We start from the raw sequence: 107,474 nt of genomic DNA, 5'->3' as shown, positions 1-107,474 counted from the left end.
AGCTTTCTTCTTTGTGACTCACATCACTTCGGAAGAGGCAGCCATTCTAGCGTTTCAATTTGAAGTGTCAAACACTTTTTTGAATTTTTTGTTTCACTCGATTTGAGTTGAAACTTAGCTAGTTGGCTTTACTGACTTTCCGCTGAAGCCTTGTGGCGTCTGCCGTGTCAGTGGAAGCGCATTATAGGGAGTTGAGATTTAAGCGCAAGCCCTTTTTCAAATAAAATTGAAAAAAATGACCGTTCGTTGAATTTGTATGCAAAAGCATAAAAAAAGGGAGCAAAACGCTCCCTTTTTAACCTGAATTCTTAAGCTTTATATAAAAGCATAAGCATCGGCATACATTCTTTCTGCTTGAGCTTGTTTATTTAGGGTAAATTTCTCACGCGCAGCGCCTGCCATTTCAAAGCGTCCAGCGATATAGATGTCATACTCTGCTAGCGAATCGAAATCTTGCTCTACAGCTTGAAGAACATTACCTACTTTTCCTTGCCATTCAGCAGGAGCTTCTTCTATTACAGGTACAAACTGAACATTACGATTATTCGCCGCAATCTCTTCAAGTTCTGGTTTCGCGTATAGCTGGCATTCATCACGCCCACCCCAGTATAAGTAGATAGGGTTAGTTTTGTTTTGCGCGATGCAATGATCGAGGATAGAACGCACATAACTAAAACCAGTACCACCTGCGATCAACAAAATAGGACGCTCACTCTCTTCTTGGATCCAAGCATCGCCGTGTGGCGCGTCGATAGTAATCTCACCGTCTTGCTCTAGTGCAGTTTTCATCGCTTCTACTACTTCGTGAGCGTAAGCATTGTGTTCTGCAGCACCGATATGCAGTTCCAGTTCACCTTCGTGGCGACATGGGCTGCTCGCAATAGAAAATGGTCTTTTATCTTTTTCACCCATCACAACCATTAGGTACTGGCCAGCTTTAAAACTGACTGGGCTTTCTGGGTGCAATAGAATTTGGTAAGTATTGCAAGCCAACGGCTGGATTGACTTTACTTTACATTGAATAGTCATGGTTTCCTCTTACTTACTCTTCAAAAGTAAGCACTAATTTACTTTCTGCGAAGGCTTGGCAAGCAAATATCCATCCTTGTTGTTGCTCTTTCTCTGTGAGCATAGGTTCAAGGTGATAAGAGACTGTTCCTTCTAGTTTACGACACAAACAGGCAGCGCATGCACCAACCTGGCATCGGTGAGGAAAGCGGATATTATTGTTGAGCGCCGCTTCCAACACCGTTTGTCCATCTTGTACTTCGAATTCTATGCTATCTGGCAACAAGATGACGGAATGATTCATAGAATACCCAACTTATCCCACATCGCATCAATTTTTGCCACAAGTTGAGGATCTTTCTTGATAGGTGTGCCCCATTCTCTGACAACCTCCTCTCCTTCCACTTTATTAGTGGCATCCAATACAAGGCGAGAGCAAGACAGATTAGTGCCCTCTTCCTGCTTGGTATCTCGTGCTGGGTCCATACGAGTAGTCACAGCCCAGATAATGTCGTTCCAATCTTTTGCATTCACATCACTATCACAGACAACGATGAATTTAGGTGCGCCATGCTCGAGCAAGAATTGCTCTACCTTTTGCGCCAGCTGCTTAGATTGACCAGCGTGCTGCTTATCCATAGTGACAATAGCAAAACTGTTATTTTTGGCTGTCGATGGAATATAGATATCGATAACTTCTGGGTTATGCTCAATAAAGCTCTTGAGCTCTGCTTCACTCAATTGGTTATGTTGTTTTACTGATTGCTCCGAACCAACCAGCTCAGCATCCCATTTGACTGTTGCGTCTAGCCCCATTTTCGAGCCGAGGCCAACGACCGGAGAAGCGAAGTCCAATGAATCAATTGGGGTATTCTCAATAAATAATGTATCTCTGACCGGATCCATATGCTCGGTCATCGCTGCTACCACTTGATCCCAATCGCGTGCATTGACCTTTTCATCGCACACAATTACAAACTTGGTATACATGAACTGACGCAAGAAGGACCAGACTCCCATCATGACTCTTTTAGCATGACCCGGATACTGTTTCTTCATTGTCACTACCGCCATGCGGTAGGAGCAACCCTCTGGTGGTAAATAGAAATCTTCTATTTCAGGAAACTGCTTTTGCAGAATCGGCACAAAGACTTCATTGAGCGCGACGCCCAGTACTGCTGGTTCATCAGGTGGGCGACCAGTATAGGTACTGTGATAGATAGGCTCTTTACGCATTGTGATATGGGTAATAGTAAAGACGTGGTGCTTTTCTTTTTCGTTGTAGTACCCGGTGTGGTCACCGTAAGGGCCTTCGTCAGCGAACTCATTAGGATCAATGTAACCTTCCATAACGATTTCAGCGCTAGCTGGGACTTCTAAGTCATTGCTAACCGATTTGACGACTTCGGTTTTTTTGCCGCGCAGCAAACCCGCAAATGCGTACTCAGATAATGTATCTGGTACTGGCGTTACTGCGCCAAGAATGGTTGCTGGGTCTGCACCAAAAGCAACGGAAACAGGAAAGGGTTTACCTGGATTGGTTTCCATCCAGTCACGGAGATCAAGAGCACCGCCACGGTGAGCTAGCCAACGCATGATGATTTTGTTCTTAGCGATTTTTTGTTGACGGTAAATACCTAGGTTCTGTCGCTTTTTATTCGGCCCTTTGGTAACAGTAAGTCCCCAAGTCAATAACGGTGCAATATCACCTTGCCAGCAACTCATGACTGGTACTTTGTCCAAATCAACTTCTTCGCCTTGCCAGATAATCTCTTGGCAAGGGGCTTTACGTAGACGCTTAGCAGGCATGTTCAATACTTGTTTGAACACTGGTAACTTATCTAATGCGTCTTTAAAACCTTTTGGTGGCTCAGGTTCTTTCAAATAAGCGAGCAACTTACCGACTTCACGTAACTCTTTGACATCTTGCCGCCCCATACCTATCGCGACACGCTCCGGAGTACCAAACAGGTTGGTCAGTACAGGCATGTCGTAGCCGATTGGGTTTTCAAACAGTAGAGCTGGGCCGCCAGCCCTTAAGGTACGGTCACTGATTTCCGTCATTTCATAGTCGGGATCAACGGGATGAGAGATGCGCTTTAGCTTCCCTTCTTTTTCTAGATGAGCGACAAAGTCGCGTAAATCCTTAAAACTCATAGACCTAATTGTGGGCTGGTTAATCTGCACGCAGTATAACAAAAAGAGGAATCATTCGATCCCTCTTTTTCGTGTGGTTATATGTCTTAGCCTTACTGACCGATCACACTGAGTATCGCGCGGCTATTTACTTTTTGATTGCTACTGGCTAATTCTTCTAGCCACGATGAGTAACCTTGGCGTGCGAGTTCACCTGCAATGAACCTTGCATCATCTGATGCCGCCATTCGCGCAATAAGAAACTCTTTTACATCACTCGACATCGGTCTAACTTTGGTCAGTTCGGTAATTGCTCGCTCTTTAAGGCTTGGGTTGTTCGAGGCTTGCATCACTTGCTCTAAAGAAAAGCTATCTGCCACTTTTGCCAATCGCACCAGTTCGGATTCACTGTTAAAGTCGGCTTTCATCAGCCAAAGTAGTTTGTAGACATCTGGATTTTCACTGACTTGAGCCAATCGCACCATAACCTGAGATGAAGGCAACCAACTGACTACCGGAGCTTTGGTCAACTGCTCGACGAGGCTATTTACGGCTTCAGGTGAAAGGCTATCTAGTTCACGGATCAGCAGAGCTTCACGAGTCTGTACTTGGTAATCGCTGCCAGTCAGCCAATCTTTCAAATCCAGCTCACCACGCTCAGCATCTAAAACAAAGGCGAGTGTCGACTGATCTTGACGCCACTGTTTGAGTAAACGGTTGGCAATCGCTGGGTAGTTAAAAGCAGGGACTGAAAACTCATAGCCATCCCCTCTTTCTAACACTTGGTAGGTCGGCACCATTGACTGTTGCTGCTCAACAAACAGCGCCATTTTAGGTGTCAGAATCAGATTTTGGTCTTCAATTTTCTTTAGCAGTAAATAACGGGAAACTTCTTGGACGGGAAGAGAGAGCCTTTGCAACGCAAAATTAAGGCCATCAGTATCATCTTCAACCACATACTGAAGAAGTTCAGCGACTTTATCGTGAACTTGAGATTCTTGTAACCATTGCTCAACACGCTGAGGTTCCATCTCAGTTGCAGCGACGGCAGGTACTCCGGTAAGAAGTGCGATAGACAGGAGTACCGACGACAACATTCCTTGTTGCATGTTAACCTCCTTGTAACATATTGCACCATTGTGCGCGCTATCAATAGATAATGCAAACAAAAACGCCACCAAATATGGTGGCGCTTGATAATTCAATCTATCGACTATTGACGACGCATCGCGTCAAAGAACTCATCGTTAGTCTTAGTCATTGCTAGCTTGTCGATTAAGAACTCCATCGCGTCGATTTCACCCATTGGATGAACAATCTTACGTAGAATCCACATCTTCTGTAGCTCTTCATTCTTAGTTAGAAGCTCTTCACGACGAGTACCTGAGCGGTTGAAGTCGATTGCAGGGAAGACACGCTTCTCGGCGATCTTACGGTTCAGGTGAATTTCCATGTTACCTGTACCTTTAAACTCTTCGTAGATAACTTCATCCATCTTAGAACCAGTATCTACTAGTGCTGTTGCTAGAATTGTCAGGCTACCACCTTCTTCTACATTACGTGCAGCACCGAAGAAGCGCTTAGGACGATGTAGGGCGTTAGCATCAACACCACCAGTCAGAACTTTACCTGATGATGGAACAACAGTGTTGTATGCACGAGCTAGACGAGTGATAGAGTCAAGCAGGATTACTACGTCTTTCTTGTGTTCAACAAGACGTTTTGCCTTCTCGATAACCATCTCAGCAACTTGTACGTGACGAGATGCAGGCTCATCAAACGTAGATGCAACCACTTCACCTTTAACTAGGCGTTGCATCTCGGTTACTTCTTCTGGACGTTCATCGATAAGAAGTACCATTAGCTCACACTCAGGGTGGTTGTAAGCAATGCTCTGTGCAATGTTTTGCAGCAGCATTGTTTTACCCGCTTTAGGTGGAGCAACGATCAGACCACGCTGACCTTTACCAATTGGTGAAGCTAAATCTAGAACACGTGCTGTGATATCTTCTGTCGAACCGTTACCACGCTCCATCACCATACGCTCGTTTGCGTGTAGTGGCGTCAAGTTTTCAAATAGAATCTTGTTACGCGCGTTGTCTGGTTTGTCATCGTTAACTGTATTGACTTTTAGTAGAGCAAAGTATCGCTCACCGTCTTTTGGTGGACGAATCTTACCGGCAATCGAGTCACCTGTACGAAGGTTGAAGCGGCGGATCTGACTTGGAGATACATAGATGTCATCTGGGCCTGCCAAGTAAGAGCTGTCTGCACTGCGCAAGAAGCCAAAACCGTCTTGAAGTATTTCCAGAACCCCGTCGCCAAAAATGTCTTCGCCGCTTTTCGCGTGAGCTTTTAGGATAGCGAAGATAATGTCTTGCTTTCTTAGACGAGCTAGGTTTTCAAGGCCCAAGCTTTCGCCAAGTTTGACAAGATCAGACACAGGTCTGTTCTTCAGTTCTGTTAGATTCATGGTGGTGGATACTTTTTTAGTCAAAATAGGATCTGTTATTTAGTTAAGATGAATTTGGTCACAGGATCGACCAAGAAGAGAAACTTGTTTATTTAACGTGCGATAAATTAGCACTAAATACTAGCCTAGTCTAGATTTTGTTGGTGTTCAAAAACAAAACCGTGCATTGGTTAAAATGCACGGTCTTATCAGAACAACGCTTAAAGATTTGCGTCTAGGAACTCTTTAAGTTGAGTCTTAGACAGCGCACCAACTTTGGTTGCTGCGACATTACCATCTTTAAATAGAAGTAATGTTGGAATACCGCGGATACCAAACTTAGGTGGAGTACCTGCGTTATGGTCGATATTTAGTTTACCGATAGTGAGCTTGCCTTCGTACTCGTCTGCGATTTCGTCCAGGATAGGAGCAATCATCTTACAAGGACCACACCATTCTGCCCAAAAATCCACTAGTACAGGGCCTGCAGCATTGATTACGTCGTTTTCAAAACCGTCATCCGTAAGCTGCAAAATCTTATCACTCATCTTCCACTCCAATGTGTTTTTTTGAAACTGGTTGGATGATAACCAGTAAATAGATGCCCTATTGGAATGTATTTACTTTCGTATTGCAAGCTTTAGCTGATATTCTATAGCAATGAAAAAGACGCATATCACAGAGCAAAAGTTCGCCAATTTGGGTTTACACCCTCAAATTACTGAAGGTTTGGAGAAGAAAGGGTTTGAATTTTGTACCCCTATCCAAGCTTTGGCGTTGCCGGTACTGCTCACCGGCCAAGACATCGCAGGCCAAGCCCAAACGGGCACAGGTAAGACACTCGCTTTCCTGACTGCTACTTTTAACCACTTACTGACGACTTCAGAACATGAAGGTCGTAAGCCAACTCAGCCACGTGCCATCATCATGGCACCAACACGCGAGTTGGCAATTCAGATTTACAACGATGCCGAGCCGCTTATTGCAAGCACTGGTATTAAAGCTGCGCTTGCTTACGGTGGCGAGAGCTACGACAAGCAGCTATCTAAGCTTGAAGATGGTGTGGATATTCTGATCGGTACGACTGGTCGTATTATCGATTTCTACAAGCAACGCGTATTTAACCTTAACAACATTCAAGCGGTTGTTCTTGATGAAGCAGATCGCATGTTCGATCTTGGCTTTATTAAAGACATTCGTTTCTTGTTCCGTCGTATGCCTGAACCAAAAGAGCGTTTGAACATGCTGTTCTCAGCGACGCTTTCTTACCGCGTTCAAGAGTTGGCATTCGAGCACATGCATAATCCAGAGCATGTTGTGGTTGAGCCAGAAGTTAAAACGGGTCATCGCATCCAAGAAGAGCTGTTCTACCCTTCTAATGAACATAAGATGGCTCTGCTACAAACCTTAATTGAAGAAGAGTGGCCTGAGCGCGCGATCATCTTTGCTAACACTAAACATAAGTGTGAATCGGTTTGGGGCCACTTGGCTGCTGACGGCCATCGTGTTGGTTTGTTAACAGGCGATGTACCGCAGAAGAAGCGCGAGCGTATCTTAGAGCAGTTTACTAAAGGTGAAGTTGATCTATTAGTGGCAACAGACGTTGCAGCGCGTGGTCTACATATTCCTCAAGTAACGCACGTGTTTAACTTTGACCTACCAGATGACTGCGAAGATTACGTACACCGCATAGGCCGTACAGGTCGTGCAGGTGCGAGCGGTCATTCGATTAGCTTTGCTTGTGAAGACTACGCGATTAACCTTCCTCCGATTGAAGAGTACATCGAGCACACAATTCCCGTATCAGACTACGACCCAAGTGCATTGATTGAAGATTTACCTGCACCGCTACGTATGCGTTCAAACCGTCCGCAGCAACGTCGCACCAATACAGGTGGTTCTCGCTCAGGCAACCGTCGCAACAACAATCGCTCTCGTCAACGTCAACAAAAGGATTCTTAAGTCGTCTATGAGCCAAGCAGTTTCATCTCCGCTTTACGCAGCCATCGACCTCGGGTCGAACAGTTTTCATATGCTCGTTGTGCGTCACATTGATGGCAGCGTACAAACGATGGCTAAAATCAAACGCAAAGTTCGCCTTGCAGCGGGCTTAGACGAAAACAACGCGCTAAGCCTAGAAGCCATGCAACGCGGCTGGGACTGCTTGAGTCTATTTGCAGAACGACTGCAAGATATTCCTAAAGAGAACATTCGCATCGTGGGTACCGCTACGCTGCGTACCGCAACTAACGTGGACCTGTTTCTGGAAAAAGCCAATCAGATACTTGGTCATAAGATTGAAGTGATCTGCGGCGAAGAGGAAGCAGCGACTATCTATAAAGGGGTCGCACATACCTCTGGTGGTAGTGGTCGACGTTTAGTGGTTGATATTGGTGGTGCAAGTACCGAGCTTATTATTGGTGAAGGTTTTGAAGCTAAGGCACTGACTAGCCTGAAAATGGGATGTGTCACTTGGCTTGAGCGCCACTTTAAAGATCGTCAGTTGACCGTCACCAACTTCAACAATGCGATTCAAGCAGCCAAAGAGACACTGCAACCTATCTTGAAGCAATACACTCAAATCGGTTGGGATGTATGTGTCGGCGCTTCGGGTACTGTTCAGGCATTGCAAGAAATCATGCTCGCGCAAGGGATGGATGAGGTTATTACTCACGCCAAACTGAAACGCCTGCAAAAACAAGCAATGTTAGCCGATCACCTTGAAGAGCTTGAGATAGAAGGACTGACCCTAGAGCGTGCATTAGTCTTCCCTAGCGGCCTTTCTATTCTCATCGCGATTTTTGAGCTACTTGAGATTGATTCAATGACGCTTGCGGGTGGCGCACTACGTGAAGGCCTAGTGTATGAAATGGTTGATGAGCTAAAGCAAGACGATATTCGTGCTCGCACTATCTGTAGCGTTCAGAGCCGCTACCAAATTGACGTCGCTTACGGTCAGCAAGTTGCCAACATTGCAGCTAAACTGCTCGCTGAATGTCAGTCTGATTGGATTGCAGAGTCTCACGGTAGTGTTTTGCTTGAAACCGCAGCCAAGCTACATGAGATCGGTTTGACTATCGATTTCAAAAAAGGTGGCGAGCATAGTGCTTACCTGCTGCAAAACTTGGATTTACCTGGTTACACGCGAGCGCAAAAGCATCTCTTAGGTGAACTCACGCGCCGCTATCGTGAACAGCTAACTTCCCTTCCGGAGCAGCATGCCTTATCCAGCAATAGTGCCAAACGTGTATTGCGCCTGCTGCGTTTAGCGGTGTTATTAACTCATCGTCGTAACCCTGAGCTTGAGCCTAACATTACCCTAAGCTCTAACGATGATAAGCTGACCCTAACGCTAAAAGCGCAGTGGCTTAAAGACAACCCTTTGACTGCTGCTGAGCTCGAAATAGAAGCAAACCGTCAAAGTGATATTGGTTGGCCACTCTCGATTGTTGAGTACTAATCTCAACTGATCAATACAAAAAAGCCCAAGGAATAGCATTCCTCGGGCTTTTTCTTGTTAGTCATTTCAATTACGACTTAGCGCCAACCACTTTAAAGTCAGGGTTCACTGCGGTGAGTTTCTTGACTAAGTAATTCAGCAATACGCCATACATAGGAACAAACAGACCCAAGCTGATGACTAATTTGAAGCCGTAGTCCACCAGCGCAATCTCTGTCCAATGCTCTGCCATAAACGGATCTGGGCTTTGATAGAAGGCAATCGCGAAGAAAGCAATGGTATCTAACGCATTACCAAATAGCGTTGAACATGTTGGTGCAACCCACCACTGCTTTAGCTGACGCAGGCGGTTAAAAATATGCACATCCAGAATCTGACCCAGTAAATAAGCCATAAAGCTTGCGATCGCTATGCGCGCAACAAACAGGTTAAATTCCCCAAGCTGATTCAAGCCTTGGAATGAACCTTCATAGAACAGAACAGATAAGCCGTAAGAAACCGCCAGTGCTGGCAACATCACTAAGAAGATGATGCGACGAGCAAGCTGAGCACCAAAAATACGAACGGTTAGGTCAGTCGCTAAGAAAATAAATGGGAAAGTAAATGCGCCCCAAGTGGTATGGAAACCGAAAACGGTAAAGGGCAGCTGAACTAAGTAATTGCTCGATGCAATAATGATCAGGTGGAACAGAACTAATAGAAAAAGGGCTTTGCGCTGCTGCGCAGGGGTAAAGTTACTCATGCGATACCTTTTTAGTTTGGTTTGGGGGTGAGGGAACCCAAATCGAATCCATTCCAAGCCAAGGAACGACTCTTACCAACAATGTTAAAAGAAATTAGCCGCGATATATTTGTGATAACTATCGCGGCGGGCGATTATACATTAACCAATTTGAGCTGCAACTAACTAAGGCTACGCAATCGTTAGCGTATAAAAATCGACTTAGAAACCTTTGTTAAACAGCGAAGCCAGAAAATCGAGCTCTGGTTTAGAATCTTCAATTGCCAGCGCTTCAAACCAGATACTCTCACTATAGTGTTCTGATTTTAAGAATAGCTGACAACCTTCAAAATCAATCAACCAAGAGTGAATATCTGCATCCCACTGCTTTTCGACTACTGAAGCCGATAGCAGTTTGACCAGTTTGTCAGCTAACTGAGGAAAGCTATCAAAATCAAACCGCGGAGCACGAATGATGATGCGCCCCTCTTCTACCTGATAATCAAGCAGACCAAATTCCGTTTGTGGTGTGACATCAGCCATGATTTGTTAAGTGCTCCTGAATAAGATCTAAGAATGGGTCGGCGTATTTTTCTAACTTGCGCTGCCCCACTCCGTTGACGGCAAGCATCTCACCGTAAGAGGTCGGTAGTATTTCTGCCATATCAATTAATGTCGCGTCACTGAACACTACATATGGTGGTAAACCATCTTCATCCGCAATGGATTTGCGAAGCTTACGCAACTTAGCAAATAGCTTCTTATCGTAGTTTTTGCTCGACAGCTTATCTGATTTAGCAGCGCGGGCGGCGGTATCAAGGCGTGGAACAGCAAGCTCTAATGACATATCACCACGCAACAGCGGCCTTGCCTCTTCAGTCAATTGCAAAGTAGAGTTGCGAGTGATGTTTTGGAATAGCAAACCTTTATGGATCAACTGACGAAAGACACTGACCCAATAGTCATGGCTATTTTCACGTCCTAGCCCATAAGTCGACAGTTTGTCATGGCCATTTTCACGAATACGGATATTCTGCATCCCACGTAAAACTTCGACCACATAACCCATACCAAAGCTTTGATTAACCCGATACACGCAAGAGAGCGCTTTTTGAGCTTGCTCTGTGGCATCAAAATGCTTCGGCGGGTCTAAACAGATATCGCAGTTACCACATGGTTTCTCACGGTACTCGCCAAAATAGTTAAGCAGTACTTGGCGACGACAGGTTTGCGCTTCAGCAAAAGCACTCATTGCGTTTAGCTTGTGCGCTTCAACTTGCTTCTGCGGACCGTCGTCTTTTTCATCCAACATGCGGCGCAGCCAACTGATATCGGCAGGATCGTAAAGCATCATCGCTTCGGCAGGCAATCCATCTCGCCCGGCGCGGCCTGTTTCCTGATAGTAGGATTCGATATTACGTGGAATATCAAAGTGCACCACAAAACGGACATTGGGTTTGTTGATCCCCATGCCAAACGCCACAGTCGCAACAACGATCTGAATATCATCACGCTGGAACGCCTCTTGAACATAAGCACGTTCATCCGCTTCAAGACCTGCGTGGTAGCTTGCAGCACGTAAGCCGTTGTTACACAGTTTTTCGGTTACCATCTCTACTTTCTTGCGGCTACCACAATAGATAATGCCGCAGCTGCCACGTTGACCTTCAAGAAAACGAACTACCTGAGAAACAGGCTTATGTTTCTCAACTAGGGTGTAACGAATGTTAGGGCGATCAAAACTGCCAAGATAAGTATGCGGCTCGTCAAGTTGCAGGCGCTGCATAATGTCTTTGCGCGTGGCGTCGTCTGCGGTTGCCGTCAGCGCCATGACTGGGATATGAGGAAAGTGCTGTTTGAGCTGACCTAACGAAGCATATTCAGGTCTAAAATCATGCCCCCACTGAGAAATACAGTGCGCTTCATCAACTGCTATCATCGACAATGAGATGTTTTCCAGACGCTCAATAAAATCGCGCATCAACACACGCTCTGGAGAAACATAAACCAACTTTAACGCGCCAGAATGCATGCGATTATAAACGGAGATCAGCTCTTCTCTTGGCATGGTGGAGTTGACACACTCAGCGGCCACACCATTCGCTTTCAGTTGGTCTACTTGATCTTTCATCAATGAGATCAACGGTGAGATAACTAAAGTTAGCCCTTCACGTGCTAAGGCAGGGATCTGATAACACAAAGATTTACCGCCACCCGTTGGCATGATCACTAAACTATCTTGTCCAGCAACCGCCGACTCAATCACTTCTTGCTGACCATCACGAAAGCTCTGATAACCAAAAACATCCTCTAAGATGCTTTGCGGCGTCGGCAAATCGGCTGAAGGTGACTGGGCTAAAAGTGTCGAGGTCATGAACTATCTCAATAGAGTTGCAGGATGAGTGCGCGTCGAACGCAAGAGGCACATTGTAGTGGGGTTTAAAGGTGAATAAAACCGCAAATTGTTAGGTGAATCGGATTATGCTCCTTATACTGCTTGTTTCAATTTGTAAAAATTATGATCGAGTAAAGATAAATGACTCCAGAAGAACAACAGCGAGCGAAACAGGGTGTCTTTCTTGCCATTGGGGCATACACCATGTGGGGCATCGCACCAATCTACTTCAAGGCTTTGGCCGAAGTCTCCCCATTAGAGATTTTAAGTCACCGCGTTGTGTGGTCTTTCTTCTTACTCGCTGCCCTGCTTCACTTTGGTCGTCGTTGGCGTAATGTTCGCGACGTGATCAAGTCGAAACAGAAGCTGCTTTATTTAGTGACCACTGCGGTTTTAGTTGGCGCTAACTGGCTGATATTCATCTGGGCGGTGAACTCCGATCATATGCTCGACGCCAGTCTGGGTTACTACATCAACCCGTTGATTAACGTGCTGTTGGGGATGCTCTTTTTGGGAGAAAGGTTACGTAAACTACAGTGGTTTGCCGTCGCACTCGCCGCTTGTGGAGTGTTGGTCCAACTGTTTGTGTTTGGCTCAATCCCGATTGTTGCGATCACTTTGGCGCTGACTTTTGGTTTCTACGGCCTATTACGTAAAAAAGTCAGCCTTGAAGCTCAAACTGGCCTGTTTATAGAAACTTTGGTGCTACTTCCAGCCGCAGCTATCTACTTGCTGTGGATTGCTGACAGCCCAACGTCACACTTGACCAAGAATCCGCTCGACCTGAATTTACTACTCATTTCAGCAGGTATCGTCACGACCTTGCCGCTCCTTTGTTTTACTGGCGCAGCAACACGCTTAAAGCTATCGACTTTAGGCTTCTTCCAGTACATAGGCCCTAGCTTGATGTTTTTGCTGGCCGTACTTGTATATGGCGAAGCTTTCACTCTCGATAAAGCGATTACCTTCGCCTTTATTTGGGGCGCTTTAGTTATCTTCAGTTTTGACGGCCTAACCAATAACAGACAATCGAAGAAAGCGACAAAAGCACACTGATCGTTTTTTACAAGACAAATCGCTTACCCACATATAAGCTTGATGAAAAACTCATCAAGCTTTTTTAGTTTTATGGATAAGGTCAATTACCACAGTACTGAGAACAAAGAGATCAGCCTGATTGAAGCGAACTATCAGTCGTTCGCTTTTTCACGCCACTATCATCTTGATTTTCATATTGGTCTTATCACGGGTGGACAACAAAAGTTCCACTATAAAGGTGCTAGCCATCATGTTGGTGAAGGGCAATTAGTCATCATGCCCCCTGATGAACTGCATGATGGAAAATCCATGTTGGAGTCCGGTTATCAAACCCGAGTGTTTGCACTTGACCCTGAGTGGTTTAGCGACCTTGCTCAGCTAAAGCAACCGAGTGACTTACTTCATTTCAAGCAACTGATTATTTCTGATCAGAAAGTGTTTCAGCCCCTTTCTCAATTGCACCAATTGCTAACAGACAATAACATCAGCCAACTGGCAAAAGATTGCTTACCTTACGAAGGATTTGAACGCCTGTTTAGCCACTACGGCAGTTTAGAGCAAAAGCGCGCAGTCCCTTTAGGTAACCAATCTATGGCTACCTTAAAAGAGTATCTGTTAGACAATCTCGATCAGCCAGTACGATTAGAGCAACTGTCACAGCTGTGTGAGCTGAGCCCAACCCAGTTTCAACGCCATTTTAAAGCCAAAGTCGGCTTAACCCCCTACGCATGGCTGAGCCGTCTGCGCATGGAGCAAGGAATGAAACTGCTTAGATCCGGAGTGAGCGGAACTGAAGTGGCATATCAAGTAGGTTTCTATGATCAGGCCCATTTTAGCAAAGCGTTTAAGTCCACTTACGGCGTTAATCCTTCGCAAATTAGCTAGTGTCAATTTTTTACAATCTTTCACAGGCAATCCATAGCACACTAAAGCTATCTAAAATCATCAATCGAGTCCGATGAACGAAATAACTATCCTCACCACCTTAGCCGTGGTTCACTTTGTTGCTCTTATGAGTCCAGGCCCTGATTTTGCCTTAGTGGTACAGAATGCGACACGCTATGGTCGTCAAACTGGGTTGTATATTGCTTTGGGTCTTTCGTGTGGCATCTTACTACACTCCATTCTTAGCCTAACTGGCATCAGCTATCTGGTTCACCAACAGCCAACTCTGTTTGCTTTGCTTCAGCTCGCTGGCGGTAGCTACCTTTTCTACTTAGGCTTTGGCGCGCTTAAAGCGAGCTGGGCGAGTTTGCGTAACGCGAAAGTAAAAGAAAGCGCTTCTGCAGAGCAGCCAAGCCTGCTTCTCGGCAACAAACGCCAAGCTTTTTCGCGCGGCTTTGCAACCAACATCCTTAACCCCAAAGCACTGGTGTTTTTTGTCAGCCTTATGTCGAGCCTTGTACCAGCCAGCATGTCACTAACCGGAAAGGGGATGGCACTGATGATCTTATGGAGTATTTCATTACTGTGGTTTTCCTTTCTCGCTTGGGCTCTCTCCACCCAACGTATGCAACGCAAGATAAAAGCGACGGCCCACTACGTTGATGGGTTATGCGGCATTTTGTTTACCGTGCTTGGACTTGGCATTCTTTGGCAATCTACCACGGCGATCACTGCTCTGTTTTAATCCATTGGTGTCTAAAATTTGATTCAAGATTACAATTTGATAACAAACCCTTAGACCTAAACCTATTCCACTGTCACTCTTGGTCTGCATAAATAAAAAGGAGAACAAGATGCAGTGGAAACTCAAATTTCTAACCACATGTTTGCTTGCAACGTCAGCGACAACCTGGGCCAATCAAGCAGCCGACTCTGTAGCGCCCGAGCACAGTAGTGGTCTAGAGAACAAACAACTGGTTACCGCCAAAGAGTGGATGGTGACAGCAGCGAACCCAATCGCTACCCAAGCGGGCGCAGATATTCTTGCCAAAGGGGGTAACGCGATTGATGCTATGGTCACCACCCAGCTAATGCTAGGTTTGGTTGAACCACAATCTTCAGGTATTGGTGGTGGCGCGTTCCTTGTCTATTGGGACGCCAAAAATCAGCAACTCACCACGTATGACGGCCGAGAAACAGCTCCACTCGATGCGACACCTCGTCTATTCCAAGACGTCAATGGCGAACCACTGAAGTTTTACGACGCAGTGGTAGGCGGACGATCAGTAGGTACGCCGGGTACCGTCAAGTTGATGTGGGATACACACCAAAAATACGGCAAACTTGCTTGGGCAGATCTTATCCAACCAGTTGTCAACGTTGCCAAACAAGGCTTTGAGATCAGTCCACGCCTAGCGACACTAATAGAGAAAGATGCCGAGCGTCTAAGCCGCTTTGCCACCACGAAAGCTTACTTCTTCAATCCAGATGGCTCACCTAAAACGGCGGGTACCTTACTTAAAAACCCAGAGTATGCGGTAACACTCACTGCGATTGCTAAAGGTGGCGCGCAAGCTTTCTATCAGGGTGAAATCGCTGAAGATATTATCGAAACGGTGCAGAGTGCCGCCGGTAACCCAGGGGTACTCGCCCAGAAAGACTTTGATGCGTACTCAATTAAGCAAAGAGACGCGGTGTGCTCGGCTTACCAAAGCTTTGATGTCTGTGGAATGGGGCCGCCAAGTTCAGGTGCTCTGACTGTTGGCCAGATCTTATCTATTACCGAGAGTTTCGACCTCAAGTCTTGGGGACCAGATAATGCAAAATCATGGCAAGTGATTGCAGACGCATCTCGCTTAGCCTTTGCCGATCGCGGTATGTACATGGCAGATGAAGACTTTGTGCCGATGCCAACCCAAGGTTTACTCGATAAAGAATATCTAAAGCAGCGCGCACAACTCATTCAACCAGGTAAAGCACTAGACTCAGTGAGTGCAGGTAGCCCACCTTGGAGCTATGCACAGCGTCAAAGCATGGATGAATCCATCGAGCTACCTTCAACCAGCCACTTCAATGTGGTCGATAAACAAGGCAACGTGGTTTCCATCACCACAACGATTGAGAATGCATTTGGCTCACGCTTGATGACCAATGGCTTCCTACTCAACAATGAGCTGACCGATTTCTCTTTCCGCTCTCATAAAGAAGGTAAGCCGATTGCGAACCGTTTAGAACCAGGAAAACGTCCACGTTCATCAATGGCACCAACCATCATCATGCAAGATGACAAACCATATATGGCTATTGGCTCACCGGGCGGCAGTCGTATTATTGGTTATGTCGCACAAGCCATTATTGCCCACACTCAATGGGGAATGGATATTCAGCAAGCAACCAACCAACCTCATCTGTTGAACCGTTTCGGCACTTTAGACGTAGAGCAAGGTACTAGCGCGGAAAAATTCAAACCTCAACTAGAGGAAATGGGCTTTAAGGTCAATGTTCGCGATCTGAACTCAGGATTACACGCGATTTTACTGCAAGATAACCAATTGCAAGGCGCCGCTGATCAACGACGAGAAGGTACAGCAATCGGTAAATAGAGTAGATCGACTCACTTGCTTGTGCGAGATCTCTCACAAGCAAGTGAGTAAAAATAGCTTTTTGGCTGAGAAAAATGTAAACAAAGAAACCTAAGCAATTGTTTTATAATAATATGTATAAAACATAAACGAATTTTTATGTAGAAAAACGTTTGCCTTATATTGCTGAAATTCGTTAGACGAGTAATATGAATGGTGTCGGAAGGATGCTGACACGGAACAGGAAATTACCACGGATTAGGTAATCTTCAGGAAGAAGATACGGTTGCTTAGGATGAGTAATCGGCATGGAAAGCGAATTGGACATTGAACGGACGCAATAGTAACTAGGATGGTTGCTACTAAGGATGGGAAATGGACACCTCTGGACGAGGAAAGGACTTATCATCAGGACGATGAAAAGGACACCGCTCAAGGAACAAGCGAAGTGAGCTAACGAGGATTGTTAGCAGACCAGGATAGGGTCAAGGACACCGCTAGGATGGCGATGAATGGACTAAGCTGAAGGACGTCAGCATACTATCAAGGATTAGATGCATGGAGCACCTATAGTAGCCGGATTGCTGCGAGTAAGACTATAACCCCGATGGGCTCACGCCCTCGGGGTTTTTCTTTACCTAATCCAACCTGAATTGAACCAATCCCCTAGTTACATAAAAATTCACACTTTGACAGTTCACTTTTTCGCCACTTGTACGTAATGTGTTTAGCATGAAATTCACCTAGTTTCATAACCACACGTAAAATAAGGACTATTTTCATGTCACAAGTTACTTTTCAAGGCGCTGCTGTACCTGTTTCTGGCTCTTTTCCTGCGAAGGGATCTCAAGCCAGTGCATTTTCTCTCACCGCTGGCGATCTTTCTGAACTGACTCTTGGTTCACTGAAAGGCAAACAAGTCATTCTGAATATCTTTCCTAGCATTGATACCCCAGTATGCGCGCAAAGCGTTCGTGCGTTTAATGAGAAAGCGGCAAGCAAAGACAATACGGTTGTACTGTGTATCTCAGCTGACCTGCCGTTTGCCGCAGCTCGCTTCTGTGAATTGGAAGGCATTGAAGGCGTGCAACACGCTTCAACATTTCGCTCTCCAGAATTTGCTCAAGCTTATGGTGTCGCCATCTCAGAAGGTGCACTTGCAGGCTTAACAGCCCGTGCCGTAGTGTGTGTAAATGAAGAAGGCCTGATTACTCACAGTGAGCTCGTAGCAGAAATCACTGAAGAACCAAACTATGATGCCGCACTAGCATCACTATAAATTGTGTTCAAAAAGAAGAGCTGCCCTGTGGCAGCTCTTTTGGTATGAAATTGAACATGTAGGAAGTAATGTACTTACAGCGTTTCTAGCTTCGCATAAGCAGTGACTAACCATTTGATGCCTTCACCGTTAAAGGCGACTTGTACACGACTTTGTGGACCACTGCCTTCAAAGTTGATAATGGTACCCTCACCAAACTTAGGGTGCATAACTCGCGAGCCCAAACTAAAGCCAGTTTCATTGAAACTCTCTTTAACCACAGTCTGGCTAAAGCGACCTGAGCTTGCCGGACGACTCACCTGCGCTTTCATACGCACTTCATCAAGACAGGTCTCTGGCAATTCACGAATAAAACGGGATGGCTTATGGTACTTATCCTGACCGTATAAACGGCGCATCTCTGCGTACGTGATGTAGAGTTTTTCCATTGCTCGCGTCATGCCCACATAACAAAGGCGGCGCTCCTCTTCCAAACGCCCTGCTTCTTCCGCAGACATCTGGCTTGGGAACATGCCTTCTTCCACACCGACCATAAACACAAGCGGGAACTCTAGACCTTTTGCGCTGTGCAGTGTCATAAGCTGAACGGCATCTTCAAACTCGTCAGCCTGACCTTCACCCGCTTCCAACGCGGCATGAGTCAAGAAAGCCGTCAGTAGGGTCATTTCTTCCGCTTCTTCTGGCTTTTCAAACTGGCGGGTTGCCGTTACCAGCTCTTCCAAGTTCTCAATGCGAGCTTTAGACTTCTCGCCTTTTTCTTGCTCGTACATAGCGAACAAGCCTGAGTACTTGATGACGTGGTCGGTTTGCTCATGCAATGACAACTCACATGTGTCATCTTCTAAGGCGTTAACCAATTCAACGAAGCGGCTTAAAGCTCCAGCAGCACGACCAGCTAAGACTTTTTCATCCAGGAGCGCAACGCTAGCTTCCCACATGGTGCAACCGCGATCGCGCGCAGCAAAACGAATCGTCTCTAGCGTTTTATCCCCTAAGCCACGAGTTGGCGTGTTCACCACTCGCTCAAAAGCCGCGTCATCGTTACGATTAGCCATTAAGCGCAGATAGCTAAGTGCATCTTTGATTTCTTGGCGTTCGAAGAATCGCATACCACCATAAATACGATAAGGTAAGCCTGCCTGAATCAACGCTTCCTCGAGTACACGTGACTGGGCGTTATTTCGATACAGCATAGCGGCATCATTCAGCGCTCCGCCTTTGTCTTGCCATTCCTTTATCTTATTCACGGCAAAGCGCGCTTCATCCAACTCGTTATAGGCAGAGTAAACCGAAATTGGCTCACCTTCCGCGCCGTCCGTCCACAGCTCTTTACCCATTCGCTCAGTATTATTGGCAATCAGGGTGTTCGACGCCTCTAGGATGGTTTTTGTTGAGCGATAGTTTTGCTCAAGACGAATAGTGTTAACGCTTGGGAACTCTCGGGTGAATTTCTCAATGTTCTCGATTTTTGCTCCGCGCCAACCATAGATAGACTGATCGTCATCACCCACAATCATGACATGAGAGTCAGGTCCAGCCATCATGCGTAACCAAGCGTACTGAATATTGTTGGTGTCTTGGAATTCATCGACCAAAATATGTTTGAAGCGCGCTTGATAGTGCTCTCGAACAAACTTGTTATCACGCAATAACTCATGAGCACGAAGCAGGATTTCAGCAAAATCGACAAGACCAGCTCGATCGCAAGCTTCTTGATAAGCCGTATAAAGCTGCAAGTACGTTTTAGTGACGGGATCATGATAAGCATCTATATGATTCGGGCGTAGACCTTCATCTTTTTTGCCATTGATCCACCAACTAACCTGACGCGCTGGCCACTGTTTTTCATCAAGGTTTTGCGCTTTTATCAAACGACGCAATAAGCGCTGCTGATCGTCTGTGTCAATGATCTGAAAATCTTCAGGTAATTTGGCATCCAGATAGTGAGCACGAAGGATTCGATGACAGATACCATGGAATGTACCGTTCCACATGCCCGAAGCGCTACCCATCATTAGCTCTTCAATACGCCCGCGCATTTCCGCCGCCGCTTTATTGGTGAAGGTCACCGACATAATGGAGAACGGCGAAGCTTGCTCAACAGACATCAACCACGCAATGCGATGCACTAGCACACGTGTTTTACCACTGCCTGCGCCAGCCAATACAAGTAAGTTTTCTAGTGGTGCAGCCACGGCTTCACGCTGCTTGTCATTCAGACCATCGAGAAGTAAGGAAGGATCCATTGTGTGCTCAGTTACTGGTTATCTATACATGAAATGGCATTATACCCGAGTGACCTCAAGATGCTAGGTGCAGATATTAGGCAGTGAAAATACGCATTTCCCACCCTATAAGCAGCGTTCAAATAAAAAACCAGAAAAAAATGACTTGTTAAAAATTAGTTAAATCAAACAGTTACATAATAAAAAGTAATTAAAGTGCTATTTCATATAATTTTTTTGAAAGTTTTTAAGCAGCTTTTCTATCCTTTTAATTAAGCAAGTTGATGAATTACTTCATGATTCGCTTGCCCACATAAAGTAAAGGAATAAAGTCTGAGGAAATTACTATGAAAAAGTCTAATCTTGCTGTTACTGCCGCTGTTACTGGTTTAATTGCTCTTGGTGGCACAATGTTAACGGCTGCTCCAGCGGTCGCAGCAGAGAAAGAAAAATGCTACGGCGTTGCAAAAGCAGGTAAAAATGACTGTGCAACTAAAACCAGCTCATGTGCAGGTACATCAAAAGAAGATAACCAAACGGATGCTTTCGTAGTCGTACCAAAAGGTCTATGTGGCAAGCTAACAGGCGGTAGCACTCAATCTTCATAATAAAAATTTTAGGCGGCCTGAGGCTCAATCGGCCGCCTTACTTCTGCCGCTTCTACTTTCAAGGAACGCCCAGTGAATGCAGATCATTTTCATAATAAAGTCGGGGTGGGATTACGTTCACCGCACCTAGATTATTTCAGCCAAGAGAAACCATCACTGTCATGGCTCGAAATCCATAGTGAAAACTACTTCCAGCCCTATTCGGCACCACGTCAAACTCTACGTAAGCTTGCTAACGACTATCAAATTAGCTGTCACGGTATCGGGCTATCATTAGGCAGTGTTGAACGCGTTAACCTTCGTCACCTCAAACAGCTGCAAGCTCTAATCAGTGAGATAAACCCTTTTCTGGTTTCTGATCATTTAAGCTGGAGTGAAAATGGTGGCCATTACTTCAATGATTTGCTGCCATTGCCTTACACTGAAGAAGCCTTAGCGATCTTTTGCCGCAACGTGCTTGAGGTTCAAGATACGCTGCAACGACCAATGCTGATTGAAAACCCGTCCAGCTATGTGAAGTTCAATCACTCGACGATTAGTGAATGGGACTTTTTAACTGAAGTCCAAAAGCGCACTGATTGTCGGCTGCTGTTGGACCTAAACAACATTCATGTATCCGCATTCAACCATGGCTTTGATAGCCATCATTATTTAGCTTCAATTCCAGCTGAGGCTGTGGATGAAATTCATTTAGCAGGTTTTACTGTCAAGCAGCTCGAAAAGGGTGAAGTGTGGATCGATACCCATAGCCGCCCTGTCAGTGATGAAGTGTGGCAACTGTATCAATTCTGGTTAGAACACTATGGCGAAAGACATACCTTGATTGAGTGGGATCTCGATATTCCACAGCCAGAAGTTTTGCTCGCAGAAGCAGCCATAGCGAGCGAACAACTCAATCAGTGGCAAGCCGCGAAGAGGAAAGTGTCATGACATCAAATGCTTCACCTTCCCTAAGCGAATTACAAAGCACCTTTGCCAAAGCGCTGCACTACCAAGCCTCTGGTGAAGATTGCAATATTTGCAGCGATGTTTTCAGTGCCGATGAGAGAATGCAGATTTATCGCAATAACTTCATCATCAGCCTGAGTGAAGTCCTGCAAGCAACCTACCCTATGCTACACGCCCTGTGGGGGGAAGAGTGCTTTGAGCAAATTGCTCGCCAACACGTACTTAACTACCCGTTGCAAGCCGGGGATGTCAGCCACTATGGGGAACATTTCGAACAGACTATCGAACGCTTTCCGGCGGTGATTGAAGCGGCGCCTTATAGCTTAGAAGTGGCTCGTTTCGAATGGCATATCGACCTTGCTCAGCAGCTGGGGAATCAGATAAGTCTCGCTGACGATTTACGGCCATTGGCTCAACTTGCTCATGTGGCAGAAGATCAGCAACCCCAGATTCAATTGCACCTGAAACCCGGAGTGATTGCGTTTCAGTCATCTTACGCGCTGTTCTCACTCCAGCAAGCCATCAACAGTAACAACTTTGATGGTTTAAGTTTAGAGCAAGCAGAGCAAGGGATTATTGCCTACTCAGCAGAAAGCGGAGTGTGGACTTTGGCTCTCACCGCTGAGCCTTATGAACTGCTCAATTATTTGTTGTCTGGCTGCATGCTCACTGAAGTCCCACCAGCACTACTGGCCCATTTGGACTTCCTCACTCAACATGACCTACTGGCAGGTTTTTCGCTCGCCACATTAGAAGGATAATAATATGTCTAGCGCCATTAAGAATATGCTCGAGAGCTATGATAACTGGGTCGCCAGATTTCAAGCTGGCTTTGTCCCGCTACTGCTACTGTTTTGTCGACTTTGGGTCGCTTGGGTATTCTTTAATTCTGGGCTAACCAAGATAGCCTCATGGGACAGTACCCTATTCCTATTTGAGTACGAGTATCAGGTTCCGATTTTACCTTGGGAAATGGCCGCCTATATGGGAACGGCCGCTGAACTGATCTTGCCTGTTTTTCTTGCTTTAGGACTACTTTCTCGCCCAATGGCAGCGATCCTGTTTGTGTTTAACATTATCGCCGTGGTGTCTTATCCCGTTTTGTGGGACAAAGGCTTTTATGATCACCAACTATGGGGCTTAATGATCTTAAATGTCGTGGTCTGGGGTCCTGGTGTTATCTCAGCCGATAAAGTACTGCGTAATAAACTTGGCTAACCTTCTGAAGATAAGTCTTCTTTAACAGAGTTAACCGCATCTCGTGATGCATGACCAATCGCCTTGGTTGTATCACGGGTTGCATGGCCTATCGCTGTAGTGGTGTCACGAGTTGCGTGACCGATGGCCGTTCCCGCCTCTTTTAGCTCAGCACACCCTGACATAACCACTGCTAAACCAGCACCTAACAAAATTTTGTTCAACAACATAAAACCTCCATGCAATTAATGGGAGGCATAATAACAAAAACCGCCGCTCTGTATCAGAGGGGCGGTTTCGAATTGATTAAATTCTTACTTTCAAGTTAGGCAGCAATGCCTGAATGACGCAGTAACGCATCAATCTGCGGCTCACGACCACGGAAGCGTTTAAACAGCTCCATAGGTTCTTCACTGCCGCCCATTTCAAGAATGTTGTTCAAGAAGCTTTGACCGGTTTCGGTATTGAAAATACCTTCCTCCTCAAAACGTGAGAACGCATCAGACGAGAGCACTTCTGCCCATAAGTAGCTGTAGTAACCCGCACTGTAACCACCAGCAAAGATGTGGCTAAAGCTGTGCGAGAAACGGTTCCACTCTAAGCTTGGCAACACCGCGACTTTTGATTTCACTTCTGCCAGTGTATCTAAGACACGTGGGCCAACTTCTGGGTCAAACTCAGTGTGCAGAGTAAAGTCAAACAGACCAAACTCAAGCTGACGAAGAATGAACATCGCAGACTGGAAGTTTTTCGCTGCTAGCATCTTCTCTAACATTTCTTTCGGCAATGGCTCGCCTGTTTCAAAGTGACCAGAAATAAACGCCAACGCATCTTCTTCCCAGCACCAGTTCTCAAGGAACTGACTTGGCAGCTCTACCGCATCCCAAGGCACGCCATTGATACCTGATACGGCACCCGTTTCCACTTGAGTCAGCATATGGTGTATACCATGACCAAACTCGTGGAACAGGGTCACGACTTCATCATGAGTAAACAGCGCCGGTTTATCTCCGACAGGACGGTTGAAGTTACAGGTTAGGTACGCCACCGGTGTTTGCAGCTCGCCACTTTCATTGTTACGGCGCACGCGGCACTCATCCATCCAAGCACCACCGCGCTTGTGTTCACGAGCATACAAATCAAGATAGAAGCTACCGCGAAGGTTGCTATCTGCATCAAAGATATCAAAGAAGCGTACCGATTCATGCCAAGTATCAACCCCTTCACGTTCAGTGACCGTCATACCGAAGACACGATTTAGCACTTCAAATAGACCACTGACCGCTTTTGCTTCAGGGAAGTAAGGGCGTAACTCTTCGTCAGAAATTTGGAACAGATGCTGTTTTTGCTTCTCGCTGTAGTAAGCAATATCCCAAAGGTTAAGTGCTTCAACGCCAAACTCACTCTTAGCAAACTGACGCAGCTCTTCTACTTCACGCTCACCTTGAGGCTTAGCCTTGCTCGCTAAATCATTTAAGAAGCTAAGAACCTGAGAAGGGTTTTCCGCCATCTTAGTCGCCAGCGATTTTTCACTGTAGGTATTGAAACCCAACATACGTGCGATTTCATGACGCAGTTTCAATTGCTCATTGATGATCTCACTGTTGTCCCACTCGCCCGCTTTGGGGCCTCGATCTGAGGCGCGAGTGACATACGCTTCATATAGCTCTTTGCGCAGTTCTTGATTGTCACAGTAAGTCATTACAGGCAAGTAAGAAGGAATATCTAAAGTCAGCAGGTAACCATTAAGCTCTTTTGCTTCAGCTGCCGCTTTTGCTGCCGCCAACGCAGATTCTGGCATACCTGCTAGTTGCGCTTCATCTTCAACATGCTTAGTCCAACCCATAGTGGCATCGAGCACATTGTTAGAGAACTTAGAGCCTAGCTCCGACATACGCTTGCTGATTTCACCATAGCGATGTTGCTCATCAGCAGGCAGACCAATACCTGACAACTCAAAATCACGCAGTGAGTCAGTGATGGTTTTCTTTTGTGCCTGAGTCAAAGCGGCAAACTCTTCGCTCGCTTTGATTGCCTTGTAGGATTCAAATAGGCCCTTGTGCTGCCCAACCCAAGTACCATACTCAGATAACAGAGGCAGACAACTTTCGTAGGCTTCGCGTAGCTCATCGCTGTTGACCACCGAGTTCATATGGCTCACTGGTGACCAAATACGGCTTAAGCGGTCATCCACTTCTTCTATTGGCGCTACCACACTGTTCCAAGTCGGTTGACTGTTACCCTCTAGTACGCTGTCGATTTTAGCGCGGCAATCTGCAATCGCTTGTTCAACAGCTGGCTTAACGTGTTCCGGTTTGATCTGAGAAAATGGAGGCAAATCGGTAAAGCTAAGAAGTGGATTAGACATAAATCATTCCTTTTATTGGCAAGCGAACTGACGGGTTCGTCTATTAAGTATATTCAACGTCTTATAGATTAAATATAGGTGGCGTCGTCATTTTTCAATAGAAGGGATTCGCTAAGTTGTTGCTAAATGCGAGCATCCCAAAGCCACTGAGTATATAATCGGCGAATCGTTCGTACTAACTTCAATATGGTTTAAAGACCATTTCGAGAGTGTCATTTTGTTAAGTTATCGCCACAGTTTTCACGCCGGCAACCACGCAGACGTGATTAAACATATCGTTCAGAGTCTTATTCTTAACTCACTGAAGCAGAAAGAAAAGCCGTTTGTTTATCACGATACTCACTCAGGTGTTGGTCGTTATGACTTAACCCACGAGTGGTCAGAGAAAACCAGTGAATACAAACAAGGTATCGCCCGAGTTTGGCAACAAAATGATATTCCAGAAGATATTCAGAGCTATTTAGAGGCAATTAAGACGCTAAACAACGGTGATTCACTGCGTTATTACCCAGGCTCACCACGCGTCGCTCGTGCTCACCTGCGCCAGCAAGATCGCATGGTACTGACTGAGTTGCACCCAGCCGATCACCCGTTACTTGAACAAGAATTTCATCGTGACCGCCAAGTAAGCATCTATAAAGAAGATGGTTTTAAGCGTCTGAAAGCGAGTTTACCGCCTAAAGAGCGTCGCGGCTTAGTCTTGATTGACCCGCCCTACGAGCTAGCAAAAGAGTATCGCGACGTGGTACAGGCGATTTACCAAAGCCATAAACGTTGGGCGACCGGTATTTACGCGATTTGGTACCCAGTGGTCAATCGCTGCGATATCGAAGATATGATTGAAGGCCTAGAAGGTCTTGGCATTCGCAAAATACTGCAAATAGAACTGGGCGTGACCCCTGATACCAACGAGCGTGGTATGACTGCATCAGGCATGATAGTTATCAACCCTCCGTGGAAACTAGAAAGCCAAATGAACCAGATTCTCCCCTTCTTGAAAGAGGCCATTGCTCCAGCAACTGGGCACTTTAAAGTCGAATGGATAGTGCCAGAGTAAATCTGGCTAAATTTTCAAGGGCGTAACCTATTGAGGTTACGCCTTTTTTATTGAGCAAAGAAAATATTTCGATATTTTTAATATTAAATGTCGTCTTTTGTTTTTCTCCATCGTCTTAGTAAGTGTAAATACTCCACTAATTAAGGAAAACACCATGCTTAAGATTGTTAGCTTTAAAATTTGTCCTTTTGTTCAACGTGTCACCGCGGCATTAGAAGCCAAGCAAATCCCTTATGAAATTGAATACATCGAACTAAAAAACAAGCCACAATGGTTCTTAGATATCTCGCCTAATGGGCAGGTACCCGTCATGGTCACAGAATCAGGAACTGCTCTGTTCGAATCAGACGCCATCATTGAATACATTGAAGATGAGTACGGCCCGCTTGAACAGGGGGTGACCAACGAGCAACGTGCGCTGGATCGAGCATGGAGTTACCTAGGTTCTAAACATTATCTTGCGCAATGCGGCACGATGAGTAGTAAAGACCAAGAGACTTTTGAGCAACGCGAAGGAAAACTACTAACAGCGTTTAGAAAAGCAGAAAATCAGCTCAGTGAGGGCAATAAGTTCTTTAAGTCCAACCAGTTAAGCAATGTCGATATGGCGTGGTTGCCACTATTGCATCGAGCAGCCATCGTAAAAGAGCATTCTGGGTACGATTTCTTATGCGGTTTACCTAAAATGCAGGCTTGGCAGCGTAACCTATTAGACACTGGTCTGGTAGAAAAGACCGTTTCCAGTGACTTTGAAGATAAATTCCACAGCTTTTACCTCACCAATACTTACCTAGGTGAAGGAAAAGATATTCAAACCCAAGGCTGCTGTGGCCCTACTAGCTGCTGCGATTAAGCCTTTCAAACATAAAGCGGAATAGCACCTTATTCCGCTTTACTACCTACTCATCGTTATTTGTCATAAAAAATGTCACTTTTTCCCATTTAGGAAATGGCTAGACTCGATTTATGATAGAGGGTGGGATAAATAACAAATCATTTTGGTGATATTGAGTTCGTTCACTTTCACCCCAATGTAGTTGTTATCAGAAAAATTAATAATCTTGGAGAAAGTAATGGCGACTCATTTTGATTACATCTGTATCGGCGGTGGCTCTGGCGGTATCGCATCAGCAAACCGCGCAGCTATGTACGGCGCTAAAGTTGCACTTATCGAAGCTCAAGACCTAGGTGGCACCTGTGTAAACGTAGGCTGCGTACCAAAAAAGGTTATGTGGCACGGTGCTCAAGTTGCAGATGCAATGAACCTATACGCTGAAGATTACGGCTTTGACATTGACGTTAAAGGCTTTGATTGGAGCAAGCTCGTAGAGAGTCGTCAGGCTTACATTGGTCGTATTCACCAGTCTTACGATCGTGTACTGGGCAACAACAAGGTTAATGTCATCAAAGGCTTTGCTAAGTTTGTTGACGAGAAAACGGTCGAAGTGAATGGCGAACATTACACCGCTGACCACATCCTAATTGCAGTAGGTGGACGCCCGACTATTCCTAACATTCCAGGTGCAGAATACGGCATCGACTCAAATGGCTTTTTCGACTTACAAGAGCAGCCAAAGCGCGTCGCGGTTATCGGTGCTGGCTACATCGCAGTAGAAATTGCAGGTGTACTGAATGCACTTGGCACTGAAACTCACCTTTACGTACGTAAAGAGTCGCCACTACGTAGCTTTGATCCAATGATCATCGAAACGTTGGTTGAAGTAATGGAAGCTGAAGGGCCTAAACTGCATACTCACTCTATTCCAAAAGAAGTGGTGAAAGAAGCAGACGGTAGCCTGACTCTTCACCTAGAGAACGGCAACACGCAAAACGTTGACCAACTCATCTGGGCTATTGGTCGTCACCCAGCAACCGATGCAATCAACCTAGCTTCAACAGGTGTAGAAACCAACGACCGCGGTTACATCAAGGTCGATGAATTCCAAGCGACTAACGTTCCAGGTATCTACTGTGTTGGCGACATAATGGAAGGTGGTATCGAACTCACACCTGTTGCGGTTAAAGCAGGTCGTCAGTTATCTGAGCGCCTGTTTAACAACAAGCCAAATGCGAAGATGGACTACAACCTAGTCCCTACCGTGGTATTTAGCCACCCACCAATCGGTACCATTGGTCTAACGACACAAGAAGCGGAAGAGAAGTACGGCAAAGACAACGTGAAAGTTTACACCTCTGGCTTTACCGCGATGTACACTGCCGTTACTAAGCACCGTCAGCCATGTAAGATGAAATTGGTCTGCGCGGGTGAAGAAGAAACCGTTGTGGGCCTACATGGCATCGGCTTCACAGTCGATGAGATGATTCAAGGCTTCGGTGTCGCGATGAAGATGGGCGCAACTAAAGCAGACTTCGATTCTGTGGTTGCCATCCACCCGACTGGCTCAGAAGAGTTCGTTACCATGCGTTAATCGCTGATGTGATATTAAATACATAAAAGCAGGCCTAAGGTCTGCTTTTTTTGTTCCACCACTGAGACCCAGTAACTCGCAATTGATGGTGATACCTTTTAGGTATAAGCAAAAAGAGAATTCAGCCCCTAATTCGATCATGAAAGAATTAAGCTCTAAATAAGGAGGCTTTATGCTTAAACGTGAACTTGCAAATGGGTTGACCGTCAGCTCAATTGGCTATGGTGCGATGGGGTTGAGTGAATTCTATGGCGAAACAAATGACCTACAATCTCTAAAGCTACTTGACCAGTTACTTGAGCTTGGTGTTGACTTCATTGATACCGCAAACTTTTATGGACGTGGCCACAATGAAGAGCTGATTGGTTATTACCTATCTAAACTGCAACCTTCTCAACGCCAGCAAATTAAAATTGCCACCAAATGTGGTATCGATCGCCCTGCAGAAGCTGCGTATGCTCGCAGCATCAATAACACACCGGACTATATACGCAAATGCTGCGAAGAATCTCTTCAGCGCTTAGGGGTCGAGTGTATTGATTTGTTTTACCTTCACCGAGTCGACAGTAAGATCATCGAACAGAGCATGGATTGCCTAGGACAGTTAGTCAAAGAAGGCAAAATTGCTCATGTCGGGCTTTGTGAAGTGTCCTCGAAAACACTGCTTAAAGCACACTCAGTCTTTCCAGTCACCGCTCTGCAAACAGAGTACTCACTTTGGACTCGAGACATTGAGGAAGATATTCTTGGAACACTGAAAACCAATAACATCGGCTTAGTGCCCTACTCTCCTCTAGGAAGAGGCTTCCTCACGGGCAAGTTAACGCGTAATAGTGATCTCCCAGATGGTGATTTTCGCAAAACCAATGATCGATTCCTAGATGGGAACATCAATCACAACCGCAGCATTCTAGACATCATTCAGCCGATTGCACAAAAATATCAAGCGACACCTGGTCAGATCGCGTTGGCATGGCTGTTGGCTCAATATGAACATATCGTTCCTATCCCAGGAACTAAGAAACGGCACTATCTCGAAGAAAATGTTCAGGCATCTGAAATAATCTTAGAGAGAGAAGACCTTACAACATTGAATAACATCCCACTTCAATTTGAAGTAAAAGGGCAACGTTACTCTGAAGAAGGTATGAAAGGAGTCAATGTCTAAAACTCTATCGCAAAAAATGGGCCTCACTCAATTAAGGCCCATTCTTCTTGCTATTGCGTACCCAGATTTTGTTGATTCGATGTCTTAACAATGAGTTTATATCCTCCTGTAGATAAGACAACACCAACAATCACCAAGAGCGCGCCAGTCAACTGTGAAGGACTAGGTAAAATGCCCGTACACGCTGTAATCAACATCGTAAATACAGGAACAAGATTGAAAAATATGGAGGTATTAGCCGCACCGACCTTACTCAATCCCACATTCCAGAATAAGTACGCTAATACCGAACCCGCGATCCCCATATAAATAGCTGCAAAATGCACACTCACTGGAGCAAACAAGAGTTCAGTTATCATATCGCTACTAACAGCAGCCGATAACACTATCCCCAATGTCCCAAAAAACATGGTAAAGCTAGTCGTTTGTAGAGCTGAAGAGTTTTTTATAAACCTTTGACAACCAATTGTATATAAACACCAACATATACTACCAATGAAGATTATAAAATCCCCTTTTGAAAAGTTCAGCTCTATGATGTTATCCATATTGCCTTTGCTAATTACAAAAACAACACCTGAAAAACTAAACAGAATTCCAATCATTTGATTAATGGCAATTCTGCTTTTAGACAACAAAGTCGAAATAATTAAAGTGGTGATTGGTGTAGTTGCCATGATCAACGCGCCATTTGTAGCACTAGTACTCTTCAGTCCGATAAATAGTGACAAGTTAAAACCAGAAATTCCAAGCAAACCAAGAATTGCAAAAACAATGGCATTGTTTCTCAATACACTTAAGTTATTTTTCTCTTTCCAGAATAGGTAGGCCATGATAAAAAATGTTGCAATAACAAAACGCTCTGCTGCCGCTACCATTGGTGACAAGTGTCCAACGACAAACGCCCCTGCATTGAAGTTAGAGCCCCAAAAAACAGTTGAAAGAATAATGCCTATATAAATATAAAAATTTGTTCTCATTGTTATTATCTCCATTGGTATGCATCTAGAGCTAAAGTCGATACCAAAGCCGTTCGAGATGTATTTAGAATGTACATGACAGCATCAGAAACATCAGAAGTAGAAAGCATATTTTTCTGCTTCTCCTTCGGGATTTTCACATAATCTTCCATCAAGCTGCGAAAATTCGAATCCACTTTATCAAGTACAAGGCTAGTCACCTTGATACTATTTTTCTTGGCGTATTCCTGAAGCCCTTTTGTTAAACCTTCTACAGCATGCTTTGATGAAGCATAAGCATACATGTTTGCATTTCCCTGAAGCCCCCATATCGAAGAGGTGTTAATAATAATGGAGTCTTCTACTTTTTTTAGATTTGGTAATAAATTGTCTATCAATCGAAAATAACCATGTACGTTTACATCAAATGTCGTTTCCCATTCATCAATAGTGACATTATCAGGATCGCCAAAATAGGCGATTCCCGCAACATTAATAATTGCGTGAATTTGGCCAAAGCACTCTATAGCCTCGCTAGCAACCTCAGCTACTCGGCTATGATTCGTAACATCTAACACAGCGGTACAAAAGCGTTGCTCGTCTTGAATATTTTCGTAATATTCTTCAACGTTTTCTAGTGGTCGATAATGACATGCATAAACGCTATGCCCTTCCTTTAATAATCTAATAGCAACATCGCGGCCTATACCGCTTTCAGTTCCAGTAATAAGTACATTCATTATATTTGCCTAACCATTGAGTATTTATATTTATCCAACTTGGTTGAACCAGTGATGATTAGATCGACCTATAAAAGAATTTATATATCCATTAACCATTCTAATTAAACCAAAATTTATGTAACTAGATTACATAAACTCACTGACTTAATAAGCCGAAAATAGCAGTTAAGATTCATTGCTATACGATTCATGTTGACGACAAACACTCATCGCAACACCTTCTCCACCGCCAATGCAAAGAGTAGCGAGACCTTTATTTTTGTTATCTCTTATAAGGCTATGAATAAGAGTAACTAGGACTCTACTTCCCGAAGAACCAATCGCGTGCCCCAACGCAATACCTCCACCATATGGATTAATTTTCTCATCAGGAATGTCTATTGCCCGAGCAACGGCAATTGCTTGCGATGCAAACGCTTCGTTACACTCTAGCTGGTCTACCTCGCTTGCTTCCCACCCAGATTGGTCAAGGCATTTCGAGATAGCTTCAATAGGGGCCACTCCCATAACATCAGGGTTAATGCCTGAATTGCTGAATTCCCCTAAGCTAGCAAGCACCTTCAATTGGTACCTTTCTGCAGTATCACGATGACAGAGTAGCAATGCAGACGCTCCGTCATTGAGTGATGATGCGTTACCTGCCGTAACTGTACCTTGCTTAGAAAACACGGGCTGCAAACTAGCAAGTTTGTCCACGCTTGTTTCTCGGGGGCCTTCATCCTGACTAAAAATACGAACATTGCCTTTTCGATCTCTCATTTCAATTGGCACTATCTCATTCGCAAACAAACCGGCTTTTTGCGCCGCAAGTGCTTTCTGGTGAGATTGAAACGCGAACTCATCTTGATCGGAACGAGCAACTCCATACTGATTGGCAACGTTTTCTGCCGTCACTCCCATGTGATAATCATTAAACGCATCCCAAAGACCATCGTGAACCAAGCTATCGTGTAGCTCAGCTCCTCCCAATCTTTGGCCCTTTCTAGAGTTAGGTAAAATGTGGGGCGCATTTGACATACTTTCTTGCCCACCAGCAATAACAAATTCAGCGTTGTCACAAGTGATTGCTTGCATCGCTAAATGAACCGCCTTTAAGCCTGAACCACAAACCTTGTTGACTGTTAAACACTGCGCGTTATGTGTTAACCCGGCTCCAATTGCGGCTTGGCGAGCTGGATTTTGACCACAGCCAGCCGTTAGAACTTGCCCAAGAATGACGCTATCGATTTGCTCTGGTTTAACGCCTGAATCAGCTAATAAGGCTTTGATCACCAAGCTGCCAAGCTTAGGTGCAGACAAACCAGAGAGCTCCCCCATAAATGCACCAGTAGGTGTTCGCTTTGCGGCAACAACAACAATGTCTTCCATTACGCAACTTCCTCTTTAAGACCCGGAAGGACTAGCCCTTTCTCATTCATAATCTTGCGGTAACTTGCTAGGCCATTCATACAAGCTGGCACACCAGCATAAACAGCCATCTGAATAACCACTTCAAGCAGCTCTTCAGGTGACACCCCTACGTTTATCGCCGCTTTCATATGCAGTTCAAGCTGGGGGGTCGCGTTACCTAAGCTGATCAGAGAAGCAACGGTCAGCATTTCGCGGTTTTTTAGATCTAAACCAGGACGAGCGACGACCGAGCCAAACGCGTAATCCGTAATCAATCTTGGTAGTTTTTCATCCAAATCCGCTAAGCGACTACATACCTTGTTAGCTAGCCCTCGTTCTAGGGCCTCCATAATTTCTATACCTTTGTTCTGGGCTTCATTCATAACGTTTCTCCTAAGACCTTCCAACCATGAGTAATTGCATATTGGATAAGCTGCGGGTTGTCACCTACACACACAGGATCACTAACGGCCTTCAGCATAGGCAAATCAGATATATCATCGCCATATGCAGAACTCTTTGTCAGTTCAATACCATGCTGACGGCAAAAGGTGTACATTGCGTTTCTTTTTCCTTCGCCAATAGTCTGTGGAGTACCAATGCGGCCCGAGACCAAGCCGTCTTGGTCAACTATAAGGGAAGTACACAGAATATGTTTTACATTCAGAAATTGGGCAATGGGCCGCAGGATCGGTAACATCGAGCCAGATACAAACACCACAACATGCCCCAAACGTTGATGCTCTTTTAAAGCTGCCACGGCATGTTCAATGAAGAAGCTCGGACTACTACGGCTTTGAAACCACTCTAAAGCAACACGCTCAAGATCATGGTAGTTTTGTCCTTCATATTGTTGATAATACTCACGGTTCAACTGCTCGCGCGCTACCCCAGATGCTCTGTTCTTTTCCAGTTTTGAGCTGTAGCGCCTATAGGCATCCTCTCGACCAAACTTTTCACACCAAAACTGATAAAAATCAAACATACTTTTAGTGTGAATTAACGTTTCATCAACATCAAAAAATGCTGCCACTTTAATCATAATCATTTCCTGTCACTCGGCTTCTACTACTAACTTCGCTTTCATCGGCTTCAGAGACACATAACGGGCTAACTTACAGAGATAAATTCATCAAACGATCGCTGTTTAAGTTTCAGCTGGGCATGAATATCTCCACCGAGACCATGTAGGCCAATCGCACCGCCATAACTTTGCCGAGAACTCATATATAAGACGACAACATTTATGACTCGGTTGCCTTCTAATTCATGGGCCGGAAAAGGATCAGGCAACTCAGCCCAAAACTGAGCACTGCCTAAAGCGTCAGTAACAAAAACATTCGGAATACCTAAAGGACCTGGTCGAGTCGGAGATTCGGGGCAAAGATCCTTTTCTCTTAGACTCATCACGGTGTAGAGGCTATTCGGAACTAGGTTGCTAAATTGAAAATCAAAACGAGCCAACTGCTTGTCATTCTTCAAGCTAACGACCAACTCTCCTTTGGCCTGCAACCAATCGAATAAGTTGATCGGTGGTATATGCCGCTTACCGTCTTCATGGCGATAGTCCTCAATGTATCCTTGATGAAGAGGAATGCTGGCTCTCACCTCGCGATTGGCGTCCGGCCTCTGCTCTGGAGCAAAAATCATCGGATAGTTATTCGAAGGCAAAGGCAGAGGCAGTGTGAACAAGGTGATGTCCTTCATCTGCTGATCAGAAAGTTGTTCTATTTGAGTCACAATGCGATACGGTTTGATCTCGCCAAATTCAGGCACAGGAGTTTCTGGCGCGACAATTGCGCCAGACCAAGAAACACCACTATCACTTGGGATTTGCCCAACAACAACAAAGTTGCCTTCTGCATCCATCACTTCTGCGGGAGGATAGAGCGGACCTTGCGTCGTAGCCGATAGCTGGTAACTTCTACGCACAGTCTTGCTCCATATTAAAATGGTCGTTAGGGCTCACAACCGCCTCAGTAGCGGATTCAGCGAGCTCCCCCTCTTTGGCCATTATTGATTTAGCAGAGTAGACAGCAAAAGAGACGTCCATACTGGCGCACACGGTTTGATTCTGCATCACACTCATACGAGCTTTGAATCTTCCACGGCGCTCATTCACATCCTTTTCAACAAACTCAAAATGTACGATTGCAGGCAGAGGGAATAGGAAATTTGCAAAATCAATCGACATACTGTTGATGACGTAATACTTGTCACTTTGCTTTTGGTAAACAAACTCTTCAGTCACCGCAATAAAAGCTTGGCGGCAAGCCTCTACCAGCAACATCCCTTGCACATGCTGCCCGGTCTGATGGTCTCCCATCAGTTCACAGTTATCATCAATGACGAGAGGCAGTGCGTACATATCCAACTTATGGTCAACCTTTTCTGCCTGTCCAATTAGGATGTTTCGCTCGTCCCATTTATGGGTATGTCGATTTTTGTGCTCAGAAACTAGCTTTTCTACTGAGCAAGTTTTGAGCTTGCTCTTCAATCTTTGATTATTGCCAATATCATCAATAACTTTCTTGGCTTTGTGCTTACAAACACCTTGCCCTGCAATCAGCTCATGCTCATCAGGAAATAGATTGTCAGGTAGCTTTGCTAATAGTTCTAATTGAGAAATAGTTAAAGCTTTTTTTCCATTGGCATACTCTGAATATTTATCGCCAACGACTACAATTTTATTAACTTCCATATTACTTGCTCTTATATTGCTCTATACAGACGCGTATATAATCCTTCATCCCCACCAGTAATATAATCATCACCAGCTTGTCTAATAATCTCTTTATAGTTTTCATCATTAAATGGTTGCATGTATTCATCAACACTTCCATTGAATGAAGAAACAAACATAACACCTGGCTGTCCACTAATTAGAGAATGATAGGCTTCAAAGCTATTAATCTTGTCGGCATTATCTCGAACAACGTTAAATATTGTTCTATCACGCCACTCAAGATAGTCATCGTAACGCTCTGCAGGCACTTCGACATGTCGCAGCTGCACAAACTCCGTATTTGGCAACTCTGACTCACTCGCGATAGGTGCCTCTACGAATCGAAGCAGTTCACGCCTTATATCGCCAGATAAGTAATCTTTATTAACAGTAAATACATCTATGAGATGTTTTTCTAAACTTGAAATATCTTCAATTTTATTTACGGCCTTTAATTCCAAGATCTCATTGCTTCCATCTTCGCTAATAAAATATCTAGCATCATCATTAAATTTAATGCTATCAATAATTTCATTATCAATGTTTTTTACTGGGTATCGAGAGACCAAAAGGTAGTTTGTAGACATGTTTAACTCCATTTAATTAAGGAGCAACAAAACTAGCAGCTATTGATAATTGTGGAATTACTATTTTTGTAATTCAATGAGTGAATCAAAGTGTATTAATAATGAAACAAATAACGAAGGTATATTAAATCAACCTTACTGACAAGATAGCGTACAAACAAAACTATCATTTTTAATAATGCTCTTGTTAATTTATTGACAATCAATATAATATCACTGTTACATTTTGAAACATTTGTAATAAGTATAGTTTTTAGCGTAAAGACAATAAATTCCATGACCATTAAAGCGGACTTAATCAACAATAGCCTACCCACAACAAAGCAGTTGCAGTGCTTTCTAGCAGTAGCTCAAGAGTTAAACTTTAGGAAGGCAGCCGAGCGTTTGAATATGACACAGCCTCCTTTAACTCGTCAGATAAGATGTCTTGAGGAGTTGCTTGGCTGCTCACTTTTCTCTAGAAATACACACGCGGTTGTGCTGACTTCTACAGGACAAAAGTTACAAACCCAAGCTGAATATATCCTATTAGCGCTGACTAAACTTAGCTCCACTTGCATCGAAAATACCAGTAGACTCAGGATTGGTACAACTAACGCACTTAACTTTGGTAATATTCGCCATTTAGGAGGTGCCATTGAGAGACTCAAGGGCGCAGATATTACCGATTTACAAAATTTGAATTCCGGACAATTAAGCCAGAGCTTGCAAAAGGGATTACTTGATATCGTCATTATCGGTGAAAAAAGTGTTCACACAGGCGAAAATATTGCGTTTCACTGGTTGTACAAAGAGCCACTAAAGCTTGTAATGCCTGCGTCTCACCCTGCAGCTAAACGAAGTAGAGTCTCTCTAACAGAAGTTTGTAAACTGCCCCTATTCTGGTTTTCGCGCGCCGCTAACCCTAACCTCTATGATAAATGCGAAAATCTGTTTGATAAGTTACCTTGCACATTCAAGAGAATCAAAGAGCCTGATGACTCAATGACAATGCTAAGTTATATCAGCAAAGGTAAGGCCATTGCCCTTATGCCTTACTCTATGTGTACATTTGAGCACAAAGACCTTGTTTATAAGCAATTAAACGATCAGCAAAGTCGTCACCTCAATATCGATGTCTACGCAGCAACGAGAAAAAGCGATACTAGGCCAATGGTGCTAGAAGCAATCCAACAATTACAGTTGCCTTAGTGTAACGAGCTTTCAAAAGGGTTAAAAAGACGAACATATTCACATCGCAGTGCTTAAAACCCTACCAAAGTCACTTTGCCTTGCAATGAATCATTAAGCTGACAAGTAAAATCCACCCGCTTATCCGCGTCTTTATCGTATAAGGTTTTCAACTTATCAAACGCACTAGGAACAAAGCTGATGTTTTTTAGACGTAAACTCTTGCGAGTTTGGCTGTCCAAAAATGCCAAAGCTGAGCGGTCGAGAACTTGGTGGCAAGCATCTAATACCCCCTTGCTCGCGAGCTTGCTCTGAATCACTTGCTGAATATCCCCTTGAGAAATAGACGAAATAGCCTGAGCAAAAACACAGATAGCATGAAGGTCAAGCATCGCCACAGCACGGGGGCGCTGGGTGGCCGTGTCTTCATATACGGCTAAAAGACACGGAATCTTGCTCTCATCGAACAGTTGTGGGGCAATATTATTGAGCGTTAAGCTATCACCGATCTCCCTTTGCAGTAGTTTCTCAAGTTGCGACAACTTAGGCAAAGCTAACTCTTTTTGCACTTCAGTGATCGAATCGAGCGTTTTCTTACTTTCTTCAACACCTTGCACTAGTGGTAGTAAATAGCGGTGTAGCTCACTGTCTTCGAAAGGCTTAGTAAGCACAAAGCTAGCACCGGCAGCTTGAGCTTGTTTGATTTGGCTCTTATCGTCGACAGTCGTAATCATACCCACTTTTATCCCAACTCCGAGCTTCATGAGCTCTTCAGTGAGTGTTAGCCCAGTCATATCAGGCATATACCAGTCAGTTAGCACGATATCTGGATGCCATTCTTTTGCCAGTTCTAATGCTTGTGTCGCACTGCAGGTTTTCTCGATCGATAAACGACAATAACCAAAGCTCTCTAAGCCCCGCCTGACAATCTCCAATGTCGCCTTACTGTCATCCACAATCAAAATTTTCACAGGTCGCCATCACCTCCGATACTGAACTGTCTAAATTATAGGCATATTTTCCACTGACAACTAAACTTACAGTCGATGAATGTCCCAACTTACGTATTTGATAGATGGATTTATTACCGAGATTAACCCTAGAAAACCTAATTGCCCTCGCGGTCGACTTTGGACTACTGATACTTTTGGTGTGGTTTGTCATACTACTTTTGATTTTGCGCGAGTTCCGTCAGTTTGCCCGCCAGGTCGTTAGTGGCCGTGATATGGATAGAAACACCTACGAGCTGTGTCAACAGTCTGTCGATAAGGCACTCAACTACTCTGCTGAAAATGGCGATACACTCAATGACCTAATTCTTATTCAGCAAGCTCTGGAAAGTCAGGTATCACAAATTAAAGCAGCGAAAGGAGAACTCAGCGCACAAGAAAAAGAGTCGATTGACGAGCTGAATCAAAAACTCAATAAGTCCCATCGCCTAATCAAAAAACTAAAAGGAGATTTAGACAAAAGCGTTAAAGGCTTAAGAAACGCCAAAAGCCGTTTACTCAAGCAGACTGATACGGTCGAAAGCTTACAGTTAGAAAAAGAGCAGTTAGAAAAACAGTTTGAACAACTTGAGCAAGAGTACATACAAATCAGTGAATCTGGTGGAACAGCCAACTTAGCCAAAGAGTTCAAACAAGAGAAGCAACAACTGCTCGATCAGCTTGAAGAATACAAACAGCAAGCTAACTCACAAGACGACATAGCCGGTATCGCAGCTGAGCTCGAAGCCTCTAAGCAGCAATTACACCATATGGCTAAAGAAAAAGACTTTGTTGAGAAGAAATATTTGGAGCTGTTGCAAGAAGCAGAGGAAAAAAATCAGTAGCACTAGGCTACTGATTTTTATGATTATTTCACACACATAACATTCAACAGTGAGGTGCCTTTTAGCTTATTGGTTTTACCACTGGTAAATAGTCCTGACTTCTCTGCTCCCCAATAAGGTAAGTGCATTGGCCATTTGTCTTTCTGCATCACGTTAGAATCCAGCAGTGCTTGCCACTCCTTAGTGGTTGCTAAACGCATACCTAAACGATAACAGGTTTTATAAGCCCCTTCGTAATCGAGCCTGTTCCATGGTAATTCGTGTTCCATGTAGAACTGGTCGTCACTAAACATGGTATATGGCACTTTGTACTCGATGCCAGATACCATCGCTGTTAAGCGAATTGACACGTCAGATTGACGCTTGTTGGGCTCTTGAGCCATAGGTTTAATGGCAGTAGGCTCCGGCTTCGCTTTCACTGGTGCAGGAATCACAGTGGTCGATTGCTGCGACTTTACAGCCGGCTTTGACTTAGGTTTAGGCTGTGGCTTAACCATCGCCTGCTTTACAGGAGCCCCTTTCACCACTTCTCGGACAAACGCTTCCTTGTAGCCGGGCTCACTTTTCACTTTCGCCAGCTCCGCATTTGCTTGAGCGAAATCTTTATATGGGCCAATCAGACAACGATAAGCTTTGGCTTCTGGCTTTGCCCATACATCCGTTGAAATATGCTGGTAAAGCTTTTTAGCCTTTACAAGAGGTAGTGGCTTACTAAACACACCACACTGAATCCAAAATGTTGACTCTTGGCCACGTGGCTGAGATTTACCCCATAACCCTTTACCAATCGGGCACGACTTATCTAGCAACGGCAATTCATCGGTAGATGCCTGCGTTGCATCGCATAAAAATTCTTCAGCAAGCGTTGGGGCTGACAAAGCGGGCAAGGCCAGTACTGCAACAAGACTCCAACACTTTAAAAAAGTTTGTTTTGGCTTTGAGGCCATATTGATATCCATACTCTTAAAATTTAACTTCGAGTTTATCCATCTACGTGGATCACTATAGTGACTTTATTGACGATTCACTGCCCTGAAAATGAGAATGCAAAAAAAGAGCCGTAATTAATTACGGCTCTCAGTGTAGATAGGTTTTTATAATCAAATCTTAGGCTTGGATCACCCTTTGTAGATTTTTGGGTTAAATACATCACGTAACCAGTCACCAAGCAGGTTGATAACCAAAACCAAAGTCACCAGTACGATACCCGGGAATGCAGTAATCCACCACGCACCAGAGAAAATGTAGTTAAAACCAATGCTGATCAGTGCACCTAGAGAAGGTTGGTCTACCGGTAGGCCCAAACCTAGGAAAGAAAGTGCCGCTTCTGACATGATGGCATTTGCCACCTGTACCGTTGAAATAACCAAGATTGGCGATAAACAGTTCGGTAGGATATGGCGGAACATAATTCGTGGTGCTTTAAAGCCCATCACACGTGCTGCCTCTACGTACTCTTTCTTCTTCTCTGCCAACACTGAAGCACGAATTGTACGTGCATACTGCGGCCATTCGGCGACACCAATGATCACCACTAGCATGACTACCGCATACTGGCTGTAGAAATCGCTGCCAAAGCTCGCCTTAAAGATAGCCGAGACAATGATTGCCACCATCATGGTTGAGAACGATAACTGGACATCCGCAAAACGCATCAAGAAGCTATCAATACGGCCACCAAAGTAACCCGCCGAAAGACCAATCACGATTCCTAGCACTAGCTGTAGACCTACCGCTAAGAAACCAATGGTTAGAGACAAACGTGAACCGTAAAGAATCGTCGACAGGATATCTCGACCTTGCTCATCGGTCCCTAATAGAAAGTTCTCATCACCATCTTCCATCCATGCTGGAGGAAGTTCTGAATCCATAATATCAATCGACGAGAGATCATATGGGTCAGTCGGTGAAATAATTGGTGCAGCCAGAGCCATCACCAAAAACAGCATAAATACGGTAAAGCTGGCCATCGCCACTTTATCGCGCTTGAAGTAATACAAGAAATCCGATTGTTTAAATCGCTCCCAACGTGAAGGAGCTGCTGCAGTTTGACTCATGATTAAGCTCCTTTACCTGTTAGATTTACGGTCGGGTTGATGATGCCGTATAGCAAGTCAACAATGGTGTTGGTGACAACGAAAATCAGGCCAACGAAAATAACGTAAGCGGTGATCAACGGCGTATCTACACGGTTGATTGCTTCAAGGAAAAGGAATCCCGTTCCAGGCCACTGAAAAACGGTTTCGGTTAGAATGGTATAAGCAACCATGGTACCGATTTGAACACCACCAACCGTCAGCACAGGAAGCATGGTGTTTTTCAATGCGTGCTGGTAGTAAATTTTATTTAGCGCCAGACCTTTCGCTTTGCCGAACTTGATGTACTCAGAGCTCAGTACCTCTAGCATTTCAGAACGTACGAGACGAATAAAGAGCGGTAACATGATGGAAGCAAGAGCAATACAAGGTAGAACCAAGTGCGCTAGGCCATCAAGAGTAAAGTAACCCGATTCCCAACCAAGTAAATTGGCCGTTTCACCACGTCCATAAGATGGTAGCCAGCCCAACTCAATTGAGAACACATACATCAGCATGATTGCGGTTAAGAACACCGGAATCGAAATGCCGATACTACTGCCAGCCATGACAATTTTGGTAAATATACTTTTTGGGTGAATGGCGGAATAGACACCAAGAGGGATTGAACAGAATACAATGATGAGCGTAGCGCCGAATACCAGTTCTAGCGTTGCCACCAATTTATCCAGAATCACTTCAACCGCAGGGCGCTTGAAGAAGTAAGAAGTACCAAGATCACCTTGTAGCGCATTACCTACAAAGCGAGTGTATTTTGTAATGAAGGGATCATTCAAACCTAGTTCGTCACGCAAAGCTTGGCGCTCTGATTCGGAAACCGACTGACCAACAAGCTCACGCAATGGGTCGCCGAGGTTATCCTGAATGGCAAACGCCACTAGACTGATCACAAACATCACTATCAGTGCCTGAAACAGGCGCTTGACCAGAAACGAAAACATTCCTTGCCCCTTTAACTTTCCATAGATTTCAGTCTGCAAAACCAAGCAAAATTGGTTGCAACTTTCAGTCTTAAAAATGGTACTTAACCCGACTGAAACAAAGCTAAGCACCAAAAGTCGACCAAGCACCCATTTCATTGAGCACTTGGTCTGATTCGCTAATGATTACTTAACCACTAGGTCACCAAAATATGGGAAGTTCATACCGTTGATGATTGGACCAATCTCAACGTTACCTTTTGCTGCCCATGAAGGATCTTGCCAATGTAGAGGAACGAATGCCGCTTCATTGTATAGAATCTCTTCAACTTTCTTCAAAGAGGCACTACGTTTCTTAAGATCAGTCATCTTGTTAGTTTGCTCGATTAACTTATCGACTTCTGCGTTTGAGTAGTGACCACAGTTGTACTGACCTTTACCCGTTTCAGCATTACGCGTCATCGCTAGGAACTCAGTAAAGTTGCCTGAATCTTCAGTATCTGGGTGCCAACCGATCATTAGCATGTCTGCAGCACACTTATCGAATTCAGGCCAGTACTGAGCTTTAGGCATTGTCTTAAGGTCAACCTTAATACCAATCTTAGATAGCATTGCCGCAGACGCTTGAGCGATCTTGTCATCGTTCACGTAACGGTTGTTTGGCGCCATCATAGTTAGCGTAAAGCCATTCTCGTAACCTGCTTCTTTCATCAGCTCTTTTGCTTTCTTAAGGTCGTAGCGAGGTTTTAGGTCTGCGTTGTAACCAACGAAGCCAACTGGGCTCTGTTGACCCGCCGCAGTAGCTGCACCCTTCATGACTTTCTTAGTAATACCTTCGTTGTTGATTGCGTAAGTAATCGCTTGACGAACACGTACATCTTTCAGTGCAGGGTTACTGTTTTGGTTCATTTGGAACGTAATAACACGCGTACCAGGCATAGTGTATAGGTCTACGCTGTCCGCTTTCTTGATACGCTTGTAGTCGTTTGGCGCTACTGGCGCAATCATATCTACATCACCAGATAGAAGTGCTGCAACACGAGTTGCGTCTTCTTTGATTGGCACTAGCGTTAGCTTATCAACGTTACCGCCTGAAGCGTTATCCCAGTAATCATTGAAGCGTTCAAAAGTCACTTTTACACCTTGCTCACGTTGAGTGATGATGAAAGGACCAGTACCGGATACGTTAGTCGATGCGAAAGAGTTACCGTGCTTAACTAGCTCAGCTTTATCTTTGCCGTCTTCCGTTTTACCCGAGTAGAACTTGCTATCCATTGGGAATAGGTAAGTCATGACGTTTTCTACAAGTGGGTAAACGCCGTCAGTTTTTACTTCTACTTCGTATTCGCCAACTTTGGAAATCGAAACGATTGGGCCAAAGATACCTTTAAAGTCTGGTGAGTTCTTCAGACGGTCAAATGTCCAAACCACATCGTCAGCGGTTAGCGTGTTACCTGAGTGGAACTTAACGCCTTGGCGAATGTTGAAATGCATTGTTTCGCCGTCAATACGCTCCCAAGATTCCGCTAGACGAGGTTCAAATTCCATCTTCTGGTTAAAGCGGATCAGCGGATCAAATACCATGTGAGACATTTGCAGTGTGCCGCCAGATAGCTGCTCATGCGGGTCAAGTGACACAGGGTCAGCGTCATAAGCGACGGTAATATCTGCTGCTGCTGCACCAAAGCTAAGGCCAGCTGCCATTAAAGCCACTGCTAGTTTGCTTTTCATGGTTTTCATTGCATAACTCCTTATGCGGGATTCTCTATCCCTAGTTGTTGTGTTTGCTTCTGTTTATTGCCCGTCAAAACGGGAAAGAATCACGACTTACGCCGTTTTTACTTCTTCTCTTAAGCCCGTAAATTCAGGCATTAAAGAAATCAGTTGTTTACTGTATTCGTGCTGAGGCGATCTAAATAGCTGCTCGGTAGGCGCCACTTCCAGTAGCGTCCCCATCTGCATCACTCCCACTCGGTCACACATCTGACGAATAACGGGTAAATCGTGACTGATAAACAGCATGGTTAGATTTAACTCATCTTGTAAATCTTTCAGCAGGTTAAGAATTTGCGCTTGTACCGACACATCCAATGCTGAGGTCGGCTCATCACAAATCAGCAGACGCGGACGTGTTGCGAGTGCACGTGCAATCGAAATACGCTGACGCTGACCACCTGAAAACTCATGTGGATATTTCACCCCTGCCATTTTGCCCAGACCAACGTGATCAAGTAGATCGTTGACGATCTGACGTGTTTCAGTTTCGCTATTGGTCAACTTATGGAATCGGATAGGTTCCGCGATGATGTCAAAAATCTTCATACGCGGATTCATTGAAGTGTAAGGGTTCTGAAACACCATCTGCATTTGGCGGCGCAGTGGGCGACGCTCTTTCTCTGATTTCAGAGACGTTAGGTCGATCCCTTCAAAGGTTACCTTGCCCGAGTTCGGCGCATACAAGCCTGCGATCACTCGTGCAATAGTCGACTTACCAGAGCCCGACTCACCAACAAGACCGAAAGTTTCACCCTCAAAGACTTCAAAGCTGACATTGTTAGAAGCTTGGACATACTCACGACGACTTTCGAACAAGGAATCTTTGGTCACAAAGCGTAGGTTAACATTCTCAACATTGAGCAACGAACCTGTGTAATCGCGATGGTCTTGGCTTTGACCTAGCCAGTGGCTTTTAACATCGAGCGGCTCCATTTCGTGCGCTTCTTCGATGTAGCTAACCAGCGGGAAGCGATCAAGCTTCATATCAGAGCGGGGTACCGCTGAAATCAGACTGCGTGTGTAGGAATGATCAGGATCACCGAGTACTTTCGCCGTTGGCCCAAACTCAACCAAATCACCACGGTACATCACCGCAACGCGATCCGTTACGTTAGAAACTACCCCCATATCATGGGTAACCAACATACAACCAACGTTGTTCTTGATACACAACTCGCGGATCAAACTCAGAATCTGGTCTTGGATAGATACGTCCAATGCAGTAGTCGGTTCATCGGCAATAATCAGATCAGGTTCACCCGCCAAAGCAATCGCGATAACCACACGCTGCCGCATACCACCAGAAAACTGGTGTGGGTACTGCTTTAAGCGGTTCTCTGGTTGTGGAATACCAACTTGCTGCATTAATGAGAGCGCACGCTGATACGCCTGCTCATCAGAAACCTTCATATTGGCATGAATGGTTTCTTTCAGCTGCTGCTCAACGGTAAAAAGTGGGTTTAGAGAAGTCATTGGATCTTGGAAGATGAATCCAATTTTAGAACCTCGAACGCTGCGCATCTGTTCTGGGGTTAAACCAGAGATCTGCTCACCGTCTAAGTAAACATCGCCACTAGCGATACGACCAGGTGGGCTCAGTAAATCGATGACCGCATTACCAACGGTCGACTTACCGGCACCAGATTCGCCAACAACTCCGACGATCTCTCCACGTTCAATATTGAAGGAGAGTGATTTAACTGCGGCATGAACACCATGACGCGAAGGGTACTCTATTCGAAGATTTTTAACTTCTAAAAGTGACATTACCAGACCTCTACTGCTTCGGCAGCTTTCTGCCCTGTCTGAAAAGTGAATCCATTCGTACCAGAATATCATTCTGGTAAATTACAAGGTCATCAATTTGGCAAAAAATTCACAGAAAAGCAACAAAGATAGGATAAAAAGTCGAGATTGAACAAAAACCAAGCAGCATAGCAAAATAAATATGCAATAGAGCTATATCTTCGATTGGTCATACCTGCGCCAAAAATGGGCCACAGAGCAGCAAATACTTAACTTTTGGTTATTTTAAATGGCATTTAGTTATAACACCCTAACGAATAACCATTCAACAAAAACACTCCAACCAGCATTAACAAATTTAAAACATAAATCCGAATGTTTTTCATTTATCAGGTTTTTAAGCCAGATTTTTAAATTAAATCAAAATTAAAACAAGGTTAAAGTAGGATAAATCGAACCTATTATCTACGATTTTTATTACCTTGCTAAAGCTAGTTAATGCTTAGGGATGCGGGATGCGGGATGCGGGATGCGGGATGCGGGATGCGGGATGCGGGATGCGGGATGCGGGATGCGGGATGCGGGATGCGGGATGCGGGATGCGGGATGCGGGATGCGGGATGCGGGATGCGGGATTATTTTATCCTGCTAGAGAACAAATATCGTCAACAACTTTCATTGAGTCATCGACCCCCAACTCTAGCAGGACGAAGTCCGTTCCCGATTCTCGAAGCGCAGCGTTCTATAGGGCGAAGCCCGTTCCAAAATGCAAAAAAGCCCTAGTCTTTCGACTAGGGCTTCAATAGTGATTCGGTGAAGAGCCATTCTTTGAACATCAGGCGAACCCTACTTTGGGTTCGAATCAATTTCCAAACACCAGAAAGTAAAAAGCCTCGTCATTTCTGACGAGGCTTTCTAATAGTGGTCGGTGAAGAGGGATTCGAACCCCCGACCCTCTGGTCCCAAACCAGATGCGCTACCAAGCTGCGCTATTCACCGACTTGTGTTTTGTTCTGACTTATCAGAACAGGAAACCTAAGTTACCTAAATAAATGGGGTGGCTAACGGGACTTGAACCCGCGACAACTGGAATCACAATCCAGGGCTCTACCAACTGAGCTATAGCCACCACTGGCTTTGCCTTTGTTTACCGCTATTCGCGTTAAACTAAATAGTGGTCGGTGAAGAGGGATTCGAACCCCCGACCCTCTGGTCCCAAACCAGATGCGCTACCAAGCTGCGCTATTCACCGACTTATGTTTCGTTCCGACATTCATCCGAACAGGAAACCTAGGTTACCTTAAATAATGGGGTGGCTAACGGGACTTGAACCCGCGACAACTGGAATCACAATCCAGGGCTCTACCAACTGAGCTATAGCCACCACTGAAATTTTTACCGATATACCTTTAGGCGAATGGCACGCCCGAAAGGATTCGAACCTTCGACCTTTGGCTCCGGAGGCCAACGCTCTATCCAACTGAGCTACGGGCGCATGCCCTATCGGCGGAGTGGAATAATACGTATATCACACTATGCCGTCTAGTACTTTTTCAACTTTTTTTATCGTTTGGTGCCTTTTTCGGCAATTAAAGTGTGATAAACCCCTATTTCCCATTAGATACCCCCCTGAAAGCGGGTAACTTGTTGTTTATTGCAACAACTTAACAGGATATAATCACCCATTATTTACATTGATTTAACAGCCAAGCATGCTTTCTGGCAAGGTCTGACTGTTGGTCAAGCCACACTCTAATAATGGGTAAGCACGAACTTACCTTCAGGAATGTAAAGTGAGTTTAATGGATATGTCTCGAAAAATGTTAACCGCTTTGGTCGCTGCGATCACTTTTTCTAGCGCCACTTTTGCAGCAAATGTAAGCCAAGAAGAATATGATGCAATTGCAGAACGTATTAAACCTGTTGGTGATGTTTACCTAGCAGGAGCAGAGCCAGTTAAAGCTGAGCCAACTGGCCCTCGCGATGGTGCAACTGTTTACGGTACTTTCTGTATTGCGTGTCACGCGTCTGGTGTTAGCGGCGCGCCTAAAACAGGCGATGCTGGCGACTGGGCACCGCGTATTGCTCAGGGTAATGACGTGCTGAAAGATCACGCTATCAACGGCTTCAATGCAATGCCAGCGAAAGGCTCATGTATGGATTGTTCTGACGATGAAATCGTCGCAGCTATCGAACATATGATTGCTGGTCTATAAAGCTCCCTCTATATATAGAGAAAAGGCTTGGTTTTCACCAAGCCTTTTTAGTATCTGCCACAACACTATTTCTTATTGAACATCGATCTTATGTTGGCAATATGTGCTTGGCCTTTCGCCATACGTTCTTCCTGCGTCACTGGCTTCTTAACCTGCTCCCATTCCACATCATCAAATGGTAACTCGTCGAGAAAACGACTTTGTGTCGGCTTAATTAACTCACCAAACTGACGACGCTCTTTACACATAGTGAAGGTCAATTCTCGCTGCGCACGTGTGATTCCTACGTACATTAAGCGGCGCTCTTCCTCAACGTTCTCTTCATCAATACTGGTTTGATGCGGCAAGATTCCTTCTTCTGTTCCTATCAGATAAACGTAAGGGAACTCTAGGCCTTTAGAGGCATGTAGCGTCATTAGTTGAACCGCGTCGCTATCTTCGTCCTCTTCGCCTCGCTCCATCATGTCACGTAATGTCAGGCGCTGAACCACCTCTTTGATACTCTTCTCTTCTTGGTCATAGTTATCCCCTTCAAGGTCAGCCACTATCCAAGAGTAAAGATCGGACACATTCTTCATGCGCATTTCGGCTGCTTTAGGGCTTGATGATGTTTCGTATAACCAATCTTCATAATTGATATCGCGCACCAATGAGCGCACCGCTTCAACGGTATCACCACGCTCTGCTTGGTCGGCAATTTTAACTAACCAAGCAGTAAAGCGACGCAAATTCTCTAACCCACGTCCACTCAATGACTGCTCCAAGCCTAGCTCAAAACTGGCTTCAAATAGGCTTTTGCCACGCATATTTGCGTAACTGCCGAGTTTTTCTAATGTTACTGGGCCAATTTCACGTCTTGGTGTGTTAACAATACGCAGAAATGCGTTGTCGTCATCTGGGTTAACCAAGACACGCAAATACGCCATGATGTCTTTGATCTCAGCGCGAGCAAAGAACGAGGTACCCCCAGATAACTTATATGGCACCCGGTTTTGCATTAAAGACTTTTCAATCAAGCGCGATTGGTGATTACCACGATACAAAACCGCATAATCTTTATATTCCGTGCGATTAAGGAATTTGTGCGCAATAAGCTCACCAGTAACTCGCTCAGCTTCATGCTCTTCATTTTTTGCCAGCAGAACTTTGAGCTTTTCACCATCAGGAATTTCTGAGAACAGGGACTTCTCATACACGTGTGGGTTATTCGCGATAAGGATATTGGCAGCGCGCAAGATGCGACTGGTTGAGCGGTAGTTTTGCTCAAGCTTTATCAAGCGCAGATTTGGGTAATCCTCACCCAGCAACACCAAGTTTTGTGGCTTCGCTCCACGCCAAGAGTAGATTGACTGATCATCATCCCCTACTACGGTTAATCGGCCTCGTTCGCCGACAATCAGTTTAACCAGATCGTATTGACTGGTATTGGTATCTTGGTATTCATCGACCAACAAGTAGCGAATTCGATTTTGCCAACGCTGACGAACTTCCTCATTGGTACGCAGTAGAAGAACAGGTAATGAGATCAAATCATCGAAGTCGAGAGCGTTATAGGCTTTCATCTGCTTCTGGTACATCTCAAAACAGAAGGCAAACAACTGTTGCTGCTCGCCCTTCGCCTGCGCCTTGGCTTGCTCAGGCGTAAGCATGTCGTTTTTCCAGTTAGAAATCGTGCTGAGCAACTGACGCAGTAGATCTTTATCACCATCGAGCTGTTTTTCTGTCAGCTCTTTAAGTAGCGCCATTTGGTCTTGATCATCAAACAGTGAAAATCCGGATTTTAGACCTAATGATTTGTATTCACGCTTAATGATATTGAGGCCCAAAGTATGGAAGGTTGAGACCATTAACCCCTTTGATTCATTTTTACCTAATGTCTGGCCAACGCGCTCTTTCATTTCACGCGCCGCCTTATTGGTAAAAGTCACCGCCGCGATATTGCGCGCTTTATAACCGCACTGCTGAACCAGATAAGCAATTTTGTTGGTAATAACACGCGTTTTACCCGACCCTGCTCCAGCAAGCACCAAACAAGGGCCAGATACGTATTTAACTGCTTCATCTTGATTGGGGTTCAGCTTCATGATCATCTCAGCGGTAGGAAAAATGTGGCGCATATAATAATAGTGCAACAGACAGATTGCTATGTTTATAGCCAAGACAACGTCGGCTAAATGTTTCTCAACAAGTGTGAATAACAACTTTTTTCATAAATCATTCGATAGTTTGTTGCATATTTGATGACTTCTTAGGCTATAATGAATGAACGTTCATTCACCAACCCACTATATGTCACTGTCTGGTTCTCATTTTATGGTAGATAAAAGACAACAAATCATAGATGCCGCAGAAAAACTGATTGCAGAATCAGGCTTTCAAGGTCTCTCGATGCATAAGTTGGCCAAGGAAGCTGGGGTCGCAGCAGGAACGATATATCGCTACTTCTCTGATAAAGAAGATTTACTGCAACAGGTTCGATTAGCGGTCATCCAACGCAATGCTGAAGCCATTCAGGATGGTGTTGAAGAATTTATGCCGTTAAAAGAACGATTTCGCAAAATGTGGTTAAACATTTTCGATCTCTCGGGGTCAAACATCGGCAACTTAAAGAATCGTGCTCAGTACGACTCTTTGCCCTGCGTCCGAAGCCATGAAACCAAAGAGATCGAACGCAAGATGTTTAGCAAAGTGGATCAACTCTTCACTGAAGGGCGAGAACAAGGGGTATTTAAGCCCCTAGAAAACCCAGTGTTGGCTGCACTTAGTTTAGAAGTCAGTGTCACTCTGGCACGTAAGCAATCTCTCGGATATTACCAACTTGACCAAGACGCCATTGACGCAGCGATCGAAGCAAGTTGGGATGCGATTATAAAACACTAATTTGGAGTTCTAATCAGAATGAAAAAGTGGACTTTCTTTATGTTACTTATCGCGATACTGCTGTTCGGCAGTGTGATAGGTTTCAATCTATTCAAACAACAGAAGATCGCTGAATACATGGCGAATCGTCCTGAGCCAGAGTTTCCTGTCACGGTAACCGAAGTAAACCCTGTTGACTGGGTACCTGTGATTGAAGCGATCGGCTTCATCGAGCCAAACCAAGGTGTGACCATTGCTAACGAAACTAGCGGTGTGATCGACAAAATTGCTTTTGAATCAGGCACTCAAGTTGAAGAAGGCCAACCATTGGTTTTACTTGACTCTGATGTAGAGAAAGCCAACCTTAAGAGCTCGCAAGCTAAGCTACCGGCAGCCGAAGCTAAATACAAACGCTACCAAGGTCTGTACAAGAAAGGCTCTATTTCTAAAGAAGCGTATGATGAAGCGGAAGCAAACTACTTCTCGCTTAAAGCGGATATTGAAAGCCTAAAAGCATCAATCGATCGCCGTGAAATCAAAGCACCATTTGCGGGTGTGGTTGGTATTCGTAACGTTTACTTAGGTCAGTACCTGCAATCGGGTACCGATATTGTTCGTCTAGAAGATACGAGCGTTATGCGCCTACGCTTCACAGTGCCACAAACGGATATCTCACGCATCTCTCTTGATCAGGAAGTCGATATCTTTGTTGATGCTTACCCAGAGAAACCATTTAAGGGTTCTATCTCAGCGATCGAGCCTGCGGTAAACATTCAAAGTGGTCTGATTCAGGTACAAGCGGATATCCCGAACAGTGATGGTAAGCTACGTAGTGGTATGTTCGCACGTGCAAATATCATTCTGCCTAAACTAGAAAACCAAGTAACGCTACCTCAAACCGCCATTACTTTCACGCTATACGGTGACAACGTGTACATCATTAGCGAAGAGAACGGCGAGAAGCGCGTTAAGCAACAAGTGGTTAAAGTAGGTGAACGCACTAAAGATATCGCCCACATCCTAGAAGGTGTGAAAGCGGGTGATGTTGTGGTGACTTCCGGTCAGGTTCGTCTAAGTAACGACGCGAAAGTTCGTGTAGTAGAAAGCGATGCAACTACTCCACCAGCTGAAACACCAATGCTGTAATTGGAGGCCTCATGCGCTTTACTGATGTTTTTATTAAACGTCCAGTTTTAGCGGTATCGATCAGTTTCTTGATCGCCCTGCTTGGTCTCCAAGCGGTGTTCAAGATGCAGGTTCGCGAATACCCTGAAATGACAAACACAGTTGTCACCGTAGATACCAGTTACTACGGCGCGAGTGCCGATTTGATCCAAGGCTTTATTACTCAGCCACTGGAGCAAGCGGTCGCTCAGGCAGACAACATAGACTATATGACTTCGTCTTCGGTACTGGGTAAATCCACCATTACCGTCAACATGAAGCTCAATACCGACCCGAATGCGGCGCTGTCTGACATTCTGGCCAAGACTAACTCGGTTCGCTCTCAACTTCCAAAAGAAGCAGAAGACCCAACCGTAACCATGTCGACAGGTTCAACAACGGCGGTACTCTACATTGGTTTCACCAGTGACGAGCTATCATCAAGTCAAATTACCGATTACCTAGAGCGTGTAATCAACCCGCAGCTATTCACTGTTAACGGTGTGTCTAAGGTTGACCTCTACGGTGGTATGAAATACGCACTGCGTATTTGGCTAGATCCTGCCAAGATGGCGGCGCTAGGCTTGACCGCAACCGACGTAATGAATGTGCTTAATGCCAACAACTACCAGTCAGCAACTGGTCAGGCAATTGGTGAGTTCGTACTTTACAACGGTAGCGCAGATACTCAGGTATCTAACGTAGAAGAGCTCTCTAACCTAGTTGTGAGTACTGACGAAGGTAACGTTACTCGTCTAAGTGATATTGCCAAAGTATCGCTTGAGAAGAGCCACGATGTTTACCGTGCAAGTGCTAACGGACAAGAGGCAGTCGTTGCGGCGATTAACGCAGCGCCAAGTGCCAACCCAATCAACATCGCAGCCGATGTACTTGATTTGCTACCTCAACTAGAGCGTAACCTGCCAAGTACCATCAAAATGAACGTGATGTACGACTCAACGATTGCGATCAACGAGTCGATTAACGAAGTAATCAAAACGATTGTTGAAGCAGCACTGATCGTACTAGTGGTTATTACCCTGTTCCTAGGTTCATTCCGTGCGGTAATAATCCCTATCGTTACTATCCCACTGTCTCTGATTGGTGTGGCAATGGTAATGCAAGCGATGGGCTTCTCATGGAACCTGATGACGCTACTAGCAATGGTACTCGCCATCGGTCTGGTAGTAGATGATGCGATCGTTGTACTGGAAAACGTCGACCGTCACATCAAGCTGGGTGAATCACCATTCCGCGCGGCGATTATCGGTACTCGTGAGATTGCAATTCCTGTTATTGCAATGACCCTTACTCTGGGTGCGGTATATGCGCCAATTGCCTTGATGGGTGGCATCACAGGTGCTCTATTTAAAGAGTTCGCCTTAACCCTCGCAGGTTCGGTATTTGTATCCGGTATTGTAGCACTGACCCTTTCACCTATGATGTGTTCGAAAATGCTTAAGGCTAATGAAGAGCCAAGCAAGTTCGAACAGAAAGTACATAGTGTGCTTGATGGAATGACTAACCGCTATGCGAAAATGCTTGGCGCAGTTATGCAGCATCGCCCTGTGGTGATTGCTTTCGCTATCATCGTATTTGCCAGTCTACCAATGCTGTTTAAGTTCATCCCAAGTGAACTGGCACCATCGGAAGATAAAGGCGTAGTGATGTTGATGGGTACCGCACCATCAAACGCGAACTTGGACTTCATGCAAAACACCATGAATGACGTCAACAAAATTCTGTCTGACCAGCCAGAAGTTGCGTTTGCCCAGGTGTTTACTGGTGTACCAAACTCAAACCAAGCATTTGGTATTGCCTCTATGGTGCCTTGGAGTGAGCGTGAAGCCAGTCAGTCTGAAGTGGCAAATCGAGTGGGTGGATTGGTATCGAACGTACCTGGAATGGCAGTAACAGCATTCCAGATGCCAGAACTGCCAGGTGCAGGTTCAGGCCTACCGATTCAGTTTGTTGTTACAACGCCGAATGCGTTTGAAAGCCTATTCGCAGTAACCACCGATATTCTTGCAGAAGTTCAAACTAACCCACTGTTCGTATACTCAGAGATCGACCTGAATTACGACTCAGCGACGATGAAAATTAGCATCGACAAAGATAAAGCGGGTGCTTACGGCGTAACTATGCAAGATATCGGTATTACGCTAAGTGCGATGATGTCCGATGGCTATGTAAACCGCATCGACCTTAACGGCCGTTCGTACGAAGTTATCCCTCAGGTAGAGCGTAAGTGGCGCCTAAACCCAGAGTCGATGAACAACTTCTACGTTAAAGCAGCTGATGGTAAAGCGGTACCTCTAGGTAGCTTGATTACGATTGATGTTGTCGCAGAGCCTCGTTCACTGCCTCACTTCAACCAGCTCAACTCAGCCACTATTGGTGCGGTTCCTGCTCCTGGTGCGGCTATGGGTGATGCAATTGCATGGTTTGAAGACATAGCTTCAACTAAGCTGCCAGCTGGCTACAACCATGACTATATGGGTGAAGCTCGTCAGTACGTAACGGAAGGTAGCGCACTATACGCGACGTTCGGTTTGGCACTAGCGATCATCTTCTTAGTACTGGCAATCCAGTTTGAATCACTGAAAGATCCATTGGTTATCATGGTTTCTGTACCACTGGCGATCTGTGGTGCCTTGATTGCTCTAGCTTGGGGTGCAGCTACCATGAACATCTACTCTCAGGTAGGTCTGATTACTCTGGTTGGTCTTATCACCAAGCACGGTATCTTGATCTGTGAGGTAGCAAAAGAAGAGCAGCTACACAACAAACTGAGCAAGACAGAAGCGGTAATGGAAGCGGCGAAAGTTCGTCTACGCCCTATCCTGATGACAACAGCAGCGATGATTGCTGGTCTTATCCCGCTAATGTACGCAACAGGTGCAGGTGCAGCTCAGCGCTTTAGTATCGGTATCGTAATCGTTGCTGGTCTAGCGATTGGTACTATCTTTACGCTATTCGTACTGCCTGTGATTTACAGCTACCTAGCTGAAAAACATAAGCCTCTACCAGTGTTTGTTGAAGACAAAGACTTGGAAAAGCTAGCACGTGTTGATGAAGCAAAAGCCGCTCAACGTGAACTAGCAGAGAACAAGTAACCTGTCACTCCTCTAAGGCCACTTCGGTGGCCTTTTTTATACCTGTAACTTGAGTGCCTACCCGGCTTAGTAGCTAATCAACTATTTATTCTAAATGGTATAACAGCTTCGAATTTTTAATATCGAAGTAGCGACTTTCACGTATCAATTACATAGAATGAGCACAAATTGAAAGGAGTTTTAGTCACCATGTTTGACCCAAAGAAACTAGAGCAAATCGCTAAACAAATTCACGATTCGATGCCTGCGCCAGTAAAAGAGCTAGGTGCAGACGTTGACCAAAAAGTTCGCCAAGTAATCCAAGGCCAACTAAATAAGCTAGACGTCGTAAGCCGCGAAGAGTTTGATGTTCAGACTCAAGTTCTTCTGCGCACTCGTCAAAAGCTAACAGAGATGGAAAAGAAGCTCGCGGATTTAGAAGAGAAGCTTGCGGATAAGTAAGCAGAAAGGCTAGAGAATCCTGGGGCTGACGTGAGAACGTCGGCCCTTTTTGTTTCCGAACGTCTTGCTACGGAGTTTGGATGCGGGAACGGACTTCGTCCTACGGAGAGCTGGAGAGCATGCACATTATCTCTCTCTTTAGGAACAAATCATGTCACCTTTCTTGTAACAGTAGTTCTATCGCTTTCCTATCAACATCCTCTTCCGGAAGGACGAAGTCCGTTCTCGAATCTCGGAGCGAAGCGTTCTAGCATCTCGCAGGGCGAAGCCCGTTCCAAGCGCGAAGCGCTGCCCCTAAACAAAAAGGCTTGGTCAACGGAGACCAAGCCTTTTAATTAGATGTTGTGTTTTATTTTGTATTTATCACCCCAGTCTGCCTGGAGTTCTTTACTAACCTAGGTTAGTGAATTTCGCAGTAATTTAATATTCACAGCTAAGAGCTTAAGTTCGCGGAGGTAACACGGAGTTTGCGCGAGCAAATGAGTATTACCGACAAAGAAATTAAGCTCCTTAGCGAAGAAGATTAGCCGCCTACCGCGATGTTCTTCATATCAGTCATATAACCACGTAGCTCTTCACCGATGTACTCTACTGGGTGGTTGCGAATAGTATCGTTAACTGCGATTAGCGTTGCGTTGTCTACTTGGTTAGACGTCTCGCCTAGACCTTTACCAATTACGTCTGTACCTACTGAAGGCATGAACTTCTCACGTAGTAGCGGAGTTGCTACGTTAGCGAATAGGTAGTTACCGTATTCCGCTGTGTCTGAGATTACTACGTTCATTTCGTATAGACGCTTACGTGCTACTGTGTTTGCGATTAGTGGTAGCTCGTGTAGAGATTCGTAGTACGCTGACTCATCGATGATGCCTGATGCAGTCATTGCTTCGAATGCGAGTTCAACACCTGCACGAACCATTGCCACTAGTAGGATGCCGTTGTCGAAGTACTCTTGCTCAGAGATTTCGATATCGCCTGCTGGGTAGTTTTCAAATGCGGTTTCGCCTGTCTCTTCACGCCAGCCTAGTAGGTTTGCGTCATCGTTAGCCCAGTCAGCCATCATAGTGCTTGAGAACTCACCAGTGATGATGTCATCCATGTGCTTGTTGTAAAGCGGACGCATTAGCTCTTTTAGCTCTTCAGAAAGCTCAAATGCTTTGATTTTCGCTGGGTTAGATAGACGGTCCATCATGTGAGTGATGCCACCGAACTTCAGTGCTTCGGTAATTGTTTCCCAACCGTACTGTAGAAGTTTACCTGCGTAGCTTGGGTCGATACCGTCAGCAACCATCTTCTCGTAAGATACGATAGAACCTGCTTGTAGCATGCCACATAGGATAGTTTGCTCACCCATTAGGTCAGATTTAACTTCCGCTACGAACGAAGACTCTAGACAACCTGCGCGGTGACCACCTGTACCTGCTGCCCATGCTTTCGCGATATCCCAACCTTCACCTTTTGGATCGTTCTCTGGGTGAACAGCGATTAGCGTTGGTACACCGAAGCCACGCTTGTACTCTTCACGTACTTCTGTACCTGGACACTTAGGCGCAACCATGACAACTGTTAGGTCTTTACGAATTTGCATACCTTCTTCAACAACGTTGAAGCCGTGTGAATAACCTAGTGCAGCGCCTTCTTTCATTAGCGGCATTACTGTTTCAACTACGTTAGTGTGCTGCTTGTCTGGCGTAAGGTTGATCACTAGGTCTGCTTCAGGGATTAGCGTTTCGTAGCTTGCTACTTCAAAACCGTTCTCTTTTGCGTTCTTGTAAGATTGACGCTGCTCGTCAATCGCAGCCTGACGTAGTGCGTACGCTACGTTTAGACCAGAGTCTCGCATATTTAGACCTTGGTTTAGGCCTTGAGCACCACAACCAACAATAACCACTTTCTTACCTTTCAGGTAATCAGCTTCAGTTGCGAACTCGCTGCGATCCATAAAACGACAACGACCTAGTTGGTCTAGCTGCTCGCGTAGGTTTAAAGTGTTGAAATAGTTAGCCATCAGGGCGCTCCTTTAAAGAATTTTTCCGTTGAGGTCGGTAGCTTGGGTACCGAATGAGTCCATACTAAAACAGGTATTTAGTTGCTTAAAGTGATATATTCACAATTAGTAATTGCAATTAATGCAACAAGGATGTGACTATTTCATGAACATTAAGTGTCTGCAGTTGTTCATTCATCTGTGTGATAGTAAGAGCTTCGCTAAGACAGCTTCGGCGATGCATATTAGCCCGTCGGCCCTTAGTCGACAGATACAAAAATTGGAAAGCGACACTGCTCAAGTACTGTTCGTGCGAGACAACCGCAGCGTTGAATTGACCCCTGCTGCAAAAAAGCTTCTGCCTGTAGCGTTAAACATTCTTGGTGAGTGGCAAAACTACAATGCCCAACTCAAAGGCCATGAAGAAGAACTGAAAGGTGAAATTCGTCTCTTTTGCTCAGTGACGGCCAGTTACAGCCATTTGCCTGAATTATTGTCAGAATTCCGTCTTCAACACCCGTTTATTGAATTTAAGCTTTCAACCGGAGATCCGGCACAAGCAATCAACAAGGTACTGAGTGATGAAGTGGATATCGCAATTTCCGCCCAGCCCGAACATCTGCCCGCTCGAATCGAGTTTGAAACCATCAGTGAAATTCCCCTTTCCGTAATAGCTCCGGTCGGGGTAAGTAATTTTGCCAAGGAGCTGCAAAAAGAGCAGCCGGATTGGTCGACAATTCCATTTATTGTTCCTGAGTCGGGTACCGCCCGAGACCGCGCCAATGCTTGGTTTAAGGCAATGAAGATTAAGCCTAACATCTACGCCCAAGTCTCTGGTCATGAAGCGATTGTCAGTATGGTTGCCCTTGGCTGCGGTGTGGGAATTGCCCCCGATGTGGTGATCAATAACAGTCCTGTTAAGGAAAAAATCGAGCGCTTAAAAGTCGCTTCGATAAAACCCTTTAAACTCGGTGTGTGCTGCAAACGCTCGCAGCTTGATAACCCACTAGTCAAAGCACTGTGGGAAATGGCCCACGATACCTATATCGCCCCATAACTCATTAGTATTACTCTAGATACAACAAAGCCACCGCTTTTTCAGATCGAAAGAATAACGGTGGCTTTTGCATTTAAAGTAGTTTTCTAGATAGTTGGAGTCACAGCTAGGCGTCGAATATGACGAAAACTTAAATGACTCGGGAAAACTGCTGCTGACGCGCCTTAGCTCTTAAATACTTATCAAAGCACATGCAGATGTTACGGATCAGTAGGCGACCACGCAGTGTAACGCGAATTTCTTTGTCATCCACTTCCACCAGTTCATCATTGATAAACGTCTGTAGTAGCTGCAAGTCTTCTTTAAAGTAGTCATTAAAAGTCACCTTAAACTCTGACTCAATCATGGTCTTATCGAGTTTAAAGTTACAGATAAGCTGTTTAATGACTTCACGACGTAGTAAGTCATCACTATCAAGGGCTACCCCTTTCCATAGAGCATGACGTAGGTCGTTCACTTGCGCGTAGTACTTCTTCAACTCTTTTTGGTTTTGCGCGTAGGCATCGCCAATCATGGAAATCGCTGACACACCAAAGCCCACTAAATCTGCTTCACCTTGAGTGGTGTAACCTTGGAAGTTGCGGTGGAGCACACCATTACGCTGCGCAACCGCAAGCTCATCATCTGGCTGAGCAAAGTGATCCATACCGATAAACTGATACCCTGCACCAGTCAGTGTCGAAATAGTATCTTGCAGAATCGCCATCTTCTCTTCTGCTACTGGCAGGTCTTCATCTTTAATCTTGCGCTGCGCGGCAAATAGCTGAGGCATGTGCGCGTAGTTAAAGATCGATAAGCGGCCTGGCTGCATTTGTAATACCTGAGCTAAAGTCTCAGCAAAGCGTGCTTGGGTCTGCTTTGGCAAGCCGTAGATCAGATCTAGGTTAGTCGAACGGAAGCCCAGTTGTTTAGCTCGTTCAACCATGGCAAAGATAAATTCCTCATCCTGCTCACGGTTAACCAGTTTTTGCACTTCCTTATTGAAGTCTTGTACACCAATACTGAGGCGATTAAAGCCCTCACCGCGTAAGTGATCAAGCATATCGAGTTCGATTTCACGCGGGTCAACTTCGATACTGATTTCAGCGTCACCTTCGAAGTTAAACTCATCACGCAAGATATTCATCACTCGGCTGATTTGTGCCTTGGTCAGAAACGTTGGCGTACCGCCACCAAAATGCAGCTGAGTCACTTTACGCCCTTGTAGCAGCGCCGCACGAGTACGAACCTCAAGCTCTAATACATCCAAGTACTCATCCGCTTTATGGGCATGACGGGTGATCACCTTATTACAACCACAGTAATAACAAAGCTTGTGGCAGAAAGGGATATGGATATAAAGAGACAGCGGTCTGTCTGGGTACTGAGTGCACGCCATATCGTAGTCCGCTACCGTGAACGCTTCATGAAACTCCAAAGCAGTTGGGTATGACGTGTAACGAGGACCCGAATAGTTGTACTTATCAAGGATGGCTTGGTCCCAGACTATTTGCTGGCTTGCGACGACATGCTGCGACATGATGGTATTTCCGTTTGGGCTATAATGCATCGTTTGGCTACACGAGCCATTATTGTTAGCAGGCTATTTTGCCACACCTCGATATCACTGGTTGTGGGACAGGCTGCTTTTTGAGTAGCAATACTCAGAATTGATAACTCGATCACTCCCTCTAAAGGGTAGTCGATCGAGCTATAAAGCCAATCTAGATCATTTGGATGTTGATCTGATTGTTGAGAGGTTGAACCTTTTTCTGCAGAAGCTTCAGCTCTTCAACGATAGCATCTTGAAGACGAGACTCTGCTTTATGGCGCTCAAGGTTTTGCTTCATGCGCTCTTTTTTCGCTAGCGCCTGACGCTCTTCGCCACGAGCCATATCTTTAACGATGTGGAATAGCTCTGACGTCGCTGGAAATTCTTTTTCAAAATCAACGCGCTCTTCACCTTGAACATAGTCCATGATGTTATAGAGGCGAATGCTGATTTCTGACAGATCACACTGCTCTTGAATACCCGCTAAGCAAAGAACATGCACGCTTTCAAAGATGTTGGCATTGCGTTTTTCAATGGCTAACTTTTGATGCTGCAGTTGCAATTCCTTTTGCTTCTTGAGCTTGAGCAGAAGGTAACCTGCATATGACGCTAGACCGAGGATGATGGCTCCGCCCGCAATGGCTAACAAGGTTACATTCATAATGCTCGATTATCCTTTAAATTGGTTCAAGTCTAAGTCTTCGAACTGAGAAAGTAACTCTTCATCTGAGTCTGCTTTCTTGCTGGTTTTCTTCTGCGCAACAGGTTGTTCTACGATCTCTTCCTCAAGTTCTTCTTCAGGCTCTTCTTCGTAGATACCTAGCTGCTTCATCAGCACTTCGATACGTGCTAATTTTTCGTCAACGTATTTCTGTAGACCTGCACCTAGGCTATCACCATTGTCTAGACGATCGAGCAACACATTCAGTTGTGCATCGCTCTCAAGCATTTCTAGTTCTTTCTCTGCATTAATACGACGCTCAGCCTTAGTTGGCTTCTTGGCAGCTTCAACCACAAGAGGGATTTTCTTCTTGCTGCCTAAACGCGGATCGCGCTTTTGCGCGGCAGTCTGCTGCTTCTGATCTTTTGCTTCAGAGTTACGACCGCCAGTCTTTAGACCTTTGCGCTTTTTGTCTTTCTTACGTAGACGTCCTTCAACGTCTGATTGAGTTCGGTTGCGAACAACAACTACGTCGCCATTGCCACCCGATCTTGCTTTCTTACTACGGCTCATTACTGGGCTTTCCTCAGTAAAATTACATCATTACCAATAAATTCAAGCTTGAGCTGATCCCGCTCTGCCAAATACTGAAACGTTTTACGACTAAAGAACACCACATGGGTCTGATCGTTTTTATAGTGCCATGAGGCAAACGCTTCAACATCGATGACCATCTTAGTCATTAGACCAATCCAGCCACCTGGCTTAACTAAATTCAACCATTGCTGCCACACCTTATTCGGTTCATAGAGGTGTTCTATAACCTCTGTAGCAGTAATAAAGTCATACGAATTTTCTAACACCGAAGGATTCGGGTGATAGTAGATATCGTAAAGACTCATGGTGTGTCCCTGCTCTTCCAACATCAGTGACAATGTTGGGCCAGGCCCACAACCAAAATCTAACCCGTGAGAGTTAGCCTCAATACGCTCTAATATGGGGTCTGCAACCCGAGATAAAAAGCGTCGGTACCCTTGATCATTTGGGTCATTCTCATGCAAATCGTAGTGGGCTTTTTCCTGTTTTGCATCCAAACGCTGATCTGGATTAACAAACACAAGCTCACATTGCAGGCACTGTAAATACTCTCGACGTTTGTCTTGGTAGTAGTGCTGAGTCTCCAAGCTTTGACAAAGGGGGCAACTATGCATATTGGGTGCGTTTAACATATCCTCAAACGGGATGCGAAACATACCAGAAACTGGCGTTAGAGTGGAGCACTATTGTGCAAATAATCATCACTTCATAAAAAATAGCAATAAAAAAAGCGATAGAGTTATCTATCGCTTTCTAAATGCCTTGCGGCAAAACTGTGTTGCACTTACTTCAGTGCACCAATATTCCATTTGTTTTTAGTGCTTTCCCTGCCAAAAGTGTTGTTTGCCACCATCCTGGTGAGTTTTGGCTTTCCATTTACTTCCTGATGCCTGGGCTAGTCCTTAGCCTGATCCATTTCACTGTCTTAAACCATTAGACAAGTCGACCATCCTTATCAAGTAGGTTTCCTACCTACCCTTGCATCCTTTCTATAACTACCAAGTTTCCATTACTTGCATCCGTGGAGACTTCCTAGTCTTAAATCCGTAATCAGCGCCCTGCCGATGAGTACACTTTATCGCTTTGGTCGTTTTGAACAATCCACTCAAGCTAAAAAAGTGCACTTTTTTACTCCCACAATTTCAGCACCCTATTTTTCAATGAGTTACAAACAGCCAATAGAAACTTGCACATTCAAGTATGGGCGATCTCTTACAAGCAACGAGGGAAGATGACTCATCAAGGCCACGCGAGTCATGTGATCATGCTCAAACGAAAAAGCCCAAGCAACAGCTTGGGCTTTTTCAATACAACTTTATGCTCGAACGAATAAGTAGGGCTTAGTGTAGGCCACCAACATATTTAGAAAGTGTATCGATATCTTCATCCGTTAGTTTTTTCGCAATATCACGCATCATAGCGTTCATGTCGTTACCACGAGAACCATCACGGAATTTTTCAAGCTGGGCTTTAATATAATCAGCATGCTGGCCAGAAATTTTCGGGAAGCCAGAAAGTTCTGTACCATTACCGCGTGGACCATGACATGCGATACATGCTGTTAAGCCACGCTCGGCATCACCAGCGGTGTAAAGAACTTTACCTGCATCAACCACATTTTCAGGCGTAGTGTTGTGAGCAATTGGTAGAGACGCATAGTAAGCCGCTAGGTCTTTCATATCTTCCTCAGACAGTGGCATAGCCATACCACTCATCACAGGATCCATACGACCTTGCTTACCATTACTAGTCATACCCAACTTGAATTCTTTCAGCTGCTTTTCAATATACTTAGCATGCTGACCTGCAATTTTCGGGTACATAGCGAGTTGACTGTTGCCGTCAGCACCATGGCAGGCAACACAAGTTTGGGATTTTGCTTTACCAGCTTCAATGTTACCTTGGGCCCACACGGAGCAGCTGGCTAAAAGACTCAAGATTAGCGCTAATTTCTTCATGACATTCCATTATAATTATCAAGCTTCCGGTACCACTCTGCGTTGCCACTCATGGTACAATAGGCGACCTTATGCCGAGCACGGTTATTTTACACAATTTCACAAAAAAGTAATCAATCGACTACACAAAGTCGAGATGGAGTTAACAGTGAGCGTAAAAATTCATTATCAAAACACCCATTTCATCACAAGTGCGCCGGATATCCGCGCCTTGCCAGAAGATGAAGGTATCGAAGTTGCGTTTGCAGGACGCTCCAATGCGGGTAAGTCTAGTTCTCTAAACCGCCTGACGAACCAACGTAGTTTAGCGAAAACCAGTAAAACGCCAGGCCGAACACAACTTATTAACCTTTTTAAGGTTACCGATGGCTGTCATATTGTCGATCTTCCGGGGTACGGCTTTGCTCAAGTACCACTAGAAATGAAGAAGAAGTGGCAAAAATCCTTGGGTGAGTACCTACAAAAACGCCAATGTCTAAAAGGCTTAGTGGTTCTGATGGATATTCGTCACCCAATGAAAGACCTCGACCAGCAGCTAATTTTTTGGGCAGTTGACAGTGGTATTCCTGTTCAGGTGCTGCTAACTAAAGCAGACAAACTAAAGAGCGGTGCGCGCAAAGCACAAGTTCTGAAGATCAAAAAAGACGCGGTGGGCTTTGGTGGCGATGTCAGCGTCGCCGCTTTTTCATCGCTAAAAGGCATCGGTGTCGATACGCTGCGTAGCAAGCTCGATGAGTGGTTCGCTCCAGCGCTGGCGGAATCAGTTGTTGAAGAGATCATCGAAGAAGAGAATATCGATAACAAGTCAGAGTAAACACTCGACCAGACAATGATTGCTAAAGCCCTGCCGATAAAATGGTAGGGCTTTTTTTATCGGCATAGAAAAATAAAAGCCCCACCTTCCTGGCGGGGCAACGGGAGAGAAATAGTAGTTATTATTAATTATGCGCTTAGGATTATGTATCTAAAGGCGTAAATCAACACTCCCAACAGAGGGGTGCCGCTCAAGAAAACCACACCCAAACACCACCCATCTCATTGAAAAATAAAAATAAAAACCGAAATTAAAGCTATCTTTTCTGGCCTGTTTTTGTTTTGGTTTTTCTATCAAAATAACCAAACTGTGACTGGTATAAATTTACAAACTTTGGCCAAATTACACCAAGGTCAATAACCATAATTATTTTAATGGCTTTTAGATGGCATCAGGGAAAATATCAGGGAAAGGACTCGCTTGGTATGTAGCTTTTTGATAAGTAGGGATTTTTCTTTGGCACAATAAAAAACGCCCCAGTCAAAAACTGACTGGGGCGGCTGAATCAGCCTAATCCAATAACGTGAAACAAAAGGTCTGAAAGATAGAACATCTTACCTCTGTACCCTACGCAGATTAATGTACAACAATTGGTCAGAAATGAAAACTCTTTTTGTAAGTTTTTTTCATTATAATTTTATTAAACTACATTTAAGCCAAATACCCGCTATCTTTTTTAGGGACAAAAAAAAGCCAGCGTTTGTGCGCTGGCTCATGCAAAAAGGGTGTTTTAGGCGATTTTTTGCCTAGTGTGCCTGATCCCAGTTGTCGCCATGCCCTGCCTCGGCAACCAGAGGGACATTTAGCTGTGCTGCGGATTCCATCAATTGTTGTACTTTACTTTCAATTTCGGCTAAAGCTGACTCTTGAACTTCAAATACCAATTCATCGTGAACCTGCATAAGCAGTTTCACTCGCCCGTCACCTTCAGTTTGAATCCACTCGTCGACTAACAGCATCGCCTTCTTGATAATGTCAGCTGCCGTTCCTTGCATTGGCGCATTGATCGCTGCGCGTTCTGCCGCTTTACGACGCATACCGTTACGTGACTTAATTTCAGGAAGGTGTAAACGACGGCCGAAGATCGTTTCAACAAAACCCTGCTCTGCTGCGGCACTACGTGTATCTTCCATATACTGCATCACACCAGGGTAACGCTCGAAGTACTTGTTCATGTAGTCTTGCGCTTCGCCACGAGCAATACCTAACTGCTTGGCCAAACCAAAAGCACTCATACCATAGATAAGACCGAAGTTAACTGCCTTCGCACGGCGACGCTGCTCAGTACTCACTTGGTCAATGGTGGTACCCATAATTTCTGCGGCGGTCGCAGAGTGGATATCTTTACCTTGTTGGAAAGCATCCAACAGGGCTTTATCACCAGATAAATGCGCCATAATACGCAGTTCAATCTGCGAGTAATCGACAGCCATAATTTTATAGCCATGTGGCGCGATGAATGCCTGTCGGATACGTCGACCTTCATCATTACGAATTGGAATATTCTGTAAGTTAGGATCGGTTGAAGAAAGACGACCCGTCGCGGTTACCGCTTGATGATACGAAGTATGCACACGCCCAGTTTCTGGGTTAATCATCTTAGGTAGCTTATCTGTGTAGGTAGACTTAAGTTTAGCTAGACCACGGTATTCAAGGATCAGCTTAGGTAATGGGTAGTCCAATGCCAGCTCTTGCAACACTTCTTCGTTAGTCGAAGGCGTACCTGAAGGTGTCTTCTTGATTACTGGTAGACCCATCTTTTCAAACAGAATAGCTTGAAGCTGCTTTGGCGAATTCATGTTGAATTCTTGCTCTGCAATTTCAAACGCTTTCTGCTCTAATTCATCCAGACGTTGGGCAATCTCTTGAGACTGTGCAGACAGCTTCATGTCATCGATTAGAACACCAGTACGTTCGATACGAGAAAGCACAGGCACTAAAGGAACCTCGATATCTTGGTAGATACCTTTCAGCTTTTCATCCTGCTCAATATTGCTCATTAAGCGGTTGTGAAGACGTAGCGTAACATCGGCATCTTCTGCCGCGTAAGGTGACGCTTCATCAAGGTCAATTTGATTGAAGGTTAGCTGGTTCTTGCCTTTACCTGCAATCTGTTCGAATGAAATACAGCTGTGCTGAAGGAAACGCAGCGCCAAGCTGTCCATATCATGTTTACCACCTACACTGTTATAGACGTAAGAGGCCAACATGGTGTCATGCTTAATACCTTTCATCTCAATGCCGTAACGCGCTAACACGCTCGCATCGTACTTAAGGTTTTGACCTACCTTCGCTTGGGCATCATCTTCTAAGATAGGTTTTAGTTGCGCCAACACCCAATCGCGCTCTAGCTGCGCAGGGGCATCTAGGTAGTCGTGGGCAACAGGAACATAGGCAGCAATCCCTTCTTCGGTCGCAAAAGAGAGGCCAACAAGGTTTGCAACCATGTAATCCAAACTATCGGTTTCAGTATCAAAGGCGAATACCTCAGCAGCTTTTAGCTTCTCTAGCCAAGCATTGAATGAAGACTCATCTAGGATGGTTTCATACTGACTACGGTCTATAGTCACTGCCGATGTGTCGATATCTGCCGCAGCACTGGCAGATGCACCACTCTGGTTGCCCGACTTCTCATCAGCCTCAACAACACCAGTGCCGCCATCAAGAAGTTCGTTTAGCCACGATTTAAACACCAACTGACCATACAGTTTGATCAGCTCATCTTTGTTAGGCTCAGTTTTAAGCAGAGATTCAGGCGTCTCTTCTAACTCAACATCCAGCTTGATCGTCGCAAGCTCATACGACAGGCGTGCATTTTCTTCGTTGTCGAGTAGCTTTTTCGCCATGGTTTTCGAACCGCGGAAACCTAGTGGAGCAATGTCGTCGAGGTTTTCATACAGTTTGTTAATACCGCCAATACCTTGCAGCAAAGCCGTTGCGGTTTTATCACCAACACCCGGTACACCAGGAATGTTATCGACCTTATCGCCCATTAATGCGAGGTAATCAATAATTAGCTCTGGTGGGATACCAAACTTCTCAACCACACCTTCACGATCCATCACCACATTGGTCATGGTGTTGATCAAGGTAACATTGTCATCCACCAGCTGAGCCATATCTTTATCACCAGTACTGATCAACACAGGCATACCCGCTTGAGATGCTTGGTAAGCGAGCGTACCAATCACATCATCGGCTTCAACGCCCGGGGTACAGATCAATGGCAACCCCATCGCACGGATTACATTGTGCAAAGGCTCAATCTGGCAGCGCAGATCATCGGGCATTGGAGGACGATTAGCTTTGTACTCTGGGTACATATCATCACGGAAGGTTTTTCCTTTTGCATCAAAGACAACCGCAATACGATCTGAAGAGAACTGACGCATCATGCTACGCAGCATGTTGACCACACCATAAACGGCATTGGTTGGGATCTCGCCATTACTCATCGTTTCTGGATAAGCGTGGAATGCGCGGTATAAATAAGAAGAACCGTCAATCAAAATCAACGGATTATCAGGAATGTTGGCCATAGTCTTTACGTATCCAAAGAAAATGCAAAAAAGATCTGCTTAGGATGCCATGACTGGTTCAGCGAATCCATTTTAACTCTTTGAACTCTACTCACACATTTGGTTATTCCTTTATCACCCCACTCACCATTCTGTGGATAACTCTGTTTATATTATTTACCCACAGGATATAAAACAGTGCACAAAAAACTCAAAATAGACCACAACCCCTTGTAAATAATAAACAAATTATCCGATCGATCGTTTAAAGATCGATCCTGAAATGATCTTGCGTTGTGGAAAAGACTACTGGTGTCCTTTTGTTCGGAGCGAAATAGCAGGCATAAAAAAAGCGACATCTTTCGATGTCGCCTAGCAAAAAGGGGTCAAAGCAATTCAGGTGAATGAGGTGCTTTGCCATAAAGCTATAAATTACACTGGAAGCAATGTGAGCAATGTCGTGTCAAAAAGAACTCGTGCAAGTTCGATTAAGTTCAGTGTCATCACCGTCTCCAATTGTGAATCTGGTAACTCAACGTCCTTGTGAACTTCTCTCATTCCCTAAGACGAGATAAATAATAACCATTCTCATTTAATGCGTCAACACCTAAATGAGAAAAAATCTCATTTAATTTTTATGACACTCACCTAACTGCTTTACAAAGTGAATTCTGCTCTCTAGCAACGGTTCTTTTTGTTCATAATTTTCAATAAGATAATCATTCTTAATCAGCAATCTGAGCATGGCAGGAAATTGGTTACGTGATTTCACTTTAAGCTGTTTATAGCCTTGATCTGTTACCCATTGCTCCTGAATATCTAATAATTTTTGCGCCACCCCTTTGTTTCTCGCTAAAGAAGACACGCCACCAAACCAGCTGTAGAACGTCGTTTCGTCGATCTGGTAACCAATCTTGAACCCTAGGATGTCGTCACCTTGTTGCGCCACCTGAATCAAAGAGCACGACTTCCCTTCTAAACGTGCAGACAAACTCTCGACACTCTCTTTATGGGCAAACTCCGCGATCTGCTCAACGACTTGAACACACTCTTCTAGCGTCCCTAAACGATAAATAATACTCATCGATATTCTCCAAAATTAAAAAAGGCTGACAAACGCCAGCCTTTGATATTCTTTGTTTAACAGACCCTAATCTTCTTTTAAGAAGGTCGCTGCTTGGGCATTTTCTTCCGCTAACCACTCTGCGACGTCTTTAGCAAAATAGGTAAGGATGCCGTCCGCTCCTGCACGCTTAAAGCAGAGTAGCGATTCCATCACAGTATCACGCTCTTTTAACCAACCATTGGCAAATGCCGCTTTGTGCATCGCGTACTCACCAGAGACCTGATAAGCAAAGGTTGGTACTTCAAGTTCCGACTTAACGCGGCGAACAATATCAAGGTAAGGCATACCAGGCTTAACCATGACCATGTCTGCGCCTTCATTCACATCCATCGCCACTTCATGAATCGCTTCATCGCTATTAGCAGGATCCATTTGGTAGTTTTTCTTATTGCCGCCTTTAAGGTTGCTTGCACTACCGACCGCATCGCGGAAAGGTCCATAGTAACAAGAGGCGTATTTAGCAGAATAAGCCATGATCTGAGTATTGATGTGACCCGCTTGCTCAAGCGCTTTACGAATCTCACCAATACGTCCATCCATCATATCTGACGGGGCAACAACATCAGCGCCGGCTTCGGCATGAGACAAAGCCTGTTTAACCAAGACTTTGGTTGTCTCATCATTTAGCACGTAACCTTCTTCATCAATGATGCCGTCTTGGCCATGAGTCGTGAATGGGTCAAGCGCAACATCCGTGATCACACCGATTTCTGGCACATGCTCTTTCAAAGAGCGAACCGCACGCTGCACCAAACCTTCAGGGTTGTAGGCCTCAGCAGCACATAGGCTTTTTGCATCTTGGTTGACCACAGGGAATAGAGCGATCGCAGGAACACCTAGCTGAGCTAAGTACTGCGCCTCTTCTAGCATTAGATCAATCGACAAACGTTCGATACCCGGCATTGACTCCACGGTTTCGCGGCGATCTTTACCCATAAGAATAAACATTGGATAAATCAGATCGTTAACAGACAATTGGTTTTCAGCCATCAAGCGGCGGCTAAAGTCATGCTTGCGCAGGCGGCGCATACGACGGCCAGGGAATTGACCTTGAATCGAAACTGACACTCTATTCTCCTTGTGTGGTGAAAGTGCTTGAATTGCATAATATCACTCCAAGCTGACGACGCCAGAGAGAGTCGAGAAAAATGCAAAAAATGACCAAATGCTCACACTGCCGTATACTCTCAGCTCTGATAGGGAGTGAGATAAGCAATGATTGATACCCACGCACATATTTATGCTACTGAATTTGATACTGATCGCGACCAAGTCGTCCAGCGTGCGTTGGCACAAGGCATTGATAAGATATTACTGCCAAACATTGATTTAGAATCGATTGAGGCGATGTTACGCACTGAGGCTGAGTATCCAGACGTTTGCCGCTCGATGATGGGATTACACCCATGTTACGTCGACGCTAATGTTAAACAGAGCCTAGACATCATTCATTCTTGGTTTGATAAGCACAACTTTATTGCCGTTGGTGAAATTGGTATTGATCTTTATTGGGACAAAACCTTTAAAGCCGAACAAGAGATGGCGTTTATCACTCAGCTCAATTGGGCAAAAGAGATGAAGCTACCAGTGGTCATTCATACACGCGACTCAATAGAAGAAACCTTCACACTACTTCGTAAAGAGCAAGATGGTTCTTTAAGCGGTGTATTCCACTGTTTTGGTGGCAGTGTTGAAGAAGCCAAAGCGATCAATGATCTCGGCTTTCATCTTGGGCTTGGTGGCGTTTCGACTTTTAAAAATGGTGGCATGGATAAAGTGATTCCACATCTTGATATGGACTACGTTATCTTAGAAACCGACTGCCCTTATCTCGCTCCTGTTCCGCATCGTGGCAAACGCAATGAACCTGCGTATACCTCACTTGTTGCTCAACGCGTGGCTGACCTAAGAGAAATCAGCATCGAACAAGTGGATAGCCTCACCACTCACAACGCCAAGACACTTTTTAACCTCTAGTTCTCCAGTTCTCCAGTTCTCCAGTTCTCCAGTTCTCCAAAAACAAAACGGGGTTGATAGCTAGCTATCAACCCCGTTGCTCTATATGGCTTAGTGGAAACTCTATTCTTCCACCTGTTCTTCACTGTCGCCTTTACGCACATAAAAGCGTGCAAAGAACAAACCAACCTCGAACAGTAGACACATAGGAATTGCCAGTAGTGTTTGCGAGATCATATCTGGCGGCGTCAGCATCATCCCGACCACAAACGCACCAACAATAATATACGGACGCTTCTGACTTAAGCTCTTAGGATCAGTGGCACCAGTCCAACATAGCAAGATGATGGCCACTGGCACTTCAAAGGCAATACCAAAGGCTAAGAACAGCGCGAGAACAAAATCGAGGTAGCTCGATATGTCTGTAGCGAACTCTACTCCACCCAGCGAAATGGCGGTAAAGAAGCCAAATACCAGTGGAAACACCACAAAATACGCAAACGCGACACCGCAATAGAACAGCAGTGAGCTAGAGAACATTAGTGGCATGATTAAACGGCGTTCATGTTTATATAAGCCAGGTGCGACAAATGCCCATACCTGATAGAGAATAAACGGAACGGCGATAAAGATAGACGCAATCAAGGTCAACTTTAACGGGGTAAAGAAGGGTGATGCCACATCAGTAGCAATCATGGTTGCCCCTTCAGGTAGGCGCTCTACCAAAGGTGCAGAGACAAACTCATAGATGTCATTGGCAAAATAGATCAGCCCGATGAAAACCACCAATACCGCTACAATTGCACGTAACAGGCGATTTCTCAGCTCTAGTAAATGGCTGATCAAAGGTTGTGTCTGCTCAACAGAAGACATGGAAACCTCTACTCATAAAGATCGAAAAGGAGCTACTCCATAGCAGCTCCTCCTATATGCGAGACTATTCGGCTTTTTTATCTGCCTGTGGCGCTGATTGAGTGTTTAGACTCTCAACCGCCCCTACTGAGTCATTGGCGTTCTGAGCGGGCTCAACAGTTTCGTTGGCCGCTTCAGCACTGTTCGTCGCTGATTCGCTTTTGCTCGCGTATGGGCGTTGAACATCTTGCGCAGCTTGCTTTAATTGCTCCACCGAAGATTTTAGCTCTGGAGATAAATCTTCCATTCCCATCTTCTCGGCTTTGCGCAAGTTTTCTTGTAGCTCTTGAACCTTAAGCTCATGTGAAAGTTCATCTTTCACACTGTTTGCCATGTTTTTCGCCGCACCAACAAACTTGGAAACACTTCGAATGGCATGAGGCAAACGCTCTGGACCAAGAACCACCAGCCCAACGACAGATATTAATACCAGTTCCCAAAAACCGATATCAAACACGATCTACGCCTGCTCTTTGTCTTTCTTAGTTTCAGCAGTTGCGTCTGTTTTCTGCTGCTCTAAATTCTTAGGTTCGAAGTCTGCGTCTTTCTTCTCTTTGTCCGACTCATCTTCGCTCATTGCTTTCTTGAAGCCTTTTACTGCTCCACCCAGATCGCCACCGATACCACGTAGCTTCTTAGTACCAAACAGTAGAACGACGATGACAGCAATAATCAGAAGTTGCCAAATACTAATACCACCCATTCTTTTTACCTCGGGTCTTATTAAACAAATTTATTTCAAGAGTTTAACGTCTATTGACGGTAAGCTCGCCAACTAAGCAACCAAAATGTGACCCCACCTAGGGCGCTGGCCAGTGAAAGTTGCTCATAAGTGCTGTTGACCAATATTGCCGAGCATACGACTAATGTGGCTCCAACACCAAATAAAAATTTACCTGTCGCCTGCTGACGCTTGCTTGAACGATAACCTTGGTAAAGCTGATCCATACGCTGGTTCATCATTTTACCTTGGCGCAAACTATCGTAGAGAAGCTCTGGCAACTCGGGTAGTTTCTCGGCCCAAAACGGCGCACGATCTTTAACCGCATTAATTACCGCTTGAGGACCAACTTGGTTCATCATCCACTCTTCTAAGAATGGCTTAGCCGTCTCCCACAAATCAAGTTGCGGGTAGAGTTGGCGGCCCAAACCTTCAACATAAAGCAGCGTCTTTTGCAGCAATACGAGCTGCGGCTGTACTTCCATATTGAAGCGGCGCGCTGTGTTAAACAGGTTTAGCAAAACATGACCAAACGAAATTTCACACAACGGCTTAGCAAATATCGGTTCGCACACAATGCGTATTGCGAATTCAAACTCATCAATGTTGGTTTCACGTGGAACCCAACCTGACTCAACATGCAACTCTGCAACACGTCGATAGTCGCGATTAAAGAAAGCTAAAAAGTTTTCCGCTAGATAACGTTTATCTTCACTATTTAGCGTTCCGACGATACCACAATCTAAACCTATCCAACGCGGGTTTTCTGGATGCTCTGGCTCAACAAACACATTGCCCGGATGCATATCCGCGTGGAAGAAGCTGTCTCGAAATACCTGGGTAAAGAACACGCTCACACCGCGCTCCGCCAACAGCTTCATATTGGTGCCGTTGGCTTTCAACCCTTCAATATCAGAAACTTGGATGCCGTATATTCGCTCAGAAACCATTACAATTTCATTACTGAAGTCGGTAATAACTTCAGGAACGTATAATTCTTCACTTCCTTCAAAGTTACGTCTTAGCTGAATCGCGTTGGCCGCTTCTCGGCGCAAGTCCAATTCATCAAGCAAGGTCTTCTCATATTCGCGCACCACTTCAACAGGTTTCAAACGACGTGCTTCAGGAAGTGCTTTGGCGACTATACGCGCCATTCGGTACATCAGTTTTAGATCTGCATCAATGACCGGGCGAATATCTGGTCGAATAACCTTCAATACCACTTCTTGGTTAGTCGACTTCAGCTTCGCGGTATGCACCTGAGCGATCGAAGCAGACGCAAGCGGTTCAATCGCGAAATCATCAAACCATGTTTCTAGTGAACCACCTAGTGCTTGTTCGATTTGCTGCTTGGCAAGCTGACCATCAAATGGGGAAACCTGATCTTGAAGCAAGGCTAGTGGATCAGCAATTTGCGGCGGGAAAAGATCTCGACGAGTAGACATCATCTGACCAAACTTAATCCATACAGGGCCAAGCTCTTGCAGTGCTAAACGCAGCCTGTCACCGAGTGGCTTCTCTGGATGTTTGTTCTTAATCCAAAACAGGCTTTTTCTTGCTAACAGTGGCGCTTTGGTCAACTGGTGTGTTGGCAGTAGCTCATCCAAGCCATACTCTAGCTGAACACGGATGATCTGGTATAAACGACGCATCTCTGTTGGGGTCATGCGCGCTCCAACAGTTGATTCAATTTAGCCTCAACGCGTGACGCTTGGCTTTTCACTTCATCCACTTGGTCACAGAAATGCGCCACTTCTAGTGGTGCTGGTGCAATTTTCCACTCTTCTGTCAGGACTTGTGCAAGGTGGTCTTGATGCTTAGCGGCTTGCGACTTGAAGAATTGACCGACATTGGCAGCCCCCTGAACCACAGTGTGCGCGACAACATCCCCGGTCACGCGCGATAACCACTCTTCAATATCTGGTTTGCAATCCGTCATCAGCTGCGAAAACTTTTGTGCCAGTTGAATATCGCCTTCCAATACCAGTTTATCTTGCTTGATCAGCTTAGTGATATTGGACTGCTCACGCAGTTCTGGCAGTACCGAGAGGTTCAAGGATAGATAGCAATCCGGCTCACCTTCATAATTCGCCAAAACATCAATTTGCTGGCTAAAGATAAAGGTCAATGTCTTGTTCAGCTCTTTAAGATGAACTTGAATCACTTGCCCTTTTAAGCGAGCAAGACGACGACCGAGCTCAGGGTCATCGTTGATAAGGGTATTGAGTGACGTTTCAATCACTGCAGTAACAAGAGGCTCAAATGGCATAACAACCGACCTTAGAACTTATAACCACGGTGAAGGGCAACGATACCCCCCGTCAGGTTGTAGTAGCTGGTTTGATCGAAACCAGCTTCATTCATCATACCCTTCAAGGTCTCTTGATTTGGATGCATGCGGATAGATTCCGCTAGGTAACGGTAGCTTTCTGCATCATTTGCCACTAATTCGCCCATCTTAGGCAATAAGTGGAATGAGTAAGTATCATAAATCTTTGATAGCGGCTCTAAGATCGGCTTAGAGAACTCTAGAACTAGTAGACGTCCACCCGGCTTAAGCACACGGTACATAGAGCGTAGCGCTTTATCTTTATCAGTTACGTTACGTAAGCAGAAGCTAATCGTAATCGCATCAAAATAGTCATCAGGAAACGGCAACTCTTCGGCATTCGCCTGCACGTAGTGGACATTGCCGACAATGCCATTGTCACGTAGCTTATCTCGGCCTACGTTAAGCATAGAGTTATTGATATCGGCCAGTACCACATGACCTTTTTCGCCAACAATTCGCGAGAATTTTGCGGTTAGGTCACCCGTACCACCACCAAGGTCAAGCACACGCTGACCAGGACGAACACCACTACAGTCGATAGTAAAGCGCTTCCATAGGCGATGAATACCGCCCGACATTAAGTCATTCATAATGTCGTATTTCGCTGCTACTGAGTGGAAGACCTGAGCAACTTTAGCCACTTTCTCTTCTTTGGCTACGGTACTGAAACCAAAGTGCGTGGTTTCATTTGATTCTAAAGCTGTATTCGATTGCACGCTTGTATCCGTCATGATGATTCCTCTTCGAGCAGCGCATTGAATTAATACGACCTAAGCACTGCGGGCGATTAGTTTACTTTATCCTCATCCGGATGTCTTTGTACGAAAGAGTCATTTTTATCCAAGGCAGCATTTTCTGTGAAATGGTCATGCTGAGCGAGTTGCGCCAAATCATTGGAAATCGGTTTTTTCACTTCAACGCCCAGTTGTTTGAAGCTTTCCGCTTGGCGAATCACATTTCCGCGCCCTGTCGCGAGCTTATTCATTGCCCCTTGATAGTTTTGGTTGGCTTTATCTAATGCGCCGCCAAGACTCTCCATATCATCAACAAACAGGCGCAGTTTGTCGTAAAGCTTGCTGGCACGCTCGGCAATCACCTGAGCATTCTGATTTTGTCGCTCGTTTCGCCACAAGTTATCGATCGTACGTAGCGCTACAAGCAGAGTAGTTGGGCTCACCAAGATGATGTTTTGCTCCATCGCATCTTTGACCAGACTAGGATCTGCTTGAATAGCGACCTGAAATGCAGGCTCAACGGGAATAAACATCAGTACATAGTCTAGACTCTGAATGCCTTTTAGCTGATGGTAATCTTTTTGAGACAACCCTTTTATATGTGCTCTCAACGCAAGTAAGTGTTCACTTAGTGCCCGCTCTCGTTCGTTATCAGTTTCAGCATTAAAGTACCTTTCGTAGGCCACCAAAGCCATTTTCGAGTCCACCACCACTTGTTTATCTTGCGGTAAGTGAACGATGACATCGGGCTGATAGCGTTTACCCGCTTCATTTTGCAAACTGACTTGGGTTTGATATTCATGCCCTTCACGTAAGCCAGAATCAGCGAGCACGCGCGCGAGTACCACTTCGCCCCAGTTACCCTGCTGCTTGTTGTCGCCCTTTAGCGCTTGAGTCAGGTTAAGCGCTTCTTTGGTCATCTGTTCATTTAAGCGTTGGAGATTTTTTAACTCGTGAACTAAGGTGTGGCGCTCTTTGGCTTCCTGATTAAAGCTGTCGTTCACTTGTTTCTTGAACCCTTCCAGTTGCTCTTTTAGAGGAGAAAGCAAACCATCCAAGCTCTGGCGGTTTTGCTGGTCCACTTTGGCCGTTTTGGCTTCAAATAGCTGATTGGCAAGCTGTTCAAATTGCTGCTTGAGGCGCTCTTCTGCCTGCTCTAACAGTTGGAGCTTTTCTTGGCTAGCTTTGTTTTGTTGCTCATGTCGCGCTTCTTGCTCACGCAACTGTGCCTCTAACTGTGACTTTTGCTCACGAATTTGGTTGAGGTCATCAGCATACTGCTGACGTTCCTGCTTCACTGCCTCGAAATAGCGCAGCTTCTCTAGCACTGCCATTAACTTGCCGTGAGACTGTTTTAACTCGTATGCTGACTTGTCACGTTCACTATCTAGCTCGTCGAGTTCTTGCTGTGCCTCACGGAGTTCTTTTTCTAGCTGCGCAATCTGGCTACTGGCAAGGTGCTGATTCGATTCCAGTTGTTGTTCAAGAAGCTGATTGTCAAAGCGCATTTTCTGTTTGACCCACCAGCCAACTACCACGCCACTTGCGACGGCACCGGATAGGCCACTGATCAACATAGCTTGATGCTCAAGAATCCATTGCATAATAAAGATTTAACTGTTCAGAATGAGATACTTTCAATGGTATTTTAGCACTGGATAAATGTCCAGTTTGTCGGCTAGATATCGAACAGCTAGACTAGGCGCTCACTACCCTGTCCCATACTTGTCGCCAGTAAGTCTTAACTGGTTGGTTTTATTGAAGGAGCATCATGAACGAGCGCCGTGCTTTAGGCTTAGGTTTATCAGCAGTATTACTCTGGTCAACGGTTGCCACCGCATTCAAACTCACCTTAGCTGAGTTTTCCCCTATTCAAATGCTAACTGTCGCGAGTATCGTTTCCGCGCTGGCACTAATGGCGATTTGTGCCGTGCAAGGTAAGCTTAAAACACTACCGAGTACGTTTCTCTCCAATCCTTGGTATTACCTACTGTTAGGCTTGATTAACCCACTCGCTTACTACGTGATTTTGTTTAAAGCCTATGACTTGCTTCCAGCATCACAAGCACAAGCGATCAATTACAGCTGGGCAATTACGCTTACCCTGATGGCGGCCGTGTTTTTAGGTCAGAAAATCCGTAAGCAAGACTGGATCGCTTGTACGTTTAGCTACTTGGGAGTGATAGTAATTGCCACACAAGGCGATGTACTTGGCTTAAGCTTTGAGAGCCCGCTTGGAGTTGGCCTTGCTCTATTCTCCACCCTGCTATGGGCAAGTTACTGGATTTTAAACACCAAAAACAAAGCGGACCCGATAGTTGGCGTTTTGCTCGGTTTTCTGGTCGCGATTCCATTCGCTATTGGCTTAACGCTGTATGAAGGGCTGAGCTTTAGCCATATATCTACCCAGGGATGGCTTGCCGTCAGCTATGTGGGCTTGTTTGAAATGGGGATTACTTTTGTTCTTTGGTTGAGCGCATTGAAGTTAACTCAAAATACATCGCGTTTGAGCAACCTTATCTTTGCTTCCCCTTTTATCTCGCTGATGTTGCTAGCAACGATTATCGGTGAACAAATACATCCATCAACTTTGGTTGGCTTGGTACTGATCATTACTGGCCTAGTGATCCAGCAGATCAAATTTGGCAAAAAAGATCACGCCAAACAGCCTGTATAACAACACGTTAACACCGGTAGGGTCTTGTTGACCTAGCCTATCTAAAATAGTTGATAGGCTAGCTCACTTCCTTGCCCGCGCACCTCATCAATCTTAGCGGCTAGCTCAGGTGATACATGTAGTGCTTTAGCCGCTTTACTGTTTTCCAGGTAACTCAGCTTTTCACTCTCTTCCAACATCATGTCCCAGCGTTGATGCGCATCTCGCGCCAGATACATCAAGCAAGCCAGTCGTTTCGACTCTACCGCTTTAGCTGGGTGATTAACATTGGCGATGGCATCAACAAGCTGATTAGGGAACTTCCAGCTTTCAGCAAGCACGGCTCCGAGCTCTTGAGCATCAACACCAAGTACTTCTTTTTGCACCTGAGCAGCATTTTCCCCATTGGCGACACGTTGGCTGATAGCGACCGCTTTTTCAGGCTCTAGAGTATGAATCATGAGTTCACCAATGTTATGCAGCACACCAGTAGTAAAGGCCTCATTGGGGTCAAGCTTGATGTCTCTCGCTATGGTGCTCGCAATTGTCGCTACTTCAAAGGTTGCCGCCCAATAATCTTTGATATTGAGGGTCTCTATCTTGGGAAACGTCGAAGCAAGTATCGAAGAAGAAATTAGGTTACGAATAGCACCAATTCCGATACGAACAATGGCATCATTAATATTCGCCACCCCTTTTACACCACCAAATTGAGCAGAGTTTGCCATCCTTAAAACCCTTGCCAACAATACCTGATCCATTGCCATCTTATGGGCGAGCTCACCGAAGTCGATCGAGTCTCGGTTGACCATCTCCAATAACTCTTGCAGTACACTTTCGATTCGCGGCAACTCGTTAATACGAGAAATCAGTGCTTGTTGACTCATAGAGTTTACTCCTTGCTCTCTTCTCCCCATTTAATATAGGACAGAAATTGATGAATAGGTCGATAAGCCATTCATAAATGGTAGCGGATTATTGCTTCAAGCCTTGTAACCATTGGCGTGGAGAGGTACCTAAAACATGTTGAAAAGCACGCGAGAATCCGGAATAACTACCATAACCAACTTCATCAGCAACCCAGTTAAGAGGTTTATTTTTTAGTAATAAAGATTGAGCAACTGATATCCGCCATCTCTGCACATAATCTCCGGGGGTTTCACCGACGACCTGCTTAAAAGTCTCAATAAACTGAGTTCGTGACATAGCAGCTAACGAAGCCATTTCGGCAATATTGTAATGACGGACCGGCAACTGGTGTATTGCTGAAACTACAGCACCCAAGCGAGGGTGCGCCAAGGCAGCAAACAGTCCCTGCTCTATCTGTTGCTCATCAATTAAGTAGCGAAAGATCAGTGCCATTAATGCATCGCTCAACCTATCCATCATAAATTGTTGCCCTGCAGATTCGCTATGCGACTCTCGAAACAACATTTCAATGACAGGGGTTAGGTTGGGTGCAAGTTCAAACGGGATGATGACAACGTCAGGCAAAGCTGACAACAAAGGGTTCACCGGCCCTGCGCGGTACTCGACACTGGCACAGACGAGTTCAGCCCCTTCACCAGTCCCTTCTATCACATGCGGCGTACTGTTAGGTAAATAGATGATACAAGGTTGAGTTAACTGATGCGCTATCCCCAATGAGCTTGCCAACTTCAAATGACCGGCTTTAAGCACATGAAGGTGACCTTGGTTATGTGAGCACTTCTTGAAAGAAGAGACACCGCATAATTGGCCAGAATAGAAAACACCGGTGCGGATAGAGAAATGCCCCATTAATTGTGACAGCAGATCCATGTGACCTCCGAACGATACGCGTACTTTTTAGACTTTTAGTCCCTCTATAGACCGGGAGAGTCGGCTAATTTATTTCATACAAGATAACCAAACATAGGCAAGGAGCTTGTTATGGCACGCATTAAATCAACCGGTAAAAAGCTGACTCTTATAGCAGCGCTACTTGGAACCAGTTTCTCACTGATGGCAGCAGATATAGATATGAGTGTGGATGACAACGATCTAGCAATCAAAGGCTATGATCCGGTCGCGTACTTTACTGATGCAGGTGCCGTACAGGGCAACCCACAGTTTTCCGCCACCTATAAAAATGCCATTTATCACTTCGCAAGCAGTGAAAACCGCGATCAATTCAAAGCGGATCCGCAAGCTTTCGCCCCTCAGTATGGTGGCTACTGCGCGTTTGGGGTGGCAATGGGTAAGAAGTTTGAAACAGACCCACAAGCGTGGAAAATTGAAGACGGTAAGCTTTATCTCAATCTAGACAAAACGGTACAACAGCGCTGGCTAGAAGATACTCAAGGTTTCATTCAAGATGCAAACACCAACTGGACCAGTATAAAAACTGTCGCTGCTGATAAATTATAACCCCCTTCCATCCTGCTTATTTCCCTTCAATGGAAAACGGAAGAGCCTAGACTCTTCCGCTTTTTCTGTTCATTCAGGCTAAACCCATTGCCCTGCGACGAAACCGGAACTCCAACACCATTGGAAGTTGTAGCCACCAAGCCAGCCAGTGACATCCATAACCTCACCTATAAAGTACAAGCCTTGAACCTGCTTACACTCCATGGTTTTTGAGGATAGGTGGTTAGTATCTACGCCACCGAGAGTCACTTCTGCTGTGCGATACCCTTCCGTTCCATTCGGCGCAATCTGCCAGTTTTCAAGCTGAGCAGTGACCGCTTCTAGCTGGTTAGCATTGAACTGCTTAAGGGGCTTGTCTGTAAATACCTTACGCTCTATCAGTACTTCGACAAGGCGCTTAGGTAGCACTTTAGCCAAGGTGTTTTTCAGGCTCTGGTTTGGGTGCTTCTCTAATGAGCGTTGCAGTAGTTCGTTGACATCAACGTCCGGAACCAGGTTGATCGTTACTTTTTGCCCCGCTTTCCAGAACGAAGAAATTTGCAACACAGAAGGCCCAGATAAACCACGGTGGGTAAACAGCAACGCCTCTTTAAACACAGTTCCGTCTTGAGCGGTAATTTCAGCCGGAATGGCAATACCAGACAGCTCAGCAAACGCTTCTTTATCTTCTTTGTGCAAAGTGAATGGCACAAGACCAGCACTCGTTGGCACAACGCTGAGGTTAAATTGCTCTGCTACCTTATAGCCGAATGGTGTCGCGCCCAATTTAGGCATGGAAAGGCCACCTGTCGCCACAACAAGTGACTCACACTCGATCACACTGGTATTGGCATGTAATTCGAAGCCAGCCTCAGTTTTCTCAATATGATGGACATCTTGCTGATAACGTTGAGCCACGCTTGGTAAGTCACATTCAGCCAATAACATTTTAACAATGTCTTTTGAGTTGTAGTCACCGACACAGAATAGCTGGCCATGATCTCGCTCTTCAAACTCAATCCCATGTTTACTTACCATAGAGATGAAGTCCCAGTTGGTGTACTGGGAAAGCGCAGATTTGACGAAATGAGGGTTCTGACACAAGAAGTTGTTGGCTGACACATCGTAATTAGTGAAGTTACAACGACCGCCACCAGCAATTAAGATTTTACGTCCAGGCTTTTTGGCATGATCAAGCACCAACACTTTACGACCACGCTTGCCAGCTTCCGCTGCACACATCAGCCCTGCAGCGCCCGCACCTATGATGACGACATCAAACTTCTCTGTCATGAACTACTACTCGAATAAAAACCAATAAAAAAGGATGTGCCTGATGCACATCCTTCGCCATTTGCGCGACTATTTTAACGGCATTTTGAGCGAATGCCAATTGACCTAAAGAATCATCGCAGCCAATAAGGTTACCGCAAGTAAAGAGGTCGAAAGAATAAATAGCTCGCGGACTCTATCGCATTTTCCGGTAAACACTTCATCATGATGGTGATGATACTCTTTGCTCTTGATGTAGTGGAACAAACGAACTTGCTTAGTGACGTTACCATGAGTGGTAAAGAAACCGTTACCATCAACTTGTTGGTAAAGTAATGGGTGGGCTTCACGCATGATGTATATTAGAGAACGCAGTGCAGTAAGGTAACGAGCCATATTGACTAGAGTTACCATCATTAGCGCAAATAGAATTGTGTCAGCATTGATCATCTTTTCCTCCCTACATCTTCTGGTATGCCCGGAGAAAAAGACGATCTGCTTAGAGTGTCTTACGCTGAAGTTTATTCAGCAGGGGCATCCATAATTGAAGATGAACCTTCTTTTGCCAAAGCTGCTAAATCTTTATCGATGAAGAACAGCGCTTTGCCGTCTTCGCCAACTAGATCTAACTTATCTAAGATCCCTTTAAATAACTTCTCTTCCTCGTGCTGCTCTGCAACGTACCACTGTAAGAAGTTGAACGTAGAATAGTCTTGTGATGTAAACGCAACATGAGCTAGTTTGTTGATTTTTTCCGTAATCATCTGCTCGTGTTCAAACGTCTCACGGAAGACATCACCTAGGCTATTAAACTCGTGCTTTGGTGCTTCAATTGCACCTAGAATAGGCATCGCACCTGTCTCACTCACATATGTGAATAGACGCTGCATGTGCTCCATTTCTTCTACGGCGTGTGCGCGTAAAAATTCAGCTGCACCTTCAAATCCTTTGTCTTCACACCAAGCACTCATTTGTAAGTATAGATTGGATGAGAAAAATTCGAGATTAATTTGCTCATTCAATTGATCGACCATTGCTTGAGAAAGCATTTACCACTCCTACTAAGTCTATGAAGTTAAATTGACTATATCATGTTCACAACCATAACACTTTGTATGCCAAATGTGGATCTGAGATCACTTCAGCAAAATTTATTAATTCAAGGTGCTAATCTTTAATTAGTACCCTTACAAGGAGATAGCACTATGAGTTATCAACATATTTTGGTTGCCATCGACCTCTCTGAGGACAGCAAACTCTTGGTCGAAAGAGCCGTGTCCTTGGCAAAACCACTTGAAGCATCGGTGTCATTTGTTCATATCGACGTCAACTACGCCGAACTCTATACAGGCCTGATTGATATTAATTTGGCTGAAACCCAGCATCAGGCCATCGAAGCCTCACAAAAGCAGTTACAGAATTTGGCGGATCATGCCGATTTCCCGATCAAGCACACGCTGGTCGGCAGTGGTGATCTGAGCAATGAATTGTGCGACACCATTAAAGAGTTCAATATCGACCTCGTGGTGTGCGGCCACCACCAAGATTTTTGGAGTAAACTGCTCTCTTCAACTCGCCAGCTAATTAATTGCTCGCCAGTTGATATGTTGGTAGTACCACTCAAAGACTGATTGCTCGCCAATATTGGTATACACTGGCCACATAGTTTTTGATAATGAGTCTTAGTTATGGGGTATCTATCTGCGGTCACATTATTGTGGGCGTTTTCGTTTAGCCTGATCGGCGTCTATCTTGCTGGTCAGGTTGATTCTTGGTTCTCGGTATTAATCCGAGTTGCGTTGGCAAGTCTGGTTTTTCTACCTTTTCTTAAGTTCAAAGGGGTCGATAAAGGGCTGATTGCCAAGCTGATGGTCGTTGGTGGCTTCCAACTTGGCCTAATGTATTGCTTCTACTACCAATCTTTCCTATTGCTTTCTGTACCAGAAGTGCTGCTGTTTACCGTCTTTACACCAATTTATGTCACGCTAATTTACGATCTACTTAAACGTCGATTCTCACCATGGTATCTAGTAACAGCGGTCATCGCTGTCGCTGGCGCAGCCTTAATTAAATTTGCCGGAATCAATGAGAATTTCATCGTCGGTTTCTTAGTGGTTCAAGGCGCTAATGTCTGTTTCGCCATTGGCCAAGTTGGCTATAAGTATCTAATGGAGAAATACCATGTCGATCTGCCACAACATGCTATTTTTGGTTACTTCTATTTAGGCGCTTTGTGTGTCGCGACGGTCGCATTCGCCTTATTGGGTAATCTAGACAAAATGCCAACCACGACGACCCAGTGGAGTGTTTTGGTTTATTTAGGCCTGATTGCTTCTGGACTCGGTTACTTTGCTTGGAATAAAGGCGCAACCATGGTCAATGCGGGAGCCCTAGCAGTGATGAATAATGCGTTAGTGCCTGCCGGCCTAATCGTCAACATTGTGATTTGGAATCGAGATGTAGATATCACTCAATTGAGTATCGGCGGGGCAATCATCCTACTTTCTTTGTGGGTCAACGAGACTTGGGTTAAGCGTAAAGTAGAGCAGAGTTATCAAACCAATCCACAGTAAATAGAATCATTAGATGCAAAAAAGCTCTCCATAGGCGGAGAGCTTTTTTATTGTCTGGAGGATTAATGAAGGTTTGAGCTAGTTTGTGCTTCTGAGCTTTCAGCAATTAAGCGAGATATGCTCACCTTACTTTCCAATTTCTTCTGCTTTTTAATCAGCTTACGTTGCTTGTCAGCTAACTTGAGCAGTTTCTTCTGCTGTTTGTAGTGTTTCTTTATCGCTTTCTTTGCTTTCTTAAGCGCTTTTTTGTCCTCTAAATCAAACATTTCACTGGCTACAGTTTCGGTTTGGCTAGATTGAAGTTGCGCTTTTTGCAGCAAGGCTTTCTCTTTCACCCTCTCAACCACTCTTCTGACGGCTTGCGCTTTTTGCTCTGAGGGTAGATTTGCTTGAGTGTTAGGCAAGGCTTCTGCAAGTAAAGCGCAGCTCTGTTGTTGCTCTAACGGCTTGTTTTGACATGCTTGAGGAGGAATAGCACATGGCTTACAAAGGGAGTCTTTAGAAGCGGACGAGCGAGCACAAGAACGGCAAAGGTATTTAGGCTCAACCACCAAACGATGAATATCACCCAAATTTTCCGCAATTTGCTTGCGATTCATCTTACAGAAACGTTTAGCCACGCTACAACTCCAGCTAAGAATACGAATAGTTCTTAGTAAGATATACCTGCTTGATAACCAATTAGCAAGGACAAAAATCGCACTATTGATACAGTGTTCGCTAAGTCATTGATGCATTAACATAAACATCAAAACGATTTTTTTTCGTCTCGATGGCCATCATAGGTTTTTGTTGGTTAAGCCAGTCTGCATAGTCAGGCCTTTTCACCACCACCCTTTTAGTAGCAAGGGCTAAGGCGGGTTCCAACAGTCCATCAGCGTCATGATCAGCACCGACCAAAGACTGAAAGACGCGCATCTCTTTTTTCACTAATGCGCTCTTTTTCTTGTTTTCCGGGTGCGGGTACATAGGGTCAAGATAAACCACATCTGGTTTAACAAACTCAGGGTCTTCAGCAAGTTGGCTGAGTGCATTGTGGCTAGATGCGTGAATCAATGACATTCGCTCACTCACCCACGCTCCGATTTCAGGGTCGTTGTTGGCTCGGGTTAGTCCGTCGTCTAATAACGCTGCCACAACCGGATGGCGCTCAACCATCTGAACTTTACAGCCCAGTGAAGCCAATACAAAAGCATCACGCCCCAGGCCAGCCGTACCATCAAGTATCGTTGGTGTGGCACCTTTATTTAAACCAGCCGCTTTAGCGATCGCCTGACCTTTACCACCACCAAACTTACGCCTATGTGCAACCGCACCACTTGCTAAATCAACAAAGATAGCGCCTAGTTTTGGCTCATCCAACTTACGCAACTCTAAACGTTGTTCAGTAAGCACAAGAGCGAATGGGCTGTCATCGCAATGAGTTAACTCCCAGCGTTGGGTTATCTGTTGAAAGCGCTCAGACTGTGTTTGGTCTTCACATAGCAGTTGTAGTTGCACGCAATGTTCCTAGGATATTGTCTCGACTCGGGCGCAGTTTACTGGATCTTGAGCCATTTCACTAAGTATTCTGTTGTGGCGTTAGCTCTGATACTAGCTCAGCAAGTGGTTTCGGTTTGCCGATGACGTAACCTTGAGCATAATCGACTCCGAGTTCCATCAATAGCTCAATAATCTGAGCGTTTTCGACAAACTCTGCGACGGTTTGCTTGCCCATCTGGCGAGCAAGATCGTTAATTGAGCGCACCATTAAATGATCCATCTCATTGGTGTCCATATCGCGGACAAAAATGCCGTCAATTTTTACGATATCGACCGGAAGTTTTTTCAGGTAACCAAATGAAGAGAGACCCGAGCCAAAATCGTCTAGCGCAATACAGCAACCTAGCGCTTTAAGCTGTCCAAAAAACTCAATCGCTTGATTCATATTACTCATGGCGGCAGTCTCAGTAATCTCAAAGCAGATTTTTTCGCAGGGCACTGAGCTAGACTCCAGTTTCTCTAGTAAATAGGCAGTGAACTCTTTATTGCCCATAGAGTGACCCGATAAATTTATTGAGCACAGCCCCAATTGTTCTAGCGCGTGTGGATGCAACTCAAACCAACTTAATGTCTGACTCACGACCTGCTTATCAAGTAGATGAGCGATGTTGTAGCGCTCTGATGCTGGCATAAAAATACCCGGCGAGATGTACTCACCATCTGCGTTTCTGATTCGAATCAGTATTTCGAAGTGCATGCCCTGCTCTTCACCCGTTAAATCGAGGATCTGCTGGGCAAATAGCTCAATTCGGTTGTTAGCCAGCGCATTGTGCACTAAATTAACACTTTCCATCTCTTGCTCACGACGACGTAACTCTTGGTCGTCTAAGCAATACATACTGTAGCGGTTACGACCCTCTTCCTTAGCAATGTGACAAGCGGTATCGGCTTGGGCGTGGACCATTTGCGGTGAGGAAGCGGTATGGTCTATCAAGCGAATACCTATCGAGCAGTTTAAGTTAAGCCTGATATCTTCCCAGATAAACGCATGTTCGCTTAGGGTATTAATGATGGTCGTCGCCAATTTCTTTGCATCGACCTCGGTACAATCTTTTAAAAGGATGGCGAACTCATCGCCGCCCATACGCGCCAATATCGTGTTGTAAGGTAGAATTTCTTCTAGCATGCTGGCACAAAACTGAATCGCAGCATCTCCCGCTTCATGGCCTGCTGTATCATTGAGAACTTTAAGCTGATCGAGGTCGATATAGAGCATAGCGTGAGTTCGAGTGTAGCTCTCTACCTCTCTCAGGGCCTTTTCCAACTCTGCCTCGAAGTAGTTTCGGCTGTAGGTGCCCGTAAGCAGATCATGTCGAGCCTGATACTGCAGCTGTTCTGATAGCGCCTTAGTCTCTGTTACATCCTCACCAACAATCAGTAAGTGACCAGATTCTGCTAAAGGACGAATATTTTCCCGAACCCAGACGGTATGGCCATTGGCGTGACGATATTCCACTTCACGACGCCATACCCCTTTAATGGCCTGCTTGGGCTGCAACAACACCTGTCGAGGTACCAAGGTTGCCTCATGAAAATAAAACTCTCTTAGCCGATGACCCAACACCTCTTGCGACCCATAACCTAGCAGCTGCTCTGCAAACTGATTCACTTGTTGAATTCGGTTTTGCTCATCGAGAGTCAACATCATGACTGGTTGTTGATCATAGTAGTGGCTTAAGTTAGCCTCGCGTTGGAACAGGCGTTCTTCGGTAATCTTGCGTGAAGTAATATCGCGCGCTTCGAGTAAATATTGAGTGCCTTTATTGGGTAATGGAATCGGTTTAAGCGAAAGCTCTAGCACCATTGAGCCTTGATCAGAGTGCCAAATTTCCGCTTCAAACTGAGCTAGTGTATCGTGCTCAGTGGTAAAGAACTGCTTCAACTGCTGTGATGCTTCAAGCTCCCAATGCCTATGCTGCCAAATGGGGCGGTCAACACTAAAATCTTGGTCATACAGCAGATCCTGAAGCTTACGATTACTCGAAATGATGTGACCATTGCCATCAACAACACCAATAAAGTGATAACTCTGATCAAAAACCATCTCTATTAGGGTTTGACTCTCTTTCGCCAGTTGCTCGCTGCGTTTTATCCGGCTCAAATAGTAAACCAAGCCCATGATAATGACTGCGAGAAATAGCACCACGCTACCGACAACCTTCAGTTCTTGCTGATAACGGTCAGAAAAAGATTGAGGCTTATTAAAGACGACCGAGGTTGCCTCCCCTTCAATGCCTAACCCCCACTTAAGTACGGCCTGATAATCGAGCTTAATTTCTGGGATTCCAACTTCTACTTTAGGTAGCGGAGCTTGCGGATCTTCGAGTACGCGCAACAAAAGTTTTGCTGTTTGCTGACCATGCTGACGTCCACTTTGAATGACACCACCCACCGCACCATAGCCAAGACCTAAATCATGCACCATATAGATAGGTGCTTGAGAGGCTTCATTTAATCGCTCCCATTGCTCTTGGTGTGCGACAACGGAGCCATCTCTTTCGCGGTAATAAATCCAAAACAGTACACTTGATTGGCTATCGAGTTTTGCGACCAGTTCAAGCAACTGCTCGAACGAACTAGGGATGAAGGAGATAACTTTACTGTAGTAATCAGGGTAGTTAGATAGAAACTGGCCGACTTGCGATCGCACAGCAGTACCAGTAACAGAGTGATCACTGATGATGTAAATAGACTTTACTTCAGGCTGGATGCGCTCAATTAATGAAATATTGCTGTAAAGGTCAATATCTTCTGTCACCCCGGTAGCGTTGAGATCGCGGTGCATAAAGGGGTCATAATCATTGATTCCGCCGAAGATAACGGGGGTGCTTCCCAACAATGGCGCCAAGCGATTCATCAAACTCAGTGCGTTATTATCGCTCACGACAATGGCTTTGAACTGTTCTTGTTCAAACTTGGTTTTATACAGCGAGTAGAGCCGATCAAAATATGCCTCACTCTGGATTCGCTTGGTATCAAGATATAGCACACGTGTCGAGATGTGAGCATTCTTCAACTGCTGCTCTAACCCTTTTTGAAAGGTATCAGTCCAGAAGAAACCTTGGTGATATGAGTGCACCACTAACACATCTTTTTCATTTGCTTGCGCAATAGAGCTGACAACTAGCGCTAGTAGTAAGAGGCACAAACGCACTAAAATAGTCTCAAAATCAATGGAATATGGATATAATTGTATCACCACTGGTGATAATTTGTACTTATTCCACCAAGTCAGGCTGATTTACAAGGACTTATATGCAGGCACACGCGATTAAACTTGATGACTTAGACAAAGCAATCTTGAAGACATTAATGGAAGATGCTCGCACTCCTTACGCCGAAATGGCTAAGCAGTTCGAGGTCAGCCCTGCGACGATTCATGTACGAATCGAAAAAATGAAAGCTGGTGATATTATCCAGGGTACTGAAGTCATTGTTGATACGAAAAAACTCGGCTACGACGTATGCTGTTTTATCGGTATTAACCTCAATGCCGCACGAGACTATCACTCTGCATTGGAAAAACTTAATGCTCTGGAAGAAGTGGTCGAAGCTTATTACACCACTGGAGCATATAATATTTTCGTTAAACTCATGTGCCGCTCAATTGAAGAGCTGCAATACGTTCTCATTGATAAGCTCCAAGCGATTGATGAAGTTCAATCGACTGAGACGCTTATCTCTTTGCAGAACCCTATCAACCGTAACGTTAACCCATAAAAAAAACTCGCCGTAGCGAGTTTTAGTATTTGTTAAAGACTTACTATTTTGAGTTTAGATAGTGCTTTAGATCATCGACCGAAATACCTTGTTCGGCGATCTCTTTCGCCAACGACTCTATCTGCTCACCTTTGCGTGAGTCAATCACTTGCTGAAACTGATAAACCATATCGCGAAGAATTGGCAATGGTACCTGTTTTGCAGCGCTGCGAATACGCTCGCCACTTTGATTGCCTAATTCACTCAAAAGTTTACCAAACATGACCTTTTCTGGAGCCTCTTCTAGTTGCTCCAATAAACGGGCCATCTCGTATGTTGTCATTGACATCGTTGTGATTTATCCACAGAACTCGAAATAAGAAGCTCAAATATACATCGTTTGGTTAGATTATCAAGACTTGTCAGAGCCTCTAAGCCATTGCGTGATGCCATGTTTTTCCGGCTTTAGACCAAAGAATTGCCAGCGCAGGGACAACAATCAACATCAGCGTCGCAATCATTACTTGCGGTTCCATACCCATTCTCTGAACGGTGCCAACCACTAAGCCCGAACCACTCATCTGAAACAGTCCTAATAGCGCAGCTGCTGTACCTGCTTTATCACCAAAAGGCGCTAAAGCTTTACCTGCAGCGGCACCCAGAATCCACGCAAAACCAACGGAAGACATAAAGATTGGCAACATGAAAGCAAAGGCCGTTGCTTGGTTTTTCATTGCCAACATTGTAATACCAGCAATCGCCAAAGTAATAATACCCACTGACAAAGCCTTGTGCGTACCAAACTTATCCATGAACTTAGGCGCACTCATGCAGGCCACGATGTTAATTGCCGCATTAATACCGAACCACATAGTAAATTGATTCATCGACAAGCCTAAGTTCTCCATCAGTACAACAGGTGCAGAGGTGACATAACCAAGAATAACAGCCATTGCCAGCATGCATAACGTCGCATGGAAAAGGAAGGTCGGCGTTTTCACAACATCAAGATAGCGGTTGAGCTTGAAAACGGGTTCTTTGCTCAATTGAGGATTAGTCTCTTTTAGTCCTATCCAAAGCATGACAAGAACCACAACAGCAAATCCCGCCATAAAACTAAAGTTAGAGCGCCAGCCGAATTGCTGTGTTAACCAACTGCCTAAAATAGGAGCCAAAGCAGGAATGAAACAGATAGCACCATTGAGGTAACTGATCATTTTGCCACTTTTCTGCGGCCCAAAGATATCGCGAACTGTTGCAAAGGCCGCTACCGATGTCGCGCACGCACCTAAGCCTTGTAGCAGTCGAGACATGAGCATCCATTCAATGTTCTGAGCGCTCCACGCCAATAAAGCGCTCACGGCATAGATACTTACGCCTCCCAATGCAACAGTTCGACGTCCTAGTTTGTCTGCTAAAGGGCCTGCAAACAATTGCCCTACACCCATAGCAAACAAGAACCATGTAATTGTGTCTTGAGCTAGTGCATGTTCCACGTGGAACGTAGAAGAGATCATTGGTAGTGCTGGCAAGTAGATGTCTATCGCTAATGGGCTGAATAGAACCAGCAGTGTTAACAACACTAACTGTAATTTACGTGGGGAACTTTCACTTACCGCTTGCACTTTGAACTCCGATGCACTTGATGAATTTGTCGATATTCTAAGCTAAACTAGATATGCCAACCAATGACGTATAGTCATCAATGTTATTCCCAATGAGAATTTCTAATGAATATTGAAAAGCTAGCTCGTATCGATCTTAACTTATTGGTTTGTTTGCGTGTCTTGATAGAAGAATTGAACGTTACTAGGGCGGCACATCGACTGTGCTTAAGCCAATCAGCAGTGAGCAAGAGCCTAGCCAAGCTAAGAACACAGTTTGACGACCCTCTGTTCGTTCGCCATGCCCATGGCCTTAAACCGACACCTAAAGCGCTGTTTTTAAAACCTAAGCTAGAAGTTCTGATTAACCAACTAGAACAGCTGACTCAGCCAGAACAGTTCTCGCCTAGCTCAAGTGACTATCGCTATCAGATCGCTGCGGTGGAGAGTGTTTACCCACTTATTCTGCCTCATTTTTTGCCGGAGATATTTAAGCGAGCTCCAGGGGTGACCATAAGTACTCACGCTTGGGCAGAAGAGACATTTAGGCAAATACAGCGCGGGGAAATTGACTTAGGCATTACTGGCAAAGACATTGATATTAATGACGCAAAGTTAACTATGCTGCCTCCTAGCGATATTTGTGAGCAAGAAATCTATCGCGACAACCAAATGTGCTTAGTCCGTAAGCAGCACCCTGCACTCAACCAAAACTGGAACCTCGAAAACTATCTAACTCAACGTCACGTACAAGTCAGGTGTGACGGCAATGAACGCTGGCTGCTAGATTATCGTTTGGCTGACATAGGTAAAGAGCGTGATATCGCGATTACGGTGCCTGACTTTAACAGCGCGGCGAGCTTGTGCTCATACACCGACTTTGTGTTTACCGCACCGAGTCACTTCGTCAAACTCGCATCAAAACAACTCGATTTAACTGTGCTACCACTGCCAATGGAATTTCCTCCTATGGCTTACACTTTGTTCTGGCACAGAGATAGAGAAAATGACCCTGCCTTGTCTTGGCTACGACAAATTATCCGCGATAAAACCGCTGCTCTTAGATAATTTGCAGGCTGACGGTAAAAAGAGTAGCTTATTCGCATCGTCCAATTTCAGTTACTCTCGTCGACATGGACGCCATAATAATATGAAGGATTAACATAGATGCTTACGACAACAGAACAGCGCCTAACCGCGATTCGTCACTGGATAGCGCAGAACAATATTGATGCCCTACTTATCCCACATGAAGACGAGTATTTGGGTGAATACGTACCTGCACATAACGAGCGTTTACATTGGCTAACTGGTTTCACCGGTTCGGCTGGCGCTGCAGTAATCACCAAAGATAAAGCGGCTATTTTTGTTGACGGCCGCTACACAGTACAAGTGACTAAACAGGTTCCTGCTGATCTATTTGAGTATCGTCATCTGATTGAGGAGCCAGCGCTAGATTGGATTAAAGACCAACTTGTTGATGGCGCATCTGTAGCCATCGACCCGCGCATGCACAACTCTGCATGGTTAGACATGGCACAAGCAAAACTTGCCGGTACACTTGACCTAAAGATTCTCGACAGTAACCCAATTGACGAACTTTGGCACGATCGCCCTGCTCCTGTGGTTTCTGATGTTCGCCTAATGGCGACAGAAGCGGTCGGTCAATCTAGTCAAAGTAAACGCCAAGAAGTCGCGCAACTAGTTAAAAAGTCTGGAGCAGACAGCGCAGTGATTACCGCTCTTGATTCAGTTTGCTGGTTGCTTAACGTGCGCGGCCTTGACGTATCACGACTACCCGTTTTGCTTTCTCACGCGATTCTTCATTCAGACTCAAGCGTAGAATTCTTCCTCGACCCAGCTCGCCTACCAGCAGAGTTTGACGCGCACGTAGGGACAGGCTTAACGGTTCATCACCCTGAAGCTTTACAAGCGCGTTTAGAAACTTTAAACGGAAAGAAAGTTCTGGTGGATCCGGTAACAAGCAACGCATGGTTTAAGCTAATTCTACAAAATGCAGGCGCAACTGTAGTTAGCAAAGCTGATCCATGCCTGATGCCAAAAGCGGCGAAGAACGCAATTGAAATCGCCGGAATGAAAGCATGTCATATCCGTGATGGCGTTGCGATGAGCAAATTCCTCTGCTGGCTAGATGCTGAAGTAGCCGCAGGTAGTCTGCATGACGAAGCAACCTTGTCAGATAAGCTAGAAGCATTTCGTAGTGAAGACCCAACTCTGATGGATCTTAGCTTCGATACGATTTCAGCAGCAGGCGGCAACGCAGCGATGTGCCACTATAATCATGAGAATCAGCCAGAGCCTGGTCAGCTTGAATTGAACACGCTTTACCTTGTCGATTCGGGTGGTCAGTACCTAGATGGCACCACAGACATCACGCGCACAATCGCAATCGGTCAACCTTCACAAGAGATGATAAAACAGTTCACGCTAGCTCTAAAAGGTCATATTGGTGTCGCTCGCGCACGTTTCCCTAAAGGTACACGAGGTTACCAAATTGATACGCTCGCGCGTCAGCATCTGTGGGCTGAAGGCTATGATTACGACCATGGTACCGGTCATGGTGTTGGTCACTTCCTCAGTGTTCACGAAGGGCCAGCTAGTATTTCGAAGCGACAAATCGATGTTCCTTTAACTGAAGGCATGGTGTTATCGAACGAGCCAGGTTATTACCGCGCTGACGCATTTGGTATCCGTATCGAGAACCTAGAACTTGTTGTCGAAACGCCTACCAACGGCGATTTCCCTGTTCTGTCTTTTGAGTCTCTAACACGCTGCCCAATCGACAAGCGTAACATCAATGTAGATATGCTGACTCGACCTGAGCTGGCTTGGTTGAATGACTATCATCAAAAAGTCTGGGATGCGATCAGCCCTCTAGTAGAAGGTGAAGTGAAGGATTGGCTGCGTCAGGCAACCTTACCACTTGCTCATGGCTAGAAACTGGATAACTGGATAACTGGATAACTGGATAACTGGACAACTGGACAACTGGACAACTGGACAACTGGACAACTGGACAACTGGACAACTGGACAACTGGATAAGAATAGAGGGTTGATGTAAGGCATCAACCCTCTTTTTATTGTGTGTGTTTCACGTGAAACACTATTTTTAAGACAAGCCTGAATAAGCCGAGTGCCAATCTCGCCAAACAGGATCGAACCCTTTCGCGCGAATCATATCTTCGACCGAAGCTGCGCTTCGCTCATCACTGATCTCAAACTGCTCCAGTTCAAGGTCATCCATCGCATAACCACCTGGCTGAGTTTTTGATGCAGCAGACATGGTTGTAATACCCAAAGGTAATACATTATCTCTAAACTTTGGAGACTCACGAGTAGATAGAGACAACTCAACTTCTGGATTCAGCAAGCGATAAGCACAAATGAGTTGGACCAATTGTCTATCTGTCATCACCGACTTTGGCTGAAGTGCTCCTTCACAGGGACGCAATCGCGGGAACGAAATCGAGTAACGAGTTTGCCAATAGGTGCACTCAAGATAATCCAGATGCGCCGCAACATAAAAGCAATCTGTTCGCCACTCTTCCAAGCCAATCAAAGCGCCAATACCAATCTTATCAATGCCCGCCTTTGCCAATCGATCCGCGGTATCTAGTCGATATTCAAAATCCATCTTGTTACCACGCAAGTGGTGCTCAGCATAGGTAGAAGGATGATAAGTTTCTTGATATACCATCACGGCGTCCAAGCCTAAGGTCTTAAGTTCTGCATATTGGTCTTGATCGAGCGGTTGAACTTCCATCGCCAAATAGTTAAAGCGCTGCTTAATCATCGGCACCATCTCACGGAAATAGTTCATGCCAACTTTAGTTTCGTGTTCGCCAGTTACCAGCAAAACACTATCAAACTTCATTCGTTTAATTGCTTCAACTTCCGCAGATACTTCATCTTTGTTTAGGGTGCGACGCTTAATACGGTTCTCCATTGAGAATCCACAATAAGTACAAGCATTGGCGCACAGGTTAGACAAGTACAGTGGAATATAGAGTGACATAGTATTGCCAAACCGTTTACGAGTTGCCGTGTAAGACAACTGAGCCATCTGCTCCAAATAGGGTTCCGCAGCTGGTGAAATCAGCGCTTTAAAATCTTCCAGGTCACGCTTGGGCTTACTCAATGCACGTTCAACATCTTGTGCTGTCTTGGCATAAATCGACATCGAAATGTCATCCCAATTGAGCTGCTTAAATTGTTCAACAAAGCTCATGTTATTCTCGCTTAGAACCTATAGCTCATCTAAAAATGAAGTCAGTGGACTTGATGCGACTGCGTGAGACACCTTACCAGCAAGACCCGCTTCATAAGCCATTCGCCCAGATTCAACTGCCATTCTAAATGCCTGTGCCATAGCGACTGGATCGCTCGACGCAGCTATAGCCGTATTAACAAGTACCGCATCGGCGCCCATTTCCATTGCACGCGCGGCATGTGAAGGCGCTCCAATACCTGCATCCACAACTACAGGAACATTGGCCTGGTCGATGATGATCTCTAGGAAGTCGTGGGAAACGATGCCTTTGTTTGAACCTATCGGCGCGCCTAATGGCATAACTGCTGCACAGCCTACTTCTTCCAATCGCTTACACAACACAGGGTCTGCATGGCAGTAAGGAAGTACGATAAACCCTTCACGAACCAACTCCTCTGCAGCAGCTAGTGTTTCAATTGGGTCCGGCATTAAATACTTAGGATCAGGGTGGATTTCTAATTTTAACCAGTTAGTTCCCAACGCTTCACGCGCAAGTTGCGCGGCAAACACAGCGTCTTTCGCGTTCTTCGCACCAGAAGTATTCGGTAGGAGGTTTACGCCCGATTGTACTAACGGTTTCAAAATATTATCTTGCTGATCGTTTACGTCGACGCGCTTTAACGCCATAGTCGCTAATTGAGAGCCTGAGGCTTGAATCGCTTGCGCCATTAATTGGCTGTTAGCAAACTTGCCGGTTCCTGTGAACAGTCTTGATTCAAACTGTTTATCACCAATTTTAAGCATCGACTTTAACCCCCTGCGATAGCTTGAAACAAAGAGATACTATCTCCCTGCGAAAGTACTGTGCTCGCCCACTCACTGCGCGGCACAACATTGTTGTTAATTGCAAAAACACACCCCATTTCAGGCAGCTCAAACTGGTGAATGATTTGCTGTAGATTTGACGCACTGACAACTTGATGTGATTGGTCGTTAATGACAATAGTGATCACATCGAGTTCTTCAGCAAGTGCTTGTGTTGTTTGTTGTTCTGATAACGCCATTGCTTCCAACTCTCTTAATTCCAATCGTTACTTCAAGTAGACCAATTGGATATTTTGTTCTCGTTAACTTGCACTCTGATCTTGAGCGCAAACTTGGCAGTGTTGGTCTTTGCTAATCCCCATGGTTTGCCACTGCATTTTTAAGCCATCAAAAAGATGCAGCTTGGCGGTCTCGACATAAAACTGGCCAGTAGCGAGTTTTTGTATCGCCGCTAATGCTTGGTAATTTCCAAGTGTGCCCACCACTGGGCCAACCACACCACTCTCACTACATTTCTTCGTTTGTTGCAGTTCATCGAATGGATACAAACAGCGATAACAAGCCTTACCTTCTTCTCCGTCAGCACCACTATTCGCTTGATAGTCAAAGACAGCAAACTGCCCTTGCCAGCCAATCGCGGCTGCAGATATAAGTGGCGTTGCTTGTTCAAAACAAACTTGGTTTATTAGCTGTCGAGTTGGCATATTGTCAGTGCAGTCCAACACGACATCCGCCAGCATAACTTCAAGCTGCAACTGTGCCTTGTCGAGCCGCTTGTGAAGCGCTCGAACTTGGATCATGGAGTTAAGTTCAGAAAGCTGTTTAACCGTCGCTTCCGTTTTAGCAAGCTGGAGATCACGTTCACGATAGATGACCTGACGCTGTAAGTTACTACTATCGACCTCATCATCATCAACGACTACTAACTTACCGACCCCCGCCGACGCCAAATAGAGACTCGCAGCACTTCCAAGCCCGCCACAGCCAATAATCAATACGTGGGATTTGATCAGTCTCTCCTGACCACTTTCAGCAATTTCTGGCAGAGCGACTTGACGCTGATAGCGGAGGAACTGCTGATCAGTGAGCATGTTGTTCTCTCTCTTCATTAGTTGCTATCGAGATTGAATCAGTAAAGGTTGACTGCCTTTCCTTCATCAACTGGTTGAAAAAATCAATCACAGGCTTAGGTGACTGCGCCAATGTAATCGCTCTAACAACCGCCAAGCTCGAAACGCCGGTTTGCCAAACTTGGTCTGCGTTCGATTGGTCAATACCACCGATTGCAACCGTCGGATAACCAAGAATCAAAGTACAAGCGCCCTCATGCGTGCAACCATAAGGAATGCTATCAATCAATTTTTGATATAGAGCTAAGCGCACTAAACCTTGTGGCTTCGATGGCATCTGCTTAGTGGTGGTTGGGAAGATATGTCCCAGCGCAATGTAGCTAGGGTGGATTTGCACAATACGAAGCAGCTCATAATAGCCATGGGTAGAAAGGCCTAAACGAATGCCCGCTTTGGTTAGCTGAGCCAAGTTTGACTCTTCTATATCTTCTTGCCCAAGATGAACACCATAGGCACCATGCTTAATAGCTAACTGCCAGTAGTCATTGATAAACACTTGCGCTTGGTACCGGCGACCGAGTTCAATTGCTCGAATGATCTGTTGTTCTAAATCGGCTTGTTGTGGGTTCTTAATTCGCAGTTGAATGGTGTTGATACCTAACGGCAGTAAGCGCTCAATCCAAGCAACATCATCGACCACTGGGTAAAGTCCTAAGCTCTGCTTAGCTAAGTTAGCAAAGCTGACACTCTCCCCTTGCGCAGACCACCCAACTTGTATGCCAAGTCGTCTATCTTCTAGTACGGGGGTTGGGAACTGATTGAATTGCTCAGCCCACTGAGTCAATGATTTATCATTCGACACTGTTTCACGTGAAACATTCGCTTGTTGAGTTGTCATTCCTCGCGCGAGAGTTAACGCATCTTCGATAGGAAAATTGAGTACGGTCAATACGACTATCCAAGCAAAGTGATACTCAGGCTCAAATTCAGAATTGAGTTTAGACTTAACGGAAAGCGCTCTTACTTCATCGTTTATGGGATGACGCCAAACATCGAGCTGAAGCACATCATCCTTTTTATCACAAGCCAAACCATCAGCAATGCCAATATAAATGGCATTAGATGGTTGCTCTGCACAGGCTTCTACCGACAACCCTGAACGATAATAAAGTGCAAATGTGTATTCTGAGTCATAGTCGTACCCATCAATGAGATCGGTAGCGACATGTGTAATTTGTTGGTCGCGAACAAGCTGAACAGACTGATTTAGGCTTACACCCAACTCAACCTCTTCGATGCAAAAACCCTGTTCTTTCGCCAACAACAAACATTGCTGAACTAAGCCTGTTAGCTCAATCAATGATGACGGAATTAGGATTTTGCTCATTAGTCACTTACCTCTGCATGAGCTGCTGGGTGGTATAGCTCAGAACCTGTCTCTCGGAACTCCTGCGATTTTTGACGCATACCTTCAAGTGGATCGTCGAGCATTTTAATCGAGATAGCTTGGTCCGCTGCTACTTGCTCAGTATCCTTCGCATATTCACGAACCTCTTGTGAAATCTTCATTGAACAGAACTTAGGTCCACACATTGAGCAGAAGTGTGCAACCTTTCCAGACTCTTGAGGTAGAGTTTCATCGTGGTAAGCACGTGCGGTTTCAGGGTCTAGCGATAGGTTAAATTGGTCTTCCCAACGGAATTCAAAACGCGCTTTAGAAAGTGCATTATCACGGACCTGAGCACCTGGGTGACCTTTGGCTAAGTCGGCCGCATGTGCTGCGAGCTTATAGGTGATCATACCTACCTTAACGTCTTCTTTGTTCGGTAAGCCAAGGTGCTCTTTTGGAGTAACGTAACAAAGCATCGCACAGCCATACCAACCAATCATCGCGGCACCAATACCTGAAGTGATATGATCATAGCCCGGCGCAACATCGGTCGTCAGTGGGCCAAGGGTATAAAACGGCGCTTCATGGCAGTGCTCTAGCTGCTCTTCCATGTTCTCTTTGATCATATGCATCGGAATATGGCCTGGGCCTTCAATAATGACCTGAACGTCATATTCCCAAGCAATCTTGGTTAGCTCACCTAGAGTACGAAGCTCAGCAAACTGCGCTTCATCGTTCGCATCGGCTACTGAGCCAGGACGCAAGCCATCACCAAGAGAAAGCGCCACGTCATACTTGGCACAAATTTCACAAATCTCGCGGAAGTGAGTATATAGGAAGCTTTCCTGATGATGTGCTAAACACCATTTCGCGATAATAGAACCACCACGAGAAACAATGCCAGTGACACGTTTTGCCGTCATAGGCACATAGCGAAGCAATAACCCTGCGTGAATAGTGAAGTAATCGACGCCCTGCTCTGCTTGCTCAATCAGAGTATCGCGCATCACTTCCCAGTTGAGGTTTTCCGCAATGCCGTTCACTTTTTCAAGCGCTTGGTACATTGGCACAGTACCGATCGGCACCGGGCTGTTGCGTAGAATCCACTCACGAGTTTCGTGAATATTACGCCCAGTAGACAGATCCATAACAGTATCGCCACCCCAGCGAGTCGCCCATACTAGCTTCTCAACCTCTTCCTCAATTGAAGATGTCACTGATGAATTACCGATATTAGCGTTTACTTTAACTAAGAAGTTACGCCCAATAATCATTGGTTCAGATTCTGGGTGGTTAATATTGGAAGGGATAATCGCTCGACCTTCTGCGACTTCTTTACGAACAAATTCTGCAGTAATGTCTTTGGGTAAGTTGGCCCCGAAGCTTTGACCAGGATGCTGTTGATTCAGCACCTCATCGCGATAATGAGCGCGACCCATATTTTCACGTAGGGCGATGTATTCCATCTCAGGGGTAACGATACCCTTGCGCGCATAGTGCAGCTGAGTGACACACTGACCATCTTTAGCACGTCTAATTCGTGGCAAATTGCCATAACGTAGCTCATCAAGCGTCTCGTCTTCTAAACGCTCCTTCGTGTATACCGAGCTAACATCGTCGAGTAATTCAGTATCAGCACGTTCTTCAATCCACCCTTCTCTTAGCTTTGGTAGGCCGCTGTAAAGGTCAATAGTGTGTTCTGGGTCAGTGTATACACCGGAAGTATCGTAAACACGTACAGGCTCATTAAGTTCGAAAATAGGCGCTTCTTTTGTACCTCCGATAAGACTATCCGCGAGTGAGATTTCTCGCATAGGCACACGAATATCTGGGCGTGAACCCTCTACATAGACTTTGCTTGAATTTGGGTACGGCTGTACCGAAAGTGTATCAATGAACTGTTTTGCTTCCAGTCTCGCTTGTTTGCGACTCGACATAGCATTTTTCCTTGCTTTGTTATTCTTAGATAAAAAGTAATGGGATAAAAATGCTTGGCGGAAAGATGCGACAAGAGGAATCGAATTATGACCTTACTAGTGTGCACTAATGGTATATAACAACATTCGACTATTTGATAGGTAACCAGACAGAACTCTGGTGTAGATATCTTCTCTTGTTCCCTTCGCAGATTTTAATCTGATCAGGTTCAACGGATCCCGAATTAACGGTCTCAGCCTTATGGCACTCCGACAAGTAATTGCAGTATATAAAAACGGCCTGGCTAAACCAAGCCGTGATGAACAATAATTAGCTAAATTTTAACCAACATTAGCTCTTGATGAGTATTTGAAAACCAATCCATGCAGCAGAAATGCTTAAAAAGACATTCAGCAACACATTCAAACCCATCTTAAAAAAAGCGCCTTGTTGCATTAGAAGCACATTATCCATAGAGAACGTAGAGAAGGTGGTGAGTGCCCCAAGAAAGCCTAGTCCGATAATTTGGCGCCATGGTTCGGTAGCAAGCATCTCATTTTCAAAAGCAGCAATAAGCAAGCCCATAATGAAAGAACCGACCACGTTAACGGCTAGCGTACCGTATGGAAAACCACGCCCAAGAAGCACAACACAAAGCTCTGAAACAAGATAACGAGAGCATGCTCCAAATGCACCACCGAGTGCGATAAAACCCAATATTGAAAACTGACCCATAATTCCTCCGATTGACTGGGTGTATTGTAGCCAAAATACACGCTCACGGAAGATCATAAATTAAGATTTAGCCATTGCTAACTGCAAACATTTTAAAAGTTACAGGAGTCACTTAACTTCTATATATCCCATTAGTCCGGTTTTCATATGCTCGATCACATGACAGTGATACATCCAGCGCCCTGGATTATCCGCCACGAATGCTGCGATAGCCGTGCCGTTTTTGCCTAGTAACACAGTGTCGGTGTGGAAAGGCTGCTCGACCTTTTTACCATTGAGCTCTAATACTGTGAATGTATGGCCATGGATATGAATTGGATGATGATACTGAGTGACATTCTTGAGATAAAAAATATAAGTTTTACCCAGTTGCAATGAAGCGAGTGGCGCGGGGATATTATCTTTCGACATCCCTTCCCAAGCCCGCTTGTTGGTTAGCCAAAACTTAGGAACCGACTTACCATCTTTTCCAACCGGTGAAATTGCCCCTTCCCATTCAAATACAAAATCAATTTTCTCCGCATTGGCCAAATCAAGATCAGGCACAGGATTAAGAGGAAGTTGAGGGATCGGCCTGTGATCAGAAAGATCAGACCTGATCGCTTCAAACTCACACAGAGGAAACGGAAATCTACCCTTCATATATCGGACATAAACAGACTCTCCTTGCTTCGGAGTTCTTAAGGCAAGGTCAACCCTCATACCTGGGCCAATTTTATGTTGAGAGAGCTTATAGGGAGTTTTAATCGGGTTACCATCGATGGCTATCACCCATGCTTCGGCCCCTTCAATAGCAATCGGATAGGTAATCGTATTATCAACGTTGGCGATACGCAGCCGAGTAGTGGCATTTTCCTTTAATTGATACTTAGGCTCATGTATACCATTGACGCTACTCCACTCTCCGGGGGTTCCCATTCTCGCACTAAGACGAGGGATCATTAACTCTTTCCACTGCCCCTGCTTATCAAGGTGCCAATGCTTAAGCATCAACTCGTGTTCTTCATCAAACTCTACTGGAATCGCTTCTTCGACGATGATCAGCCCTACCAACCCCATACCGAGTTGTTTGACGCTATTCATATGCGGGTGATACCAGAAGGTACCCGCATCAGGTGGGGTAAAACGATACTCGAAAGTTTCACCCGGCATGATTGGCGCTTGGCTTAAGAATGGTACACCATCCATTTCAATTGGAATTCTTAACCCATGCCAGTGAATCGTGGTTGGCTCTGAAAGCTTATTGGTAAATCTGATCGTGACTTCTTGTCCTTGACGGCAACGAATCGTTGGGGCTGGAATCCGACCATTAAATCCAAGTACATTCGTTGTATAACCAGGTACTAGTTCAGCCGTTGCTGGCTCTGCGGTGAGCTCATAAACAAACTCACCTTTACCACTCTTAGCTCGGGTTAAAGTACATGCAGGCAAAACGCTTAATGCTGAAACAGCTAATCCTGTTTGAATGAAATGGCGACGAGAAATATCCATAAACTACGACTATTGAGTAAACAAGTTACCAAATGTAACAGATTAGTAAGAATAGTTCTCAACAAGGAAGCGAGTTTGAGAGCTAGAGGTGAAGTACTCGCCTTTAGAAAAACAAAAAGGCCCTAGCATTTCTGCTAGAGGCTTGAATATGGCAGGGATAGAGAGATTCGAACTTCAAACACGCGCATTTTTGGTAGTGGCGGAATCCGCTGCTCTTTTCTTGCGCCAAAGAAAAAGGCTCTAGTCTTTCAACTAGAGCCTCTAGAATATGGCAGGGGTGGAGAGATTCGAACTCCCAACACGCGGATTTGGAATCCGCTGCTCTGCCAATTGGAGCTACACCCCTGTAGAATCTTTCAAATTGTAGATTCGAAAAAACCTCGCCATAGCGAGGTTTCGAAATAAGTGGCGGAGCGGACGGGACTCGAACCCGCGACCCCCGGCGTGACAGGCCGGTATTCTAACCAACTGAACTACCGCTCCGCACTGGTTAGACTCTAAGTCTAAATTTAAAGCCTGGCGATGTCCTACTCTCACATGGGGAAGCCCCACACTACCATCGGCGCTAATTCGTTTCACTTCTGAGTTCGGCATGGAATCAGGTGGGTCCAAATCGCTATGGTCGCCAAGCAAATTCTTTAATTCGGAAAGCTGTTTTTAAGTTCTGTAGTCACACATTCAAAGTTCTTGCTTTGAGTCCATCAAAACCCTTTGGGTGTTGTATGGTTAAGCCTCACGGGCAATTAGTACAGGTTAGCTCAACGCCTCACAACGCTTACACACCCTGCCTATCAACGTTCTAGTCTCGAACAACCCTTTAGGACTCTCAAGGAGTCAGGGAAGACTCATCTCAGGGCTCGCTTCCCGCTTAGATGCTTTCAGCGGTTATCGATTCCGAACTTAGCTACCGGGCAATGCGTCTGGCGACACAACCCGAACACCAGAGGTTCGTCCACTCCGGTCCTCTCGTACTAGGAGCAGCCCCCTTCAATCTTCCAACGCCCACGGCAGATAGGGACCGAACTGTCTCACGACGTTCTAAACCCAGCTCGCGTACCACTTTAAATGGCGAACAGCCATACCCTTGGGACCGACTTCAGCCCCAGGATGTGATGAGCCGACATCGAGGTGCCAAACACCGCCGTCGATATGAACTCTTGGGCGGTATCAGCCTGTTATCCCCGGAGTACCTTTTATCCGTTGAGCGATGGCCCTTCCATACAGAACCACCGGATCACTATGACCTGCTTTCGCACCTGCTCGAATTGTCATTCTCGCAGTCAAGCGGGCTTATGCCATTGCACTAACCTCACGATGTCCAACCGTGATTAGCCCACCTTCGTGCTCCTCCGTTACTCTTTGGGAGGAGACCGCCCCAGTCAAACTACCCACCAGGCACTGTCCTCAACCCGGATAACGGGTCTAAGTTAGAACATCAACACTACAAGGGTGGTATTTCAAGGACGGCTCCGCCGATACTGGCGTACCGGTTTCAAAGCCTCCCACCTATCCTACACATGTAGGGTCAATGTTCAGTGCCAAGCTGTAGTAAAGGTTCACGGGGTCTTTCCGTCTAGCCGCGGGTACACTGCATCTTCACAGCGATTTCAATTTCACTGAGTCTCGGGTGGAGACAGCGTGGCCATCATTACGCCATTCGTGCAGGTCGGAACTTACCCGACAAGGAATTTCGCTACCTTAGGACCGTTATAGTTACGGCCGCCGTTTACCGGGGCTTCGATCAAGAGCTTCGACTTACGTCTAACCCCATCAATTAACCTTCCGGCACCGGGCAGGCGTCACACCGTATACGTCATCTTACGATTTTGCACAGTGCTGTGTTTTTAATAAACAGTTGCAGCCACCTGGTATCTGCGACTCTCAATAGCTCCATCCGCAAGGGACTTCACCGTCAAGAGCGTACCTTCTCCCGAAGTTACGGTACCATTTTGCCTAGTTCCTTCACCCGAGTTCTCTCAAGCGCCTTGGTATTCTCTACCCGACCACCTGTGTCGGTTTGGGGTACGATTCCTTACAATCTGAAGCTTAGAGGCTTTTCCTGGAAGCATGGCATCAATGACTTCACTACCGTAGTAGCTCGACATCGTGTCTCAGCCTTAGAGAGAGCCGGATTTACCTAACTCTCAAGCCTACGCACTTGAACCTGGACAACCGTCGCCAGGCCCACCTAGCCTTCTCCGTCCCCCCATCGCAATTGTAAGAAGTACGGGAATATTAACCCGTTTCCCATCGACTACGCCTTTCGGCCTCGCCTTAGGGGTCGACTTACCCTGCCCCGATTAACGTTGGACAGGAACCCTTGGTCTTCCGGCGAGGAGGTTTTTCACCCCCTTTATCGTTACTCATGTCAGCATTCGCACTTCTGATACCTCCAGCAGACTTTACAATCCACCTTCAACGGCTTACAGAACGCTCCCCTACCCAATACAATAAATTGCATTGCCGCAGCTTCGGTTTATAGCTTAGCCCCGTTACATCTTCCGCGCAGGCCGACTCGACTAGTGAGCTATTACGCTTTCTTTAAATGATGGCTGCTTCTAAGCCAACATCCTAGCTGTCTAAGCCTTCCCACATCGTTTCCCACTTAGCTATAATTTGGGACCTTAGCTGGCGGTCTGGGTTGTTTCCCTCTCCACGACGGACGTTAGCACCCGCCGTGTGTCTCCCGGATAGTACTTACTGGTATTCGGAGTTTGCAAAGGGTTGGTAAGTCGGGATGACCCCCTAGCCTTAACAGTGCTCTACCCCCAGTAGTATTCGTCCGAGGCTCTACCTAAATAGATTTCGGGGAGAACCAGCTATCTCCAGGTTTGATTGGCCTTTCACCCCTAGCCACAAGTCATCCGCTAATTTTTCAACATTAGTCGGTTCGGTCCTCCAGTTGATGTTACTCAACCTTCAACCTGCCCATGGCTAGATCACCTGGTTTCGGGTCTATATCCAGCAACTCGACGCCCAGTTAAGACTCGATTTCTCTACGGCTCCCCTAGATGGTTAACCTTGCTACTGAATATAAGTCGCTGACCCATTATACAAAAGGTACGCAGTCACACCACGAGGGTGCTCCTACTGCTTGTACGTACACGGTTTCAGGTTCTATTTCACTCCCCTCACAGGGGTTCTTTTCGCCTTTCCCTCACGGTACTGGTTCACTATCGGTCAGTCAGTAGTATTTAGCCTTGGAGGATGGTCCCCCCATATTCAGACAGGATATCACGTGTCCCGCCCTACTCGATTTCACTGATGATGAGATGTCGGTTACGGGGCTATCACCCTGTATCGCTGAGCTTTCCAGCTCATTCACCTGTCTCATTAAAAGCTTAAGGGCTAGTCCAATTTCGCTCGCCGCTACTTTCGGAATCTCGGTTGATTTCTTTTCCTTCGGGTACTTAGATGTTTCAGTTCCCCGAGTTCGCCTCATTAACCTATGTATTCAGTTAATGATACGTGCTTATGCACGTGGGTTTCCCCATTCAGAAATCCCAGACTCAAATGGTTGTTACTACCTAATCTGGGCTTATCGCAAGTTACTACGTCTTTCATCGCCTCTGACTGCCAAGGCATCCACCGTGTACGCTTAGTCACTTAACCATACAACCCCAAAGGGTCTTCTGTTTAAACAACCAAAGTTGTCTGCATTTTTATACATGTGCAGACACGATTTTGCCGGACTCAAATTTCCAAGAACACTTGAATGTGTGTTGGTACCTAAAACATAGTTTTAGGATTTGAGAACTTTTAATTGAATAACAACGCATCTCATAGAGATGGGGATTGTTGTTATTCGTCAGCTTTCCAAATTGTTAAAGAGCATGTTTCTTCACAAGGAAGTACATTTTCTAAAGACTTTCGGCGTCGAAAATTCCAACCACATACTATTTACTGAAGTGGTTTGGAAATCCTAATCCAAAAATACTTAGAGAATGGTGGGCGATACCGGGCTCGAACCAGTGACCCCCTGCTTGTAAGGCAGGTGCTCTCCCAACTGAGCTAATCGCCCACATAAGTTTTAATTCTTCGTGGAGAAGAATGGTGGGTCGTGCAGGATTCGAACCTGCGACCAATTGATTAAAAGTCAACTGCTCTACCAACTGAGCTAACGACCCAATGGTATCCCGTAGGGGAGTCGAACCCCTGTTACCGCCGTGAAAGGGCGGTGTCCTAGGCCTCTAGACGAACGGGACACTAAGTTGAACATCTTGGGGGATGTTCTATCTCTTAAACTACATAAACCATCAATCTGTGTGAACACTCATCGCAATAATCATCGTATAAGGAGGTGATCCAGCCCCAGGTTCCCCTAGGGCTACCTTGTTACGACTTCACCCCAGTCATGAACCACAAAGTGGTGAGCGTCCTCCCGAAGGTTAAACTACCCACTTCTTTTGCAGCCCACTCCCATGGTGTGACGGGCGGTGTGTACAAGGCCCGGGAACGTATTCACCGTGGCATTCTGATCCACGATTACTAGCGATTCC

Annotated in this window: 95 protein-coding genes, 10 tRNA genes, 3 rRNA genes, 1 pseudogene and 1 riboswitch; of the genes and pseudogenes, 32 read left to right on the top strand and 77 right to left on the bottom strand. The window is 45.3% G+C overall.

Annotated elements, in window-relative coordinates; all coding sequences use genetic code 11:
• Positions 1-315 precede the first annotated feature (315 nt).
• The 7 genes and pseudogenes from fre to trxA all read right to left on the bottom strand — a co-directional run bounded on the left by fre (position 316) and on the right by trxA (position 6,144).
• The gene (fre, locus tag AC6R00_RS03730; RefSeq protein ID WP_239851278.1) at positions 316-1,029 is read right to left on the bottom strand and encodes an NAD(P)H-flavin reductase; all 714 of its coding nucleotides are present in this window, start codon (positions 1,027-1,029) and stop codon (positions 316-318) included.
• Between the two features lie 13 nt (positions 1,030-1,042).
• Positions 1,043-1,312 (bottom strand): 2Fe-2S iron-sulfur cluster-binding protein, encoded by a 270-nt coding sequence (locus tag AC6R00_RS03725; RefSeq protein ID WP_171383442.1) that lies wholly within the window; start codon positions 1,310-1,312, stop codon positions 1,043-1,045.
• On the bottom strand, positions 1,309-1,749 hold the full coding sequence (locus AC6R00_RS03720; RefSeq protein ID WP_500639369.1) for a hypothetical protein: 441 nt from the start codon (positions 1,747-1,749) through the stop codon (positions 1,309-1,311). The genes AC6R00_RS03725 and AC6R00_RS03720 overlap by 4 nt, the downstream gene beginning before the upstream one ends.
• A gap of 32 nt (positions 1,750-1,781) precedes the next feature.
• Positions 1,782-3,165: pseudogene (gene ubiD, locus AC6R00_RS03715) on the bottom strand (4-hydroxy-3-polyprenylbenzoate decarboxylase); the annotation flags it as partial.
• Between the two features lie 92 nt (positions 3,166-3,257).
• On the bottom strand, positions 3,258-4,253 hold the full coding sequence (locus tag AC6R00_RS03710) for a hypothetical protein (RefSeq protein WP_500639368.1): 996 nt from the start codon (positions 4,251-4,253) through the stop codon (positions 3,258-3,260).
• A gap of 104 nt (positions 4,254-4,357) precedes the next feature.
• The gene (rho, locus tag AC6R00_RS03705) at positions 4,358-5,617 is read right to left on the bottom strand and encodes a transcription termination factor Rho (protein ID WP_004745495.1); all 1,260 of its coding nucleotides are present in this window, start codon (positions 5,615-5,617) and stop codon (positions 4,358-4,360) included.
• A gap of 200 nt (positions 5,618-5,817) precedes the next feature.
• The gene (trxA, locus tag AC6R00_RS03700) at positions 5,818-6,144 is read right to left on the bottom strand and encodes a thioredoxin TrxA (protein ID WP_004745500.1); all 327 of its coding nucleotides are present in this window, start codon (positions 6,142-6,144) and stop codon (positions 5,818-5,820) included.
• A 112-nt stretch (positions 6,145-6,256) separates the two neighbouring features.
• On the opposite strand from trxA, the gene rhlB reads away from it, so the two are divergent.
• Together rhlB and gppA are read left to right on the top strand one after the other, a co-directional pair.
• Positions 6,257-7,558 carry an ATP-dependent RNA helicase RhlB gene (gene rhlB / locus AC6R00_RS03695; RefSeq protein ID WP_500639367.1) on the top strand — a complete coding sequence of 434 codons (1,302 nt, stop codon included), beginning with the start codon at positions 6,257-6,259 and terminating at the stop codon, positions 7,556-7,558.
• Between the two features lie 7 nt (positions 7,559-7,565).
• The gene (gene gppA, locus AC6R00_RS03690) at positions 7,566-9,056 is read left to right on the top strand and encodes a guanosine-5'-triphosphate,3'-diphosphate diphosphatase (RefSeq protein ID WP_500639366.1); all 1,491 of its coding nucleotides are present in this window, start codon (positions 7,566-7,568) and stop codon (positions 9,054-9,056) included.
• 70 nt (positions 9,057-9,126) lie between these two features.
• Here the strand turns inward: gppA and AC6R00_RS03685 are convergent, their stop codons facing one another.
• The 3 genes from AC6R00_RS03685 to recQ form a co-directional block, all read right to left on the bottom strand.
• The gene (locus AC6R00_RS03685) at positions 9,127-9,798 is read right to left on the bottom strand and encodes a 7-cyano-7-deazaguanine/7-aminomethyl-7-deazaguanine transporter (RefSeq protein WP_500639365.1); all 672 of its coding nucleotides are present in this window, start codon (positions 9,796-9,798) and stop codon (positions 9,127-9,129) included.
• A 201-nt stretch (positions 9,799-9,999) separates the two neighbouring features.
• The gene (locus tag AC6R00_RS03680) at positions 10,000-10,320 is read right to left on the bottom strand and encodes a DUF3630 family protein (RefSeq protein WP_500639364.1); all 321 of its coding nucleotides are present in this window, start codon (positions 10,318-10,320) and stop codon (positions 10,000-10,002) included.
• Positions 10,313-12,151 (bottom strand): ATP-dependent DNA helicase RecQ, encoded by a 1,839-nt coding sequence (recQ, locus tag AC6R00_RS03675; protein WP_500639363.1) that lies wholly within the window; start codon positions 12,149-12,151, stop codon positions 10,313-10,315. Before recQ ends, AC6R00_RS03680 begins: the two co-directional genes overlap by 8 nt.
• A 162-nt stretch (positions 12,152-12,313) precedes the next feature.
• Here recQ and rarD point away from each other — a divergent pair, with 162 nt between their 5' ends.
• From rarD to ggt, 4 genes are all read left to right on the top strand, one after another.
• Positions 12,314-13,228, top strand: coding sequence for an EamA family transporter RarD (gene rarD, locus AC6R00_RS03670; RefSeq protein ID WP_500639362.1), 915 nt, complete (start codon positions 12,314-12,316; stop codon positions 13,226-13,228).
• A gap of 72 nt (positions 13,229-13,300) precedes the next feature.
• Positions 13,301-14,095 (top strand): AraC family transcriptional regulator, encoded by a 795-nt coding sequence (locus AC6R00_RS03665; RefSeq protein WP_500639361.1) that lies wholly within the window; start codon positions 13,301-13,303, stop codon positions 14,093-14,095.
• 73 nt (positions 14,096-14,168) lie between these two features.
• Entirely contained in the window at positions 14,169-14,840 is a 672-nt protein-coding gene (locus AC6R00_RS03660; RefSeq protein WP_494506079.1) for a LysE family transporter, read from the top strand.
• Positions 14,841-14,949: 109 nt separating this feature from the next.
• Positions 14,950-16,698, top strand: a complete 1,749-nt coding sequence (ggt, locus tag AC6R00_RS03655) for a gamma-glutamyltransferase (RefSeq protein ID WP_500639360.1) — start codon at positions 14,950-14,952, stop codon at positions 16,696-16,698.
• A gap of 175 nt (positions 16,699-16,873) precedes the next feature.
• Here ggt and AC6R00_RS03650 read toward each other — a convergent pair whose 3' ends face one another.
• The gene (locus AC6R00_RS03650; protein ID WP_272236456.1) at positions 16,874-17,005 is read right to left on the bottom strand and encodes a hypothetical protein; all 132 of its coding nucleotides are present in this window, start codon (positions 17,003-17,005) and stop codon (positions 16,874-16,876) included.
• A 453-nt stretch (positions 17,006-17,458) separates the two neighbouring features.
• On the opposite strand from AC6R00_RS03650, the gene tpx reads away from it, so the two are divergent.
• On the top strand, positions 17,459-17,956 hold the full coding sequence (gene tpx, locus AC6R00_RS03645) for a thiol peroxidase (protein WP_500639359.1): 498 nt from the start codon (positions 17,459-17,461) through the stop codon (positions 17,954-17,956).
• 74 nt (positions 17,957-18,030) lie between these two features.
• Here the strand turns inward: tpx and uvrD are convergent, their stop codons facing one another.
• Complete coding sequence (gene uvrD, locus AC6R00_RS03640; protein WP_004745516.1) at positions 18,031-20,202, bottom strand: DNA helicase II; 2,172 nt, start codon at positions 20,200-20,202, stop codon at positions 18,031-18,033.
• 326 nt (positions 20,203-20,528) lie between these two features.
• Between uvrD and AC6R00_RS03635 the strand changes: the two genes are divergently transcribed.
• From AC6R00_RS03635 to AC6R00_RS03620, 4 genes are all read left to right on the top strand, one after another.
• Positions 20,529-20,789, top strand: a complete 261-nt coding sequence (locus AC6R00_RS03635; protein ID WP_004745517.1) for a BufA1 family periplasmic bufferin-type metallophore — start codon at positions 20,529-20,531, stop codon at positions 20,787-20,789.
• A 72-nt stretch (positions 20,790-20,861) separates the two neighbouring features.
• Positions 20,862-21,719 (top strand): MNIO family bufferin maturase, encoded by an 858-nt coding sequence (gene bufB, locus AC6R00_RS03630; protein ID WP_500639358.1) that lies wholly within the window; start codon positions 20,862-20,864, stop codon positions 21,717-21,719.
• Positions 21,716-22,498 carry an HvfC/BufC N-terminal domain-containing protein gene (locus AC6R00_RS03625; protein ID WP_500639357.1) on the top strand — a complete coding sequence of 261 codons (783 nt, stop codon included), beginning with the start codon at positions 21,716-21,718 and terminating at the stop codon, positions 22,496-22,498. The genes bufB and AC6R00_RS03625 overlap by 4 nt, the downstream gene beginning before the upstream one ends.
• Positions 22,499-22,502: 4 nt before the next feature.
• A complete protein-coding gene (locus tag AC6R00_RS03620) occupies positions 22,503-22,955 on the top strand; it encodes a DoxX family protein (protein WP_500639356.1) in 453 nt (150 codons plus the stop codon).
• Here the strand turns inward: AC6R00_RS03620 and AC6R00_RS03615 are convergent.
• Together AC6R00_RS03615 and prlC are read right to left on the bottom strand one after the other, a co-directional pair.
• Entirely contained in the window at positions 22,952-23,164 is a 213-nt protein-coding gene (locus AC6R00_RS03615) for a hypothetical protein (protein ID WP_500639355.1), read from the bottom strand. The two genes, AC6R00_RS03620 and AC6R00_RS03615, sit on opposite strands and share 4 nt — an antisense overlap.
• A gap of 95 nt (positions 23,165-23,259) precedes the next feature.
• Positions 23,260-25,302, bottom strand: a complete 2,043-nt coding sequence (gene prlC / locus AC6R00_RS03610; RefSeq protein WP_500639354.1) for an oligopeptidase A — start codon at positions 25,300-25,302, stop codon at positions 23,260-23,262.
• 217 nt (positions 25,303-25,519) lie between these two features.
• Here prlC and AC6R00_RS03605 point away from each other — a divergent pair, with 217 nt between their 5' ends.
• From AC6R00_RS03605 to AC6R00_RS03590, 4 genes are all read left to right on the top strand, one after another.
• Positions 25,520-26,359 carry a 23S rRNA (adenine(2030)-N(6))-methyltransferase RlmJ gene (locus AC6R00_RS03605; RefSeq protein WP_004745523.1) on the top strand — a complete coding sequence of 280 codons (840 nt, stop codon included), beginning with the start codon at positions 25,520-25,522 and terminating at the stop codon, positions 26,357-26,359.
• 154 nt (positions 26,360-26,513) lie between these two features.
• Positions 26,514-27,212 carry a glutathione S-transferase family protein gene (locus tag AC6R00_RS03600; RefSeq protein WP_500639353.1) on the top strand — a complete coding sequence of 233 codons (699 nt, stop codon included), beginning with the start codon at positions 26,514-26,516 and terminating at the stop codon, positions 27,210-27,212.
• A gap of 220 nt (positions 27,213-27,432) precedes the next feature.
• Positions 27,433-28,788, top strand: coding sequence for a glutathione-disulfide reductase (gene gorA / locus AC6R00_RS03595; RefSeq protein WP_004745525.1), 1,356 nt, complete (start codon positions 27,433-27,435; stop codon positions 28,786-28,788).
• 172 nt (positions 28,789-28,960) lie between these two features.
• The gene (locus AC6R00_RS03590) at positions 28,961-29,956 is read left to right on the top strand and encodes an aldo/keto reductase (protein ID WP_371720328.1); all 996 of its coding nucleotides are present in this window, start codon (positions 28,961-28,963) and stop codon (positions 29,954-29,956) included.
• A gap of 50 nt (positions 29,957-30,006) precedes the next feature.
• Here AC6R00_RS03590 and AC6R00_RS03585 read toward each other — a convergent pair whose 3' ends face one another.
• The 8 genes from AC6R00_RS03585 to AC6R00_RS03550 all read right to left on the bottom strand — a co-directional run bounded on the left by AC6R00_RS03585 (position 30,007) and on the right by AC6R00_RS03550 (position 36,359).
• On the bottom strand, positions 30,007-30,936 hold the full coding sequence (locus tag AC6R00_RS03585) for a DMT family transporter (RefSeq protein ID WP_284190450.1): 930 nt from the start codon (positions 30,934-30,936) through the stop codon (positions 30,007-30,009).
• Positions 30,937-30,941: 5 nt separating this feature from the next.
• Positions 30,942-31,655 (bottom strand): SDR family oxidoreductase, encoded by a 714-nt coding sequence (locus tag AC6R00_RS03580; RefSeq protein ID WP_500639352.1) that lies wholly within the window; start codon positions 31,653-31,655, stop codon positions 30,942-30,944.
• Positions 31,656-31,823: 168 nt separating this feature from the next.
• Positions 31,824-33,026: an acetyl-CoA C-acetyltransferase gene (locus AC6R00_RS03575; RefSeq protein WP_500639351.1), complete on the bottom strand. Its 1,203-nt coding sequence runs from the start codon at positions 33,024-33,026 to the stop codon at positions 31,824-31,826.
• The gene (locus tag AC6R00_RS03570) at positions 33,026-33,430 is read right to left on the bottom strand and encodes a carboxymuconolactone decarboxylase family protein (RefSeq protein ID WP_500639350.1); all 405 of its coding nucleotides are present in this window, start codon (positions 33,428-33,430) and stop codon (positions 33,026-33,028) included. The genes AC6R00_RS03575 and AC6R00_RS03570 overlap by 1 nt, the downstream gene beginning before the upstream one ends.
• Positions 33,427-34,089 carry an HAD family hydrolase gene (locus tag AC6R00_RS03565; RefSeq protein ID WP_500639349.1) on the bottom strand — a complete coding sequence of 221 codons (663 nt, stop codon included), beginning with the start codon at positions 34,087-34,089 and terminating at the stop codon, positions 33,427-33,429. Before AC6R00_RS03565 ends, AC6R00_RS03570 begins: the two co-directional genes overlap by 4 nt.
• 68 nt (positions 34,090-34,157) lie before the next feature.
• Positions 34,158-34,979, bottom strand: coding sequence for a hypothetical protein (locus AC6R00_RS03560; protein WP_500639348.1), 822 nt, complete (start codon positions 34,977-34,979; stop codon positions 34,158-34,160).
• Positions 34,972-35,748, bottom strand: coding sequence for an AfsA-related hotdog domain-containing protein (locus AC6R00_RS03555; protein ID WP_500639347.1), 777 nt, complete (start codon positions 35,746-35,748; stop codon positions 34,972-34,974). Before AC6R00_RS03555 ends, AC6R00_RS03560 begins: the two co-directional genes overlap by 8 nt.
• 11 nt (positions 35,749-35,759) lie before the next feature.
• Positions 35,760-36,359 (bottom strand): hypothetical protein, encoded by a 600-nt coding sequence (locus AC6R00_RS03550; protein ID WP_500639346.1) that lies wholly within the window; start codon positions 36,357-36,359, stop codon positions 35,760-35,762.
• A gap of 195 nt (positions 36,360-36,554) precedes the next feature.
• Between AC6R00_RS03550 and AC6R00_RS03545 the strand changes: the two genes are divergently transcribed.
• Complete coding sequence (locus AC6R00_RS03545; RefSeq protein WP_500639345.1) at positions 36,555-37,550, top strand: LysR family transcriptional regulator; 996 nt, start codon at positions 36,555-36,557, stop codon at positions 37,548-37,550.
• 53 nt (positions 37,551-37,603) lie between these two features.
• On the opposite strand, the gene AC6R00_RS03540 is transcribed toward AC6R00_RS03545, so the two are convergent.
• Positions 37,604-38,500 carry a response regulator gene (locus tag AC6R00_RS03540; protein ID WP_500639344.1) on the bottom strand — a complete coding sequence of 299 codons (897 nt, stop codon included), beginning with the start codon at positions 38,498-38,500 and terminating at the stop codon, positions 37,604-37,606.
• Positions 38,501-38,604: 104 nt separating this feature from the next.
• On the opposite strand from AC6R00_RS03540, the gene AC6R00_RS03535 reads away from it, so the two are divergent.
• A complete protein-coding gene (locus tag AC6R00_RS03535; RefSeq protein ID WP_371720531.1) occupies positions 38,605-39,363 on the top strand; it encodes a chromosome partitioning protein ParA in 759 nt (252 codons plus the stop codon).
• Between the two features lie 23 nt (positions 39,364-39,386).
• Here the strand turns inward: AC6R00_RS03535 and AC6R00_RS03530 are convergent, their stop codons facing one another.
• From AC6R00_RS03530 to AC6R00_RS03485, 10 genes are all read right to left on the bottom strand, one after another.
• Complete coding sequence (locus tag AC6R00_RS03530) at positions 39,387-40,310, bottom strand: SPOR domain-containing protein (RefSeq protein WP_500639343.1); 924 nt, start codon at positions 40,308-40,310, stop codon at positions 39,387-39,389.
• Between the two features lie 171 nt (positions 40,311-40,481).
• Complete coding sequence (locus tag AC6R00_RS03525) at positions 40,482-41,420, bottom strand: ABC transporter permease (RefSeq protein ID WP_500639342.1); 939 nt, start codon at positions 41,418-41,420, stop codon at positions 40,482-40,484.
• Positions 41,421-41,422: 2 nt separating this feature from the next.
• Positions 41,423-42,400 (bottom strand): ABC transporter permease, encoded by a 978-nt coding sequence (locus AC6R00_RS03520; RefSeq protein WP_004745530.1) that lies wholly within the window; start codon positions 42,398-42,400, stop codon positions 41,423-41,425.
• A gap of 165 nt (positions 42,401-42,565) precedes the next feature.
• Positions 42,566-44,119 carry an ABC transporter substrate-binding protein gene (locus tag AC6R00_RS03515; protein WP_500639341.1) on the bottom strand — a complete coding sequence of 518 codons (1,554 nt, stop codon included), beginning with the start codon at positions 44,117-44,119 and terminating at the stop codon, positions 42,566-42,568.
• 87 nt (positions 44,120-44,206) lie between these two features.
• Positions 44,207-45,922, bottom strand: a complete 1,716-nt coding sequence (locus AC6R00_RS03510; protein WP_500639340.1) for a dipeptide ABC transporter ATP-binding protein — start codon at positions 45,920-45,922, stop codon at positions 44,207-44,209.
• 901 nt (positions 45,923-46,823) lie between these two features.
• Positions 46,824-46,900, bottom strand: a tRNA-Pro gene (locus AC6R00_RS03505).
• Positions 46,901-46,954: 54 nt separating this feature from the next.
• Positions 46,955-47,030, bottom strand: a tRNA-His gene (locus AC6R00_RS03500).
• A gap of 46 nt (positions 47,031-47,076) precedes the next feature.
• Positions 47,077-47,153, bottom strand: a tRNA-Pro gene (locus tag AC6R00_RS03495).
• Positions 47,154-47,209: 56 nt separating this feature from the next.
• Positions 47,210-47,285, bottom strand: a tRNA-His gene (locus AC6R00_RS03490).
• Between the two features lie 34 nt (positions 47,286-47,319).
• Positions 47,320-47,396 (bottom strand) — tRNA-Arg (locus AC6R00_RS03485).
• Between the two features lie 307 nt (positions 47,397-47,703).
• Here AC6R00_RS03485 and AC6R00_RS03480 point away from each other — a divergent pair.
• Positions 47,704-48,117, top strand: a complete 414-nt coding sequence (locus tag AC6R00_RS03480; RefSeq protein WP_004745533.1) for a c-type cytochrome — start codon at positions 47,704-47,706, stop codon at positions 48,115-48,117.
• Between the two features lie 65 nt (positions 48,118-48,182).
• On the opposite strand, the gene rep is transcribed toward AC6R00_RS03480, so the two are convergent.
• A complete protein-coding gene (gene rep / locus AC6R00_RS03475) occupies positions 48,183-50,201 on the bottom strand; it encodes a DNA helicase Rep (protein ID WP_500639339.1) in 2,019 nt (672 codons plus the stop codon).
• 178 nt (positions 50,202-50,379) lie between these two features.
• Here rep and AC6R00_RS03470 point away from each other — a divergent pair, with 178 nt between their 5' ends.
• From AC6R00_RS03470 to ubiK, 4 genes are all read left to right on the top strand, one after another.
• The gene (locus tag AC6R00_RS03470) at positions 50,380-50,997 is read left to right on the top strand and encodes a TetR/AcrR family transcriptional regulator (RefSeq protein ID WP_500639338.1); all 618 of its coding nucleotides are present in this window, start codon (positions 50,380-50,382) and stop codon (positions 50,995-50,997) included.
• An 18-nt stretch (positions 50,998-51,015) separates the two neighbouring features.
• Complete coding sequence (locus tag AC6R00_RS03465) at positions 51,016-52,122, top strand: efflux RND transporter periplasmic adaptor subunit (RefSeq protein WP_004745536.1); 1,107 nt, start codon at positions 51,016-51,018, stop codon at positions 52,120-52,122.
• Positions 52,123-52,133: 11 nt separating this feature from the next.
• Complete coding sequence (locus AC6R00_RS03460) at positions 52,134-55,256, top strand: multidrug efflux RND transporter permease subunit (RefSeq protein ID WP_004745537.1); 3,123 nt, start codon at positions 52,134-52,136, stop codon at positions 55,254-55,256.
• A 189-nt stretch (positions 55,257-55,445) separates the two neighbouring features.
• Positions 55,446-55,697 carry a ubiquinone biosynthesis accessory factor UbiK gene (ubiK, locus tag AC6R00_RS03455; RefSeq protein WP_004745538.1) on the top strand — a complete coding sequence of 84 codons (252 nt, stop codon included), beginning with the start codon at positions 55,446-55,448 and terminating at the stop codon, positions 55,695-55,697.
• 523 nt (positions 55,698-56,220) lie between these two features.
• On the opposite strand, the gene ilvC is transcribed toward ubiK, so the two are convergent.
• Positions 56,221-57,705: a ketol-acid reductoisomerase gene (gene ilvC, locus AC6R00_RS03450; RefSeq protein WP_004745409.1), complete on the bottom strand. Its 1,485-nt coding sequence runs from the start codon at positions 57,703-57,705 to the stop codon at positions 56,221-56,223.
• Between the two features lie 145 nt (positions 57,706-57,850).
• Here ilvC and ilvY point away from each other — a divergent pair, with 145 nt between their 5' ends.
• Entirely contained in the window at positions 57,851-58,741 is an 891-nt protein-coding gene (gene ilvY / locus AC6R00_RS03445) for an HTH-type transcriptional activator IlvY (protein WP_500639337.1), read from the top strand.
• Positions 58,742-58,871: 130 nt separating this feature from the next.
• Here ilvY and hemN read toward each other — a convergent pair whose 3' ends face one another.
• The 5 genes from hemN to AC6R00_RS03420 form a co-directional block, all read right to left on the bottom strand.
• A complete protein-coding gene (gene hemN, locus AC6R00_RS03440; RefSeq protein ID WP_367937376.1) occupies positions 58,872-60,260 on the bottom strand; it encodes an oxygen-independent coproporphyrinogen III oxidase in 1,389 nt (462 codons plus the stop codon).
• Between the two features lie 184 nt (positions 60,261-60,444).
• The gene (locus AC6R00_RS03435) at positions 60,445-60,933 is read right to left on the bottom strand and encodes a DUF2489 domain-containing protein (protein WP_171325946.1); all 489 of its coding nucleotides are present in this window, start codon (positions 60,931-60,933) and stop codon (positions 60,445-60,447) included.
• 9 nt (positions 60,934-60,942) lie between these two features.
• Positions 60,943-61,506, bottom strand: a complete 564-nt coding sequence (gene yihI, locus AC6R00_RS03430; protein ID WP_500639336.1) for a Der GTPase-activating protein YihI — start codon at positions 61,504-61,506, stop codon at positions 60,943-60,945.
• A complete protein-coding gene (locus AC6R00_RS03425; protein ID WP_171325942.1) occupies positions 61,506-62,144 on the bottom strand; it encodes a class I SAM-dependent methyltransferase in 639 nt (212 codons plus the stop codon). Before AC6R00_RS03425 ends, yihI begins: the two co-directional genes overlap by 1 nt.
• A gap of 726 nt (positions 62,145-62,870) precedes the next feature.
• Entirely contained in the window at positions 62,871-63,488 is a 618-nt protein-coding gene (locus AC6R00_RS03420) for a c-type cytochrome (protein WP_171325940.1), read from the bottom strand.
• 148 nt (positions 63,489-63,636) lie between these two features.
• On the opposite strand from AC6R00_RS03420, the gene yihA reads away from it, so the two are divergent.
• Positions 63,637-64,302, top strand: a complete 666-nt coding sequence (gene yihA, locus AC6R00_RS03415; RefSeq protein ID WP_500639335.1) for a ribosome biogenesis GTP-binding protein YihA/YsxC — start codon at positions 63,637-63,639, stop codon at positions 64,300-64,302.
• A 505-nt stretch (positions 64,303-64,807) separates the two neighbouring features.
• Here yihA and spfP read toward each other — a convergent pair.
• From spfP to hemB, 4 genes are all read right to left on the bottom strand, one after another.
• Positions 64,808-64,855: a small protein SpfP gene (gene spfP, locus AC6R00_RS03410; protein WP_438356636.1), complete on the bottom strand. Its 48-nt coding sequence runs from the start codon at positions 64,853-64,855 to the stop codon at positions 64,808-64,810.
• 193 nt (positions 64,856-65,048) lie between these two features.
• Positions 65,049-67,841, bottom strand: a complete 2,793-nt coding sequence (polA, locus tag AC6R00_RS03405; RefSeq protein WP_500639334.1) for a DNA polymerase I — start codon at positions 67,839-67,841, stop codon at positions 65,049-65,051.
• Positions 67,842-68,448: 607 nt separating this feature from the next.
• The gene (locus AC6R00_RS03400; RefSeq protein ID WP_500639333.1) at positions 68,449-68,904 is read right to left on the bottom strand and encodes a GNAT family N-acetyltransferase; all 456 of its coding nucleotides are present in this window, start codon (positions 68,902-68,904) and stop codon (positions 68,449-68,451) included.
• Between the two features lie 66 nt (positions 68,905-68,970).
• A complete protein-coding gene (hemB, locus tag AC6R00_RS03395; RefSeq protein WP_004745392.1) occupies positions 68,971-70,014 on the bottom strand; it encodes a porphobilinogen synthase in 1,044 nt (347 codons plus the stop codon).
• Positions 70,015-70,161: 147 nt separating this feature from the next.
• Between hemB and AC6R00_RS03390 the strand changes: the two genes are divergently transcribed.
• Positions 70,162-70,923 (top strand): TatD family hydrolase, encoded by a 762-nt coding sequence (locus AC6R00_RS03390; protein WP_500639332.1) that lies wholly within the window; start codon positions 70,162-70,164, stop codon positions 70,921-70,923.
• A 102-nt stretch (positions 70,924-71,025) separates the two neighbouring features.
• On the opposite strand, the gene tatC is transcribed toward AC6R00_RS03390, so the two are convergent.
• The 7 genes from tatC to rmuC form a co-directional block, all read right to left on the bottom strand.
• Complete coding sequence (tatC, locus tag AC6R00_RS03385; RefSeq protein ID WP_004745389.1) at positions 71,026-71,775, bottom strand: twin-arginine translocase subunit TatC; 750 nt, start codon at positions 71,773-71,775, stop codon at positions 71,026-71,028.
• Between the two features lie 64 nt (positions 71,776-71,839).
• Positions 71,840-72,271 (bottom strand): Sec-independent protein translocase protein TatB, encoded by a 432-nt coding sequence (gene tatB / locus AC6R00_RS03380; protein WP_425666174.1) that lies wholly within the window; start codon positions 72,269-72,271, stop codon positions 71,840-71,842.
• A 3-nt stretch (positions 72,272-72,274) separates the two neighbouring features.
• Positions 72,275-72,517, bottom strand: a complete 243-nt coding sequence (gene tatA / locus AC6R00_RS03375; RefSeq protein WP_425666175.1) for a Sec-independent protein translocase subunit TatA — start codon at positions 72,515-72,517, stop codon at positions 72,275-72,277.
• Positions 72,518-72,567: 50 nt separating this feature from the next.
• Entirely contained in the window at positions 72,568-74,202 is a 1,635-nt protein-coding gene (gene ubiB, locus AC6R00_RS03370; protein ID WP_500639331.1) for a ubiquinone biosynthesis regulatory protein kinase UbiB, read from the bottom strand.
• Positions 74,199-74,804 (bottom strand): ubiquinone biosynthesis accessory factor UbiJ, encoded by a 606-nt coding sequence (locus AC6R00_RS03365; protein ID WP_049846352.1) that lies wholly within the window; start codon positions 74,802-74,804, stop codon positions 74,199-74,201. The genes ubiB and AC6R00_RS03365 overlap by 4 nt, the downstream gene beginning before the upstream one ends.
• A gap of 11 nt (positions 74,805-74,815) precedes the next feature.
• The gene (ubiE, locus tag AC6R00_RS03360) at positions 74,816-75,598 is read right to left on the bottom strand and encodes a bifunctional demethylmenaquinone methyltransferase/2-methoxy-6-polyprenyl-1,4-benzoquinol methylase UbiE (protein WP_239827143.1); all 783 of its coding nucleotides are present in this window, start codon (positions 75,596-75,598) and stop codon (positions 74,816-74,818) included.
• Positions 75,599-75,654: 56 nt separating this feature from the next.
• On the bottom strand, positions 75,655-77,205 hold the full coding sequence (rmuC, locus tag AC6R00_RS03355; RefSeq protein WP_500639330.1) for a DNA recombination protein RmuC: 1,551 nt from the start codon (positions 77,203-77,205) through the stop codon (positions 75,655-75,657).
• 167 nt (positions 77,206-77,372) lie between these two features.
• On the opposite strand from rmuC, the gene AC6R00_RS03350 reads away from it, so the two are divergent.
• Positions 77,373-78,278: an EamA family transporter gene (locus tag AC6R00_RS03350; protein ID WP_494506052.1), complete on the top strand. Its 906-nt coding sequence runs from the start codon at positions 77,373-77,375 to the stop codon at positions 78,276-78,278.
• Between the two features lie 41 nt (positions 78,279-78,319).
• On the opposite strand, the gene AC6R00_RS03345 is transcribed toward AC6R00_RS03350, so the two are convergent.
• Positions 78,320-79,144, bottom strand: coding sequence for an HDOD domain-containing protein (locus AC6R00_RS03345; RefSeq protein ID WP_500639329.1), 825 nt, complete (start codon positions 79,142-79,144; stop codon positions 78,320-78,322).
• 88 nt (positions 79,145-79,232) lie between these two features.
• Positions 79,233-80,057 (bottom strand): AraC family transcriptional regulator, encoded by an 825-nt coding sequence (locus AC6R00_RS03340; protein ID WP_500639328.1) that lies wholly within the window; start codon positions 80,055-80,057, stop codon positions 79,233-79,235.
• A 111-nt stretch (positions 80,058-80,168) separates the two neighbouring features.
• Between AC6R00_RS03340 and AC6R00_RS03335 the strand changes: the two genes are divergently transcribed.
• A complete protein-coding gene (locus AC6R00_RS03335; RefSeq protein WP_500639327.1) occupies positions 80,169-80,645 on the top strand; it encodes a YHS domain-containing (seleno)protein in 477 nt (158 codons plus the stop codon).
• 78 nt (positions 80,646-80,723) lie between these two features.
• Here AC6R00_RS03335 and AC6R00_RS03330 read toward each other — a convergent pair whose 3' ends face one another.
• The 3 genes from AC6R00_RS03330 to ftnA all read right to left on the bottom strand — a co-directional run bounded on the left by AC6R00_RS03330 (position 80,724) and on the right by ftnA (position 82,945).
• Positions 80,724-81,917, bottom strand: a complete 1,194-nt coding sequence (locus tag AC6R00_RS03330; RefSeq protein WP_500639326.1) for a BaiN/RdsA family NAD(P)/FAD-dependent oxidoreductase — start codon at positions 81,915-81,917, stop codon at positions 80,724-80,726.
• Positions 81,918-82,022: 105 nt separating this feature from the next.
• Positions 82,023-82,346 carry a universal stress protein UspB gene (gene uspB / locus AC6R00_RS03325; protein ID WP_045954504.1) on the bottom strand — a complete coding sequence of 108 codons (324 nt, stop codon included), beginning with the start codon at positions 82,344-82,346 and terminating at the stop codon, positions 82,023-82,025.
• 71 nt (positions 82,347-82,417) lie between these two features.
• A complete protein-coding gene (gene ftnA / locus AC6R00_RS03320) occupies positions 82,418-82,945 on the bottom strand; it encodes a non-heme ferritin (RefSeq protein ID WP_004745366.1) in 528 nt (175 codons plus the stop codon).
• Between the two features lie 156 nt (positions 82,946-83,101).
• On the opposite strand from ftnA, the gene uspA reads away from it, so the two are divergent.
• Complete coding sequence (gene uspA, locus AC6R00_RS03315) at positions 83,102-83,527, top strand: universal stress protein UspA (protein WP_500639325.1); 426 nt, start codon at positions 83,102-83,104, stop codon at positions 83,525-83,527.
• Between the two features lie 57 nt (positions 83,528-83,584).
• The gene (locus AC6R00_RS03310; protein WP_500639324.1) at positions 83,585-84,469 is read left to right on the top strand and encodes a carboxylate/amino acid/amine transporter; all 885 of its coding nucleotides are present in this window, start codon (positions 83,585-83,587) and stop codon (positions 84,467-84,469) included.
• Positions 84,470-84,531: 62 nt separating this feature from the next.
• On the opposite strand, the gene AC6R00_RS03305 is transcribed toward AC6R00_RS03310, so the two are convergent.
• The 3 genes from AC6R00_RS03305 to AC6R00_RS03295 form a co-directional block, all read right to left on the bottom strand.
• Positions 84,532-85,089 carry a hypothetical protein gene (locus AC6R00_RS03305; protein WP_500639323.1) on the bottom strand — a complete coding sequence of 186 codons (558 nt, stop codon included), beginning with the start codon at positions 85,087-85,089 and terminating at the stop codon, positions 84,532-84,534.
• Positions 85,090-85,189: 100 nt separating this feature from the next.
• Positions 85,190-85,969 carry a class I SAM-dependent methyltransferase gene (locus AC6R00_RS03300; protein ID WP_500639322.1) on the bottom strand — a complete coding sequence of 260 codons (780 nt, stop codon included), beginning with the start codon at positions 85,967-85,969 and terminating at the stop codon, positions 85,190-85,192.
• A 61-nt stretch (positions 85,970-86,030) separates the two neighbouring features.
• Entirely contained in the window at positions 86,031-89,165 is a 3,135-nt protein-coding gene (locus AC6R00_RS03295; protein ID WP_500639321.1) for an EAL domain-containing protein, read from the bottom strand.
• 101 nt (positions 89,166-89,266) lie between these two features.
• On the opposite strand from AC6R00_RS03295, the gene asnC reads away from it, so the two are divergent.
• Positions 89,267-89,731, top strand: coding sequence for a transcriptional regulator AsnC (asnC, locus tag AC6R00_RS03290; protein WP_500639320.1), 465 nt, complete (start codon positions 89,267-89,269; stop codon positions 89,729-89,731).
• 43 nt (positions 89,732-89,774) lie between these two features.
• On the opposite strand, the gene tsrA is transcribed toward asnC, so the two are convergent.
• Together tsrA and AC6R00_RS03280 are read right to left on the bottom strand one after the other, a co-directional pair.
• Positions 89,775-90,059: an H-NS-like global regulator TsrA gene (gene tsrA, locus AC6R00_RS03285; RefSeq protein ID WP_069667953.1), complete on the bottom strand. Its 285-nt coding sequence runs from the start codon at positions 90,057-90,059 to the stop codon at positions 89,775-89,777.
• Positions 90,060-90,141: 82 nt separating this feature from the next.
• Positions 90,142-91,335 carry a multidrug effflux MFS transporter gene (locus AC6R00_RS03280; protein WP_500639319.1) on the bottom strand — a complete coding sequence of 398 codons (1,194 nt, stop codon included), beginning with the start codon at positions 91,333-91,335 and terminating at the stop codon, positions 90,142-90,144.
• 105 nt (positions 91,336-91,440) lie between these two features.
• Between AC6R00_RS03280 and AC6R00_RS03275 the strand changes: the two genes are divergently transcribed.
• Both AC6R00_RS03275 and AC6R00_RS03270 read left to right on the top strand, forming a co-directional pair.
• Complete coding sequence (locus tag AC6R00_RS03275; protein ID WP_272785980.1) at positions 91,441-92,382, top strand: LysR family transcriptional regulator; 942 nt, start codon at positions 91,441-91,443, stop codon at positions 92,380-92,382.
• Between the two features lie 99 nt (positions 92,383-92,481).
• The gene (locus AC6R00_RS03270) at positions 92,482-94,272 is read left to right on the top strand and encodes an aminopeptidase P family protein (protein ID WP_500639318.1); all 1,791 of its coding nucleotides are present in this window, start codon (positions 92,482-92,484) and stop codon (positions 94,270-94,272) included.
• A 174-nt stretch (positions 94,273-94,446) separates the two neighbouring features.
• Here the strand turns inward: AC6R00_RS03270 and thiH are convergent, their stop codons facing one another.
• The 16 genes from thiH to AC6R00_RS03190 form a co-directional block, all read right to left on the bottom strand.
• Complete coding sequence (thiH, locus tag AC6R00_RS03265) at positions 94,447-95,565, bottom strand: 2-iminoacetate synthase ThiH (protein ID WP_500639317.1); 1,119 nt, start codon at positions 95,563-95,565, stop codon at positions 94,447-94,449.
• 18 nt (positions 95,566-95,583) lie between these two features.
• Positions 95,584-96,351, bottom strand: a complete 768-nt coding sequence (locus tag AC6R00_RS03260) for a thiazole synthase (protein ID WP_500639316.1) — start codon at positions 96,349-96,351, stop codon at positions 95,584-95,586.
• Between the two features lie 5 nt (positions 96,352-96,356).
• A complete protein-coding gene (thiS, locus tag AC6R00_RS03255) occupies positions 96,357-96,611 on the bottom strand; it encodes a sulfur carrier protein ThiS (RefSeq protein ID WP_500639315.1) in 255 nt (84 codons plus the stop codon).
• Positions 96,612-96,674: 63 nt separating this feature from the next.
• Positions 96,675-97,463, bottom strand: a complete 789-nt coding sequence (thiF, locus tag AC6R00_RS03250) for a thiazole biosynthesis adenylyltransferase ThiF (RefSeq protein ID WP_500639314.1) — start codon at positions 97,461-97,463, stop codon at positions 96,675-96,677.
• Positions 97,453-98,829 carry a thiamine phosphate synthase gene (locus tag AC6R00_RS03245; RefSeq protein ID WP_500639313.1) on the bottom strand — a complete coding sequence of 459 codons (1,377 nt, stop codon included), beginning with the start codon at positions 98,827-98,829 and terminating at the stop codon, positions 97,453-97,455. Before AC6R00_RS03245 ends, thiF begins: the two co-directional genes overlap by 11 nt.
• Positions 98,829-100,769: a phosphomethylpyrimidine synthase ThiC gene (gene thiC / locus AC6R00_RS03240; protein WP_500639312.1), complete on the bottom strand. Its 1,941-nt coding sequence runs from the start codon at positions 100,767-100,769 to the stop codon at positions 98,829-98,831. The genes AC6R00_RS03245 and thiC overlap by 1 nt, the downstream gene beginning before the upstream one ends.
• Positions 100,770-100,932: 163 nt before the next feature.
• Positions 100,933-101,031, bottom strand: a riboswitch (TPP riboswitch).
• A gap of 69 nt (positions 101,032-101,100) precedes the next feature.
• Positions 101,101-101,484: a fluoride efflux transporter CrcB gene (gene crcB / locus AC6R00_RS03235; protein WP_425666194.1), complete on the bottom strand. Its 384-nt coding sequence runs from the start codon at positions 101,482-101,484 to the stop codon at positions 101,101-101,103.
• Positions 101,485-101,592: 108 nt separating this feature from the next.
• Positions 101,593-102,975, bottom strand: a complete 1,383-nt coding sequence (locus tag AC6R00_RS03230) for a multicopper oxidase domain-containing protein (protein WP_500639311.1) — start codon at positions 102,973-102,975, stop codon at positions 101,593-101,595.
• A 269-nt stretch (positions 102,976-103,244) separates the two neighbouring features.
• Positions 103,245-103,321 (bottom strand) — tRNA-Trp (locus AC6R00_RS03225).
• Positions 103,322-103,381: 60 nt separating this feature from the next.
• Positions 103,382-103,458 (bottom strand) — tRNA-Asp (locus AC6R00_RS03220).
• 31 nt (positions 103,459-103,489) lie between these two features.
• Positions 103,490-103,605: ribosomal RNA gene (rrf, locus tag AC6R00_RS03215) — 5S ribosomal RNA — on the bottom strand.
• Between the two features lie 92 nt (positions 103,606-103,697).
• Positions 103,698-106,587 (bottom strand): 23S ribosomal RNA (locus AC6R00_RS03210).
• A 333-nt stretch (positions 106,588-106,920) separates the two neighbouring features.
• Positions 106,921-106,996: transfer RNA gene (locus AC6R00_RS03205), tRNA-Val, on the bottom strand.
• A 30-nt stretch (positions 106,997-107,026) separates the two neighbouring features.
• Positions 107,027-107,102, bottom strand: a tRNA-Lys gene (locus AC6R00_RS03200).
• 2 nt (positions 107,103-107,104) lie between these two features.
• A tRNA-Glu gene (locus AC6R00_RS03195) sits at positions 107,105-107,180 on the bottom strand.
• 88 nt (positions 107,181-107,268) lie between these two features.
• Positions 107,269-107,474, bottom strand: a 16S ribosomal RNA gene (locus tag AC6R00_RS03190); the annotation flags it as partial.

Source organism: Vibrio sp. R10-SF1-ISO8, assembly GCF_059833805.1.
Note: the sequence above shows the minus strand (reverse complement) of the source record. Positions and strands in the feature narration are given on the sequence as shown.

Excerpts from the sequence above, each read along its gene's own strand:
- AC6R00_RS03535 (WP_371720531.1), top strand. The coding sequence starts at position 38,605 with ATGGATTTATTACCGAGATTAACCCTAGAAAACCTAATTGCCCTCGCG.
- AC6R00_RS03335 (WP_500639327.1), top strand. The coding sequence starts at position 80,169 with ATGGCACGCATTAAATCAACCGGTAAAAAGCTGACTCTTATAGCAGCG.
- tsrA (WP_069667953.1), bottom strand. The coding sequence starts at position 90,059 with ATGTCAATGACAACATACGAGATGGCCCGTTTATTGGAGCAACTAGAA.
- AC6R00_RS03350 (WP_494506052.1), top strand. The coding sequence starts at position 77,373 with ATGAACGAGCGCCGTGCTTTAGGCTTAGGTTTATCAGCAGTATTACTC.
- ftnA (WP_004745366.1), bottom strand. The coding sequence starts at position 82,945 with ATGCTTTCTCAAGCAATGGTCGATCAATTGAATGAGCAAATTAATCTC.
- AC6R00_RS03710 (WP_500639368.1), bottom strand. The coding sequence starts at position 4,253 with ATGCAACAAGGAATGTTGTCGTCGGTACTCCTGTCTATCGCACTTCTT.
- AC6R00_RS03425 (WP_171325942.1), bottom strand. The coding sequence starts at position 62,144 with ATGCATAGTTGCCCCCTTTGTCAAAGCTTGGAGACTCAGCACTACTAC.
- rhlB (WP_500639367.1), top strand. The coding sequence starts at position 6,257 with ATGAAAAAGACGCATATCACAGAGCAAAAGTTCGCCAATTTGGGTTTA.
- AC6R00_RS03725 (WP_171383442.1), bottom strand. The coding sequence starts at position 1,312 with ATGAATCATTCCGTCATCTTGTTGCCAGATAGCATAGAATTCGAAGTA.
- uspA (WP_500639325.1), top strand. The coding sequence starts at position 83,102 with ATGAGTTATCAACATATTTTGGTTGCCATCGACCTCTCTGAGGACAGC.
- thiS (WP_500639315.1), bottom strand. The coding sequence starts at position 96,611 with ATGGCGTTATCAGAACAACAAACAACACAAGCACTTGCTGAAGAACTC.
- ilvC (WP_004745409.1), bottom strand. The coding sequence starts at position 57,705 with ATGGCTAACTATTTCAACACTTTAAACCTACGCGAGCAGCTAGACCAA.
- AC6R00_RS03620 (WP_500639356.1), top strand. The coding sequence starts at position 22,503 with ATGTCTAGCGCCATTAAGAATATGCTCGAGAGCTATGATAACTGGGTC.
- AC6R00_RS03570 (WP_500639350.1), bottom strand. The coding sequence starts at position 33,430 with ATGAATGAAGCCCAGAACAAAGGTATAGAAATTATGGAGGCCCTAGAA.
- AC6R00_RS03525 (WP_500639342.1), bottom strand. The coding sequence starts at position 41,420 with ATGAGTCAAACTGCAGCAGCTCCTTCACGTTGGGAGCGATTTAAACAA.
- ubiK (WP_004745538.1), top strand. The coding sequence starts at position 55,446 with ATGTTTGACCCAAAGAAACTAGAGCAAATCGCTAAACAAATTCACGAT.
- AC6R00_RS03635 (WP_004745517.1), top strand. The coding sequence starts at position 20,529 with ATGAAAAAGTCTAATCTTGCTGTTACTGCCGCTGTTACTGGTTTAATT.
- AC6R00_RS03530 (WP_500639343.1), bottom strand. The coding sequence starts at position 40,310 with ATGGCCTCAAAGCCAAAACAAACTTTTTTAAAGTGTTGGAGTCTTGTT.
- AC6R00_RS03340 (WP_500639328.1), bottom strand. The coding sequence starts at position 80,057 with ATGGATCTGCTGTCACAATTAATGGGGCATTTCTCTATCCGCACCGGT.
- AC6R00_RS03510 (WP_500639340.1), bottom strand. The coding sequence starts at position 45,922 with ATGTCACTTTTAGAAGTTAAAAATCTTCGAATAGAGTACCCTTCGCGT.
- AC6R00_RS03310 (WP_500639324.1), top strand. The coding sequence starts at position 83,585 with ATGGGGTATCTATCTGCGGTCACATTATTGTGGGCGTTTTCGTTTAGC.
- AC6R00_RS03575 (WP_500639351.1), bottom strand. The coding sequence starts at position 33,026 with ATGGAAGACATTGTTGTTGTTGCCGCAAAGCGAACACCTACTGGTGCA.
- AC6R00_RS03465 (WP_004745536.1), top strand. The coding sequence starts at position 51,016 with ATGAAAAAGTGGACTTTCTTTATGTTACTTATCGCGATACTGCTGTTC.
- AC6R00_RS03275 (WP_272785980.1), top strand. The coding sequence starts at position 91,441 with ATGAATATTGAAAAGCTAGCTCGTATCGATCTTAACTTATTGGTTTGT.
- thiC (WP_500639312.1), bottom strand. The coding sequence starts at position 100,769 with ATGTCGAGTCGCAAACAAGCGAGACTGGAAGCAAAACAGTTCATTGAT.
- uvrD (WP_004745516.1), bottom strand. The coding sequence starts at position 20,202 with ATGGATCCTTCCTTACTTCTCGATGGTCTGAATGACAAGCAGCGTGAA.
- AC6R00_RS03650 (WP_272236456.1), bottom strand. The coding sequence starts at position 17,005 with ATGTCCAATTCGCTTTCCATGCCGATTACTCATCCTAAGCAACCGTAT.
- AC6R00_RS03330 (WP_500639326.1), bottom strand. The coding sequence starts at position 81,917 with ATGACAGAGAAGTTTGATGTCGTCATCATAGGTGCGGGCGCTGCAGGG.
- prlC (WP_500639354.1), bottom strand. The coding sequence starts at position 25,302 with ATGTCTAATCCACTTCTTAGCTTTACCGATTTGCCTCCATTTTCTCAG.
- AC6R00_RS03520 (WP_004745530.1), bottom strand. The coding sequence starts at position 42,400 with ATGTTTTCGTTTCTGGTCAAGCGCCTGTTTCAGGCACTGATAGTGATG.
- AC6R00_RS03565 (WP_500639349.1), bottom strand. The coding sequence starts at position 34,089 with ATGATTAAAGTGGCAGCATTTTTTGATGTTGATGAAACGTTAATTCAC.
- AC6R00_RS03660 (WP_494506079.1), top strand. The coding sequence starts at position 14,169 with ATGAACGAAATAACTATCCTCACCACCTTAGCCGTGGTTCACTTTGTT.
- ilvY (WP_500639337.1), top strand. The coding sequence starts at position 57,851 with ATGAACATTAAGTGTCTGCAGTTGTTCATTCATCTGTGTGATAGTAAG.
- AC6R00_RS03435 (WP_171325946.1), bottom strand. The coding sequence starts at position 60,933 with ATGAATGTAACCTTGTTAGCCATTGCGGGCGGAGCCATCATCCTCGGT.
- gppA (WP_500639366.1), top strand. The coding sequence starts at position 7,566 with ATGAGCCAAGCAGTTTCATCTCCGCTTTACGCAGCCATCGACCTCGGG.
- ggt (WP_500639360.1), top strand. The coding sequence starts at position 14,950 with ATGCAGTGGAAACTCAAATTTCTAACCACATGTTTGCTTGCAACGTCA.
- hemN (WP_367937376.1), bottom strand. The coding sequence starts at position 60,260 with ATGTCGCAGCATGTCGTCGCAAGCCAGCAAATAGTCTGGGACCAAGCC.
- AC6R00_RS03615 (WP_500639355.1), bottom strand. The coding sequence starts at position 23,164 with ATGTTGTTGAACAAAATTTTGTTAGGTGCTGGTTTAGCAGTGGTTATG.
- ubiE (WP_239827143.1), bottom strand. The coding sequence starts at position 75,598 with ATGACGGATACAAGCGTGCAATCGAATACAGCTTTAGAATCAAATGAA.
- AC6R00_RS03625 (WP_500639357.1), top strand. The coding sequence starts at position 21,716 with ATGACATCAAATGCTTCACCTTCCCTAAGCGAATTACAAAGCACCTTT.
- AC6R00_RS03470 (WP_500639338.1), top strand. The coding sequence starts at position 50,380 with ATGAACGTTCATTCACCAACCCACTATATGTCACTGTCTGGTTCTCAT.
- AC6R00_RS03665 (WP_500639361.1), top strand. The coding sequence starts at position 13,301 with ATGGATAAGGTCAATTACCACAGTACTGAGAACAAAGAGATCAGCCTG.
- AC6R00_RS03580 (WP_500639352.1), bottom strand. The coding sequence starts at position 31,655 with ATGAATGTACTTATTACTGGAACTGAAAGCGGTATAGGCCGCGATGTT.
- AC6R00_RS03460 (WP_004745537.1), top strand. The coding sequence starts at position 52,134 with ATGCGCTTTACTGATGTTTTTATTAAACGTCCAGTTTTAGCGGTATCG.
- thiH (WP_500639317.1), bottom strand. The coding sequence starts at position 95,565 with ATGAGCTTTGTTGAACAATTTAAGCAGCTCAATTGGGATGACATTTCG.
- rarD (WP_500639362.1), top strand. The coding sequence starts at position 12,314 with ATGACTCCAGAAGAACAACAGCGAGCGAAACAGGGTGTCTTTCTTGCC.
- AC6R00_RS03685 (WP_500639365.1), bottom strand. The coding sequence starts at position 9,798 with ATGAGTAACTTTACCCCTGCGCAGCAGCGCAAAGCCCTTTTTCTATTA.
- AC6R00_RS03345 (WP_500639329.1), bottom strand. The coding sequence starts at position 79,144 with ATGAGTCAACAAGCACTGATTTCTCGTATTAACGAGTTGCCGCGAATC.
- AC6R00_RS03585 (WP_284190450.1), bottom strand. The coding sequence starts at position 30,936 with ATGAGAACAAATTTTTATATTTATATAGGCATTATTCTTTCAACTGTT.
- AC6R00_RS03600 (WP_500639353.1), top strand. The coding sequence starts at position 26,514 with ATGCTTAAGATTGTTAGCTTTAAAATTTGTCCTTTTGTTCAACGTGTC.
- rep (WP_500639339.1), bottom strand. The coding sequence starts at position 50,201 with ATGAAGCTGAACCCCAATCAAGATGAAGCAGTTAAATACGTATCTGGC.
- rmuC (WP_500639330.1), bottom strand. The coding sequence starts at position 77,205 with ATGCAATGGATTCTTGAGCATCAAGCTATGTTGATCAGTGGCCTATCC.
- AC6R00_RS03420 (WP_171325940.1), bottom strand. The coding sequence starts at position 63,488 with ATGAAGAAATTAGCGCTAATCTTGAGTCTTTTAGCCAGCTGCTCCGTG.
- tatC (WP_004745389.1), bottom strand. The coding sequence starts at position 71,775 with ATGTCTTCTGTTGAGCAGACACAACCTTTGATCAGCCATTTACTAGAG.
- AC6R00_RS03515 (WP_500639341.1), bottom strand. The coding sequence starts at position 44,119 with ATGAAAACCATGAAAAGCAAACTAGCAGTGGCTTTAATGGCAGCTGGC.
- rho (WP_004745495.1), bottom strand. The coding sequence starts at position 5,617 with ATGAATCTAACAGAACTGAAGAACAGACCTGTGTCTGATCTTGTCAAA.
- AC6R00_RS03390 (WP_500639332.1), top strand. The coding sequence starts at position 70,162 with ATGATTGATACCCACGCACATATTTATGCTACTGAATTTGATACTGAT.
- tatA (WP_425666175.1), bottom strand. The coding sequence starts at position 72,517 with ATGGGTGGTATTAGTATTTGGCAACTTCTGATTATTGCTGTCATCGTC.
- AC6R00_RS03260 (WP_500639316.1), bottom strand. The coding sequence starts at position 96,351 with ATGCTTAAAATTGGTGATAAACAGTTTGAATCAAGACTGTTCACAGGA.
- yihI (WP_500639336.1), bottom strand. The coding sequence starts at position 61,506 with ATGAGCCGTAGTAAGAAAGCAAGATCGGGTGGCAATGGCGACGTAGTT.
- AC6R00_RS03480 (WP_004745533.1), top strand. The coding sequence starts at position 47,704 with ATGGATATGTCTCGAAAAATGTTAACCGCTTTGGTCGCTGCGATCACT.
- polA (WP_500639334.1), bottom strand. The coding sequence starts at position 67,841 with ATGGCCAACATTCCTGATAATCCGTTGATTTTGATTGACGGTTCTTCT.
- tpx (WP_500639359.1), top strand. The coding sequence starts at position 17,459 with ATGTCACAAGTTACTTTTCAAGGCGCTGCTGTACCTGTTTCTGGCTCT.
- fre (WP_239851278.1), bottom strand. The coding sequence starts at position 1,029 with ATGACTATTCAATGTAAAGTAAAGTCAATCCAGCCGTTGGCTTGCAAT.
- uspB (WP_045954504.1), bottom strand. The coding sequence starts at position 82,346 with ATGATCAATGCTGACACAATTCTATTTGCGCTAATGATGGTAACTCTA.
- AC6R00_RS03555 (WP_500639347.1), bottom strand. The coding sequence starts at position 35,748 with ATGGAAGTTAATAAAATTGTAGTCGTTGGCGATAAATATTCAGAGTAT.
- trxA (WP_004745500.1), bottom strand. The coding sequence starts at position 6,144 with ATGAGTGATAAGATTTTGCAGCTTACGGATGACGGTTTTGAAAACGAC.
- AC6R00_RS03230 (WP_500639311.1), bottom strand. The coding sequence starts at position 102,975 with ATGGATATTTCTCGTCGCCATTTCATTCAAACAGGATTAGCTGTTTCA.
- AC6R00_RS03245 (WP_500639313.1), bottom strand. The coding sequence starts at position 98,829 with ATGAGCAAAATCCTAATTCCGTCATCATTGATTGAGCTAACAGGCTTA.
- gorA (WP_004745525.1), top strand. The coding sequence starts at position 27,433 with ATGGCGACTCATTTTGATTACATCTGTATCGGCGGTGGCTCTGGCGGT.
- AC6R00_RS03680 (WP_500639364.1), bottom strand. The coding sequence starts at position 10,320 with ATGGCTGATGTCACACCACAAACGGAATTTGGTCTGCTTGATTATCAG.
- thiF (WP_500639314.1), bottom strand. The coding sequence starts at position 97,463 with ATGCTCACTGATCAGCAGTTCCTCCGCTATCAGCGTCAAGTCGCTCTG.
- recQ (WP_500639363.1), bottom strand. The coding sequence starts at position 12,151 with ATGACCTCGACACTTTTAGCCCAGTCACCTTCAGCCGATTTGCCGACG.
- AC6R00_RS03400 (WP_500639333.1), bottom strand. The coding sequence starts at position 68,904 with ATGAGTATTATTTATCGTTTAGGGACGCTAGAAGAGTGTGTTCAAGTC.
- asnC (WP_500639320.1), top strand. The coding sequence starts at position 89,267 with ATGCAGGCACACGCGATTAAACTTGATGACTTAGACAAAGCAATCTTG.
- AC6R00_RS03365 (WP_049846352.1), bottom strand. The coding sequence starts at position 74,804 with ATGCCATTTGAGCCTCTTGTTACTGCAGTGATTGAAACGTCACTCAAT.
- crcB (WP_425666194.1), bottom strand. The coding sequence starts at position 101,484 with ATGGGTCAGTTTTCAATATTGGGTTTTATCGCACTCGGTGGTGCATTT.
- AC6R00_RS03270 (WP_500639318.1), top strand. The coding sequence starts at position 92,482 with ATGCTTACGACAACAGAACAGCGCCTAACCGCGATTCGTCACTGGATA.
- AC6R00_RS03590 (WP_371720328.1), top strand. The coding sequence starts at position 28,961 with ATGCTTAAACGTGAACTTGCAAATGGGTTGACCGTCAGCTCAATTGGC.
- AC6R00_RS03550 (WP_500639346.1), bottom strand. The coding sequence starts at position 36,359 with ATGTCTACAAACTACCTTTTGGTCTCTCGATACCCAGTAAAAAACATT.
- ubiB (WP_500639331.1), bottom strand. The coding sequence starts at position 74,202 with ATGACCCCAACAGAGATGCGTCGTTTATACCAGATCATCCGTGTTCAG.